A 115343-nucleotide genomic window follows, 5' to 3' on the forward strand; every position below is an offset into this window, starting at 1 on the left:
ATGCTGAAGTTGTCAAAGCCTACTTTTTTCGCATTATCGATACTGCGGTACACAGCTTCCTGGTCGTGGATTCGTCCCAGTCGCTTTAAGAGCGCGTCATCAAAGGACTGCACACCAAAGCTCAAACGATTGACACCCAGCTCACGCATGATCCGCAGCTTTTCCACATCTGTCGTTCCTGGATTCGCTTCCATCGAAAACTCGATATCATCCGCCCAGTACTTGCCCAATTGCTTTTGTACGATTTCCAAAAACGCGCGCATTTGGGCGTGATCGAGAAACGTAGGCGTCCCTCCACCAACAAAAATCGTTTTCACTTGCTCGATCGGCTGTTGGCTGAATGTGAGCTCCATTTCACTTTTCAACGCATCTAAATAATCCCAGATGAGCTGCGGATTGTTCGTCACAAATGAGTTGAAGTCACAGTAGTAGCATTTATTCGTACAAAAGGGAATGTGAATGTAAACCGATTGTGGCATCATGTCCCTTTCCCTCCCAAAAATTGATAAAATGAAAAGTCAAAAAGTCGGCTTTTCAGCACCGAGAAAATGGCGAGAACCTGATGAAGGAGGAGCGGAGTGTAGGGGACCTACATGAGCACCGGACTTCGAAGGTGAACGCCAATTTCGACGCCGAATCAACTTTCATTACTACTTCGTGATCAAAAGCCGATTTTTTGACAACCTCTTTAATGGAAAAGACCTGACACAAGGTCAGGCCTACTTCTTATCATCCATGCGCAATACAGCCATAAATGCTTCTTGTGGTACCTCTACGGAACCAACAGACTTCATGCGCTTCTTTCCTTCTTTTTGCTTTTCGAGCAGTTTGCGCTTACGTGAGATGTCCCCGCCGTAACATTTGGCAAGAACGTTTTTACGCAACGCACTGATCGTTTCACGAGCGACAACCTTGTGTCCGATGGTCGCTTGAATCGGCACCTCGAATTGCTGACGTGGAATCAGTTCCTTCAGTTTTTCGCAGATGACTTTTCCACGAGGATAAGCCGTGTCTTTGTGAACGATAAACGACAGAGCATCCACCACTTCGCCGTTGAGGAGAATATCCATTTTCACCAGCTTGGAAGCTTTGTACCCACCTAGCTCGTAGTCAAAGGATGCGTAGCCTTTTGTACCCGACTTCAGCATGTCAAAGAAATCGTAAACGATCTCCGACAAAGGCATGTCGTACTTCAGCTGCACACGGTTCTCACCCATATACTGCATGTCAAGAAACTCACCGCGTTTACCTTGGCACAACTGCATAACATCACCGACGTATTCTTTCGGTACCATAACAGTCGCCGTAACATAAGGCTCCTCGACCATTTCGATCTTTTGCGCTTCCGGCATTTTGGACGGGTTGTCGATTTCGAATACTTCGCCGTTCGTTTTGGTAATGCGGTAAATAACGCTCGGCGCGGTCGTAATCAGATTAATGTTGAATTCCCGTTCAATACGTTCTTGGATGATCTCCATGTGCAGAAGTCCCAAGAAACCGCAACGGAAACCAAAACCAAGTGCTTGGGAAGTCTCCGGTTCAAACTGCAAGGACGCATCGTTTAGCTGGAGCTTTTCCAATGCATCGCGCAGATCGTTGTACTCGTTCGTTTCGATTGGGTACAAACCACAGAAAACCATCGGGTTGATCTTGCGGTAACCAGGTAGCGGTTCAGGAGCAGGGCGATTCGCATCTGTAATGGTATCCCCCACACTGGTGTCTCCCACTGTTTTAATGGAAGCAGCTACGTAGCCTACATCTCCGACCGTCAATTCTTCTACTTGCGTTTGACGCGGTGTCGATGTACCAATTTCGGTTACCTCAAACGACTTGCCAGTCGCCATCATCTTGATCTTCATACCCTTTTTCAAGGTTCCGTTGATGACACGGATGGAGGCAATAACGCCACGATACGCATCAAAATAGGAGTCGAAAATCAAAGCTTGCAGTGGAGCATCCGGGTCTCCCTCTGGAGCAGGTACTTTTTGCACAACGGCTTCCAGTACTTCTTTAATCCCGATACCCGCTTTGGCAGAAGTCAGGACCGCATCGCTGGCATCCAGACCGATCACGTCCTCAACCTCTTGCTTCACGCGCTCAGGCTCTGCACTAGGCAGGTCGATCTTGTTAACAACTGGAATGATCTCCAGGTTGCTGTCCAACGCTAAATACACGTTAGCCAAAGTCTGGGCCTCGATCCCTTGTGCTGCATCCACGACGAGGATCGCCCCTTCACAGGCAGCCAAACTGCGGGATACTTCATACGTAAAGTCGACGTGTCCAGGGGTGTCAATCAGGTGGAGAATGTATTCCTCACCGTCATCTGCTTTATAGTTCAAACGCACGGCATTCAGCTTAATCGTAATCCCGCGCTCTTTTTCCAGCTCCATCGTGTCAAGAAACTGGGCTTCCATCTCACGTGCAGTCAAAGCACCGGTCAGCTCCAAAATGCGGTCTGCCAGCGTCGACTTTCCATGGTCAATGTGGGCGATGATGGAAAAATTTCGTATCCTTTTTTGTCTTTCACGACGATCCATGTGTTGTTCGTTCCCTCCCACGCGAATCCATTCAAACGTTCAGATTGCGCCTCGCAAAAAATACACTAACAGTAATTATAACAAACCGATGATATAAAGAGCAACCAAAGAGAATCAGGCATTTGCCTCCTTTTTCTCGTATCCAAACTTTTCCTGTGCTAAAGTGGTACATAGATGGAGGTGCCTAGCCATGAATCCACAGAAAGCAGATTGTTTAGGGTGCCGGTTGGCCCATGGAATTGAAGAAGCGCATATCGTCTTTGAAAACGAATGGGTGGCGTGCCTCTTGGATATCGATCCTTTTTCTGAAGGTCATGCGCTCGTCCTCCCGAAGCAGCATCTGGTAGATTGGATAGACTTGGATGAACAAACGATGCAAAAAGTGTGCGAGGTAGTCACATCCCTGTCCCATGCCCTTGCCAAGTTGTACAAGCCCGATGGCATTACCATTTGTCAAAACGGCGGTGCTTTCAACGATTTGACTCATTTCCATGTGCATGTCATCCCAAGATTCCATCATGACGGCTTCGGGTGGAGTGATCCGCTGTACGAGCATGGAGCTGCGAACCGCTTGGCCGCTACACGTAAAAAAGTGGCGGAAGCATTAAACGATTTCTTAGGCGATACCGCCGTGAACACAAAGAAAGAAACGGAGAATGATCAAAGTGAACAGCGTTGACCCTTGCTTGCATTCCTTAACGATATCGGATATTCCCGGACTCATTGCCTTATCTGATTCCGTAGGCTGGGATTACGACGAAGCGGAAATTCGCACAATTCTGTCTATCGGGAGAGTATTCGGTCACAAAGATGCGAGTGGTACCCTACTTTCAAGTACGGCTATTATCCCCTACGAAGACAAGCTTGCCAGCATTGGTATGGTGATTGTCCATCCCTCGTCACAAGGAAAAGGATTTGGCCGCGAGCTCATGAAGGCTTGCATGGCGTCTGTTTCTACGGATACAACGATCATGCTTATTGCGACTCCAGAAGGAGAGCCATTGTACAAAAACCTCGGGTTCGAGACAGTCGATCGTATTCGGAAGTTTATAGCTGAACGCTTTGTACCTAAAGCACCTCTGCCTAACGAAGCCAATGTCGAGTTTGAAATGGTGCCAATGGAGTTAGACGATTTCTCGAGCGTGGTTGAATTGGACAAAGCAGCGCTGGGTAGCAGACGCTCTCATTTTCTCGAGACACGCATGAGACAAGCTAGCACCTGTCTGGTAGCCAAAAATTGCTCAGGCAAGATCATCGGGTATGGCTTCGCTGTTCAAGGCCCGGTCAATCTTATCGCGGGGCCGATTGTCGCAGAAAATGCCGTCATGGCTGAACATATCCTGTACAACCTGACACAACATCATACCGGACGTGTGCGAATAGATGTACCGGATGAGCAAGCAGCGTTTCACACTTATTTGGAGCAAAGCGGCTTCACACAGGTTTCACATCCCCCAGTGATGGTTGCGAATGCTGATAGCCTGCCACGTCGTGATGGGACATACTGGGCGATAGGCGCTCAAATATACGGATAGACATGAAAAGCTAAAACGGACCTTTTTTTAGGCAAAGGTCCGTTTTGTCATTCTTACTATGTTTTTGATCGGTTGTTAACTTGCTCCAGCACTTTAGGTGGAAACAGTTTTTGCAGGCTGCTCTGGTAGTTACTGCCGTCCTCGGGCATTTGGAAGTCAGTTACCCGATAATCCTTCCCATTGTAGACGATTTGAAAGACCATCGGTGCACTGAGTGCGGAAGAATTGTTTCCCGTTATTTTTACCCACGCGTATACCGTTCGTTTCGCAGCATCTGGCGCTTCGACTCCGAGGAGCTCGACATTCATCTCGCGTTGTTTTCCCAGCCACCCCAGCTTACCACTTTCCGTCTCCAAATACTGCTGAATGATAGGGCCGACCAGTTGCCGGTTCGCAGGTGCTATCCCTTTTTTCACCTCGACAAAAACTTGTCCAAGATGTTTGCCTCCTGATCTTGCTTCCAGCTTCCATTTTCCCGGTTCAGGCAACACGATCCCTGATGGAAAATGGCCATCTGCATCGTATAACGGGTCCATAACCTCGTAGCTGCCCAATGACAGACGGGTCCCATCGGTGCTGTAAGCAGCGATCTCTACTTCTTGTGCGTAGTCCCCATTCAATAGCCATATCACACGCTGCGTCTGCCCTTCGTAGAAAGCGCCCTGATCTGTCATGATGCGGACAGGCTTTTCTCCCAAATAAGAAAAGGACTGATTGTCGTAAGTGGAAGACAAAGAAGGCGACACCTTCCACAAATCCGCTTCGACGATTTGGCCCCCTGGCAACAAGGAGGGTACTTGTGTCTCTTGTTGTGAAGGTCTTACCTCGTGCTGTGAAGAATGTCTCTCCTCCTGAATTAGGAGCCCGAACCACAATAGCAAGCCCATCGTCAGCACAACACCCGGCAAGGCTATTTTGCTCCAGCCAACCATCCATCCTGTCCCGGGCCTCACCCTCTGACGCACTCGCTCTTCCATCGATGCAGTGAATTGAACATCACGAAAAATGGTCTGATCTGCCCGTTCCTTTAAGTCCGTGAGCCATCGGTTTTCGTCCATTCCCAGTCCCTCCCCTCTCCCATACTCTGCCGCAGCTGCTGTCTGGCCCTATGCAACCGGGTTCTGACTGTTCCTTCCGTTACCCCTAGTACCTCTGCCACCTCTGTGATGGATAAATCCGCGTAGTAATGAAGGGCAATCACTTGGCGATAGAGCGGAGGAAGCTGCAGCACTTCTGCTACGAGCTGGTCCCTCTCGGCTTGATCGAGCACAAGACTTTCTGTAGAAAGCTCCCCATCCTGTCTAATCCACGAACGGGGAAGGATATGACGGAACGACCAAGAACGCAAATAACCTTTGCATTCATTTACCGCGATTCGATACAACCACGTGTGCACGCTGCTCTCCTGCCGAAAGCGGGGAAGATGCCGATACACCTTGACGAATACATCCTGCGTAATATCCTCTGCCAAGCTGCGATCTTTGACCAAAAAAGTGACGAGTCGAAGCACACGGGTCCCATATTCCCTCATGATTTGTTCAAATGCAGCATCTGTCGTTGGCTGCAATTTTTCCAAGGGCGCGACCTCCTTCACTCGCAATCATAATGGTTAGATGCAGCAGCAGACGTTTTGTTACAAAGTGGGGGAAGAAATTTTTTTCGCAAAAATCGTCCAGCGAGTAGCTCCACCAGGTATCCCGACAGGTTCAGCGAATGGATACCCACCATGCTGCCAACGATCCATATCATAGCCCTCGTCCGCTTGACTTCGTTCGAAGTCTTGCTTGTGGTATACATTCTCTTTGCTATAGGTGACGTGAAAGCCTGATCCTTCCAATAACAGCTCAAGCTCTGTAGGCAAAAGCAACGCCATCTCACGCTCTACGCGATACCTTGGCTGCTCGATCTGATCAAGAAAAGTCTCATAAGTGAGCGTGTAACGGAACTTTTGATCCAAGAGCGAGGTTTCCCCCTCCACCTTTTGATACACCATTCGGTCCGGGAAAACGAATTTGCGTTGCATCGTTGTCCATTGATTTTTTACTGGAGGCAAAAGCAAGTCAATTGCCAATGTTCCGCCCTCCATTATGTAATCGTGAATGACCGAGAGCAATTGACGTTGCTTGTCTCTACAGGTGGCCTGCTGAAAAATCCCTTCCGGAAGAAGCACATGCGTAAATTGCCGATCAAGCTCCATCTCCCACATATTTTGTTCGACCAGCTCCAGCAGTTCTTCTTTCCCTTTTAACATGCGCCGTTTCTTTTTGGTGGCCATCTCCAGCATATCCGGGCTCCAATCTATTCCGCAGACGGACAAGCCATTCCGTGCCAGCTCAATGGCAATTCTCCCTGTTCCAACACCCAGCTCCAGCACGGAGATGGGTGATTGCTCCGCTTCCTGCAACAACCAGTTTCGATAAAAAGCGATGCTGGCCTTCCCGGCAAACTGATCGTAATACGTAGCTTCTACGTTTGTGTACTTCGTTTCAGGAAGCGGCAAGTGCCGTCCTTCCTCGTTCATCCCACAATCGGTACACACAGAACCTGCCAAATGCGGAAAAGGCACCCCGGGCGGGACGCCATTTTTCGTATCACCGAGCCACTCGTCGTAACGGAATTTGCATATTCTGCAACTATAGACAGTCATAATGCTTTAGATACCTCCTGAAGATTGCTTGCTTCCCCCAGAACGCAAGAAAGGGAGCTTGATAGGACTCGGATACTGGCCAAAACGCTCGCCAAATGTATGATAAAAATGATTTGAAATCCAATCCATGTGCCGTCGGCTTAACAAAAAAGGACGCCGCCTAGGCATCCTTCCTATAAAAATCAAAGAATCTCAACTTGCCCCCTATCAGTTGACTCCACTGATTATCTTCTGGTTAGATGGCTTCACACGGATCGCTTCCGAGTAGAAATACACATGTTTTTTGCCTGTAATGGGATGCGTCGTCACTTCTGTCTCTACCCCGAAAACATCCCGAATAAGTTTGGGAGTCAAGACTTCTTCCGGAGTCCCTGATGTAACGATTTCTCCCTCGCAGATCACGTACAGACGATCACAGTACATCGCAGCGATATTGAGATCATGCAACGAGGACAAAACCGTAATTCCCAGCGTTTTGACCAGATCCATTACCTGCAACTGGTATCGAACATCCAAATGATTCGTCGGCTCATCAAGGACAAGGAACTGGGCTTGCTGTACCAAAGCTCTGGCAATCAGCACCCGCTGCTTCTCCCCGCCCGATAAACTGAAAAAGCTGCGATCAGCATATGTATGCATCCCTACCCGCTGTAGTGCCTCTTCGCAAATCTGAACGTCTTCTGCGTTATCGGACTGAAATAGCCGTTTGTGGGGGGCACGTCCCATATTCACGATTTCGGTTACCGAAAAATCGAATTCAACAGAGGACTCCTGCCGCACTGCGGCCATTCGCTGAGCATTTTGGCGTGAGGTTAGCTTGTATAAATCGTCGCCATCGAGCGAGATCCATCCAGAACGCGGCTTCAGTACGCGATAAATGCTCTTTAGCAATGTGGACTTCCCACTGCCATTCGGCCCAATCAGTCCCACAAACTCTCCGGAGCGCACCTCCAGATTTACGTTGCGCAGAATTCCCTTTTTCTCCAGTTCGACCGATATATTCTCAACCAGTAAATTCATCGTCCGCTACCTCCAAAGGAATAAGAACTCCGCAACATCAACCAGATAAAGAATGGACCTCCACACAGCGCTGTCAAAATACCAATCGGCAGTTCTTCCGGCGCAAATGCGAGCCTGGCGACTACATCAACCCAGATTAGAAATATCGCGCCAAACAAAGCACTGACAGGCAGGACACGCCTGTGATCTGATCCGACCATCACACGAACGATATGGGGCATCATTAATCCGACAAAACCAATTGATCCCGCAATGGACACGATCACCCCCGTGAGCAGTGCGGTGATCACCAGGAGAAGCTTGCGGAATTGTACCGTATTCACCCCCAATGTCCCCGCTGACTCCTCGCCCATCAGCATCGCATTGAGCGAGCGGTATTGGGCCATCAAGACGATGAGACAGATGATGACAATCAATGTAGGGATCGTCAGGTACTCCCATTTCCCGCCAGCCAGACTTCCACTTAACCAAAACAGGACCGTACCAATTCCATGCTCATCCGGCGCTGAAAAAACTAGGAGACTGGTAATCGCTGACAAGATCGCAGATATCGCGATTCCGGCCATGAGCAGGCGTACCGTCGAGTTTTGTCCTCCGATACGGGATAGCGTAAAAATGAGAATGATCGACACAAGAGAGCCTGTAAAAGCGCCTAAGGATAGTGCATACTGCCCGTACATGCTGAATGCTCCGAATATAATCACCGAGGTAGCTCCAACCGAAGCACCGGATGATACGCCTAACACGTAGGGGTCAGCCAAGGAGTTACGAACCAATGACTGGATCGCTACCCCCACGACAGACAGACCTGCACCGACGATCGCCCCTAAGAGCACACGCGGAAAGCGAATATCCCAAATAATCGTTTGCTCTCCTTTGGACCAATCCACCTCAATCCATTGGGTAAACATTGGAATTTTCGATAAGGCGATTTTCCATACTGTTGTCGGCTTAATCTCCACTGAGCCCAAGGTAACTGCGAACGTAATCGAGAGGAAAAGTCCGACCAGTAGAGTAATGATGATATAAGGTAACTTAATCTGTTGCAGTGCCATTCCCTCCCTTAAAAGGGGTGTACTCTATTTGAATTTATCCGGGTAGAGCCCTTCTGCCAAAATTTTTAGCGCAATCGGTGCTCGAACGCCTTCAGAAGCCGCAGACAATGGCAATACCATTAGTCGTTGATTTTTAATCGCCGGGATATCCGCCAGTTCTTTTTTGGTCAAAAGGAAATTGCGTTTTTGCTCAACGGTTCTATCACCGTAGTCTACGATGATAATCACGTCTGGATTGCGACTCACTACTTGTTCCCAGCTGACCTCTGCCCAGCCCTTTTGAATGTCATCAAAAATGTTTTTACCGCCAGCAGTCTTGATTAAGGACGTCATGTAGTTGTTGGCTGCTGTGAATGGCTTATCTTCCCCGTTGTCGTACACGAACACTTTAAGCGGCTCATCCACCTTGCCAATTTGGCTAATCGTTTGATCCATTTCGCTCTTCATTTTATTGATCAAATCATTGGCTTTGTCTTCCACACGGAAAATGCGACCAATATTTGTAATGTCCGCAAATACATCGTCAATTGTCGGGCCAGGCATACTAGAAGAGGCTTGCAAATACGATTTGATGCCAACCTTTTCCAAATCCTGCATCGATCCTACACCCTTTTCGCCGAATCCGCTTTTCCATCCAGCGTACACGAAGTCTGGGTTCGCTGCCAGCAGCACTTCTTTCGTAGGATACTTGTCAGACAGTACCGGAACCTTGTCGTAATCTGCTTTTAACTCTGGAAGGATTTCATCGTCGAGGTAAGCGGTTCCGACCATTTTATCAGCCAGTCCCAGTGCCAGCATGATTTCGGTGACGTGTTGGTTCAAAGTCACGGCACGCTCAGGTGCTGTTGGATAGGTCATTTCGATGCCATTATTGGTTAGTGTTACAGGCTTGCTCTCTGTTGCTGGTGCAGCTGCTTGGTTTGTTTTGGCTGGAGCCTGTGTTGTCGACGTGGAGCCGCATGCCGAAACCAAAAGCATAGCAGCTGTCATGATACCGAAAACTAGTCCTTTCCTTACTGTATGTGATTTGTTTGCCTGAAACATCTATAATCCCCTTTTCTGTATGGAAATGATGGGTTGAACCCAAATCCTCCACAAAAAAAGCACCCCCCATTTCAATCGGGAGGTGCATGACAAACGTAGATATAGCTATAAGCAGGCACAAAGGCACCTTTCATAGACTACTTCCACATCTGCCCCATCCTCGTGGGTCGATTGTATATGATCGCATGGCAGGTCTCCTGGCTTACGAATCAGCACGCCCAGCTACCTTCCCATTTTTTGTCTCGCAAAAAACAGTGGCTATTCGCTAGGCGCTCCTCGTTACAGTGGCGGGACCGCGCCGGTTTCTCACCGGACTTCCCTTTTAAGCTGACAGCATATGCCGTCCAGCACCATTCGATACGTATTCAATTTTTACGATTTTTTTCATTAGTTGATAGAAGTCAGTTTTTTTGGGAACTGCGTGAGTATTTCAACGCCCGTTTCCGTAACCAATACATCGTCTTCAATCCGCACGCCACCTACACCCGGCAGATAGATGCCTGGCTCGATCGTAAAGACCATCCCTGGACGAAGCACTTCTTGGTTCTGGCTGTGAACAGACGGATATTCATGTACATCCATCCCAAGTCCATGCCCAAGACGATGCATGAAGTATTCTCCGTAGCCTTTTGCGGTGATGACATCGCGAGCAGTTTTATCCAAATGCGCAAAGGTCACACCCGGACGAATCTCAGCAATTGCCGCTTCGTTGGCAGCCAATACCGTCTCATAAATTTCTTGTAGCTGGGCACTGATCTCGCCTACAGCAAAGGTGCGGGTAATATCGGATACATATCCATTCGCTGCTACCCCGATATCAAACAAAAGCAAGTCGCCTTCTTGTACCTGGCGCGTTCCTGGTTTCCCGTGTGGCAGTGCCGACTTCTCCCCTGCCAATACCATGGACGTAAACGATGGACCTTCCGCACCCAAGCGCTTCATCTGAAATTCCAGCTCAGCTACGATTTCTGTCTCGGTCATGCCTGTCTTGACTTTTTTCAGGGTCTCCCGCAAGGAATCCTCGACCAACTGAACAGCGTGCTTCAAGCGATCCACTTCATCCGCAGATTTGATCAATCGCATTTCACGCAGCGGCTCTTCCACGTCCACATAGCTCGACGCCAGAACAACTTGTCCAAGTGCTTCATAGCGCTCGACAGTCATATGACTTTTCTCAATGCCGAGCTTCGATAAGTTCGCTGGCAACACTTGCTTGAGAATTTCATACGGGTTTTGGATATCCGTATGTGTATGGATATCTTGAACGAATGAAGCCTCAGCCGCTGCCTCACGATCAAGAGCAGGTACAATTAAGGAAGGTTTGCCCTCAGCAGGAATAACGAGACCCATAAAACGTTCATGCGGGTCTGTAAAAAATCCGGTCAAATAGTAAACGTGCTTGGGAGAGGTAATCAACACCGCGTTCAGCTCTTGCTCTGTCAAAAACGTGTGGAGCTTTGAAATGCGCTCTTGAAACAACTTCTTCACCCTGCTTTCACCAATTATTCTATTGCGAGAATACCACTTCCCCATCAAAAAAAGAAGAGTTCAATTGAAAAATCTACTTCGTATCGGACAAGCTAAAGGTGGGGTGAAAAAGAAAATGGAACAAATACTCGTCCATCAGGATGGAAAGCAGTTTGCTTTTCACATATCGGGAAAAGGCACACCGTTATTGTGTATCCATGCACCATGTATCGGCTCTGTCAATTTTGTTTATCAGCAAACACTCACGGATAAGTATCAGCTTATTATCCCTGATTTGCCTGGACATGGCGACAGTTCCCCGATGGAGAAGCCATATACCATTGGAGAATTGACAGAACGGCTCCATAAGCTGATCCCGTCACTCGGCATTGAGCGTCCTTTTATTTTGGGGTACTCCCAAGGTGCTTCTATTGCTCTTGAATATTGTCTTCGATATCCTGATCATGCACAAGGCGGTATACTCGTGAGTGGTTTTTCCGAAGTGAATGACCTGTATTTACATGGACGATTTTGGATGGCACAGGCATTGTCGATGCTTCGCGGAGTCCCTCTTCTTGCCCGTTCGATTGCTTCCTCTCATGTCACTGACCCAGAAATGCGGGAAAAATGGACGGCGCACGCCTCCAAAACAGATCCGACCAGCCTGAAATACCTTTACGCTGCCGGTCATCGTTATCAATGTACGACGCGTCTGAGTAACATCCAGGTTCCAATTTTACTTGCCTATGGGAAACAAGATCAACGGATGCACCATTATGCGCAGATGCTTACTATGAAATTGCCAAAAGCAAAACTCGAGATGATCCCAAACGTGAAGCATCAAGTCATCTCAAAAGCTGCCCCCACTTTCAATCAGTTGTGCCGTACCTTCATGGAAGAAGGATAAATAAGAAAAGACAGAAGGACGGACACACCCATCCCCTTCTGTCTTTTTGCAATTTGATTAGCTCTTCATCCGCGGGTCGAGTGCATCGCGCAAGCCGTCCCCAATCAAGTTAAAGCCGAGAACTGTCAGCATGATAGAGAGCCCCGGAAAAATAACAGTCCATGGTGCTTTCTGAATGTACTGACGTGAATCAGCGAGCATTTTTCCCCATTCCGGTTCTGGCGCTTGTGCTCCCAGTCCGAGAAAGCCAAGTGCAGCTGCCTCGATAATCGCTGTAGCGATTCCCATCGTCCCGGTCACAATGATTGGTGCGAGGCTGTTCGGCAAAATATGCTGCATGATAATTCGGGAGTTTTTCATCCCGATTGCCCGTGCGGCCATGACGAACTCTTCTTCCTTCAAGCTCAAAACGCGCGCGCGTACCAAGCGACCAAATGTCGGAATGTTAATAATCGCAATCGCAATCAAGGCGTTTTGCAAGGAAGGCCCCAAGATGGCAACAACGGCAATCGCCAGAAGAATGCTTGGAAAGGCAAGCATAATATCAAAGAGACGCGAAATGATCGTATCGATCCATCTGCCATAATATCCTGCCAAAAGACCGAGCAAGGTCCCTGCGAGAACGGAGCCAATAACAGAGAACGTCCCTACCCACAAAGAGATTTGTGCCCCATAAATAACGCGACTAAACACATCGCGTCCATTGTAATCTGTTCCAAACCAATGCTCTTCAGAAGGTGGCTTGTTTTTCATCACGAGTTTGCCTTCGTCGTACGGATACGGAGCAATCCATGGAGCTAGTACCGCCACAACAATGAAAAACAAAATAATCCCGAAGCCCACCAGCGCCAGCTTGTTTTTTCGTAGCGTCCTCCATGCATCCTTCCAAGGAGAGACTACTTCTTCTTGCTTCACTTTTAAAGGTACTACCTGATCTTGTGGTTGTAATTGTGGTTGTGCCATGTCTCTTCGTCCCTCCTTAGCGATATTTGATACGCGGATCAATATAGGCGTACAGAAGGTCGACCAAGAGATTGATCAGGACGAAAATCGTCGCGATCACAAGGATACCGGATTGGATAACCGGATAGTCACGGTTTCCAATGGCGGTCACAATATAACGACCGACACCTGGCCATCCGAAGATCGTCTCTGTCAAAACTGCTCCACCCAGCAGCAACCCTGTTTGCAAACCAATTACCGTCAAGACAGGGATCATCGCATTTTTCAGCGCATGCTTGTACACGACCCAAAACTGTGTCAGCCCTTTTGCACGAGCGGTTCTAACATAGTCTGCACGCATGACTTCCAGCATACTCGAACGAGTGATGCGTGCTATGATCGCCATCGGGATCGTACCTAACGCGATGCCTGGCAGGATCAAATGCTTGATGACTTCCCATAGCTGATCCCAACGACCGGCGATCATCGTATCCAGTATATAAAAGTACGTAATGGCCTCTACGGGATTACGCGAATTGTCACGACCAACTGATGGCAGCCATTTCAGTTCTTGGGCAAACACCCATTGCTCCATCAAACCTAGCCAAAAAATCGGCATGGATACACCAACCAAAGCGATCAACATCGCACAGTAGTCAAACCAGGAGTTTTGCTTCCACGCAGAAAGAATCCCTGCATTTACACCGATAAACACTGCAATCAGCATGCTCACAATTGTAAGTTCAGTCGTCGCCGCCAAATAAGGCATGATTTCATCTGAAATCGGCGCATTCGTTTGCAATGATTCCCCAAGATTTCCGCTCAAAATATTTTTCATATAATCAAAATACTGTATGTACCACGGATTATTCAAACCCAATGCCTCTCGTATGTCTGCAATCGCTTGTGGTGTCGCCTTTTCTCCCAAAATCGTTAAAGCCGGATCACCAGGGATGGCACGAATAATGGAAAAAACGATGATTGACATGCCCACTAAGACAGGAATGAGCATTAAAATTCTTCGAATGCTGTAAGCTAGCAATGCCATCTCCTCGCCTTCCTGCATAAAATAATCGCTAAATAATGAAAGGAGGGTAAGAAGAGGTATGCACTCCTCTTACCCTTTACTTATGAATCAACTTACTTGAAATCTACCTTTTCCAAACTTTCAGACCCTTTTGGGTGCGGGTTGTAGTCTACGATATTCGCTTTTCCTGCCAATGCTGGTGTAGAGTGTGCCAGCGGAACCATTGGCACGTCTTTGAAGATGATCTCCTGTACTTGTTTGTACAGTTTATCGCGCTCTGCTTGGTCTGGAGTGGATTGTGCTTTCATCATCAATTGATGTGCTTCTTCGTTTGCCCAGCGTGTATAGTTGTTGCTGCCGATGCTGTTTTTGTCGAGCAAGACAGCCAAGAAGTTATCAGGGTCGCCATTGTCACCTGTCCAACCAAGCATGAACATTTCTTGCTCACCCAAGCGAGTCTTTTCCAAATACGTTGCCCATTCCATCGTCACGATCTCAGCATCTACCCCGATTTTCTTCAGGTCTTGCTGGATTGCCTCTGCAATCTTCACACCTTCAGGCATGTATGGACGCGGTACTGGCATTGCCCAGAACTTGATTTTGAAACCGTTTGGATGTCCTGCTTCTGCAAGCAATTGTTTTGCTTTATCGAGGTTGAACTCACGATCTTTAATATCGTTGTTATGTCCCCACATGGTCTTTGGCATTGGGTTGACTGCTGGTTCTCCAACGCCATCGAAGAAGGCCGTTACGATTTCAGGTTTGTTAATGGCATAAGCAATGGCTTCACGAACTTTTGGATTGTCGAGTGGCTTCTTCTCTACGTTAAAGCCAATGTAACCAATGTTATTGGTAGGACGGAGGAATAGTTGCAGGTCTTTGTTGTCTTTTACTGCTGGGATATCATCTGTGTTCAGACCATCCATCAAATCGATCTCACCTGATGCCAAAGCAGTCAGACGCGCCGTATTTTCTGGAATGACCTTGAATACCAATTTATCCAATTTCGGGAACCCTTTGTTCCAGTAATCAGGGTTTTTCTCGAGAGTGATGGTGTCGTTGCGCTTCCACTCAACGAATTTGAATGGTCCTGTACCAATTGGGTGCTCATTGAACTTTTTAACATCCTTTTTCAATGCTTCAGGCGAACCGATTGCAAAAGGAGACATCGCCAGGTTAGCAAGGAATGGAGCGAGTGGACGAGTCAGTGTGAATTTTACAGTCGTTGGATCGACTGCTTCCACGGATTTGATAACGTGGGTCGCGTCACCCTTGTAACCACCAAATTGGCTCACGTAGTACTCGAAGCCCTCTGGCGAATGCTGTGGATGGCTCTTGTCGCTCCAGCGCTCAAAGTTGTATTTGACCGCTTCAGCATTGAAATCAGTACCGTCGTGGAACTTAACACCAGATTTCAGTGTCAGCGTATAAACAAGACCATCAGGAGATACTTCCCACTTGTCAGCCAACGATGGAGCGAGCTCTGTTGAGCCATCCGCGAAGCCAATCAATGTATCCATAATGTTCTCTGTTACTTTGAATGTCTCACCATCTGTTTGCGTGATTGGGTCAAGCCCTTTTGTGTCTGCACCGCGACCGATGATTAATTGCTTCGGTCCAGTTTTTGCAGGCTCAGCTGCAGGTGCCGGAGTTTCTGTCTTTGGTTGTTCTGCCGGCGCTTGTGTTGTAGGAGTGCTAGAGCATCCAGCAATCAGCATGGCCAGCGCCACTAGGCTGGTCATGGTTGCGGAGAGAACTCTCTTTTTCATGAAAACATCCCCCTTTTTCCAAATAATGGTCGCATGTTCCTTTTTGGTAGATGGTCGATCAATACCTCCTGCTTTGCATCCCCCCTTTACAAGACTTCCTATTCGGCAGGCAGACTCCCTTTTGTCGATTAGGACTTGTATAAGTGACAAGCAACAAAGTGACCGTCGCCTGTGTCCGCAAATTCTGGTCGCACAGTACGACACTCCTCTGTCACATGGGGACACCTCGTATGGAATGTACAGCCACTTGGAGGTTTTGCAGGGCTCGGCACATCTCCCTGGAGAATAACTCTTTCTCGTACCGCATCAGGGTCTGGCGAAGGTACCGCCGACAGTAGTGCTTTTGTATACGGATGGAGCGGATTGGAATACAGTTGGCTACTCGTCGTCAGCTCGACAATTCTGCCAAGGTACATCACGCCTACCCGATCACTGATGTGACGCACTACACTTAAATCGTGGGCAATGAACAAGTATGTAAGGCCGAATTCGCGCTGCAAATCCTGCATAAGATTGAGCACCTGCGACTGAATGGACACGTCCAGTGCAGATACAGGCTCATCTGCAACGATCAATTTGGGCTTGAGCATCAGTGCTCTCGCAATGCCGATCCGCTGCCTTTGTCCTCCGCTGAATTGATGCGGATAGCGGCTCGCGTGATAGCTGCTCAGACCAACGATCTCCAGCATTTCCTGCACGCGCTTTTTTCGCTCTGCCGAAGAACCCAAACCATGTACAATCAAAGGCTCTTCCAAAATTTTCTCAATATTATGTCTAGGGTTGAGCGAAGCAAACGGGTCCTGAAAGACAATTTGCATGTCACGTCTCATCTTTCTCATTGCATCAGTAGAAAGCGACATGACATTTGTCCCGTCAAAGTTGATTTCACCGGAGGTCGGTTCAATCAGTCGCAGCAAGGAACGTCCCGTCGTAGACTTTCCACAGCCGCTCTCACCTACCAGCCCCAAAGTTTCTCCACTCTTAACGGTAAACGATACATCATCTACCGCCTTTACTACACCTACTTCCCCTCCAAGAACACCGCCTGTGATTGGGTAGTATTTTTTCAAGTTTTTTACGATCAGAAGATCTTCTGCCACCTGCATGCTCCTCTCGGGTTATTCGGTCAGCCAGCAGCGGGAAAGATGATTGTCCCCTACCATTTTTAATTCTGGCATCTCACTGCGGCATCGGTCTGATACTTTATCGCATCTGGGTGCAAAACGGCATCCGACAGTAAGCGAACCCGGGATCGGGACGTTGCCTGGAATCGAATAGAGACGCTCCTGTGATCCTTCCAGCTTCGGCAGCGAATTCAACAAGCCGATCGTATAAGGATGCTTCGGACTTTTTAAGATCGTACGGACATCGCCTTGTTCAATTACGTTGCCCGCGTACATCACCACGACGCGGTGACACATTTCCGCGACGACCCCAAGATCGTGGGTAATGAGGAGAATGGCTGTGTCTGCTTCCCGATTGAGTTGACGCATCAGGTCCAAAATCTGCGCTTGAATCGTCACGTCGAGCGCAGTAGTAGGCTCGTCTGCAATCAAAAGCGCTGGATTGCAAGCCATTGCCATCGCAATCATGACACGCTGCCGCATGCCCCCGGAAAGCTGGTGCGGATATTCATCGACGATCGCTTCCGCTCGAGGAATTCCGACTTTTTTCAACATCTCAATAGCACGTGCTCTTGCGTCCTTTTTGCTCGCCTTCGTATGTAATCGGACTGATTCTCCTATCTGGTCTCCAATCGTAAACACCGGATTTAAAGACGTCATCGGCTCCTGAAAGATCATCGCAATTTCATTCCCGCGGATGTCTCTCATACGCTTTTCGTCGACAGATACGAGGTCCTCCCCCTTGAATTTAATCGAGCCTCCCACGATTCTCCCTGGGGGATTGGGTACTAGCTTCATAACGGAAAGGGAGGTAACGCTCTTTCCGCAGCCGGATTCGCCTACGATACCGACTACTTCTCCTTTTTGTACCGTGATCGTCACGCCATCAACGGCAGGGATTTGGCCGCGGTCCGTGAAAAAGTGCGTTTGCAGGTTTTCGATTTGTAGGACAGGATGTGACACGTGGCTCACCTCTCTCACCGATATATACTTCCAAAATAGACCTGTCAGTAGACATTATGACATTTATTCAATTTTTTCGCAACACAATAAATTCGAACTATTATACCTTTACTGACTAAATAGAATATTCAACTCGTGTTTTAAAATTCATTTTATGATAGCCCTTTCATTGTTGATGTAGCCTCACTTGCACTGTCTACGCATATCGAATGAAGGATCTGTGGTCGCATGCAAAAGACCCGCCTGTACGGGTCTTTTGTCACTGGGGCTTTCTGCACCCCTTCTTTTTGCGCGTAAACCATTTTTCACGGTTCAAAAAAACTCCCTACCCAATCGACAAAACTCTGCGCCCCACTTTTAATGCTTCCCCCCAAAGTCAAACCGATCCGACTGACGTAGTTGACCATTTCCTTCGGGTTGGCAGTCTGAACCTGCTTGCCCATTACCGCGATCTCTACTTGCCCTTGGTCCACTTTTTTGATGGAAAAGGTTTGCGCCTGCCCCTCAGGCACTCCACTCACCTTGGATATTCCACGCTCAGCCGTTTGCAATCCCAAAACTACCCCGACCAGCAAGATGATTAACAGTCCAGTCAGCTTCATCGTCACGTTCATGCCCGTCACCTCTTTGCAGGCTCGTCAGAAACTGTTTTGCCTACTTTTTCAGCTTGCTGATAATAGGCTGCGAAAACATCAGCCAATGCTTCTGCTGTATTCATGCTTTCCTGCACGCTGTTTTCCGTACCACCTATTTCTATTAACAGACTTCCCGGGGAGAGGGACTGATTATACTCGCCATGATCCGTTTTTGCGCCTTTTTCCATCACGCCACGCGAAAGCTCTGGGTACATTTTTTCCATCAACTCATGAAGTTCCGTCGCAAATGCTTCATTTTTCTCGTAGCTTTTGTTTCTTTTTCCGATGACGAACAATACTCTTCCATACGTTTTTCCTTTGATCGTGACCGTCGTACGCTCTCGTGGCGCTGTGTCTCGATGCAGATCGAAAAAGTAGTACAGTTCCTTATTTTTCTCCGTTGCCGCTTTGACCACTTGCAAAGATTCCGCGTAGGAGAAGGAGTAATGCATTTTTTTGTTCAACAGCTGCTGATAGATGTCGTCGTTACTCACATCTGAACCAATTCCTCTGTCATTCAACGCTTCTGCTAAATGCTTGCTGATTAACGATATATTTCTCGTAGGATGATCAACGGAGGTTCCCACTGGCTTCGTCTCACTAAACCACGATTCCCGATTGTGCGAGTTGTAGACGTACACGATTTTTTTACCGTTCGTGATTGAATTAGGCACAGGAGTTGGCTTCGTTTCGCCTGACTTCGTGGTATCCTCCGGTTTTGGTTCTACGATTGGAACTACTTGCGATTGATCCGCTACCTGTCTCGGATGGGCGGGATACTCCACATAAAAATCTGCGAGAGAAGCTCCTTTTCCCTGCACGACGAACCTGGCATCCTCTGTCGTTACCATTCCCGGAAGCTCCCTGCCCAGCAAGCTGCGCAAGTCTCCCGGCTGTATATTGGTTGCCAAGCGAAAGAGAAAACCCGTTACGCTATTCGTGCGATCATCAGCCTGTGCTTGCACCGTTTCGGACAAAACCGGAATTTCCTGCCCCATCCACCCCAAAATTGCCAGACTGGAAATATGAGAAGCGGCCTGTTGTATAGCGGAGGAAGAAATTGCGATTCGGTTTCCGCCTAGCGAAAGTACCCCTGTCATGACAAACAGGAAGGCGGTTATAAAGGAAAGAACAACGAATTGGCGTTGAATGAGGGTCGCCATCTGTCTCACTCCTCTAGCTGTAGCATGGTTGCACGTTGGGAGAACTTCCCCTCGCGCTTGTCTATGCTTTAGCTTATGAGGCTCATAGAGACGATAGAACCCTTTTCTAGCTTTTCTCTCTCACTCTAGCTTTTCACGACTTAGTGGGTATACGAGCCGCTATTTTCTTCATTCACCGCACTGTGCAAGGCGCGATTCAGACCTGTTGCAATCACATTCGCCACACCTTCAATAAAATCGTCCACTTCTTTTGGAGTGACGACGAGATCCTGTCCCAGCGGTCGGAGAACTTCATGAATCAATTGCCGTTTCTCTTCTTCCGGCAGTGAACCTACCAATCCCATAAATGTCTTGCGGGATTCCAGGTCAGGCAAATCCTCTTCCGTATACGGTTCCTTACGCTCTGGCAACGTACTCAATGCCAGTTTGTTAAACGCCCGCTTTCTCTCCACCATCGATTGTCCAAAATGCCCCAGCAAGTACGTAATCGCATCGTTTACAATCGTGGAGGCAAAAACGACCGTAGGCACTCCTATCGCAATCACAGGCACACCAAGTGTCGCCTGATCAATCGCTTTGCGCTTGTTGCCAACCCCTGATCCGGGATGAATCCCTGTATCCGATATTTGAATCGTCGTGTTGACCCGGTGAAGAGCGCGGGACGCAAGAGCATCGATACAGATGACAAAATCGGGTTTGCTTTTTTCCACGACACCAAATATGATCTCACTCGTTTCTATGCCTGTAATCCCTAGAACACCCGGTGATAGCGCACTGACTTCCCGATACCCTTCTCCGACGGTTTCAGGCGCCAGTGTGTACAGATGACGTGTAATCAGCAAATTTTCCACAACCATCGGTCCCAGCGCATCCGGGGTGACATTCCAGTTGCCGAGACCAACGACCAGAGCCTTTTTGTCCTCGGTGATTCCCAGCTGCTTGAGAAACATCGCAAATTCGACGGAGAATCGCTTGGCCACCTGCTCCTCGATCGATGTATCATTATCCCGCAGCTTAGGTACTTCAATCGTCAGGTAATGCCCCGGGAGCTTGCCGATTTCCTTCCCAGCTTTCTCTGTTTCCACATGCAATCTCGTTACTTTCACATTGGGCTCGCTGTCGTCAGCTTGCAGCCAAATGCCCTCAATACTGCTCTGGTTTTGCTGCTGGGCAAGCTCGTGGGCCTCCAAGGCAAGATCCGTTCGAATGGAATAACCCGACAAATCAATGTTATGTGCCATGTTTATCAGCTCCTTTGATCCGAAGTGAAAAAAGTACTAACCATTTTGTTCCTGCTACTAGCTTGCTTGAATCCTTCATTTTTATTCCGAATCCTTTCTTGCAAATGGGTTCGCCCCATGCTAGAATTACTTTGTTGTATGACTGTATGTCTATGGTCGTATTAAGGAGGTGACACACATGCCAAACATTAAATCCGCGATTAAACGCACCAAAACAATCGAAAAGCGTCGCGCACACCGTGCTTCTCAAAAGTCTGATCTGCGCACTTCCATCAAGAGCTTTGAGAAAGCTGTCGCTGCTTCCGATGTAGCATTGGCGAAATCTACTCTTCTGGTGGCTGTGAAAAAGCTGGACAAGGCCGCTTCGAAAGGTCTCATTCATAAAAACGCAGCAAACCGTCAAAAGTCTCGTTTGATGAAAAAGCTTAACGTTCTGAGCGCTCCTGTAGCGTAAGAGACCAAGCGCAAAAAAACCCCGTGAACATCTTGTTCTAGGGGTTTTTTTACTGTGAAAAACGTCACGACCGTTTTGTTCGTTCGTCATGTGCACGTGCAATAAATAATTCGAGGGCGAGACGCTTGTCCACTTGCCCTGACTTCATTCGAAAATCTTCTTCCGCCAGAATGCCCAACAGCTTTTTCAACGACTCCTCGGAAAAATGACGCGCTTGCTCCATGGCTTTTTTCACCGCGTAAGGATGCATTTTAATCATGCCTGCCATCTGTTGCTGTGAATAACCACGCGGAGCCAATTGCTTGACATGCAACAGCATGCGGAACTGCCTCGCCAAGAGAGCCAGCAGCTTGATCGGCTCCTCTCCTGTTTTCATGCAGTCGTACATCATCCTGAGTGCCCTGTCCAATCTCCCCGAAGCGACCTGTTCAATCAGCGCGAACACATCCTGCTCCAGCGTACGTGCTCCTAGCTGCTCTATGACAACGTCCGTGATGCTTTCACCCACCCCGACAAACAGAGCCATCTTTTCGATTTCCTTGTCCAGAAGACGCAGCTCGGCTCCCACACGCTCCACCAGCTTCATGGCTTGCTGACGATCGATTTTCGCCTCGTATTTACCCGCTTGCCGCTCTACCCAGCCGTACAAATCTCCGTCTTTTAGCAACGGAAAAGGGATCACTTTCGCTTTTTGCTGCAGCGTTTTGACCAGCTTTTTTCGTTCATCGAGCTTGTCAGCTTCTGTATGTAGGATAAGTGTGGTGTAGGGAGGCGGATTTTGCAAATAATCGAGCAGGGCATCTGGGTCGCTTTCTACCTTAGTCGAAGGTTTACTTCCTGTTAAAAAGTAGGCTTGTCTGGCAATCACCAATCGATGCTCACCCATAAACGGCAAGGTTTCCGCATCCTGCAGGATTTCACTCAATCCTGTTTCGGTACAATCATACACACTCATATTCAAATCCATAAATTCTGGATCAATCATTTCTTTTCGAGACAACGCCAAAAAATCTTCGGCCAGAAAAGACTCCGGACCGTATAAGACGTAGATCGGCGAGAATTGTTTTTGCCTTATTTCGCGAATAGCCGATAGGAGTGGCATACGTCTTCTCCCCTTTCCTTCTTCTTACCTGCGTTATTATAGCACATGTTGATCAGAACAAAGCGAAAAAAAACCGCCACCAGTGAATCGGTAGCGGTTTTTTCATCCGTTGGCACCTCTATGTAAACGTTTAGGGAAAAGCCCCGGGATTCCTCCTCCCCAAACGGTAAGCAGGGGGTGCTTGATAATGTACTATACGCAAAATCCCCGCAAGCGGTGCCGGTCCATACGTGGAAAAAAGTTAGTCATTATCATCTTTATCTTTTTTCTTCTCTTTATTTTTTCCCTTGTCTTTCTCCTCTTGCTTGTCCCCGCCGTCGTCCTTATCGTCATTAGCAGGTTCTTTGTCTTCTCTGTCCGGATTCTCTTCCAGTCCGATCGGCCATACCGGTGGCTTATCATCGGTAATTACTGGCGTTGGAGGTGCAGGTTTCTTTTGTGGTGGTGGCGTCGGATTCGTTTTCTTCGGAGGCGGTGTTTTCTTTTGAACGTTCTTTGCTGGTGGCTTTTTACTCTTGGTATGAGTAGTTGTTCCAGCAGACTTTTTTGTCTTGTCCTCTTCCTCTTTTGAATTCGATGGGATTGGATTATTGCTTGGAGGAGTAGGATCTTCTGGCCCAAGAGTTTTGGGTTGTTCCACGACCGCTGGTGTCATGTCCGTTCCGTTCTGGAACGAATCGACTTCTTGCTTCTTACCATCACCGCTAGAAAACAGCATGCCAACCAATAAGCTGGCAGCGACGGCCGTACTACCAAGACTCGCCATCCACACTTTCATCCGCTTCCACTTTTTTGATTCCGGCAGCGAAGACGTCTCGCGCTTAACTTCCAGAGTGGGCAGGATTTCCTCGTTCACCGTAGATTTCACCGCAGCAGGCTTTGCAGCGGCTGATTCCAGCTTGGGCAGGATCGAATCTACGATGCTGAACGGAGGTACGACAGGGGGCAGATGTTCTAACTGTTGTGACACATCTTTCAAACGGTTGTACATAAGCTGCAGATCAGCATCTTTCTGAATCAAACGATGGAGCAATTGCTGCTCTGACTCCAAGAGATCTCCATCCAGATCCCGCTGCATGAGTTCAAAAATCTCTTCGTTGGTCATCAACCGATCCCCCCTTTCTGGTAGTCGTACAACAGCTCCTGTAACTGTTGCCTAGCCCGAAATAAATACGACTTTACCGTGTTAAGCGGCAAATCTAGTGCCTCCGCTATTTCTTGATAGGACAAATCCTCTAGATAGCGGAGTACTACAACCATCCGGTATTGCTTTGGCAATCTTCCGATGGCTTCCTGGATGTCATTCGACAGCCCGGTGAGAAGGATTTCTTCTTCTACGTTGTTACGATCAGGAATGATCAACTCGTGCTCGTCAATTGAGACCGTTTCCTTCTTCGCGCGAAATTTATCCATACAGACGTTGCTGACAATGCGTTGTACCCAGGTAGAGAACTTTGCTTTTTCCTGATAGGTGTCCAACTTTCGATAAATTCGAATGAGGACTTCCTGGGAGGCATCAAGCGCGTCTTGTTCGTTCCCTAGAATATAATAAGCGCTTCGGTAAACGGAGGTCTCAATAGATCGAAGCAGTTCGACTAGCGCGTCATGATCCCCGGATTGCGCCATCCTGATCAACTCTGCTTCATGCATATTCACTTCTCCCCCCTACAGACGGTTCGCTCATTGAAAAAGTTGCAAACAGATTATGTATCCAATATTTGGGCCTGCCAATATAATCCCGCAGGTGTAATCACCAGCGTAATCGCTCCATGAGCATCAGTCCTGTACACGGCGGAACCCGATTTTTTTAAGCGATGCAGTACTTCGGACGATGGATGCCCGTACCGATTTTTCACCCCGGCAGAGATGACAGCAACTTTTGGTGCTGTGACTGCAAGGAGCTCTTCGGTACTCGAGGTATTGCTGCCATGATGGGCTACTTTCAAAACATCCACAGAAGTCAAACCGTTTTGAACAAGCTGACTTTCCCCATCCTTTTCAATGTCACCCGTAAACAATACAGTCTTGTTGAAAGCAGTAAGCTGAAGTACTACGGATGCATCATTTCCTGAGAAGGTCGATTCACCCGATCCACCCGGGTGCAGCCACTTCCACTCGATTCCCGGCCCATCTGACCATGATTGCCCCGGGATCCCGGTTAAAATCGGAACTCCTTCTTGTTGGAAAAGCTGGACAATCTCGCTCTCCAATTTGGAAGGTGCTGTTCCATTCACCAATACCTCGCCAAAAGAAAAATGAGGAACAAGCGCTTTTAAACCCCCGATGTGATCCAAATCGCCATGCGTCATGACGACACGGTCGATTTTCTCGATTCCTCTGGCCATCAGAAACGGCAGAACGACATCTTTCCCCACCTCAAAAGGGTCACGTTTTTCCATCCATGGTTCAGCAGCTGGGAACCGCATTGTCCCACCCGCATCCATTAAGTATACCTTCTGATCACCAATTTCGACAACGATGGAATCCCCTTGTCCGACATCAAGGAAGGTAATTCGCACTTCTTCGACTCCAGAAAACGGCTGTCTGGCCGCGACAATGAACAAGAGAAATATAACGAAAGAAAGCATTATATCACGCTTTCGATGATAGCCCAACTTCCATGAAATGGGCAGGACACCTAAAAAGCAGGTATACAAAACAAGCCACCACCAAGAAGGATGCGGCCAATAGGTGAAGGGAAGCCTCATTTTTTCAATAGCAAACAGCGGGAGATGAATCCATTTCAGCATAGCTGTCGATACCCAAACAGGGATCACGGCCAAAAACGGATGGACAAAGTCGAGAACTACTGCGATATACCCGAACGGTAGCGCCATAGCCGAGAGAATCGGTGTCACTACCAAATTGACCAGCCAAGACACAGGTGAAAACAAATGAAAATGGTAGATGAGAAACGGAAAAGAAACGAGCTGAGCTGACAAAGTAACCGCCACAAGTGTACGAATCCAGACGGGTACCCGAACAAACACATGCAAGCTGTATGGCACAAAAATAATCAGACCAAGTGTGACCGCAAAGGAAAGCTGAAAACCGACATGCCACAGCTGATACGGATTTGCCACCAGCATCAGAATGAGTGCGCCTGCCCAGACGTCCTTGCCGTCCAACCTCTTTCCAAATACCTGACAGAGAAGCCCCACACTCCCCATCAATCCAGATCGGATTGCGGACGCGCTGGCTCCCACCAAAAGCACATACCCGAACAAGAACAAAATCGTTACGACAAATGCCAGTCTGCGTCTGATTCCAATCCGTTCTAAACACCACATAAACATGGAGCTGACCAATGTCACATGCAAACCGGAAATCGCGAGGATATGACTTAAGCCCAAATTCGAATACATCGCCGCAAGCTCAGGGTTCACCTCTTGTCCAAGGCCAAGCAGCAACGACTTCATGTAACCCGCTGTCTCTGGATCTGTAAATAATGTTTCAATTCGCTTGGCACCCGAGTCCTGCCATTCTTGAAAGCTCGCCGTCACCGAAAAAACAGGTGTCATATCAACCGCTTGATAGCTTGTTTCCCCTGTGACATGGACACCTTGCCAATACAAATAACTGGCGTAGTCGAAGGCATGAGGATTGCGCACAGTAACTGGCAAGGATAGTCGGATCGGAGCCACAATAACACTGCCACGCCTCCACTGCTCTATTTGTGATGCTTCCTGGAAAGAAGCAAGTTTAACACGAAGCGCGATTTTTTCGAGAGACTGATGCTCTTTCTGATCACGCTGATTTTCACCCCATGATGTGATCGTGACAAAAAATCGTGCTACATCGCCGTCCCGTCTAACGGGTGAATCAATGACACCTTCTATCCAGACCCTCTGCTCCCTTTCTGCCAATGGTTTCACTTCAGAGCTGTGGAGATTCTCGTACCCATAAAAAAAGAGACCTGCTAGAATAGAAATCAGTGAGTAGCATGCAACGTATTTGCGGTATGGTAACGGGATACATGCAACGAGTGCCCATGATACGCCTGCAGCCAAAAGCAGCCAAGCAGGATGCAAATAGGCGGACAGAATGAGGCCGATCATCATCGCTAGGCTTGCTATCCATACTGACACTGCAATCCCCCCGTCCTGTTCTTTCATGAACCGTTTTGTCGAACGATTCACAGACTCCTAAGGGAGTATATCTAACTGAATGGGGACAAAAATAGAAAAGAAGAAAGGCTAATTCCCTTGTAGAATCAGCGTTTTGCAGGTCAATCACTGGCACTCATAAGAGATTGCGCTGATGGTCGATACATGATAGAGTTAGCAGGAGCAATCCAGTGAGAGGAAGAGTCATTTCTTATGTGCGGAATCGTATCACTCTATAACAAGCGGCAAAAGCCTGTTCAACAAGAAGCGATTAGTGCAATGACGGGTGTCATCCTGCACCGTGGTCCAGATGACGATGGTTTTCACCTTGAAGACAACATCGCCCTGGGCTTTCGTCGTTTAAGCATCATTGACGTGGAAGGCGGACATCAACCGCTGTTTAACGAAACACGTGACATCTGGATTATTGGTAACGGTGAAATCTACAATTACAAAGAGTTACAGCAATGGTTAAAGGACATCGGTCACGTTTTCCATACCGATTCTGATATTGAAACCATCCTCCACCTTTATGAAGAGGTAGGAACAGATGCACCCAAGCATTTGCGCGGGATGTTTGGCTTTACGATCTACGACTCCCGTAAAAAACGCATGTTTGGGGCACGCGACCATTTTGGAATCAAGCCTCTCTACTATGTCGAGACGAATGATTCGATCGGGGTTGCCAGCGAGATTAAAAGCTTGCTGGAGCTGCCAGGATTCAAGCGTGAAGTGAATCCAACCGCTTTTTATCACTATTTGACATTCCAATATGTACCGGATCCTGAAACGATGTTTGCTGGCATTTACCGTATACCGCCTGCACACTCGTTCGTGATTGAAAACGACCAGATCAAGCTGGAAAGGTACTGGGATGTAGAATTTAAGCCCGATGAAAGCAAGCCGTTCTCTTATTTTGTTGAGGGTACGCGCAGTGTCATGCTTGAATCTGTCGACAAACACCGGATTAGTGAAGTCTCTCGTGGAGCCTTCTTGTCTAGTGGCGTTGACTCTAGCAGTATCGTTGGGATGCTGCGTACATTCGAGCCAGTCAAATCTTTTTCTGTCGGTTCGGATATTCCGGGTTACAGCGAACTCGATTATGCGAAGCGAACTGCCGGGTATTTGGGATCGGAGCATTTCGAGCGCGTGATAAACGCCAAGCAGTACATGGATGAATTGCCGCGGCTCATCTGGCATCAGGACGAACCGGTAGCGGACCCTTCTGCCATCCTGCTCTATTTCGTAGCACAGATGGCGAGTGAACACGTAACCGTCGTATTGTCCGGTGAAGGTGCAGATGAATTTTTTGGCGGATACAATATTTACAGAGAGCCTCATTCTCTCAAAATGTTTTCCGGAATGCCTGGCTGGATGCGCCAATCCATCGGATACATGGCAGAACGCCTCCCCGATCAGGTAAAAGGGAAAAACTTCCTCATCCGCGGATCGAAAACGGTTGAGCAACGCTTCTTCGGAAACGCACTGATTTTCAGCGAAGAGATGAAAAAGCGTGTCGTGATGGAAGATATTACCCGTTCGGAAGCGTATGTATCTCCTTTCACCATTACAGAAGAGATTTACAAACGCGCTTCCGAATATGACGATGTGACCAAGATGCAATACTTGGACATTCACACTTGGCTCAGAGGCAACATTTTGATGAAGGCCGACAAGATGACGATGGCCAATTCTTTGGAGCTGCGTGTGCCTTTCATTGATCTGAAGGTATTTGAATTCGCCGCTACCATTCCAACGAAGTACAAAATTGCCAACGGCACCACCAAGCACGTGCTCCGTGAAGCGATGAAAGACTTCTTGCCACCTGAGATCCAAATGAGAAAGAAGCTCGGCTTCCCTGTTCCGACTCGTCATTGGCTCAAAAACGAATTTTACAAATGGGCAAAAGAGATCATTTTCGAATCCAAGGTGGATAATTTGATCAATAAGGCCTATGTTCTGTACATGCTCGATGAACACCGCGAAGGCAATGCGGATTACAGTCGCAAAATCTGGACGATCCTGGTCTTCATGCTGTGGCATCAAATCTTCATTGAGCAAAAGCACAATTTTGAGCCTTATGTCAGCCCGAATGTAGACCTTCGCCGCAAAAAAAATACGCTGCAGCATATCGGCTAACAGCGAAAACACCATAAATAGATTTGCAGACCCTCTCTTACTTTTCGTAGCATCGTTGATAGAGAACAAGTTCTCTCTATGAACGTATCGCTATGTGAAGGACGGGAGGGTTTTTGTTATGGTGCTGGAATGGTGGGAGCGTTATCGTCGTTTCATCTTGCTGACTGCGGCTGTGCTGTTTGTCGGTTGTAGCTATTGGCTCTATCAACGCGACCAATCGCATAAGACTGACGAACTACCGTTGCGTTCTCCTGCTTATGCAGCATCGAATCTGCAAACAAAAGAACGGACAGATGATTCAGCAGCTGCTCAACCTGCCAAGCCTCTAAAAGCGACACTGGAAAAAGATAAGGATAAGGAACCACCCCCCTCTCCTCTCTATGTCGATGTGAAAGGGCAAGTGAAAAATCCTGGATTATACCAATTCGAACCAGGTACGCGTGTCGCAAATGCCATCGAAAAAGCAGGTGGAGCACTGCCTGATGCCGACCTCGTCCAAATCAATTTGGCAGAGCCGCTCACAGATGGAGCTGCTCTTGTCATCCCGGCTAAAGGGGCAGCCGCGCCAGTCTCCACATCCATTGGCCTTGTACAGTCTTCCGCCCGCATGTCCACCACTGGTGCCTCCACAACCATTAATATCAACACGGCAACAGTCGAAGAGCTCATGAGCCTTCCCGGGATTGGAGAAGCTCGTGCCAAGGCAATCGTGGATTACCGGTCAAAACAAGGGCCATTTCGTTCAGCGGATGACCTGAAACAGATTGAGGGAATTGGCGAGAAGATGTTTGCACGGATAAAGGATCGGCTGGCGGTACAATGAGTACTCAGTATCCGGTCATGATCATAGGCACTCCTACATAGAATGGGAAAAGAATATCGGAGGGAGGTATGCCCATGAATAGAATTGGGTTCATTGGTACGGGCAGCATGGGCAGTATCTTGATTGAATCTTTACTGTCAGCCAAGGCGCTGACTCCTGGTCATGTCTTTATCAGCAACAGAACCCCTGCGAAGGCGCAGCAACTGGCAGAAAAACATCCCGGGCTCATTGTCGCGCACAGCAATGCCCAATTGGTCAAAGAAGCCACAACGATCGTGCTGTGCGTTAAGCCACTGGAATATAGCGTGATGCTGGAACAAATTGCTCCTGCCTTAACGCCAGATCACCTATTGATTACGATCACCAGTCCGATTAAGCTTGCGGATCTGGAGTCTCAAGTTCCATGTGCAGTTGCCAGAGTCGTTCCTTCTATAACAAATGCAGTAAAGAGTGGTGTCAGTTTATGTGAGTTTGGATCACGTATCCAAGAGGAACAACGTCAATTTATACGGAGTCTGTTTGCCCACATTAGCTCCCCTATTGAGATTTCGGAGCCTTTTTTACGAATTACTTCTGACATTGTCAGTTGCGGGCCAGCGTTTCTCAGCTATATTTTGCAGCAAATGATTCAAGAAGCCGTTGAAGAAACTGGCATTTCCGCAGAAGCTGCTACTTACATGACCACGCAAATGCTAATTGGAATGGCAGATCTTTTACGCGAAGAAGCATTCACCCTCCCTACTCTGCAAAAGAGGGTCTGCGTGCCCGGAGGAATTACTGGGGAAGGACTGATTCCTTTGCAAGACGGAATTCCCGGTCTTTTCGCCCAAGTATTTCGCCGCACACAAGCGAAGTTTGCCGAGGATCAAGAACTGGTTGCACGAAATTTGAGCAATCAACCGCATTAGCGCAAAACGAAGAAACGATATTTACGAAAAAAGGAGTGGATACCTGTCAGTCACAGGCTCCGCTCCTCTTCTCATTTTTTGCCGTCCTTTTCTTAACGAACGACGATATTCACCAGTTTGCCTGGAACAGCGATGACTTTGACGATCGTTTTTCCTTCGATCAGTTCTTGGATCATCTCGTTGTTTTTCGCCATCTCTTCCATCTGTTCTTTCGTCGAATCAGAAGCGATGAGCAGCTTCTCTTTGTTTTTGCCGTTAATTTGCAGGACGATTTCTACCTCGTCTTCAACCAGCTTCGCTTCGTCATACGTAGGCCATGCTTCGTATGCCAGACTCTCGCTGTGGCCCAGTTTTTCCCACAGCTCTTCACCCAAGTGCGGAGCGATTGGAGACAGCATTTTCACAAAGTCTTCCATGAATTTCTTCGGCAGAACTTCTGCTTTGTACGCTTCGTTTACGAATACCATCAACTGAGAGATACCTGTATTGAAACGCAGGCCCTCGTAGTCTTCCGTTACTTTTTTCACAGTTTGGTGGTACACACGCTCCATGCCAGCCACATTGGAGGTTTCTACGATTTTTTCGTTCAGCTCACCGTTGTCGCCCACAAACAGACGATATACGCGATCCAGGAAGCGGCGTGCGCCATCCAATCCTTTTGTCGACCAAGCGATCGAAGCATCCAGTGGTCCCATGAACATTTCGTACATGCGCAGTGTGTCAGCACCATGGCTGTTGATAATATCGTCTGGGTTTACGACGTTGCCTTTGGACTTACTCATTTTCTCGTTGTTTTCACCCAAGATCATTCCTTGGTTAAACAGCTTTTGGAATGGTTCCTTGGTTGGTACGACACCGATATCGTACAGGAACTTGTGCCAGAAACGAGAGTAGAGCAAGTGCAGCACCGCGTGTTCCGCACCGCCAATGTAAATATCGATTGGCAGCCATTCTTTCAGTTTTTCTGGATCAGCCAATGCCTTGTCATTGTGCGGATCGATGAAGCGCAGGAAGTACCAGCAGCTACCCGCCCATTGCGGCATCGTGTTTGTCTCACGACGCGCTTTCATGCCTGTTTCCGGATCGACAGTGTTTACCCACTCCGCGATGTTTGCCAATGGCGATTCACCTGTACCGGATGGTTTGATTTCTTTTGTTTTTGGCAACACGATTGGCAGTTCGGATTCCGGAACGACTTTCATCGTGCCATCTTCCAGATGGAGAATCGGAATTGGCTCACCCCAGTAGCGTTGACGGCTGAACAGCCAGTCGCGCAGACGGTACGTTACCTTGCGATTTCCTTTGCCTTCCGCTTCCAGCCACTCGATCATTTTGCTGATCGCCTGTTCTTTGTTCAAACCATCGAGCATGCCGGAGTTGATGTGCTCTCCGTCGCCTGCATACGCTTCCTTGGAGATATCTCCGCCAGCGATTACTTGCTTGATTGGCAGATCGAATGTTTTCGCGAACTCATAGTCGCGTTCATCGTGCGCTGGAACCGCCATGATAGAGCCTGTTCCGTAGCTGATCAGCACGTAATCTGCAATCCAGATTGGCAGACGCTCGCCGTTTACCGGGTTGATCGCATATGCTCCGGTAAATACTCCTGTCTTTTCTTTCGCCAGATCGGTACGCTCCAGATCGCTCTTGCGCTTCGCTTGATCCAGGTACGCTTCCACTGCTTCTTTTTGAGCTGGTACGGTAATTTGCTCAACCAGCTTGTGCTCAGGAGCCAGTACCGCATAAGTTGCTCCGTAGAGAGTGTCTGGACGAGTCGTAAAGACAGTAAAGGTTTCGTCATGACCTTCGATACCAAAAGTTACTTCTGCCCCTTCAGAACGACCGATCCAGTTGCGTTGCATTTCCTTGATGCTCTCTGGCCAATCCAGTTCATCCAGGTCAGCGAGCAGTCTTTCCGCATACGCAGTAATTTTCAAGACCCATTGCTTCATTGGACGGCGTTCTACTGGGTGTCCGCCACGCTCACTTTTCCCGTCAATGACTTCTTCGTTCGCCAAAACTGTTCCCAGAGCAGGGCACCAGTTTACAGCTACCTCGTCAATATAAGCCAAGCCGTGCTCATACAGCTTCGTAAAAATCCATTGCGTCCACTTGTAGTAATTCGGATCGGTCGTGTTGATTTCGCGATCCCAGTCGTAGGAAAATCCGAGCGACTTAATTTGGCGACGGAAGGTGTTGATATTGTGCTCGGTGAATTCTGCCGGATCGTTTCCTGTATCGAGCGCGTATTGCTCCGCTGGCAAACCAAACGCATCCCAGCCCATTGGATGGAGAACGTTATATCCTTGCATCCGCTTCATGCGGGACAAAATATCAGTAGCCGTATAGCCTTCCGGATGTCCTACGTGCAGGCCAGCTCCAGATGGATACGGGAACATATCGAGTGCGTAAAACTTTTTCTTGCCCTCATCCTCGGAGGTTTTGAAGGTCTTGTTCTGCTCCCAATATTGCTGCCACTTCTTTTCGACATTTTGATGACTGAATACCATGGTAAAGCACTCCCATCTTAAAATAGGTGAAAATACGAAAACCTCTATCGAGGATTGCTCAAGGATGAGCGATCGCGTATTAGCGGAATGTTTTCCGTATAAAAAAACCTCACATCCCAGATCGCTCTTGCGAAAGGGACGAGAGGTTGTTAACATTCCCGCGGTACCACCCAGATTGGCAAATGACAAGCATTCACCCACTTGTTTCATCCGTATCGGGGATAAACCGCTCACCCTTACGCAGTCATTGCTTGAATGACCTTGGGGGCAAGTGCTGGGAGGTGAGTTCAGATAGATCCGGGTTGACTTGCACCATCCGCCAACTCTCTGTGAATGCTCGAATCCTATTCCTACTTTTCCTCTTAAACGCGTCGAAATCTGTAGTTATAACGCCATTATAGTCAATCCGAACCAATCATGTCAAACTTTTCGGCTTGCGGGCTGAAAAAAATAGGCGCTCACTCGCTTCTTGTGGCGGCATATCCGAGTAATCAGCGGTGATGACAATGTCTGTGAAGCCGGCATCTGTCAGCCAGCGCATCAGTTGGACAGGCTGGTAAGCCCGTTGCCAATGTTCCTCTTCCATCCGCTCGTACAGTCCGTTTGGCTGACGAATGAAAAACGTTAACTGATGCTCTACCTCCAATCGCAGCGGGTCGCAAAAACATTGCCAAATGTACGAAACTTCATCTTCTACATGTGTGAACGTCTCGTCTCCGAAAATGTGCAGCATCTTGTACGGACTGTGCACATCAAACAGAAAGCTCCCACCGGGGGCGAGATGAGCGAAAACGCGCTTGAACGTTTCCTGCACATCCGCTTCCTCTGTAAGATAGCTCAATGAATCACACAAGGAGATGACCGCATCCGCTTCTGGCAAGGACAGCTCCCGCATATCCTGCTCCACCCAAGCTACATCCACTTGCTCCTGCCTCATTTTGTCATAGGCGATCGCAAGCATTTCTGTTGAGAGATCCACTCCCGTAACACGGTATCCCCGCTTGGCGAGTGGGATCGCAATCGTACCAGTCCCACAGCCAAGATCAATGACCCGCACAGGCTTCTCTCCCTTTGTCCAATGACGCTCGACCCAATCGAGCCACTGATCATAAGGAGTATCCGCCATCAGCCTGTCATATACTGCGGCCATATGTGCGTATGCCATCTGACCTTACCCTTGCGCGCTGAAGGAAACTTCCTCTGCGTCCTTCCACAGGCGCTCCAGGTTGTAAAACTCGCGATCTTCGCGATGGAAAACGTGAATGACGATATCGCCCAGATCAACCAGTACCCAGCGACCTTCATCCGCTCCCTCAATACCGCGGACGTCAAAGCCGTTTTTGTGGGCTTGATCACGGATTTCGCGAACAATTGCCTGTACTTGACGCTCGTTGTTTCCGTGGCAAATCATGAAATAGTCTGCGATGACGGACAGCTTTTTAATATCGAGCACCTTCAAGTTCTCTGCTTTCTTGTCCTCTGCCGCCTTCACAACCAACTGGGCCAAATCTTCTACTGTTTTAACCATTAAAACCCTCCTTCTCTCCCTTTGCGGGAAACCAAATCGTTATATGCCGTCAATGTCAACGGGAAAACCGTCTTTTGCTTCTCTATCAAAAATTGAATCGTGCCTCCCAAGGCGAGTGCCAGGGCAGCATCCAAATCATGCATGGCTTTGGCGCGAATAAAATCGACACCAGGGTAAACGCGGTTTGGTTCTATATAGTCTGCCACACAGACGACTTTTTCTAACAGGGACATGCCAGCCCGACCCGTTGTATGGTAGCGAACGGCTTGTAAAATATCTGCATCCGTTACACCAAGATCAGTCTGGATCACAATCGCTGCTGCAAAGGCGTGCCACAGCTCTTTTTCCCCTTCCAAAAGCTCTGTAGGCATATCGTGGCGAACGAGAATCTCGAACATTTTTTCCACAGGCCAGCACTTACAGTAATCGTGCAACAGTCCAGCAAGCTCGGCTTTGTCAGGATCAGCCCCGAATCTCTCTGCCAGCTCGCGAGCCGACGCAGCCACCCCTAGCGTGTGATTGTATCGTTTTTCATGCATTTGTTGCCGTATGCGAACGAGAAGCTCTTCCCGATTATCCAAAAGTCTCATAGATTCGGTTCTCCTTTATATAGCGCTCCACGGCATCAGGTACAAGATAACGTATGCTTTTTCTGGCAGCTGCCTTCTCGCGAATCATTGTGGAGGAAATGTCCCAAACAGGCATCTCCACAAATGTGACGTCCTCACTCGATTTTAGGTCCAGTTCGGTTCCTGGCCTCGCTAGACCTATAAATCGTACCATATGAATCAGCTCTTTGTACTGGTACCATTTGGGCAAGATTTTCACCATATCTCCTCCCATGATAAAGGAAAACCGGCAATCCGGAAACTGCCTGATGAGCTGAATCATCGTGTCATAGGTGTACGATGGACCTTCTCTTGCGAACTCCACATCTGTTACACGAAACACCTCGTGATCAGACACGGCGAGCTGAACCATTTGCAAGCGGTGATGCGCCAGCGTCAGACTCTCTCTCTTTTTGTGCGGTGGAACGTGTGTAGGCATAAACCAGACTTCATCCAGGCCCGCTTGCTCTCTGGCTTGTTCGGCCGCCAGCAAGTGCCCGCAATGAATCGGGTCAAACGTTCCTCCCATGATCCCTACTTGCTTGATTGGCTCTCTCATCGCATGCAGGTCACTTATGGCAGCTTGATCGTCTTGTTCTCCCGGGACTCTTTGTACAAGACAACCGTATGGCCAATCAACTGCACAAGTTCTGCTCCAGCACCTGCTGCCAGATCTTCTGCCACTTGATGTTTATCGTCATTATTGTTTTGCAAAATCGCTACCTTGATCAATTCACGTACTTCCAACGCTTCTTTGATCTGCGTGATCATATTTTCGTTTACGCCGCCTTTTCCTACTTGGAAAATCGGGGTGAGATGATGTGCTTCTGCGCGCAAAAAGCGCTTTTGCTTGCCGGTCAACATCGGCAATGCCTCCTTTTACATCCTGCAAAATCAGGTTGTTTTCTTTAATTGTTGCAAGACGACCTCACGCATAACCCCAGTTGGTGCTCGTTCGCCCGTCCACAGCTCGAAAGCCAGTGCACCTTGATTCACGAACATGCCGATTCCGGAATGAACAGTGGCTCCGATAGCACGCGCTTCTTTAAGCAGACGCGTTTCGAGCGGGTTATAAATCAGATCGCTAACGGTTAAACCAGAATGAAGCCATTCTGCTGGCACAGGTGTCTCCTGTACGTTTGGCAGCATTCCGATCGATGTCGTATTGATCAACAGCGAAGAGTCCGCGATAGCTGCTTCCCCTTCACCCTGTTCTACGATTTTCGTAGGGACAATCGTCCCGACATGCTCAGCCAATACTGCGGCTCTTTCCCGGGAGCGATTGATGATGCGAATTTCCTTGACTCCATGTTCAGCCAAAGTAAACGCCACTGCACGCGCAGCGCCTCCAGCCCCTACCATGGTTACCACTTGCTTTTCAAGAACGATTCCCGTCTCTTCCACAAGCGAACGAACATAGCCCATACCATCTGTGTTGTAGCCAATCAAGCGCCCATCACGAGAAACGACAGTATTGACGGCACCGATTCGTTTGGCAAGCGGATCGATTTCATCCAGCATCGGCATGATAGCGACCTTGTGGGGGATCGTGACGTTAATCCCTTTCAAGCCTAACGCGCGAATACCCGCGACTGCATCTTCCAGATTTTCCGGTTCCACATCGAACGCAGCGTAGGCAAATCCCAACCCGGTCTCTGAAAAAGCTGTATTGTGCATCATCGGTGATTGCGAGTGGGAAACTGGATGCCCAAACAGGCCAACCAGTTGTGTTTTGCTTGTAATCATGGAGCTTTTCCTCCCCGGACGTCTCTCTATAGCATATGGCAAGGGGCAAGGCTAACTCGACTTTTCTTGTTTAAGCTAGATCAGCCCTTTGCGCATCCCAACACTTACGCCTTTAGGTGCATGCACGACAACACTTGCTTCGTGTTTTCCTTGGATGCTGACCCAGCCCAAACCGGAAATTACGATGTCAGTCGTCATGGTGGACTTGTTGATTTTAAAGGTGTGCTTCACAAATGGTGGAAGTGCTTTCGCAGCTTCCTCCCCTGTTGGCGGCACCAGCAAGGTTCCATGATGCTTTTGCATCACTTCGTCTGCTTTCTCCAGCTTCGTCCGGTGGATGTACAGGTCGTTGTCGACATAGACGATGAACGGCTGTCTCTCTCCGCGTACGAAGTCGATACGGGCTAAACCACCCAAAAAGAGTGATTGTCCATCATCGAGCTGATACACCTTGGAGTTGATCCGGCTGGTCGGGGTAATCTTTCTCAGATCAGTCGGGGATACCATATGTCCAATCTGGTCGCGATTAATGATTCCCGGCGTATCAAAAATGGAGCGGCCATCCTCGAGTGGAATCTCGATTTTGTCCAGCGTTGTACCTGGGAATGGCGAAGTGGTAATCTCCAGCTCAGCCGCACCGTAGTCATGCAAGATGCGGTTGATCATGGTCGATTTTCCTACGTTGGTCACACCCACAATGTAAACATCTCGTCCTTTGCGCAGCTCTCCAATGCGATTCAACAGTTCATCGATATGAAGCCCTTTTTGGGCGCTGATAAGTACGACATCCTCTGGGCGCAGTCCGCGTTCTTTTGCTTCGTGCTGCATCCAGTTGCGTACGCGGTTCAGGTTGATGTTTCTCGGCAGTAGATCGACCTTGTTACCCACGAGCAAAATCGGATTTTTCCCGACAAAACGTGGCAAACCCTTGAGCCAGGAGCCTTGGAAGTCAAAAATATCGACTACCATTACGACAAGAGAGTCTGTAGAACCGATGCCATCCAAAATCTTGAGGAAGTCATCATCGCCCATTCCTACGGGAGCTACTTCATTATAATGCTTGATGCGATAACACCGCTGGCAAATGACTACCTTTCTGCCAAGTGCGGACTCAGGTGCATAGCCAGGCTTTTTTGCATCCGCTGTCTGAATGGCAATCCCACATCCAGCACAAGAGCCATGCGATTGTTCCGTCATGCTTTTCTCCTCCACGAAACCATTCCTTTCCTCTCCATCCAAATAAGGGCCACACGCTCCATCTGACGATTAAAGCGCGTCCAAAAACCATCCGTCTGGGCCACAGGAACGACCAGGATCGTATGAAATCCTAATCGATTTCCCCCCAGCACATCGGTAAACAATTGATCGCCAATGACAACAGTCTCAGCGATGGTTACATTCATCTGCCGCACTGCCTGCAAGAAGGCACGGTTTGTCGGCTTTTTGGCCGCATAAATAAACCCGAGATTTAATGGGGCACAGAAGCGGTCTACACGCTCCTTGTTGTTGTTGGAGACAACAGTGACCTGTATGCCTGCCTCATGCAAGCGAGCAAGCCAGTTGATGACCTCCTGGGTTGCATGTGGCCTGTCCCATTCCACCAAGGTATTATCCAAGTCTGTAATCACCGCACGGATGTTATTTCGTTTCAATTGATCTATGTCAATGTGATGGATTGATTCGACGAACTGACTAGGCATCAGCTTCTCTAAAAACACGGGGCACCTCCAAATGATGTGAAGCAATCAACCGCGATTTCGGCACCTACTATACCATAATCGACCACTTGGTTGCAAAACAAAAAGCATGATCACCACTTGCATTGCTCTGTCATTCTGTGTAGAATAACGTTACCAAGAAAACTGTTTTTGTTTTTATAGTTTTCTGTTATGTTGTTTTGGCTGGGGGTTGATTGCAATTAAAAACCGGATCATGAAAGGTTTTATTGAAGAGATTCGCGATAAAGGCATGAAATTTTCCATGGATGATTTGGCGAAGCGGCTCGGGATCAGCAAACGCACGTTATACGAGCACTTCTCATCTAAGGTAGAAATTCTGGAAACAATCATTCAGCAGTCCTTTGAAGAGGGCGATGAAAAAACACAGCAAATTCTCGCAGACGACAGTCTCTCTCTTATCGATAAAATCAAAGGCGTCATGATGGTTTTACCGACACACTATGAATTTTATGATCTGCGCATCCTCGAACAGATGAAGCGGTATTATCCTGAGCAATATGCCCAAGTAGAGGCTTCTCTATCCGAGGATTGGCAGACGCTTCGCGTCCTTCTTGAGCAAGCGATTCGAGAAGGGCTCATCGTCAATATGGACGTCACGCTCATGCTAAAGGTTATTGTCGATGCGCTGAATTCTACACTCGACCAACGTTTTTACATGAAAAACCAGATTACAGTCTCAGAGGCACTTTCCGCTATTGTAGATGTCCTCTTGTTTGGATTGGTACCAGCGGATAAAAGGTAACAAATGACTCGTGGTCATCCCACTAACTTTGGAAGACCACGAAATCGTTTTTTGTAAAAAAACCAATAAAACAAAAATAGTTTTTATAGTTAAGAGGTGTTCCATTATGTCTATTTTTACGCAAATGACCAAACAACAACGAATCGGACTTTTGTTTGTCATCCTGATCCTTTTTATCGACATGCTGCTGTACAGCTTGTTGATTCCAATTGTACCTTATTTTACGGAAATGCTTCAGCCCTCCTCTACCATGATGGGCGTGCTGTTTAGCAGCTATGCCGTCGCGATGCTCATTGCCACCCCTATTTTCGGGCCGATATCCGATCGGGTTGGCAGACGGACCATGCTTTTGATCGGCTTACTCGGTCTCGCCGCTTCCACGTTGTTGTTTGCATTCTCTGAGACAATGGCCTTGTTGATTACCGCTCGTTTTGTTCAAGGTATAGCTGCTGCGGCTACATGGCCAACTGCCCTTGCCCTCTTGGCGGATTTGTTCCCATCCAAAATGCGCGGAGCTGTAATGGGAATTGCATTGACCGCGATTTCGACCGGTACATTGCTCGGAGCACCGATTGGCGGATGGTTGTTTGAAATCAGTGACCATCGCATGCCTTTCCTGGCAGCAGCAGCCTTTACCGTCATCAACATTGTGCTGGTCTACTTGTTCTTGAAGGAAGACGAGACGAGAACTGAAAGTGAAAAGCTTCATGTCGGTGGATTCATCCGCAATCCGCAAGTCATCTTTATCGCTGGAATCGTATTGCTGGCTGAGATTTCCCTTTGTTTGCTGGAACCGACGTTGCCCGTATTTTTTACAGAGAAACTCAACATGACACCGACAACGATTGGTCTCTTGTTCGGGGTCATGACACTCGCCTACGGACTGATCGCCCCAGTTGCCGGCTCCCTTTCCAGCCGCATGAATCCGTTTCAACTCATGTTTGGCGGAATCATCACGCTGGCTGTGTTTCTGCCATTTTTGGCGTTGGCTGACTCTCTCTGGCAGGCAATGCTCGCAATGGCCTTGGTCGGGGCTAGTATTGGCTTTACCTTATCGCCAACCTTGGCTACGTTGGGGGCCATTATTGACCAAGGAGGAAGCGGCGCATACGGCACGGCATACTCTCTCTTTAATATGTTTCACGGAATCGGAATGGTTGCAGGCCCACTGGCAGGGGGAATTTTGACGGATTTACTGCCTGTATCCTCTGCCCTCCTGATCGTGGCAGCGTCCATCCTTGGTTTCGGCATTTTACTTTTTGTCCAATTAAAAGCAAGCAAATCCGCACGTCTTTGCACCAAGGAAAGCGAGATGAAATTTTGAGTTTGTCTATTCGTGCTATTACGAAAGAAAATTGGCGCCAAATTGCCTGCTTGACTGTAACGGAAGGTCAACACTCCTTCATCGAGAGCAACGCTTTTTCCATCGCCCAATCCGGTTTTGAACCAGAATGGATATCATGCGGTCTGTATGACAAGGACATCGCTGTTGGTTATGCCATGCACGGAATCGAAGTAGAGAATGGCCGAATTTGGCTGGATCGCTTTATGATTGATGGTAGCCATCAGGGTAAGGGCTACGCCAAAAAGTTTCTGCACATGCTCGTTGATGAAATGTGCAGACGCTACAGCTGTACGCGCATTTACTTGAGTATTCATCCTGAAAACGAGTTCGCTCGCAAGCTGTATGAGTCGTTTGGCTTTACCTCAAATGGCGAAATGGATGGTCCGGAGGAAGTGATGGTCCTCGACCTGACAAATGAATAGAAAAGGCACCGCTTCTGTCGATAATGACGAAGGCGGTGCCTCTTTTTGCAGCTATGGTTGACTTTTACGTGCTTCCATCAGTCGCTTGACCTTCTCTGTCGGAGTCCAGCATTGGAATCGGTAGTCTGGACGTGTCTCATAGGTCAGACGAGAACATCGATAGCTGGCTCCTCCCGTACCTTTCTCCACGCGAAAATGAATACAGGTCGCACAGCAATGAAAGGCATTCTCTGTCTCCACCGTTCTCCCTCCCCTACTTCCCCAGCTTCCACGAAAACATCGAGAGCTGTTCGTACCTCTCCCCTTGCTGCTCGGCAAAATTCGAAAAGCCTACGCCCACCAATCGAACGCCTGCCGTATAGTCAAAGGCGTCGAGCAAATCGTCCAACAGCTCCTGCCAGTTGGCCCCAGCCACTGCCTTGTGTTGCTTGGTCCGCTGGGTAAAGTCCGCGTACTTGATTTTGAGTGTTATCGTCTGGGGCTCGACCCCTTCCTCGCGGATGTCCTCTTCGACCTCACGCAAAAGGGAGGTGGCAATCGGAGCAATCGCATCCCTGTCAAACAAATCAAAGGGCAGTGTTGTTTCGCGGCTCAATGATTTCGGCGCGCGGTCCATTTCAATTTCGCGATTGTCTTCTCCTCTCGCCCGGTAATAGAGGGAACGACCGAACTTCCCAAATAATACAGTGGCCTCATCGAGTGAAAGCCGCCAAAAATCCTCTACCGTCTCAATCCCCTTTTTCGCAAGCAGCTCCTGCGACTTTTTGCCGACTCCATGCAAGGTGCCAATTGGCAACGACCGCAGCACATCCAAAGCCTGCTCAGGTCGGATGATGACAAAGGCATCCGGCTTTTTCAAGTCACTGGCAATCTTAGCCAACGACATATTGTAGGAAAGTCCGATGCTGCAAGTAAGTCCGGTCTCCCGTTTGATTCGCCTCTTGATATCGTGGGCGATGGGGACCGCATTCTCGTAATGGGACACGTCTAAATAAGCCTCGTCTAGCCCTACTGTTTGATAACGCTCTGTATAAGAAGTAAATATCTGTCTGACTTCAGCAGATTTTTCGATATAACGGCTATAGCGGACAGGCAAATAAAAGCCTTGCGGACATTTTTTCCTCGCCATGGCTACAGGCATTGCGGAGCGAACACCGTATTTTCGCGCCTCGTAGCTGCAGGTCGATACGACACCGCGATTGCCAGTTCCCCCGACAATAACCGGCTTCCCCCGCAATTCAGGGCGATCTAACTGCTCTACACTCGCGAAAAATGCGTCAATATCCAAGTGAAGAATTTTTTTCATAGGGATACCCACCAAACATACATTCTCATTTCTATTATCCCTGTTTTGTTCCATTGACGCAAGCGAGAACGTTCTAGGCTTGGCTTTCAATCACCTGTAGCAGCTCCGATACTGGAGGATTTCCTTTTTTGGCATATACGATTGTTCCGTTTTTTCCGATGATGTACACGATGCGTTGCTGGAAAAACAACCCGAGAACTTTTCCGACATCGTACGCTTTTCGAATGGATTCACCTTCATCCATGATCAATGGAAATTCATAGCGAAACCTTTCTGCAAACGAGCGTTTCTTGTCCATACCCCCTGGATTGACGCCAAAAACGACTGTATTTGCTTGCTCGATTTTCGTGTAGTGATCCTGCACCGCACACAGCTGTTTCGTACAAATCGGGGTATCATCTCCCGGATAGAAAATGAGGACGATCGTTTCCTTGCCGATGTGCGCTGCAAGATCAATGGTTCCTTTTGTGCTCGCCGCCGTAAAGACGGGAGCCAAGTCTCCGACCTTTAACATTTCTCTCACCTCTATGCTTAGTATACAGGGGATACCGGAATATCAAAATTCATTCTCCCATGATACGCTGGCACCGAAAAACCTCACGCATACATTACGCTACGTGAGGCTTTTGTGGATATATGTCATGAAGTTATCGTCTTTCTTTGTAAAACCCGATTGTATATGCGAGCCCTTCCTCTAAACTAACAGAGGGCTGCCATGCCAGCACTTCTTTTGCTTTTTCACATTGCAAGCAACTGAACAGAAGATCTCCCTTTTTCATAGGCTGATGAACGGGGAGCAATGGAGAAGAAAGAGCATGGGCAACCATCTTGTACAGCTCGCTGATGCTTGTTTTTATGTTCGTGCCGATGTTAACTGTTGTGTTATCTGCTCCCTGAAGAGCGAGATAATTGGCGTGCGCCACATCCTTCACGAACACAAAATCTCGCGTTTGGACACCCCGACCATAAATAACCGGGGATACCCCTGCTAAAAGTTTGGTGATAAAGATTGGTATGACTGCACCTTCCCCACCGCTATTCTGTCTAGGACCATAAACATTGGCATATCGAAGGATGGTGTAAGGCAAACCGTACATATCCTGATACAAACGGACATACTGCTCACCATTGTACTTGGAAAGGCCATAGAAAGACGATGGCCGAATCGGATGAGCTTCCGTAATAGCCATATCGGGGGTTTCTCCATAAACAGCGCAGGAAGAAGCGAAAATGATCTTCTGCACGCCATAATCACGACAACAGGTCAATACGTTTATCGTTCCCAGCAAATTTTGCACGGCATCATCATACGGATTGACCACGGATTTTTGGACATCTACCTGAGCTGCTTGATGAATGACCTTCTCCGGCTGCTCCATCGCGAAAATTTCCTTCAGCTCCTGCGAAACGATGTCTGCGTTGTAATACTGTATCACTTTCGGCAGATGGTCGAGGCGTCCAGTACTGAAATTGTCGACTACGATTGTCTCTATCCCCATACTCACCAAAAAGTCCACGATATGGGAGCCAATGAAACCGGCCCCCCCCGTGACCATCACCTTCATATTTTCCGCCTGCTTTTTATCGCTCTGTACTGTCCTCTTAGTTTGGATACGGTACTGTACCAGCTGAATCTCGCCTTTACTCGCTGTCTCCCACCATAAGCAAGCCTTCTGGCTAAGCTAGGCGATGATTTCACTCTTGCAATCGCATGCGCAAATGCTCGCGGGCTGAGATAATTCCGTACGAGCAGCCCACTGCTTCCGTTGTTCACGACTTCGGAAATTCCACCTCTTTTCGAGGCAACTACTGGGATACCGGAAGCCATTGCTTCAGAATTGACTGTCGCAAACCCTTCCCGATACTGTGTCGGACAGACGAAGACATCCCCTAAATGATACATCTTGTGGATCTGGGAGGGCGGCAAATAGCCTGTAAATCGAATCGGAACGTTGAGTCTTTGCGACAGCTGACGTACCTTACGCATATAGGCCGTTTGCTTTCTGACTCCCGGCCACGACGCACCGACAGCGACGATTCCCATGCTCGGGTATCGCTTTTTCAGAATCGCGACGGCACGTACAAGTGTGTGAAGCCCTTTCATCGGTACGATCCTGCCTACGAACAGGACATTGTATCGGTGACCGACACCCCATCGTTTCCGCAACGCCTGCTTGTAGGCGAGGGTCCTGGGGCGGAACTTGCTCGTATCCACTCCGAGTATCGCCGTTTTGAACTTATAGGCATGCCGAGGATACCTCTTGCGCATCGTCTGAGAAACAAACGAGACGACGGAGGTAACTCCTTTTACCTGCGAGAGAATGGCATTTGCTCTCGAATGGGAAAGCTGGGACATAAAGGTCAACGAGTGAAGAGACAGAACAATCGGCGTTCGGGGAAAAGCCGCTCGAACAATGGGGACGAACGTCGGTCTGTTCTCGATCTGGATGATGTCAAATGATTGTCCCCTTACTCGTCTCAAGGCAGCACGAATATAGGATAAACGGTTTCTTTGTGGAATTCGGACGATCTTCAGCCTCCCAAAATGCGATGTCCCGGGCAATCTGGGATGAGCGCGACTGATAATTGTGACAGAATCCTGATTTGCCATGCGCCGAAAAATATTGTAAATACACGTTTCGACAGAGCCTCCCGTTATCGGGGGAATCGGTAGCTGCTCCGGAGCAATGACCAGAATGCGCAAGTTGCCATCCTCCTCTTCTCCAAATCGTATTCTTCAACAGACTATGGAGATGAAGTGGCAAGGAACATGGTTGAAACGCCCTTTTTCACTAGATTATGAAGCCCTCCTGCATGAGAAAAACCGCTCTGGGCAATCCCAGAACGGTTTCTCTCATTTCTATTCTAGTTAGTCGCTTGCAGTTTCAACTGCTTTACCCGGGCAACAAATGCCTCGGCAATCTTCAACATGTCGTCGTCGTGTGCCCACATTCGTTCTGGATGCCACTGTACGCCTACATGTAGCCCGTCGAGGCTTTCCATCGCCTCAATCACACCGTCAGCCGCGCATCCTGTGACTTTGAAGCCCGGTGCTATGTCTTTGACTGCTTGGTGGTGAGAGGTGTTCACGAGCACCTCTGTCTTTCCGAGGGCATCCGCTATAAAACCAGGCTGTAGCGTAATCTTGTGCGCCCCGTATTGCCGTGATCCCTTCTGTGCATGCTGTAATGCTCCTGGTACTTGGCTTGGAATATCTTGAATGAGGGTGCCGCCACACGCCACATTCAAAATTTGCATCCCTCGGCAAATACCCAGGATTGGCTTTTTCAGCTCCAGCGCAAGCTTGATAATCTCAAGCTCTGTGATGTCTCTTTCGTAATTGATATCACCCAGCCCTTGCAGCGGGTCTTCGCCGTACAAATGCGGCGCAGGATCCTCACCACCAGACAAAATCAAGCCGTCCAGGGATTCGATCATCTCCCGAAACGGAGCATCCTGAATCGTCAGCAGTGGCAAGATCAGTGGGGTACCGCCACTGCGCGCAATTCCGTTCACATAGCCTGAACCTACATAGAAAAACTGGTCGAGATCGTTCTTCGGAAAATACATTTTCGTACATGCCACACCAATGATCGGACGCACGCCAGTCACTCCCTTATAGACTCGTGATTACTTTTGATTGGAAGCGTACTTGAAGTCGATGAACCCGAGTGCATCTACCACCACATCTTTTACGCTATCCTGCTTCACCCACGCATAGGTGAAATAGTAGATTGGCAACGCAGGCATTTCATCCATGACGATTTGTTCAGCTTTCTTGAGGATTTCCTTACGCTTCGCTACATCCCCTTCTTTGGCAGACTGCGCGAGCAAATCGAGGAACTCCTTGTTTTCCCATTTGGATGTATTCAGTCCACCCTTGAAGACCTCCAGGAAGTTGATCGGATCGTTGAAATCGCCAATCCAGCTACCACGGCCGATGGTGAAGTTTCCTTGCTTCATGTCTTCTCGGTGAACCTTGTTCTCTTTGTTAACCAGTTTGACCTCGATGCCAAATGCTTTGCGCCATTGATCCTGAATGACTGTCGCAATACGCGAATTGACCTCTGACGTATTGTATGCAATCGTGATCGGTGGCAACTCTTTGATCCCCGCTTCTTTCATACCTTCTGCCAAGAGCTTTTTCGCGGTCTCTACATCGCCGTCTTTGATGTAGCCCTCTGGCGTAAGTGCCATGGTTGGCGGGAGAATACCCGTCGCTGGCGTGCTCTTGTATGGTACGACATTATCGGAGATTTCCTGACGACCCACAGCCGTAGCAAATGCCTGACGAATCTTTTTGTTGTCAAACGGCTTTTGCTTCGTATTGAAAATGTACCAGTACGTACCCGCTGTCGCTTGAGCTTGCATTTTTCCGGATTCTTTCAGAGCATCCAGCGCATCCAGTGGCAAATCGCCCAGTGGTGAGCCTGCCCAATCCAGATCACCTTTTTCAAACATCGACAGCTCCGTATTGGCATCCTCAATCATGTTCAAGGTCAGCTTGGACAATTTGACAGCGTCCTTATCCCAGTAAGAATCGCTCTTCTCAAATTCGATCTTTGATTTGTGCTCCCAAATTTTCAAGCTGAATGGACCGTTTGTAATGTACGTCTCTGGCTTAGCAGCCCACTCTTTGTTGCCCTCAACCGCTTTTTTGTTGACTGGGAAATAGGTGACAGACGCAACCAGTTCCGGGAAAAACGGCGCCGGGTTTTCCAGTGTAACAACTAGTGTCTTGTCGTCTGTTGCCTTCACACCGACATCTTCGGCTTTGGCCTTGTTGGCATTAAAGGCTTGCCCATTTTTCAAATAGTACATCTGGTACGCGTATCCGGAAGCGGTTTTCGGGTCGAGAACTCGTTTCCATGCGTATTCGAAGTCATGAGCGGTAACCGGATCTCCATTGGTCCATTTGGACTCCCGCAGATGGAAGGTGTACGTGAGACCATCAGCGGAAACCTCGTACTTCTCTGCGACCGCCTCTTTCAGCTCGCCTTTTTCATTCAAGCGCAGGAGGCCATCAAATGCTGCACGGGCAACAGACATCGAAGGGATATCTTCTGCCAGTCCAGGGTCGATCGTGCTTGGCTCACCAGAATTCAGGTTGACCTGCATCGTTTGGGGGGCGCTACTCTGCTCCTGCTTCGCACCTGTCGTCTCCCCCGTGGTGCTCGCTTGCGGTGTTCCACAGCCAGCGAATGCTAAACTGGTTAACAGAACAGCACAAAATGATAGTTTCTTCCACTTATGCAACAGCAAAACCCCCATCTTAGGAATAATTCTTCTTGATTGTTAGGAGCATGACTAAATAATATTATCTTGAGAAAATTTTGTCTACATCGAAACAAAAGGAGATGGGTCTACATGTTATCCAGTCTTTTTGCCCAAATATCCAGTCTGATCAAGGATGCAGGAGGAGAATGGGGAATCTTTTTCGAAGATTTGCAAACCGGTGAAACATTATCCATCAACGAAGATCAGCGCTTTTATGCAGCCAGTGTGATCAAAGTCCCGATCATGACAGCCGTTTTTGCAGAGGCGTACGCAGGCAAATTTGCCTTGGAGGACAAGATCAAGCTGCGTGCAGAGGATCTCGTTGGCGGTGCAGGTGTTCTTCAGCAAATGACTCCCGGCACTGAATTTACGATTCGCGACCTGGTTACCCTGATGATCATCCAAAGCGACAATACGGCGACGAACATGATGATTGATCTCGTCGGAACAGAGAGCATTCGCAACGCGATGCAAAAAACCGAAATGACAAACAGTCACTTCTACAACAAGCTCATGGTCGTCCCAGCTGAATTGGAAGGATACAATGAGGTTACGGCAAAAGACATGGGAAGCCACCTCCGATACTTGGGAACAGGAAAAGTGATCTCCTACGACAGCTGTTTGAAAATGGTCGCCATCTTGAAGACTCAGCAGCACCGCGATCGCATTCCCTTCCTTTTGCCTGACCCAGACGGCGATGTGATCGGGATGATTCCGAAATGGGAATTCGCCAACAAGACTGGCTCTGTGACCAAAATCACGCATGATGTCGGCATCCTCTACATCGGTTCTCATGCTGTTACCTTGTCCCTATTAAACAAGGGACTCGAGCAAAAGGATGCTGCCAACGTCATGGCGCAAATCGGCACTCTCGTTTATCGCGTATATAGTCAGAAAGCGTAATCCATGTGGCCTGCCATCTCCATTGGCGGGCTTTTTTCTTTGAAACGTTGCATGAGAAAAAACAAGCAGGTATTCCTTTCTCCAAGGAACACCCGCTCGTGATCGACCTATTCTTTTTCCAAAATCAGCTTGGCAACGTTCATCGCGCTAGAGAAAGACAGCTCAGACAGCTGGCCTTGTCCTTCACACCAGTCACCCGCAAAGAACAGGTTGCGGTAATCCGGCATGAAAATCGGCATTGGCTTCTGATTCATGGTCCATTTGATCTCCTGTACGACTGCACGAGCAGAAACGCGCGGCACAACCAGTTGCTCACGCCAGCCTGGGAAATGCTTGTCATACAGGTTTTCAATCTCTTGCTTGCGGATTTCGGCCGCTTCCTTGTTTCCTACTTCATCCTGACGCATGTAAGCAGTCGCCTGCAGCAACTGCCCGCCTTCAGGTACACAAGTGCGGTCATAATACGAAATATCGGTAATGAAAATATTGTTTGCTTTTTCGTAGATGTAGGAGAACGGTACGTCAATTCGCTCTTTCAAGCCAATGTCATACACCATAACAACCGTTGGCTCGTATTCAGCATGCTGTGCAATCGCATGCTCCAGGCGCGTCTCCGCAAAGACCTTCGCCATCTCCTTCGGCGGAATACAGCAAATAAATTCATCCGCCGTAAATTCGCCCTCCGGTGTCACCACTCCAACCACACGATCGTTCTCTACTTGGAACTTTTCTACTTTGGTTTTGATCAGAATCGTACCCTGATTTGCTTCAATCACACGTACGAATTCATTGATCAATGCTTGCCAGCCGCCACCGATATACGCTACCGGTTTATTTGTTGTAAACAAACGGCTGTAGTACTCAAAGAATACGTCAGAAGGAATCTTTTCAGGCTCACGTGTGAAGAAATTGGAAGAAGCAAGCGTCAACATCATTTCTCGCACTTCTTCGTTGACTTGCTTTTTCTCCATCCACTTTTGAATCGACATATGTGGATGGCCTTTTTCCATTTTTAGCATCGTTTTCAAAATCTCAAACGTGAACAATACTTTGTCCATGCCTTTTAAAAGCTTCGTTTGGAAAAGTCCTTGTACATTCGCCGGAACTGCAGTCAGATCGCTACCAATATCGTACTTGGCTTTCGTCGGATTGAAATCCTGCCAATCGATGTTCAGACCCAATTCTTTTTCAAACGTTCTCAAAACGGAGCTGTCGCGAGCATAAATGGCGTGGGCACCGAAGTTGAAGTTAAATCCTTTGATCTTCAGTGTAACAGCACGTCCACCCAATTGACCGCGTTCCAAAACTGCAACTTTTTTGCCTTTCGACGACAGGTAGGCGGCACTGGAAAGACCAGCAAGTCCTGCACCTACAATAACAACGTCATAGTGATTGGTTGTCATACACAATCTCCCCTACGCACTAGCGATGTTGAATACATAAGCTAAACCCTATCCTAGTCTAAGGGATGGATAAGGTGGAAGTCAACCATTATTGAACTGTGTCTATTTTTATACTGGCTTATACCAATATTTACCTAATCAACCAGCTTGTTTACCACTCTTCTTGAAGCAGTATGCCCCGCTATTCGCTGTATATCCAGCCAACGAAAACACGATAGAAAAGCCCTCTTTAGCAGTAATCTGCTTGATAGAGAGCTCTTACGCAACTGGAAGCAGAGACTAATCGTTTCGGCGAGTCATTTGCTGCCAAACGGTACCGCTAGCCGCCTCACCGCTTTCAATGCGCTGCACGGCCATTTGGACTTGCAAGCTGACCTCGAACTCTGGATCGTTCTGTGCGGCACGCAAAGCGTCCAAGGCAGTTTCATCCCCCACCTCAAACAGGTAGCGAGCAGCGCGCCAGCGTACCAGCTTGTTTTTATCCTTCAACGCTTCACACATCGGCAGAATTGCGCGCGTGTCACCTAAGTCAGACAAGGTATCGCCTGCTGTGCGTCGGACAGAGACGGAATCATCCCGGAGCGCTTCAAACAGCAGCGGGAAGACATTATCCCCACCGATCATGCCCAGATACACAACCGCAAGCCTGCGGATCGACGGCTTGCCATCACGGAGCGCTTTTTCCAAAACAGGCAAATCCTCTTCGGTAGGCTCCATTCGATCCAGCGCTTCATATCTTTTTTGCCAATCCGGATCATCGAGCATCTCCAGCGTAACGACTTTCTTTTCACGCACGACTGGCTCTGGAGTTTCCCCGGGACCAAGCGCCATGGCCTGTTGCACGATTTCTTCCACACGGCTATCCGGATAGGAGGCATCGACTTCCAATGCGACCTCCTCGCCAATCTCGCGCAAATCGCCATAGCGCACGCCATGCTCGACCCATTTCCGCTCCATGATGAGGTTGGGCGAAGCAGAGCCTGCACGCACGGCTGCCTGGCCAAAACGCTCTGGCAGCGCTGCACGAATCTGTTCCGTTCCCATGGTCACCTTGACCTGCATGGGTACACCGCGGAACATTTGAATGTACACTTGCGCCTCTCCAAATGCCCCTGCTTCCTCCGCAGACATGTCAGAAACAGCCGCTCCCCCACCTGCTTGCAAAACCTCGCGCGCGACAGTCAAAATACGCTGCCAATCTGCATTGGACTTTCGCTCCAGCGCGAGAAAATCCGCCGTATGAAAAATGGAGGTAACCCCATCGATCTCCAAGAGCTTGTTCATAAGTTCTGGTGCTTTACTCGCATCTTTCTTTGTATAGACATGTTGGACCCCATCCGGCAAACGCTCGTCTACATTCAGCTTCATGACGTTTGGACTCGGCGTCGGTTCGATGGACAACAGTTTCATAGTGAGTCACTCCTTATTATGCATGTTCAAAAAGTCGTCTTTTCAGTACCGAGAAAGTGGCGAGAAGCCGAAGAAGGAGGAACGTACTTGCTTCTCTTCTATCGTAGCATGTAACCTAATCCATTTTCCAACCCGAGAGATAGTGAAAAGCAGTTTGCCCGCTACAACACCAGCTTGTAGTAATCATTGGCCGACTTTACAAAAAAGCCGCATGATTCATACAGCCCCAAAGCACTGCTGTTTTCACAGGCTACCTCCAGTGATACGTCCTGGTATCCTTCTTTCCCCAGCATCTCGATCGTTTGTGCCAAAGCCTGGCGTCCATACCCTTTCCCTTGGTAGTCTGGGTGGACACAAAATCCATAAATAAACGCCTTGCCTTCATTTTTGTTCACGCTTATTTTACCAACGGCCTTATCATCGACAATCATCAAATGCGTGGTGGACTTGGGATCACCCGCCATGTTTTCGGCCATTTCCCTTGCCCGTTCTTCCTCCATTTGAAAACCATGGACGTTCAGCCAAATCAATGTTTCATAGTCGCTGGCGGCCTCCGGTCGAAGCAGCACGTTTCCAGAAACCGTTGCCCTTTGCTTCTCTCCTAAATCCATCCAATATTCCGAGAATTGATAATGGCCACCGATTCGCTCCATATATGACTTGCCACTTTGCGAATCTCGCTGAACGATAAACAACTGCGCCGGAATGCCTCTTCGTCTGCATGCGTCTGCGGCTTGTGCTTGCAACGCTGTGAATATGCCTTTTCTTCTGTAGGCTGGATGGACCATGCCGCTCACTTCTGCCTCACCGCCATGAAACACGTAGAGTCCTAGAAAGCCAACCAGCTTTCCATCGGCATAACAGACAAAGTCTTCTTCATGCTCTCCCGAACGCTTTTCCAGCATACCCGGGTTTACTTTGAGATCAATCCCATCCTGTTCATTGCAAATCGCAACCAATTCTGTAATCTGTGCCAGTTCCTCTGAGGTGAGTGTTTTTCTTGCCGTGATCGTATACGTCAAAGCGTAAGCACCCTTTCTATGATTAGAAGTATCGTCGCTGCAATTCATCGACGATCTCTTCCAAATTATTGGCGACCTGCGGAATGGAATAGCCTACGTAAAGAGGAGAGGTAACAAACCTCGGAACCACTTTGGCGATCAGCTTTTCTCTCCAATGGTAAAAGAAAAAATTGTAGCTTTGGTTGCGCGGATTGACATGAGTCAGTATCCAATGTGCTAAAATTTGTAAGTAGTCTGCCATTTTCGGCAATTGATCAAAGTCCGATAGAATGACATTGTATTCAAAAAAACCTGCACGCGGATGCGTAGACAGATTGCATTCAATCCCCGTCTCTTGATCGATGGTCATGCCAGTAAAATCACTGTCTTTTACCTGATCCAGATAGTTGTAGTCATGTAATCCGACGATCTGCATGTGTGGATGACGGATGCTGCCCCCGGAATACGGGCCGTGGTTTTTGAAGAACAGAACGGAACGATAAGACTTGCTTTGCTCCATTTCAAGCCACTTCTCCACCCCGAATGCCAGCAATGCTCGTACATGTTCTTTGGAATAGACAGACCAATCCCCTTGGCATTCATCCGACTCAATCAAAACAGTTTGATGCGTATCCTCCAGAACAGGGAATTTGTTCATGAGCCAAATCATGGAGCCCCGCTGCTCCAAAAAGTCTGTGAGACTGTTTCGATCACAAAAAGGACAGGCCGTTTCTGTGTTGTTTACACTCACTGGCTTTTTTCTGCCTATTTGCATGTTAAAGTGCAAGTGTGTCTGCTTCATTCCCGTGTCCCTCCAGTTTGTGCTTACTTCCACTTTACACGCATTTCCTGGGAAAATCATGACGTTTTTTGCCCAGACGACACTTTTGAAACCTCAATTGGACTACCTATTTTTCAATGCCTGTGGCGTTTGTTTCTTTTTTTATCTCAAATGTTTTGCATACAATGGGAAGCAGTGAAATCTGGAAAGGTGTTGGAATTGGATGGAGCGATCATTTTATTATCCTGTTAGCTGGAGCGAGGCCCAACATTACAAAACGTTGCTTGATCAAGAAGGAGTCCCTTATGAAATTCAATCCCCGCTCGATTTGCCTGTCTTGGAAGAAGGTAAGCTGGCCATCGTCTTTCCTTCCGTTCCTTTACGGATGTACGTCTGGGTGAGAACCTTGTTCTATCGTGACGGCCTGCGCTATCCGGATACGTTTTCGTTAGATTTCAAACTACATTAATCAGGATGGGAAAGGTACCGGTTTCGTTGGTTTTCATAAGATAGTAACAGCGGCATATCGTATCGTTTGTCGGGGAGGTGAAGAAGCTGCCGTCCTACAACATCCGCATCTCGATTGCGAAGCTACGTCTCGATCTGTTCGATGGAAACCGACGCATCCGCTCGTATCCTGTTGCTTTGGGCAAAATCGCCACATCGACGCCACGAGGGGATTTTACCATCATCAACAAAGTCCCCTATCCGAATTCCTATCCGGGAGGACCTTTGAGTGTATTCGGCACCTTCTGGATGGGACTAAGCAAGCCACACTACGGCATTCACGGCACGAACGATCCTTCCTCCATCGGTAAGTACGTATCTCGTGGCTGTATTCGTATGTACAATAAGGACGTGAATGCTCTCGCAAAAATCGTGCCCATTGGTACGCCCGTTCGAATCAGACAGCAATAAGAAAGACCCGCCTCTCTTAACCAAGGCGGGTCTTCTTTACATAAGATGAGTCTTTTTCGTTCTTTCTGCTTCCGTTTCATCCGATTCCAAGTATACAAGAAATCTTCTCGCTTGCTTGTACATGATCGATAACGTCATTTCCCTGATCTTGTTCATGATCACTTCTTTATCCTCCGGATGCACTTCGGAAGAGAGCTGTTGTTCTTGCAGCTCTAGGTAAGACATCACCCATTCCGGGTCTAACTTATAGGCAGGCAACGACAGCGACTCCTCTACTCTAGTAATCTACTCTAGTCTACAGGTGGAAGCGTCGCTTTCCCAACCCTCAATTACTGGCTACGCCACTAATTATTTCCCTTGCTCCAATTCCTCTACCAGTGCAGATAATTCCGCCCAACGCTCAATGGTTGCTTCCAACTCTGCCGCTACTTGCTGTTCTTCTGCATAGAGCTTTTCAATTTTGCCGTAATCGCTGCCAGACGCTGCAATCTCTTGCTTTAGCTTGACACTGCGCTCTTCCAAAGCCGCGATTTTGCCTTCAATCGCATCCCATTCCTTCTGATCCTTGTAGGACAGCTTGCGGGTTCGGTTGTTGCCGCGATTAGCCCCGCTGTTGCTTGGCGCCTTTTCTGCCTGTTGCTCCGCTTCTTGCACCTGTGATGCTTTTTCCTGGCGTCTTTCTTCCAAGTACTCGGAGTAGTTGCCGTAGTAATGACGAATGTCTCCTTGCCCTTCAAAAGCAAATAAATGGTCAACGGTACGATCGAGGAAATAGCGGTCATGCGACACCGTGATAACTGCCCCTGGGAACTGCTCGAGATAGTCCTCCAAAATACTGAGCGTTTGAATATCCAAATCATTCGTAGGCTCATCTAAAAACAGCACATTCGGCTCTCCCATCAGCGTACGGAGCAGATAGAGACGTCTGCGCTCTCCCCCAGACAGGCGGGAAATCGGTGTCCATTGCATATGCGGCGAAAACAGGAACCTCTCCAGCATTTGCGAAGCCGTGATCGACTCCCCGTTGCTCGTCTGAATGACCTCTGCAGCTTCCTTTACATATTCGATGACGCGCAGCTTTTCGTCCATCTCAACATTATCCTGCGTGTAGTAGGCGATTTTTACGGTCGTTCCGATTTCCAATGAACCGCTATCCGGTTGAATTCTTCCTGCAAGCATGTTCAAGAGCGTCGTTTTTCCGCTTCCGTTTGGCCCGATAATTCCCACACGATCACCCGGCAGGACAATATAGCTAAAATCGTTGATCAGTTTTCGCTCACCGTATGCTTTATTGATGTTTGTAAGCTCGATCACCTTTTTACCGAGACGGCTGGCCCCGAGTGCCATTTCCATCTTGGCAGCAGGTCCATCTACGACTTTATCTCGTAACTCCTCAGCCCGTTGCACACGCGCCTTTTGTTTGGTCGTCCGCGCTTTTGCTCCACGACGAAGCCATGCCAGCTCGCGTCGAAGCAGATTATGCCGCTTGCTCTCTACGGCTGCTTCATTTTCTTCACGCTCCGCCTTTTTCTCCAGGAACATCGCGTAGTTGCCTTCATAGCTGTACAGCTTGCCGCGATCCAGCTCAAACGTGCGGTTCGTCACACGATCCAGGAAATAACGATCATGGGTGACGAGCAGCAAAGCGCCCTTGTAGCGGGACAAATACTCTTCCAGCCACTCGACTGTCTCATTGTCAATATGGTTCGTAGGCTCATCCAAAATGAGCAGGTCTGCTGGTTGAATCAGGGCACGTGCCATTGCTACCCGCTTTTTTTGTCCACCAGAGAGCTCTCCTACCTTTTGCGAGAAATTGTGCAGGCCAAGCTTGGTCAGGATCATTTTGGCTTGCGTATTGCTCTCCCACGCATCAGCCGCATCCATCCTGTTTTGAACAGCAAACAATCGCGCCTGCTTTTTCTCGTCGTCAGGCGATTCCTGAACAGCCTCTAGCGCTGTTTCATAATCACGCAAAAGCTGAATGAGCGGAGAATCGCCGTAAAATACTTGTTCCAGTATGGAGGAGTTTTCGTCAAAATCGGGATTTTGCGGCAAATACTCCACATGGAAACGATTCGCGTGAACAATTTTCCCGCTATCCGCTGTATCCAGGCCCGCCACAATTTTCAAGAGCGAGGATTTTCCCGTACCATTAACACCGATCAGACCAATGCGCTCTTGCTCGGCAATATGAAAGGAAATGTTATCAAACAATACTTTTTCTCCATAGCCTTTGGAGAGGTTTTCTACTGATAATATTTGCATGAACGTCACCTGTTCTTTTCTATTTGCTTATCGAGATGCCATGTGAATCCTACACTCGATGGTATCATGTTTTTCGCGCAAGCTCTAGGGTGATTCAAATGGATGGAGCAAACATTGGAACACTATCTCATTAATGGTAAAATATAGAATAGTAAGTAATAATGACACATGTACGAAAATAAAATAGAAAGCGTCACCGGCAATAAGGCATGTCAACGAGCCCAATCAGAATAAGCGTACTCTTTTCATCGAGCACGCTTGCTTTTAATCTCCTAACGATTGTCCTACTCTTTTCAGCACTTCGCCGATCCGTTCATTTTGGATGACCTCATCTGCCCATGCATCCAATGGGGTTGGTTCCTGATTGACAATGACCAGTCTGGCCCCTCTTTCTTTTGCATGCTGCGGAAACCAATTGGCTGGACTCACGGTAAGCGAAGAACCTAATACGATGAACAAATCGGCTTGTTCGGTCCACGAGATGGCCTGATCGACTTGCGATTGCGGCAAAGATTCCCCAAATAGGACAACACCCGGACGCAAAAATCCTCCGCATGCGCAGATCGTCCCTTGTTCCTCCAGATAACGCGTGTTGGCATACTCCGTCCCGCAGGCGAGACAGCGGATTTTCGCAAGGGAGCCATGGAGTTCGGCTACAGCCAAGCTTCCCGCTTCTTGATGAAAGCCATCTACATTTTGTGTAATGATCCCATGAACGAATCCACGCCGTTCCCATTCTGCTAAGCATTCGTGTCCGGCGTGTGGCTTGCAGGTTATCAATCCTTGAATGCGCATCTGATAAAATTCCACAAACGCTTCCCGATTCTCCATCATCGCGCGTGTACTCGCGAGTTGCATCGGATCTTTGCCGCGCCATAGCCCAGACTGTGAACGAAAATCAGGCAAGCCACTCTCTGTCGACATGCCTGCTCCAGTAAATACAACGGTAAAGGAAGATGTCCGCAACCAGTGTGCCAGATGTTCCATCATGGTCTCCCCTTTTTTTGAAAATGTTCTTCTCCTGATTGTAATAGAAGAATGCCGGATTTGGGAGACCTGCCCACCAGGACACCATCTGTCTTTCCATTTAATAGGATGGGTAATCGGGCTGTGGTGGATATCCGGTATGGTAGGGGTGCCTGCTATATTGCGGAAATCCGGTCGGCTGTTGATAGACTGGCTGCTGTCCATATCCACCCTGCTGCACATAGTTGGCATCGTAATAACCGTAACCGTCTGGCATCTGGCTCGAGTAACCATAGTACGGGTACTGACTTGAGGCAGGTCTATCTGGCAACTGCCCCTGCTGCTGACATCCTACTGGCGGGCCAATCACGACGGTTTGGGTAATAGGCGCAAATGTTTCTTTTACCTTCGCTTCGTCTAAACAATACGTATGTGCCCACACACTCGCTGGAGTTAAGCGCAAAATATCTGAGCCAAAGATCACCTCAGGAATAGGCGCATCAAAAATAGCCAGTAGATGCGTATCGTCTGTCAAAGCCATTTCATAGTGCCACCAGCCCTGTGGGATATTGGCAACTTGTCTCGGTTTTATATTGTAGTTGAGCAATTGATTGGTAAAAGGATTGATTAAGGATACAATGGCCTCACCAGCGATGCAGTACACCAGCTCCGCTGCATTTTGATGAATGTGTGGCTCGACAACATTTCCGGTTGTCAAGAAAATATCCAACAACGAATTGTTGCCTAATGTATTTAATTGGGCGATCCCCAGGGAATCGATGAAATTCCGATCGTCCTTTTTGAAAAACAGATTATTTCTCATGTCGTACGTGAATTGAGTATTTGGCGATGTATAGTCGCGATAGGAAGTAGCCATCTGTCGTTTGATCCTCCCACCGTATGGGTATTTGACTCATTTGTATCTCTATTCCCGTTCACAAAATATGTGCACCCATCTATTCAAACGAGAAAGAGACACACTCTTTCACCCTCCACTTTGCACAAACATATCCTACTAAAAGGCATAACGGGTAATCGAGGAGGGTGATCTTGTTTGGCTACTTATTTGGTCTCGGACATACATGGTCAGAATCAGGCTTTTCAAAAGGCGCTGCGGGACGTTTCCTTCTCCCCCCAAGCTGGTGATCGTCTGTTCGTATTGGGGGATATGATCGATCGAGGACCTGAATCAAAGGAAGTACTGCTCGATTTACTCGCTCTTCGACAAGCGTATCCGAGCCAAATCTATCTCATAAAAGGCAACCACGAGCAAATGCTTGCAGATTGGCTATCCGGCAACGGCAATCCGGAGTTATACCTGCGCTACAATGGCGGTGATGCCACCATTCGTTCTTTTTTAGGAAACCACCCGCTTCGGCGAGCTTTTCTTAATCGGATGCCTTCTTTGCAGGAACAAGAAGAAGCGCGGCAATTCATCCTTTCTCGCTATCCAACCATTTTGCCAGCCTTGTCGTCTCTTCCTTTGTATATTGAGCTACCAGCCGATCCGCGTACAGGAGCTCCAGCCGCACTTTTGGTCCACGCAGGCATTCGCCCCGGTATCCCCTTGCAGGAACAAAATCCGCAAGATTTACTATGGATTCGCGAGCCTTTTTACCTTTATTATGATGGAGAACTCCCTGTCATCTTTGGCCATACCCCTGTTCCAGGATTACCTCAATACTCAGGCAGCGGTCCTTGGCAAAGAGACAATATGGTTGGCATTGATGGTGGCGCAGGATATTGGCGAGGCGTCCTGCTCGTCGAGTGGCCTTCTCTTCCATCCATATTCGTACCGATTCGGGATAGGCAATCCTCTCCACAAGTACGGGTCTACTGATCATGCTTAAGGAAAACTGGGAGCTTTCGCACTGGTGCTCCTACCTGCTGCAAGCGCATCGGGTAGTGCATCCAGTATGATGCAGGAGACAAGCCCATTCGTTCAACAAATTATTACTTTTTATAATCTACTTTCGATTTGTAATATGTTAAGATATGGACGAGGTGTTTATATGAAACGTCAGCAAATCGTGGAACAAGCCATGTTTGCCGCATGGGGAGTCTCCCTCATCGCAACAGGAGGCAGTTTGTTTTTTTCAGAAGTGTTAAAGTACATACCGTGTGACCTGTGCTGGTATCAGCGAATCTTGATGTACCCGCTCGTCATCCTACTCGGAGTTGCCTCCGCGAAGAAAGATGACAAGATCGCGTCGTACGCCTTGATTCTCTCCATCATCGGAGGACTCACATCGCTGTATCATTACTCGATTCAAAAAATACCTGCCCTGCAAGATCTGGGCAGCGCTTGCGGCATTGTGCCATGCAGCACGGACTATATTAACTGGCTAGGTTTTATCACGATTCCGTTCCTTGCTCTCATTGCCTTCACCTTGATCAGCATCCTGCTTGTCATCGTTATGAAAAATGCAAAGGAGAAATGATTCATGAAGAAAGTCATCTTTCTATCCATCCTTGTGGCTGCGATCCTGATCGGTGCGATCGTGTACGCTGACATTTCGAACCGTCAGCTTGCGGAAGGAAACCCTTATGGGAAAGCCAATTTGCACCCAGCTACTCTCGAACAATTGAGTGACCCCCTGTACGATAATCTCATTATGCCTGATGAACTCAAAGGTAAGCTCGATAATCAGGAGGATGCGTTTGTTTACTTTTACAGCCCGGTTTGTGAGCACTGCAAAGCAACTACCCCCGTCCTTGTACCGATCGTGAAAAGCTTGGACATCGATATGAAAAAGCTTAATTTGCTGGAATTTAACGCCAGCTATGGTGAATACAACATCGAATTTACCCCTACCCTCGTTCATTACAAGGGCGGCAAGGAAGTAGCTCGACTCGTCGGCGGACGCGAAGCAAGCGAATGGAAAGCTTGGTTGGAAGAACAGAAAAAATCATAACGTGCGGTAGCCTCCCTCGATTCTTTGCGGGAGGCTCTTTTCATATTGGACATACGTGACAAATATGTGAAGAATTCCGTTCCCTTGGAAGAAATAGCCCGAACGAGTCATTAGGCTTTTCCAGTTAATTGCCTATAATGAGTACTGGGGATAATCCTTGAAAACGGAGGTAATCGCATGACCCTCACTTATTTCACTGAAACCTTTGGCTTTCGGGCGACATGGAATCCAGAGCTGATTCTTTTGACCTTCTTGATCGGTCTGGCTTATTTCTCACTGACCGGACCATTACGCCAAACTTTTCAAGATTCCACACCTGTTACACGCAAGCAAAAGACTTTTTTCACACTCGGCTTAATTGGTTTTTACTTTAGTATGGGAAGTCCCTTGAACGTAGCTGGGCATTTTTTGTTTAGCGCCCACATGCTGCAGCAATCGTTGCTCTATCTCGTAATGCCCTTGCTGCTTTTGGCAGGGACTCCGTCATGGTTGATCCGCTCCCTGTTCTATCGCCGGGGGCTCAAGCTTTTCATGCGCATAGCGAGTCATCCGATACCTGCTATTCTCATGTTTAATGCCCTGTTCTCGTTTTACCATATGCCTGTTATTTTAGACTTGGCAATGAACAACCTGGCCCTACATAATTTGATTCATTTACTGCTGCTGGTGACTGCGCTTTTGATGTGGATGCCTGTTGTCGCACCCATACCGGAAATTCACCGTCTGTCGGAACTGCAAAAGCTCGCCTACATCTTTGCTAACGGCGTTTTGATTACGCCTGCATGCGCACTGATTATTTTTTCAGCAACACCGTTGTATACGACATATGTAGACGGTCCTTCCATGCTCTGCGCTCCATTCTTTTCCACGCCGATCGACAAATCAATGTTTGCCGTTCCCCTTCTCCCTCTGGAGGATCAACGGCTGGGCGGAATTGTGATGAAGCTCATGCAGGAGCTGACGTACGGAGTCGTTCTGGCTTACATCTTCTCTACCTGGTATCGAAAAGAAAAGAATCAGGAAGAGGACGGACTCATGACGCCATAGCCAAAAAGTATAGAAAGGAGGCGCCACACACACGTGAATATCGCCCCTGCTACTGCAATCCGAATCAGACGGTTGCTCTTGTTGTTACCCGTCCTTGTTCTTGTTGCTCTTGTCGCTTCTTGGGTTTGGTTCGGGCCCAAAAACGCCCAGGCGAAATTACCTGATGTGACTCTGCAAACCATCGATGGACAATCCTATTCGCTAGCACCGCAAAAGAAAACGTTTCGCTTGGTAGAGCTGATTTATACCCGTTGCCCGGATATTTGTCCCACGACAACGGTAAAAATGGTTCAGCTGCAAAAGCGCTTGCTCGAAGCAAACCTGATGGGGCAAGAAGTTGAGTTTTTGACCATCACGATTGATCCGCAAAACGACACCCCTGATGTCATGCGCTACTATGCCAAGCAGTTGGGGATTCAAGAACAAGGCTGGACCCTGCTTCGGGGTGATGAGGAAACGATCAAAACAGTTACAAATTCGCTTGGCTTTTTTGCCAATAAGATGGATGATGGATTTATCTCTCATACATCGAGTACGTATCTCGTGGATGATAACAATGCTGTCATTCAAAAATTCGGCATGGGGGACGATTTCGATCCCGAACAAATTTATCAGGAACTGTTGAAATTGAAGAAGGAAGGGTAATCCAACATGAAACGTACGATGATTCTGCTCTTATCCATGCTTATGCTCCTTTTAGCCGCTTGTGGAAAAGAGAACCAGCAACAAGCTTTTCAACCCGGAGCTCCCGTTCAGGCTGCCTTTACATTGGAGCCAAAGGAGCTTGTAGCGGGCGACACCGTTACCTTCTCCGTGAAAGTCACACAAGATGGCCAACCCGTGGATGATGCCAAGGAAGTGAAGTTCGAATGGTGGAGGGATGGGCAAGAAAAGCATGAAACAATCCCGGCTTCGCTGCAAGGAGACGGTGTCTATACGGCCCAACAAACCATTAGCGAGCCAGGTTCTTATTTTGTCTACTACCATGTGACAGCACGTGATTTCCACAATATGCAAAAGACACCGTTCACCGTAAACAGCAAGGCTGGTGAGACGCCTGGGGCTACGCCCTCCGCTCCTCCAGCTGACGCAGGTCAGTCGCACGATCATGGGGCGGCAGGTCACGTGAATGCTGATACAGTTGATTATCATTTCTCTCCAGCCGACAATATTCAAGTGGCAACCCCAGCTGCTCTCACTGTTCACCTCATGAAAAACAACAAAGCGTTGGACAAAGCGACAGTCAAATTCGAGTTCTGGCGGGGAAATGACGAGAAGCACAGCTTCGTCGATGCAACGGAAACTGCGGCTGGCCAGTATGAAGGCAACGTACAGTTCCCCACTGCCGGGGATTATACAGTGAAGGTCCATGTAGAAAAAGGAGACATTCATGATCACAAAGATTTTCCACTCTCCATAAAATAAGTCCTTCCAAATAAAAAGGCCTTCCTCCCAAGGAATGGCCTTTTTGCTCGCAAATGGCGTTAGCAGGTAAAATAGGAGATTCGATCCAAATCCGTCCCGTAATACTCCCACCGATATCTTCTCCAGCGATATCCGGCTACAGAGTTACGGCTGACGTAGACGGGGTAAAACCAGAAAGAGCGACCATTTCGCAGCCAAACGTACGTGTAACGATATAAACAGGGATAGAATCCGCCAGCATCGATCCGGCGGGTTCCCCCATAGCCTCTTGCTCCCGGTGCACTTGGCGTCCTGCTCGGTGGAGGACCTGGTGGCGGAGGGGGAAAACCTCCCGGGGAACCGGGGGAACCTTGATAACCTGGGGAACCTTCTGGACCGCCAGGGGGAAATTGGTATGACATGACGTGTCACCTCCTACTAGTCTCCCTATAGGAAATGCAGCAAACGCACAGATGGTATGTGCGTTTGCCCGCCGTCATTCACCTATTTTTTCCGCAAGAGCCTGTATATAAATCCCTTGTCCGCCACCCCGCAGGCGTCCCCACTCTTTCATCCATTCCCAGCGCTTCGATTGGCAGTTACCCTGCACAAAAATTGTACAGTCTCTCCCATTTTCAACTGATTCGATCCTTTTACGAGAACGGCTGTATTTGGCTTCAGCTGTTTTGCTAGACGCCGATGCAAGCCTGCTTTACTCAAGCAATGCCTGACCCGATTTGCCGGAAAACCGGAGAGAATCGCTGCTCTGGCAATATTCCTAGCACTTCTTCCCAGTGTATATAAGTAGTCTACATTTTTTTGACTCAAATATTTCCCGACATCCTCATGACCTTTCACGTCGTATTTACCCATTTCCAGCATACTGGCGAGCACCGCGATTTTTGTCGTATGCCCTACCTGGCTTAACACATCAATCGCTGCCTTGGCCGCATCCGGATTCGAGCTGTAGGTATCATCCAGCACCTGAATGTTATTCGCGAGTCGATAGCTAGCTAGTCGTCTGCGCTGTCCGCGAAACTGACTTAACCCGCGACGAATAACATCGACGGGAATCCCCATCGTATGCGCGACTGCAATAGCAGCCAACGCGTTGTACAAATTATGCTCGCCGGGAATGGGGACAAAAAATGATTCCTTTTCTCCACGCAAAGAACATTCGAATCGAAACCCGTTGCCCTCCATTTTCGTTCTCCCCGCCTTATAGTCCGCCTCCTGCTCCTTGCCAAATGTTACGATTTTCCCCGTGAACGAACCCAGATAAGGCTGTTGAATAAACTGGCGAGAATAAGGACAGTCCCAATTCAGAAAAATGGTTCCCGTGGGTTTCATATGACGAATTAACTCCGTTTTTGCTAACGCCAGCTTCCTGGCATCACCGCCAAAATTTCCGATATGAGCCGTGCCAATATTCGTAATGACTCCCATCGACGGCTGTATGATTTTGCAATGCTGTCGCAAATGACCGCTTCGATAAATACCATACTCAAGCACTGCGGACTTGTGCTCGTCCCGAATTCTTTTGGCATGCGCTCTTGTATTTCCCAGGAAGTTCTTGTTGTACATCGATTTATATGTGGGCATGCGTAGATTCAGGATGGTATAGATCATTTCCTTTGTTGTGGTTTTCCCTGCACTTCCCGTCACAGCGATAACCGGCTTGTCGAGAATCAGTGTGTTTGCCGGGACAGCAGCTCTTCTCTTCTTTTTCACGGGCATCACCCCTTTGCCTCGTTCTTCTCTCGATCAGCTTTCCTATTGTATGAACGGCATAGACAGCCTGTATAGACCATTATCTATGAAAACGTTCCGCTACTATCCAAATCAGACGGACGACTTCTGGAATAGAGTAGGAGGGGAGGTGAAGCGCATGACAAAGAAGGCCACCATCGCCGCTGTAGGCGACATTCTGATGTGGAAAGAGCAGGTGGCAACTGCCAGGTTGCCTGGTACAGATCAATTCTCTTTTACGGATATGTTTCATCCCGTGGCACCGATTCTCTCAGCGGCAGATCTCACGATTGGCAATTTAGAAACCACCTTTTCCGGGAAAACACAGCCCTATCAAATCGGTTCGGCACGAACCGGTTACCCTCGCTTCAACTGTCCAGATGAATTGGCTCGGGACTTGAAAACATCTGGATTTGACGTATTGACTACAGTGAATAACCACTGTCTGGATGGCGGAGTAACCGGACTATGCCGAACCCTTGATGTTTTGGATCGATACAAGCTCGCTCATACCGGAACCTATCGAAGCCCCGAAGAGGCAAGCACCTACCTGATCAAGGAGGTAAACGGAATTCGCATCGCCCTGCTTGCTTACACCTACGGGACAAACAAGCAGGTGATCCCCGCTCATACGCCATGGATCGTCCGACTTCTTCATCTTGACACGATATTATCCGACCTGAGAAAAGTCCGTCCTCTCGTCGATGTGGTGATCATCTCCCTTCACTTTGGGATTGAATTCCGCTATACTCCGACAACACGCCAGCGACATCTCGTACAAAGCCTGCTCGACAACGGTGCTGATGTTATCCTCGGGGCTCACCCACATGTTCTGCAGCCTGTTGTCACCCCGAGTATCACGACTGCTCACGGAACAAAGAGACAAACGCTAGTCGCATATTCTTTGGGCAATTTCACATCTGAGAAAATGCTCTCGTTTGATCAATCCCAGTGCGGGGCAATCCTGCGATTTACTGTCGAAAAGAATGAGAGGAATCAGATTTCACTCGAGCAAATTTCGGTCATCCCGACGTTTTCGCAACGGTATGTAAGTCAAGGGCGTATATGCTTTCGTGTCATCCCCATGCGTTCGTATCTGAAAAGCCCTGATCTGTATGTGCGACCTCTGCAGAGAAAAAAGCTCCAGTTGCTGTGGAATCGCGCCATCCGCATCATAGGTAGAGCGCGGGGCGTATTGATTGAATAACACAGGAACAAACGAGGGAGCGAGCAGTTTGCTCCCTGCCCTTCCTCTTTTCCTACATAGACGGCGATTGACGATTCACAGAACATTTTGGTAAAATCAACTTGTAACTAACAAAATTATTTTAGATGGTTACAAAGGAGAGATTACTTGCATGATCACCGTTCGCCGTATCCACTCGGAGGATTTACCTGTATTTCTTGCATTTCCGGACCACCCTGCGTCCGTTCGGGATGATATAGCTGCTTACCTCAACAAAATGTTCACACAAGGAGCTATGCGCCAGGACTGGTGCTTCGTTCTGGAGGTACATGGCAAGATAGCTGGTCGTCTCGCCTTCTGGACATTGCCTGGCAGTAAACAAGCAACTGATTTGGTATTGTGGGAGCTTCCATGGAAAGAAACAGAATGCCCTTCGCTCGGCGCTCATTTCTTACGTGAAGTCTTCACACTCATGGCGGGGAATCTTTCGGAGAAAATCGGCTATGTTCTGGATTCACCTTCCTGCTCTCCTCAATGGCAAACGGATCACCAAGAGCGAAGAAATGTTCTGGAAGCACTCGGCTTTCGGATTAGCCGGGAAACTAACCGATTTGAATGGCATGCTCCGATGGAGGCAGCTGCTCTACTGTCAAACGAAACGCATGATCAGATCGTGTACCGCAGTCTTCCTGAGGTTGGCGAGGCTGCATTTGTGGATGCCATCCTGCGTGTCTCGCAATTCACCCATGATCAACAAATTACAGAGGAGCGCTTGGAAAAAGGCCCTCTAACCCAAGCACAGGAGATGTTCCAAGATTTGCAACAAATGAAGTACGAACCGGAATGGTGGCAGCTTGCCTATACAGAAAAAAATGAACTCATTGGATTTTTGATGCCTACGGTCAGCCCTACCTTCGCTACAATTGGATACATCGGGGTTCTCCCCGAGCAAAGAGGACACGGCTATATTGATCGATTGCTGAAGCAGGCCACAGACGTTCTTGTACAAGCAGGCGAAACATACATCCGCGCGGATACCGATGTAAAAAACACGCCAATGGCCAAAGCCTTTTTACGTGCTGGATACCAACAGTTTGCCAATCGCCAAGAATTTTCCTTGGATCATGGCTTGTTGCTCTAAAAGACATACAAAAAAGGGGGCGATTGCAGTAACAATCACTCCCCTTGATTACCTTGTATGGACAATATTTATGGCACAATCTCAGACATTTCTTCTGGGCATACAGCATGCTTCAGCATCACTGTTGCCTGTTCCGTATCTACGTCTTTTACAAGTTCAATCTCACTAATGAGGAGCTGCTGCGCAGTATCCAACATCATTTTGTCGCTCGATCCCAATACTTTAACTTTACTCATACCAACCAAATCACGAATGACCTCAGATTGCTCGTAAATATCGCCACTCTTCATTTTTTCTGTATGAAGCTTGTAGCGCTGCGCTGCATTCAAGGCGGTGTCGCGTTGCCCCTCTCGCATGGCGGCCAAAACATTCTCCAGAATGTCGGCTTCGACCACCTTTCGAATACCAAGAGCGGACATCTTTTCAACCGGGACCATGATGTTTAATTCTTTCAGCATCATGTTGAGCACATAATAGAGGTGTTTTTCACCCAGAAATTCTTTCTCCTCCATCGCCTCGATTACGCCTGCTCCGTGCATCGGATAAAAAACCTTGTCTCCAACTTGAAACATACGTCCACCTCCTTCAAAGCAATCTATATCCATTATAGCACAAAAATCGGATTTAAAATTTTTTATTTTATCATGACGTTTAAAATTAAGTCAACAAAAAATTTACATCTTACTCATTGAGCGTTTCTGTTGCCATTCGCCGCCTAATTTAAATACGATCACACCCCCGATAATGACCAGAACCCCAAACAATTGCGTAAATGTCATCGGCACTTGAACCAGCCCTAACCAGCCGATTGAATCAGACCATAAAGCAAATCCGAGCTGGGCAGTGAGAACGATGGAGATGGCATACGTTGGGCCAAGCAGTCTCATTCCTTGTACCAGACAAAAGACCACCCCAACGCCGATCATACCGCTGAACCAGTACCACGGCTGCATAGCTGGAAGTGAAAACAACTGATCGCCTTCGAAAATAAGACCCATCGTCAAAGAAGACAGAAATCCCATCCCAAGCACAAGAGTCGTCGTAGACCATGTTCCTGTCTGTTCACTTACTTTCTTGTTGAAAATATTTTGGAGGCTGACCAACAAGCCAGCCAGTAACGCGAAGAATAGCCCGACTACCATGATTTTGACTCTCCTGTCCCCTTATTCGTTCAGTGTCTCGCTCGCCATCTGAGCTAAGCCTTCTCTATCCTTGATCAGTAGGAATCCATTGGCACGCTCAATCAGTCCCTCCTTGCAGAACTGTTGAATGACCCGATTCAAATGTCTGTAGCTCGTTCCAATCATATTCGCTGCATCCAAGAGATTGCTCGTACTGATCTGTTCTTTGTTGGCAAGGTCCCACTCTTCTATCGAAACGGACAACAAATAACGAGCGAAACGTACTTCTACTGGATACAGAAGGTTGGTGCTTAATGAGTTGGACTTCACACAAAATTTATTCGTAATGATTTGCAGTAAAAAATGCAGGAGTGGAGCATAGTCTGTTCCGTATTTTTTCAACCAGCGATAATGAATCCCGATCATCTGAACAGACGAGGCAGCTTCCACCGAATTCAGATAAGGAATTCCTCTTACATACTCAATATCTCCGATCACTTCAAGCGGCTTTTTAAAGGAAAGGATCAGTATTTTTCCTTCGGGGGAAGTCGTAAAAATCTTTACTTTGCCCTTCACCAAAACATACAGATGACAGGCCAATTCACCCTGGGCACAAATGAGCTCCCCTTGATCAAATTGGTACAAGGACAAATGCGGCAGAAAAGGCTCATGAAAGACAGACGCTAACTGATGGTCATGGAGATATTGTTGCAAAAGCTCACGATTTTCAATTTCCTTCATCCCTCTGTTTTCACCCTCTCGCTATCAGGCTCTCAGTATCAGCACACCCAGAATCATCATCCCGATCCCAATAAAATGCGGCAGCCTCATCTTTTGTTTATCGACACTGAACCACCCATTGCTGTCAATGAGAAAAGTCAGGCTTAGCTGCGCAATCAAGAGGGCTGAAATCGTCATGGTTACCCCGATATGCTGGATGGCCGTAACATTGCTAAAAATGATAAACGCAGCGAATGCTCCACCTGTCAAATATAACGGTTTCACTTGCCTGTATGCCTGCCATTTTCCATCCCGAAAAAACAACAGGAGGAAAAAAGCCGTGAGGAAGCCCGTTAACTGCGTAAGTGTCGCGGTTTGCCACGCCCCAATATCTTGACTGATTCTTGAATTCGCTACACCTTGCAAGGTAATGAAAACACCGCCGAAAATCGCAAAAACAATCCCTTTCATCCTCTCACCTCACACTGATCTGTTCCTAATTAAAAGGGATGGCAAGGTGGATAGGGAAGGACATATGTCCTTATGATTTTCGTTGCAAAAAAACAAAGGAGAGGCCCTTCCTGTTAAAGGTACCTCTCGCTCATTCTTCTCATTGAATCTTTTTTTGTTTCACGATCCCTATTACAAGCAGAACGATCATCCCAACGATGGTGATCGGCAGAAACCACTTCCCAAAGCCGCCTCCCCATCCTAGCGCAATGGAGACCGACTCCAACAAGATTACGGAAAAAATAATTAAGCAGCTATTTTTTATTTGATTCACGATTTTTCGACTGTGCAAATAAAACTGTTTGGCATTCGATTCAGAGAAGCGTGCCGGATAGTTATGCAACTCCGGATGTTTCTCGAGTACCTGCATGAGGAAAATGATAAAGACGCCAATCCCAGGTAACAGAAGCAGTTCCCATTTTGAGCTCCAGCGATCTACTTCCCCCAAAGCATTGTAATGGGCAGGCACCTCGTCAGGAAGCTTATTCCATGCAAAGACTAAAAAGAGTAGCGATCCCACGAAAAATAAAAAACCAACTACATCCCATAACCATTCGCTGCCTGTCTTTGGAATATTTATGATTGGTCTCTTCATATTCTCCCCCTTACTGCTGATCCTCCTACAAGCATTTTACCATTTATGTCCATTTGGGAGTCAAGGTCAATCCGTTACACACTTCTGGGCGTTTTTACATATCTTGAGTGGAGTAAGGAGGGAACAACAGTGAACGACCCATTGCGAGAGAGTATGTTGTTTGAGCATCGTTTCTGGCTACAAATTCTGGGCGATCATGCCCGCTTTATTTTTCAATCGCTTGCTCCGAATGAAGAGCAGGAAATTGAAAGAGCCGTTTACTTTATCGATTCATTTGACCACTTGCTGGGAAACGCCAGGCAAAACCTGTCTTCCGATGAACTGCACACACTTAACCAGCAAGCAAGCACACTCACCCAACAACTTCGTGATTTTAAACTCCACATTCTAGAAAGGCATCTCATCAGTAAAATATCGATCAGCCTCCCTCCAACGTTTATGAACCACATGGTCAATGAGCTAGAAGAGTACGAACGAATTTTGCATGCTTTTCTCTCTGGAAGCTTGCCGCCTGCCAATCACCCGGTAGAGCTCCACCTTCTGTGGCTATCCGATGCGGTAGGGCATGCAGCCACCATCACTTCCCTTTTGGACATGGTGGAAAAAGACTATCAGCTCAAAAGCGAACGATTTACCAAAAAGTTCGAGCACTTTTACTTAAAAGCGGTGGAATTAGCCGGGTACCTCCGAACGAACCTGCATAACTTCCCGGCACTACGCCGTTTTAACCATCAAGCAGAAATAGAAATGAAGCTTTTTCAAGTATTCTTGCATGAATTGGAAGAGATGCGGATGCGTGATGAATTGCTAGGCGTTTTCTCCCCGCTCATGGCCGACCATATGTCTCGGGAAGAATGCTACTATTTGATGAAGCTATCTGAGGTTTCCGACGTGCAATCACCAGACTGTTTCCCGACCAGACCGCGCATTGAGTAAGAGATTACTTATTGAGAAGGGGGCGAAAGCTAAAGGCTTTACGCCTCTTTTCCATTCCTTCATGGTGGTATCCACACATGCATAAGCAAGCAAGGAGCTGTCCTCATAGCATATAAGTACCAACGCTAAGGGGGCAGTGTCATGGATCCGATTGAGCATCATAGACGGAGAATGCGTCATCACTTGCGGCAAGCAGATCGCTATCGCTCGTTGGCTTTTGAACATCGCCATGATCGCATGCGTCATCATACCTTTCGAGAAAGAGAACACTTCCATCGCATGCGGGCCCATCACCACAGAACGCAAATACATTCGATGCGTCGTTTTTAAATGGAAAACTCCCGTTATCGGGAGTTTTTTGTGGGACAAGTCAAATGAATGCCCGAGGCAATCGTATGAAGAAATGGCTTTGTTCTTATGGTGATTCCGTGCTCATGCCCATTCACGAAAACTGGGGAATGCTGATTGGACTTCCATCTGCGTTTTGACTGATCCAATAGGGAGCCTCTTGATCAGCATGCAAATAGAAAAGCCACCCGGCGCCCGAGTGGCTTCATCCTATTTACTAAAAAAACTGCCCCCGCTGCGAAAAACTACCGATTCTGCGGTTGCTTCGTCCGATAAAACTCATTAAACAACTTCATTAACGCTCGCTTTTCGATACGGGATACATACGAACGAGAAATGCCCAGCTCACGCGCAATTTCGCGCTGTGTCTTTTCTTTGTCCTGATCCAGCCCAAATCTGCCGATGATGACCTCTTTTTCACGCTCATCGAGGGTTGCACAGCGTCGACCACTTCGTCGGTTTCTGTGCCGAGGACGTCGATCAAGGTGATTTCATTCACCCTATGTGTTTATCTGTTTTTTGAATAAGCTTTGGACTTAATGAAAGGTACACACGAGAATCAAAGTTTATTCTCATCAGGGTATAACTCGCTTTACTGTTACAGTTCCAATGATTAAGAGATAACTATAATGTCGTATATGAAAAAGAAACTATTTCTCCATTTTTAAAAAATCCTATAATTAGGCATATTTTAAAAAAACAGATAAATAGCTGTTTTAGATTTTGATCAGTCACAGGATACAGTCACATACAATCCGACGGATTGGCAGTTTGTTAGGGAAGAATTGACCAGCGAAGAGGCGAAAAAGGAGGCTCAAGCCTTCGATAATCTACTCACTCAAAGAGCTACGGAGATCGTTGCCGACACTGGCGTAGATTTGTCTAAATACGCGCAATTGAAAAAGCCGACGTTTGGAAAATGGACAAAGACCTATTCAAAGAGGTTAAAGAGCTGACTAGCAATCTTTCAGTGGGCGATAAAATGCCTCAAATCCATTTACACGAATCCGGCGAAAGTCTGTACGTACTGCGGCAATATGCGGATGGAACGAACACAGCTGTAGAGTTCGTACTGGAAAACGGCAAGTGGGAAAAGCAGTAGTATAGGTATTAGTAAAGAAACCCGTCCCCTCAAAACAGGGACGGGTTTGCTATTTCTTGAACACCTTATGAACATTCCCCTGAGCATTCCTTTGATTTGAATTTATTCCTTTTACTGTTTTGCTCAAATCATCGAAATGTAATATATTTCTGAAGTAATTTGTTTTATTATCCATTTTTAACATTTCAAGGGGGATTATAATGATTTTAACAAAGAGGTTCAGCAAGCAATTCTTTAGCTTTGCTCTTATGTTTTCCATTTTATTTTCTGGCCAGAACATTGGTCATGCGGAGGATCAATATACTAAGGATTTGATTCCTACAATGACAAGCCACTCATCACCAGAGGGAATCGCAAGTGCAAGTAGTGAAAACCAAGAACAACAAAAGTATTTTGCTTATTTGGCTTTTGATGATACTACAATTCCTGATGGCTTTGATGTTTGGGCTTCACTAACTACATCAAATGAGTGGTTACAATTTGAATTTACCTCAAAGAAACAAATACAAAAATATACTTTGGAACCCAAAAATTATGCTCATTCAGGTAGTCCGACTGATGGTATGTCACAGGCACCAAAAGATTGGCAATTTCAAGCATGGAATGGAGCCGATTGGATCGTTTTAGATTCACAATCGGGTATCACGGACTGGGTTCCAGGCACCAAGAAAGAATTTATGTTCAACAACTCAAATAGCTATAACAAGTACAGAATTTTTATTACTGCGAACAATGGTGGATGGGCGATTTCATTAGGCCAAATGGAAATGATGGAGAAAATTAATTCAACCCCAGACCCTGATCCAGAACCAATTCCAACTGGTGATAACGCACTTCTTGTAATTAAAATGATCAGTGGACTTGAAAAAGAATTTGAGCTGACTGCATCCGAAGTACAGGACTTCATTGACTGGTACAATGACCGCGCTGACGGTAGAGGAAAAGAAACATACATGTTCGATAAGGACTTTAACAAAGGGCCGTTTACCGCTCGAAAAGATTATGTAGCTTTCAGTAAGATTCAATCCTTTGAAGTAATGGAATATACCAAATAACATGCCGAGGCACCTCCTATAACAGGAAGGTGCCTCGTACATTCTTAACGCTCGTCTATGCTGAAAGAATATAGTCTACGAATACTGGCGATGAATGGATTATCAGCTTGCTCGAGCAGCGTCAGGTATATAAATTCCATATATCATCACCACTACAATTGTATCAATACCAAAAGACACATGCGCTGGTAATTACTCGTAAGTACCTTCATAATGACCAGGAAAGGGATTTTCCTTGTTGTTTATTCAAAGTTCGTTTACCTTGGTGTTTTTCGGTGCCCAGTTAGAAAAGGTATCCTCAATTATCTACAACTGCTTCTCAATTTGAATAATCTACCTTTGTATCAATTTCTTTTCTCAGCTTTGGTCTGATGAAGACTCCCCCGAACAAATGGACGAATTTAAACCGACTGCCCAAATAGGTAAGGACACAGGAACATACAATCGTAAGTATAAATAACATTACTAATCCTGAATCTCCTACTCTCAATCCTTTGAAGTGAAACAGTTCACTAATGATCAAAGGATGGATCAGGTAAATGAAAAAGGAATGGGTAGAGAACCAACAGACCGAGTGTAATACCTTCCTTGGCCAACCAGTCATGCTTGTAGACAGCCTGTACATGAACAAGGCGCTTACAACCGTGTATAACAAAGTGCTCGGCTTAGTTGAGGAGGCAAAAGTGTCCGTCCATTTACTATCGACCACCAATACGATCAGAGAGGCTAACCATGGTACAAACGTTTGCCAGAGCGTCAGCTTTCCGACAAATGCTGAGAATTTATTAAATCTCATTGCCACGAACATTCCCAAAACGAAGTAAAACACCCATACAGGAAAAAGAATAACATAAGGTACCTTGATGCTAGGTAGTACGATGAGTTGGTTGGCATGTAAATAAATTGCCATGTGCATTACTAAGGTCGATATAAACGAAACTGTTAGCGTCCAATTCGTCTTCGTCCGTAGAAGACTCTTCAAGAATGGATATATTAGATAGAGTTGGCAAATGATCACCAAGAAATATAGGTGAACGTAAGCCGTACCTTTCACCATATGCTTCCCTAGCGTTGTTAAAAGAACCCAGGGTTCGACTGACCCAAGATTGTATTGCTGGGCATAGGTAAAGTAAAGTATGCTCCAGATCAAATACGGTAGTAAGATCTTATTATACCGCCTTTTAAAAAACTCTCGTTTCCCTATCCTCCCCCGGTCACTTAAGGCAAGACTTAACCCTGAAAGTAGAATAAACATTGGTACAGCGAAACGCGCTACCTGATTCCAAGCAAACGCCATAACACTAGTTTCTACATAACTCGCTGTTACATGGATTAAGATTACTGCAATAGCACTGATAGCCCTTAGATAATCAATCTCTTTAATTCTCGTATGAATGCACCTTCTCTTCTCTCTATGTTGTGGACCTCTGCAACAGTTTTCCATTCATGATAATAGCATTCTTTTGTAAATATCGGAAAGTGTGGCTATTTTGCCCTACCAAAAATAAACAAAAGACCAGTCTCTGCTTTTTTACAGATACGGGTCGTAGTTTTTTCGAAGACATTCAATTTGTACTTTCTCTTTTTATATGTAGCTATCTTTCATAAAATCTAAGAAAGGAGTTTTCCTCGTTGTTTCGTCTATTTCAACGTGAACGAGTCTCGTACGCGAGTCAAGAACCGTGATTCGCCCCCGCACTTTCTCCGACATCCCCCATACAGTTAATGACCTCTCATCGCCATCACTTTTGCTTCTACGAGCTGATTCCCCAATTCCTCTAATTCAAACTCGTCTCGATTAGGTCTTTTTGGTGTAGATGCTTGTGCCATCTATTGAACCCCCTAGCTTCTAACATCACTAATGGTATCCATCGGAATCCATTGGACATCTTCATCTGTAAGCAACTTTACCTTTCTGCTATTCGTATCTACCCACTCAACTTTTCTCCACATCCTGCACGTAGTTCCAATGCTATTCTCCTTATGTTTCCACCAAGTATTCGCGACAGCATAGTTTTCTCGTCCTGCGTTTCTAAATTGGTAATGAAACGATTCAAGCTCATCCTGCCCAAGTATAGGCATGGGTACGAGTTTGTCGTCTTCTTTCATTTGCAGGTATAGTTCACGTTGCTCCGGTAATACAAACCGTGATGGTCCGAATAAGTTTTCGATTTTCTTTGCCATTATAACCGTCCCTTTCGTTCCCACGTTTCAAATACTTCCATCTTGTAAGGTTCCGACCTTTGCCACTCGATGTATTCTTCGCCAGATACTTTTATTACCGCCATTACTTCTTCGTGGCTTCGTCCGGTCTTTACGCATATCTCATCGACACTCGGAGGTCTCGGTTTCATTGCTGAATAATTTCCAATAATCCGAAGCACCTTACGCTCAACATCAGATAAGGCCATAATAACCACTCCCACGAAAACAGGAACGTTTGTTTGTGTTTTATACGAACAGATTGCGAACATGCAAATAAAAAAACCTCCATGTGGGAGGCCTTCTATCAATTCGGTTTTGTATTTAAACCCTTGCTACGATTGGGTTGATGTAGGAACCAGCCTTAGCTAATCACCAGGGCGAGTTAATTTGCAAGATTAAAACACTTGCCCTCGCGTGTTTGCGGGGGCAAGTCTAGTGTCATTAATTTTAGTCAAGTTCTAATTGACTTTCACTTTTTACTTGCAATCCTTTAGCCACTCCGTTAGGAAACTGCAACTTACCTTCTTCTTCGAGGAATTTCCCTTGATAACCCCCTTTAATTACGTACGCGTCTTCGGCAACGGGACCTTCATATTTTTCTAAGTATACATACGCTTTTTCACCTGATTCGAATACTTCATTGCCTTCAAAAGTATACTCTGTTCCATCTTTATATCCGCCGGTCTCTAGTATTTTGATCACACTTTCCGGATCTACATCACCCTTATACACTTGCTTGACTTTTGCATCACTAAGGGTAAAAACGACGTTTTTATACTGGAAGCTCTCCGATTCATTGATTTCAACCTCGGCAATCACTTCAGCGCTTTCATTAAGCTTTTGGATACTGTCGAAACCCTCTACTACATCTCCCGATACATCTACTTTTTTTATTATCTGCTTATCGCTTTTTGCTGGATTATGAGATGTTTGGTCGTAAGCATGACTCGTTTCGATTTTATTAGAATCTAAAAATAGATAGCCCCCACAGACAAGAACACCTAATGCAAGTGTTGATAATATGATTTGTCTTTTGTTCTTCATTATATTTTTCATTCTTCCTATATGAGATTAATTCACTTTACATTATTATAACCAGCAATTTAATCGTCTCCAGGCTCTTTTACTTTCCGCCCATCTTTAGTAGTAGACATGACTTGTTGAGGGTCTTTAGCATGGTCTAAGCCAAGAACATGACCGAGTTCGTGAGCAAAAACACCTTTTTTTTACTTGCACTCATATCGTCTATGTAATAAGAGTTGGGACTCATCGAGGCATTTCTAATAATATCTGATCCATCGTACGGAGTAACTGATGTTTCGGCAGTCCAGCCTGTTTTTCCATAGTCCTCCTCTTTAAAGATGAACACTCTGCTCTTTTTTGTATCTCACCCAAAGCCTATATGTTTTTCTACAGCATTATTCCATGAGGCTAAAGCGTCCTTGAACTCGTCTTCGTAATCACTACTCATATCATCAGCGTAGTTAAACCTAACTACACTCTTATCCCAATAGTACCCTGTAGTGGAATAAGCAGAAGCGTTGTTTGGTACGGACAGTAAAGTGACAATTGATAAAAATCCTAGCAATAATGAGGTGCCTTTTTTCATTTCACTTCCTCTGTTTCTATTTTGTTACAAAAGATAGAATACTATAACGCTCTCGAGCTGTAAATATGTGGAATTTTACCTCTTACTTACTTTGACGAATAATTCTCGCTCTTGTTTCACAACTAGTTCACCAATTTCTTCAGGGGAGTTGCTTTACTTGATGTCAACAAAAATGCCCTAAAACGCCTTTCGAACTTTTTCGTAATACTGGATTGGATGTGGATATGATCGGTCGAAAAAACCAAAGCATTGCCTTAGACGTTAGCGTAATATAAATGAAGCTCATGGCGAGGCAGGACTACTTGAAGAGCCAAGAGGGAAAGGAAGTACAGGTCGAAGACCTTCTGGAGAATTGTCCGTTGAAGAAAAGCTAATACGTGCTGAAGCACGTATATACTATTGAAGGCTGAGAACGACCTACTAAAAAAGCTCGAGGCGCTCGAGAATCAGAAGATACAGAGGAGAAGCTAACGCCCTCCGAGCGCAATCAGATCATTAACCATGTCATTCGTCATTACAGCTTGCGACGTATCACACGTTATTTGTGCAAGGTAGCTCGCGTCAGTTCAAGTGGCTATTATCGCTGGATAAGTAACGAAGAAACAAAACAGTTACGTGAGAAATCGGACGAGCCTGATCTTTTGCTGATCAAAGAGCAATTTGATACTTTGAAAGGAAAAGCAGGAGCTTAAGTAATTAAAATGAGGCTTGAGTGCAGACATGGCATTATTATGAATCATAAGAAAATCCGTAGATTAATGTGTAAATATAAGCTTGTTGCAACCATTCGTCAAGCAAACCCCTATCGTAAAATGGCGAAAGCAACGATAGAACACCAAACCTACCCAAATCTTTTCAACCGCTAATTTGATCAGGGAGAACCAGAAAAGGTTTTGCTCACCGATATTACCTATTTGCACTATGGGAATGGACAATGTGCCTACCTGTCGGTAGTTCAAAGATGGGTCAACATAAGAGATCCTGGCTCACCATCTTTCTTCTTCCTGAAGCTATTTTACACTCTGATCAAGGCATGCATTATCCTCACCCTGGATTTCGTCTTCTCGTCGCCAAAGCAGGATTTCAGCAATCAATGTCCCGAAAGAAAAACTGTTGGGATAATGCTTCAATGGAGACCTTTTTGGGCCATATGAGAATGAGCTGGAGTATAATACGTGTACTTCTATTCAGGAATTACGAGCACAAGTTGAGGAGTACATTTCGTATTACAACCCAAGTAGAAAATGACCCCTGATGAATTCAGGAGTCATTTGTTGGTTGCCTAACGCAGCGGCGCTTTTTTTAACTTGAATTGGTGTGATTTTGCCACTTTTGGTTCCATCTCCAATTTGTCCGAAAGTATTGCCTCCCCAGCCAAAAGCAACTCCTTCCGCACTTACACCCAAAGAATGAACATTTCCAGACGATAAAGTTTTTTAACCCGCTAAATTGGTAATTTCAACTGGTAAGGAGTAATTGGGTGTCTCTCCATTACCAAATCCTCCACTTCCATTGCCGCCCGGCGTCCGAGTGGCTTCATCCTATTTACTCAAAAAACTGCCCCCGCTGCGAAAAACTACCGATTCTGCGGTTGCTTCGTCCGATAAAACTCATTAAACAACTTCATTAACGCTCGCTTTTCGATACGGGATACATACGAACGAGAAATGCCCAGCTCACGCGCAATTTCGCGCTGTGTCTTTTCTTTGTCCTGATCCAGCCCAAATCTGCCGATGATGACCTCTTTTTCACGCTCATCGAGGATGTGTATGTGCTGGTAAATTTTATTGGACTCCAGCTTGAGCTGCACAGCGTCGACCACTTCGTCTGTTTCTGTGCCAAGGACGTCGATCAAGGTGATTTCATTGCCTTCTTTATCCGTCCCAATTGGGTCGTGCAAGGAAACATCTTTTTTGGTTTTTTTCAGACTTCTCAGATGCATGAGGATTTCAATCTAAATGTCAAAAGGGGAGCATAGACAGACTTAGATGTTCATTGAAAATAAAGCAATAGACTGAAATCCTTGATATGCCGGGAGTTGTTTCAGGAAAAATCTTCAGTCGTACAAAATAAGATTCAGACTCATGTTCAAATTTAAAAAGCCGCTGACTATGACTTAAAAAATAAAAGTCTTAGACTGCGGCTGCTTATTTTGCGCTAACTCTCAACTTGGGGAATGTCTGAAAGAAGCTGCCATTATTTCGGCTTCTTAAGACATATGCTGAGGATCAATCACTTATTAATCAAGCATGAGATACCAATAAATGGCTATCTCATCACTATCTTTATCTAGACCTCTGTAAACGTAGGAATCGAAACCTCCGATCACAAAACCACAGCTTTCGTAGAATTTACATGCGCGGACATTAGTACTTTGTGTCTCCAGCATGATTCCCGTCATACCGCCATCCTTCGTCCAGCGTTTAGCCTGTTCGATTAGTTTTTTACCGATGCCGTATCCTCTGTATTGCTTATCCACTTTGATATCTTCCACATAGGCAAATTTGTTCCAATTTCTTTTCAAAACAATTTGACCTACAACTTGATTATTTACGAGCGCTACATAAATGATTTGATGGGGATTGCCGATATAGTTCGAATAATCCACAAGCGTATCTTCTTCAAGCTGTTCATCATCGTAGCTTTTATTCCGAAGAGGGCTCTCCTTCACCGTATATCCGATTCGCTGTCCCATTAGTTGCAAGACAAGGGTAGAGTCTACGATAAAGCTCCCATCAATGTTTGAACCACACTCATCATCCCCAGCCCTCAGTTCTCTAATGACAATATCCATATTCGTCCTCCTATATTTTTATAAGGTGGGAATAGAGATATTAAGGGGGACCACGGACTTAACGGAATACATATTGCTCCGTCATTTTTATAACCTCCCAGTATGATTTAGCATGTAAGATTCTCTAGATAATTGCACAATCACTGCTGAGCAGATGCGACAGCTTCTAAACGTTAAGCCCGTTAGCTCAACTCACAATATCTAGTTAGACGGATTTTAGAAGTGTGTTTTGTCCTGCTGCTAGCCTCCAAACTTTCGTTTCCTTGACCATTACGTAGATAGCAATGCTTTCTTGCCCTCCGTCAATTCGTTTACCATCGGAAGTTGTTGAATATTGACGGACATGAACTACAGCTACATTGGAATTAATGAACGAGATGCTGTCAACAGTATATTTGCTATAAGAATGACGTAAAGGACCTGTCAAGACGATTTTGTGCACTTTATTTATTTCATCCCACCCCGACAACTTTTCACCCATTACATTCACCCAAGTGGCGTTTTGTGTGAAATGGCTGTCTAACGCATCTGCATCGTGCCGATTAAACGCTGCCTCCATTTCATTAACTACATGTTTGATAAGCTCGCGATCATGCTCCAATGGTTCCTCTTCTTTGTATACCATAGAAATGCCTCCCTTTATTGCTTACTTCATTGTTAAATCTGATACTATAACATATTATCAATAATATCTAATACATGATTTTCATGAGTATCATGCTAAATCGTATATAAATGGAGGTCATCATGGATACTTCACATTTACATTACTTTCGTACTATCGCTAGAATTCAACATATGACCAAAGCAGCCGAAGAACTGCAAATTGCTCAACCCGCATTAAGCAAAATAATCGTTCGACTTGAGGAAGATCTTGGTATCCCCCTCTTTGACCGACAGGGGAGAAATATTAGATTAAACACGTTTGGTAAAACGTTCCTTCGAAAGGTAGAAATTGCTTTAAACGCATTGGAAGATGGAAGGAAAGAAATTGAAGAACTTTCTGGGTTGTATTCGGGCAGTGTTCACTTAGCGGTTACGAGCGTCGAGCTCCTGTCTAGGCCACTTGCTGACTTTCTATCCCAATACCCGAAAACCGATTTCCGAATAACCCAAGTTTCTATGATGGAACTGGAGTCTCTTCTTCTGAATGGAGAAGTGGACATTTGTCTCACAGCGTTACCTACGCAAAATGCTGGAGTCTGCTCCTCCCATGTCTTGGAGGAAGAAGTATACCTTGCTGTTTCTCCTAACCATCGATTCTCAGACCGACAGAGCATTTCTTTGGCAGAAGCTGTTACTGAAGCTTTCATTGGTTACAATGAGGGGCAATTTTATCAACCACTGAACGATATCTTTTTTGGAGAGGCTGGAATTCATCCTAAATATATATGCAGGGTTAATGAGCCTTCTGCTATTGCGAGTCTTGTCCGGGCCGGCGTTGGTGTCGCTCTTGTAGGTGAGTGCGGACGAAGCGCTGACTCTCCACTCACTTTATTAAAGATTCATGACCACAGTATGAAACGTCATTATAAGTTCATTTGGCTTGAATCACGATATTTATCTGTAGCAGCAAGAAAATTCTTGGAGTTCGTAACGGAATTTTTCTGTAGGACAAATTAGTCATCCTCTTCGATTCGGTTATTATTGAACTAATCTGTAACTGAGCGTAGATCTGTCCAGTTTTGCTTCTCTTAGCTTAGCCGTAGGATTTTTTACAATATGTCCTTCTTCAAATGCAAACCGAGACAGGGACCGTATAAACCGTATACGATGTCCCAAACTGCTTGGCTTTAACCGTCCGGACTGCTTTGCTAAATATTCTTTCAGTAAGACCAATGTCACTTCTCCGATGTTTAGGTTGCCAATCTCGCGAGTCAGCACCTTAAGCTGAAGGGAATACGCTTTTGAAGTGTGTGGACTAAAACCCAGAATGCGTTTATCGGCCTCAACGACCAGAGATCAGTCATTTTCATAAAAATAAACCCCTCCCAAGGCTAATTACTATTAGCTTCACTATGTTTGGGAGGGATTAATCCATATTTCGAACCAATTTGTTGAACTAGTGAACCCGTTAGTTGAACGGTTTGGTTGAACTTAGTAGTTGATTTTGTTGGTCTAATCGCTTTAATGCGTCATTGACTACTTCTATTGAAAAGTTTTTTACAATTACCTGATTCTCTATTAAGAAAACATTATCGTCCATGTTCCGCTCAATGTAATCCAACAATCCAGCCTTAGTGCAAAGGGAACACCATCTCTTGTCACCTTCACTAAAGGTGACTGTCACCTCAATATGTTCTAAAGATTCTTCACTTGAATCTTGAATCGGATCGTCAAATGTCCAGTTAACCAATACTGGTACACTACTCCCGTCAGGTACGAAATAATACTTTCTAAACCATCTTGCTCGGTTATTGTCACCAACAACCCTTATCTGTTCTTTTGCTTCGTCCTCAGCTAAAACTTCGTAATGCTTACCACGTGTCAGAGCTGCAAAATAAAGCCCCACATCATTGCAAATTACTATCGTTCTTTTGTTGTCTGCCACCTTCGTTCACACCACCTGTTTCCCAATGACAATACATCAATATATAAAAATCATTATACATTAATGTTGTGCTAAACTGCCCGTTAGCTTAACACCGTCGCCAGTCTAACACTTTAATTTCCGGTCAAACACTTAATTTTTCAGTCCACAAATTTATTTACTCAGGACATTAGAACGTGTATATCTCCATACTCTCTTCGAAAACTCTTACTTCCCTTACCACATGTCGGATCAGCTCTTTTTTATCCTCAAAGGTTAGCTGATCCTGAGCTTTTGATAAATAATATTCAGCAGCTTCTTGAATCAAGTTGCGGCTGTACTCATAATCGACCTGCTGTTTTGTTTGATCCAGCAACTCGTTTAGACGCTGATTCAGTTTATCTTCCTTCTCTTTCAGTTCTTTCAGCTCTTGACGAACATCTTCTTCACCAATATCTTCTTCTCCAGAAGCAAACAATTTAAGCAATCTCTTGCGTCCTGTTTTGGTTTTTTCGAGCTCCTTTTGCAGTCGCTCCAACTCCACTTGCTCAAATGGAGTTCCCTCTTTTTCTTCCACTGCCACCGCAATCTCGTCAGGATTATTCAACCAGGATGCAACCGTTTCCCAAACCTGATTGTCCAATTGCTCACATCTTACACGACGACCGCATCCCTTATTTTTTGCACCTGCTGTATTCTTAACATCGGTATACTCAAATACATGCTGGCTCCAGTTTTTCGCTTTTCTGCCTGCCATCGTATTTCCACAGGACCCGCAACGAACTAGTCCGCTTAAGAGGTACTCGTTGAAACTCCGGCCCGCCCATCTTCTTCTGGATTCCTTTAGAAGTCGCTGGGCATGTTCAAATTTCACTTCGTCAATGATAGATGGGCAGGGCAAGGATATCCACTCTTCTTTTGGGCGAATTTTCATGCGGACTTTCTCATCTGGCTGGCGAAACTGGTTACCCAGCATCCCTTCCGTATTCCATTTATTTTGATAAAATTTCCCAACATATGCCTCATTCATCAGCATCTGTCGTACCACCTGACGATGCCATACACTAGCACCACGCTTTGTAGGGACCCCTTTATTGGTTAAATAAACAGCTATCCCATTGATCCCTTGAACGAGCTCGTTGGGCTGAGTAAACAGATCAAATACAAGTCGCACTACTGCTGCCTCAGCTTCATTTATTACGATCTGCTCCTTCTCAGAATCATAACCGTACCCATATATTTGAAAGTCACGGAGAACGCGGCCTTGTCTTGCCTTTTCTCTTCTTCCACGACTCATTCGTTCATTAATTTTAGCTTTTTCGAATTCTGCAATTGCTCCACGCATGCTGTAAAAGAGCTGTCCTTCTGGAGTCTTGGCATATTCGCCGTTTACGAACACAAGCTCTATCCCGCGTTTATCAAATTCATCTGTTATAAGCAACTGGTTCATTAGCTTTCGTGATAAACGGTCAGGGTCCAGACAAACAATTTTTGTAATGACTCCATCCTTCACATCTTGTCTTAGTCTTGAGAGAGCCGGCCGATCTAAGAACTCGCCGGATACATCATCTATGTACTCGGCGGCTTCACTCGTCGCTGCTTTCTTCCTGCATTCCCTTAACTGATCGTCGAGGCTGAATCCGCTCTTGGCTTGTTCCTCTGTACTCACCCTGGCATATATTCCGATCATACGGCTTCTCCCTCCTGTATTTTCCTAATAAATACTGATAACAGGCGGAACGAATACTGTCAGTAGAACTGCCCGGTATAATCTTTACATGCACCGTTCATCCCCTCCTGTCGAGAAGATATGCGCGAACGGCTTGTCAAAAGTAGTGAGGAAACATGAAAAACCCGTCTCCTTAAAATTGAGACGGGTTCTTAATTGTGGTTACTTCTGGGGATTTCGTTCCCTATTTCTCCCCCTCAAACCAGCAAGACCAACTAATCCAAGCAAACCTATCCATTCCCAGTCTGAATCAGTATCTGCTGCTGTGGTTCTGTACGCATTGTTATTGATACCTGTGTTAGCTGGCGCCCCATTTCCTGTTACGCCTACACCCGTATTGCCCGTCATATTATTTGGGGTGTTTATTCCTCCTGTGTTCCCCGCACCTATGGTACCACCAGCCTCAGCGGATGCAGTTACGCTCATTGTTACAGTTAGCATGAAAGCCAACATAATTGCGTTCAACTTTTTCAACTTGAAGACCCCCTACCTGTATTCTTTTCCTCCATGTAATATTATCAATCTGAGAAAAATTATTCAGACCACCGCACTTATTAATCAGAAAAGGTTTGCACCCTTATTTGTTATACAAATAATAACCCCCCTCTGTAAAAGAGGGGGGCGTGAAGTGGGACCATTGGTATAACGTTACTTTGCTCTCATAACGATAATTCTATCCAAAGAAACACTTTGCAGACAAAATGAAATCTACAAATACTGGTAAGCGGCCTCATACTAAAAAATCCCCGACGAATATGTCGAGGAGAAAATGTAAGGTTATTGGTCGTTGTATATATTGTAGTATATACGAACCGATATACTCAACAATCAGATACTTCCAATTACTTTGTACCGCTTACGAGGTCCTCTACTTTGATCCAATCTACTGCCCAGTCGCTCACCAGCTTTCCTTGCCGATTCGATTTCACGTACATCTCCCCGAAATCATCTTCATCCACATCCTGGCGTTTAATGAGGTTTGCCATCTCTATTTTCGTGGAAGCCCAAGCCATCGCTTTCTCTCATGCTCCCATCCAGTTTGTACAAGAAAAGATATTTACATTTTTTAGAAATAAACGTAAATTATACATGTGTTATCTACCAAATTTTAGGAGGCTGCGTTTATGAAATTAAAGAAATTGATTTCAACCATTGGACTTACGACCTGCCTACTTTCCATGTCATCTTCAGCATTCGCTATGGGCGATGCCAGAGAGCCTGATAGTCGGGACTCACCGAATTATTTTCAAGGGATCATCGATAGTTTTGAGGGGACCATTGCAAAACAAGAATATGGAATGGATCAAGACTTCTTCAGATGGACGAACAACACTGGTCAAGGAAAAACATTTTACATTAATTTCGACACCTATCAAAATCGTAGCCTAGACTATCAGATTTTTGAAATAGACCATAACGGTCAAGCCTATCAAGTATTTAAAGATACGGGACGCGAAACCTGGTTTGTATATTTGCCTGCTAACGGTGATATACGAATAAAAGTGGGGGCTCAAGATGCAATAAGAGTTGACCCCAATGTGAAATATATCATTTCCTTGAGTGAGCGTCCTTGGTGGAACTAAATTTGGTATAAGATTTAGAGAGCTGCTTAAAAACGTGGTACAAGCAGCTCTGTACATTTTTTGCTTTGATGCTGTCGTGGTGGTTGATTCCGCAAATCCGCATCTTCTTCAGGTCCTTATCCTAAATCATGAAGCTTTATTACTCCGTTTCGTTTTCCGACCTCCCCCGTTAAAGAACACTGGCATACCACTCTGATAAACTTGTCCAACACCCCAACACTTGGTGAGATTTTTTTGCTTGGGTAATTGAACAGATCATTACTTATTTTAGCTAGTTTTTTACGTCCATTTTTGTCACTAGAGAACACTCGTCCAGTCAAAAGGCAAATTTTGTTAATACCATATTTTAGATCCATCATAAAGGAGGAAATATCCCTTGAAAAAGAAGAAATCTAATTCTAAGAAATTCAAGAAAGTAAAAGGGCAATTGGTTCAACATTCCTCTCACTATCCATCTCAATTTGGAGGAGGTTGTAGGTATATTTGCACGCGCTATGGTTGTGGTTGGTGGTGTCCAGATCCCCCCGTAATGTAACTTCTTCCCTTGCCGAAGCGGCAGAGGCCTTTATTTATCAAAATGAGGTTCCAATGACCCTCCGTTCAGCCGATTGTTCACTAGCACGTAGAACATTTTGCTGTATCTTCTAAATCACCCTTTTGACTTTAACATCTCATTCTCAATACAACGTGCAGCATACGTAGCCAGCTTGGTGCCCTTATCCACCTGATAACTCTCGATTGCTTTGATCAAGCCGATGGTACCGATGGAAATCAGATCTTCACTGTCCTCACCCGTGTTCTCGAATTTCTTCACAATATGTGCCACCAAACGCAAATTGTGCTCAATCAGCTTGTTGCGGGCGTAAGGGTCGCCTTTGGCCATGAGTCGGAGGTACTTTTCTTCTTCGGTGTCCTGAAGCGGTTGCGGGAAGGCATTGTTCTTGACATAAGCCACAAAAACAAGAAGTTCTTTAAAAACAAGGGAAAGCGCCGCGATAATGCTGGACATGGCTGCCACCTCCACGTCTGGAATAGCTTACTTCTATCCTTATGTAGGCGGTCGCCTATGCGTGCCTGTACGCAGGGAGTTGTTGTCGATTAATTCAAGGTTGCTTGTATGGTAAAGGATTCACATTTGTACATATGGATGGAAATTTAGAAAAAATGGGATATTTTGGTAAAATGGACAAAACGAATGATTGGAGCGATCACCCATGGTAGAATTTGGCGCTGTGTCGATCGAATGGGGTACTGTACTCATTCCGTTCTTTATCTTCTTCATGCCTTTAGCACTTGTCATTGCTTGCTGCTTGTTCATCCTAAAACGCACGGCAACCAAGCAAAAAGCCATCGACGAGCTGGAAAAACGCGTCGCAGCACTCGAACAACAAATAAAGCGTCCGAAATCGTAACGGACGCTTGCTTACCTTTTCCCCTATTCAAATAAAGCCATCATCTCTTCGTCTTCTCTCTCGCGTGCTATATCGTATGGTGTTTGCCCCTCCATGTCCTTTTTGTTAGGATTCGCACCTTTCTCCAGCAGCAGCTCTACCACATCCAAACGCTCCTCGCCATCCGACACTTGTGTGTGCAACGGGGTACTTCCATCATGAGCGCTGGCATGTATGTCTGCACCGTGCGCGATGAGCGCCTCTGCAACCTCTGGATAGAGCGCGATATGCAACGGGGTAATCCCCTCATCGTTTTTCGCATGGACATCTGCTCCCTGTGCGACCAAATACGTAATGAGGTCAACATCGTCCGTCATTACCGCTCCATGCAGGACAGAAAACTCATACTCATCCTTTTCATGCAGCAATTCCGGCTGTTTCGTGACGATCTTTTTTACGAGCTCAATGTCTCCTATTTCAGCTGCATCATATAAATCTGCGAAATGGTAAGCCATATAGGTCTCTCCTATCTTATGTATTCCTCCCTGCTCCTTACCGCTCCTCTGTCTCAAATACAAGCTTGGCAAGCAGGACCAGCGGTGAATCTTTTACTTGCCAGCCCTCAGTGAGATCGAACAATTTTTCGTTAATCGGACCGTAGCGTGATTCATTGCCGTACAGCAAAATCACATGTGGGTACTTGCCAATCTCCTCGGTTAGCTGTTTGGGCCATTCTTTTCTATCGAGTGTTGCATTCATCGCATATTCATTTTCCAAATACGTCAAAAAGTCCGCTCTGGCCTCTGCATCCTGTACCTCATGCACTTCAAAAAAGTCCTCGTCCACCCATTCAAGGCCCGACGCTGTTAAAAAGCCAGATGGTATCACATCCCCGTCCTCATCGTAAACCGGAGTCAGAAAATCCGCTAGATCATCAGAAGACTGCAAGGTTGTTCCCCATACCGTTACCACATTTCTCATTGTCTTTCCCCCTCGCTCCCAAACTTTTATGAGGTCTGGATGACTCCGCGAACATTCGTCTAATGCTTTACTGTTTCCAAGGAAGAGCGAATGCGATCTACACGCTCCTTTTCCTTTCGCAGAATGGCTTTCTCGTACGCTACGTCCAACAACCGATTGATTTCTTGCCAATTCGCTTCACCAGAAGGCGACTCACCACTTGTCAGCATTTTCCCCCAAGCACTTAACGCAATCTGCCGCTGTGCTTCATTTCCGTCCAGCCAGCGAATCAGATCATCCCATTGTGGACGCGATACCGCGAATAGCTCATCCCAGCCTTCAATCGGGTACGCCACATGCGGTTCCATCCACAAAATGACTTCTCGGGAGCGAAAGTGATGCAAATGACTGTTGGCAGCATACCCTACTAGACATTCTTTTCTGGCAACGACTTCGTCCATTTCAGCCAAAATTCGCTGCAAGCCCTCTTCTTCCGGCAAACAAGCAGCCGTTACATAGGCACGTAGGCTTGAGCCTATCCGTTCATAATGTCGCCCGGACTCCCATAGCGAGCGTACCCAGCTCTCTGCCTTCTTGCCTACTGTCTCGACAATGAGCTGGCACCAGAGTAGCAGATTGCTTGATGAAGTTTCCTCTTCAATTTGCGTTATCCATTTATGCAAAACCGGCTCCCAATCGTACTGAGCAAATGCCTCTTGGATACGTGAATCTCCTGCACCATGCATTTTTGCAAACAAGACCAGCTTCTCGAAATCTTGCGCCGCCTCTTCAAAGGTTAGTGTCCGATAGGTTTGCAGCCATTCCTTCCACTCTTGTGCGACTTGCCCTTCGAGATCGAGCCCATCTACACCGGCAAGCGCTTCATAATTCCAGCACTCTGCCCCAATACAGCCCAGCTCCGTGACTCGCTCTACGAACTCTGTGAAGCTTTTGCCGAGTAATAGGAACTCGTCTGTCTCATGCCCCCAAGAATAGACGGGCGGGTCATCCGCGCCTGTCGACAAATCGATTAGCAGCATGTCGCCATTCCCGCCGACGTGAAAACAGAGGTACCTTTTCTCGTTCTCACTCTCTTCGTCCCCGCCAAAGCACGGCCATTCAAACGCATCCAATGACCATCCCAAATCCCCACTGAGCGAAAAAGGGTCTAACGCTCGAGATGGCAACGACCAATTTATTTGAACCTGACTGCTTCCCGCAAGCAAAATAGTGCGGATTGTCCCGGGAAAGCTGATCCCGAGACTTTCCTCTCTTCTTTCGATTTCTTCCAGCCCTGCTGGTGGTTCTATCGTGAGCGGCCAAACCTGGGCACCTTGTCGCTCCATATCATGCATAAGTAACTTCCACGCTTCAAACCACTTTTCCATTCGCTGCTGCATTGGCATAACGACCTCTCTCGTCTGTCGTTTTCTATCTTACGAATTCTATTTCTATTTTCTTTATCTAAAATTCGATTTCATATCCTACTAAAGCACCAATTATATCCATTTTTTTCATGGTAAAATTATCTACAAAGTCTCTACTTTTACCGATATTAGTAGAAAAAACACGAAATGAGGACCTAGCTGATGACCACCATTGGAATTGATTTGGGCACGACGAACAGTCTGGTGGCCTACTGGACTGAGAATGGACCCGTGCTCATTCCAAACGCGCTCGGAGAAACACTGACTCCTTCTGTGGTCAGCGTCGATGAGAACGGCGAGATCTTGATTGGAAAAATCGCCAGAGAGCGCCTCTTAACTCACCCTGATCGGACTGCCTCTACCTTCAAACGATTTATGGGGACAGAAAAAAGATACCAACTGGGAAGATATTCTCTTTCTGCGGAAGACCTTTCCTCCTTTGTGATTAAATCTTTGAAGGCGGATGCAGAGGCTCATTTAGGGCACCCCGTTCACGAAGCGGTTATCAGTGTGCCTGCCTATTTCAACGACACACAACGCAAAGCGACCAAACGAGCAGCAGAGCTTGCTGGCCTCAAAGTAGAGCGTTTGATCAGCGAACCGACTGCCGCCGCGATCTCATATGGACTCCATCAGGAGGAATCCGAGACACAATTCCTCGTATTCGACTTAGGTGGCGGTACGTTTGACGTTTCTATTTTAGAAATGTTCGAAGGTGTGATGGAAGTAAAATCAATCGCTGGTGACAACTTTTTGGGCGGCGAAGACTTTACCGATCTGATTGCCTCTTATTTTATAGAAGCTCATCGACTCGATATCAGCACGCTAGACAGCAAGACGCGTTCGTCCATCCACAAACAAGCTGAGTTGTGCAAGCGCGCCTTGTTTTCCGACCAAGAAGGGAAAATGAGCGTCAATATCCAGGGAGAGCTGGTTGAAACAACTCTCAGCCGGAATCAGCTGGAAGATCTCGCATTTCCTCTGCTTCAACGACTGCGTCAGCCGATCGAGCGTGCTTTGCGAGACGCATCCATCTCACCTCGGGAACTGGACGCGATCGTGCTGATTGGCGGAGCAACGCGGATGCCGCTTATCAAATCCATCGTAAGCAAAATCTTTGGGCGACTACCCTATTCCCATATTAATCCTGATGAGGCTGTCGCATTGGGAACAGCGATTCAAGCAGCACTCAAGGAACGCAACGAGGCGTTAAACGAGCTTGTTTTGACAGATGTTTGCCCATACACGCTCGGTACGGGTATTGTACAAACCATGGCAAACGGCAAACACGAGGATGGCTACTTCTTTCCGATCATCGAGCGCAATACGCCAATCCCGGTCAGCAGGGTAGAACGGCTATACACCGTTCTCGATTATCAAAGCGCTATTCTCGTTGACGTGTATCAAGGCGAAAGCCGCCGTGTCGAACATAACCTCAAGCTCGGCGAATTGAATGTAAAAGTTCCCCCTGCCAAAAAGGGCGAGGAGTCTATCGATGTTCGTTATACATATGACATCAACGGGATTCTCGAAGTCGAAGTGACTGTCGTCTCTACAGGAGTCAAAACCAAGGCCGTCATCGAAAAAAATCCGGGTAGTCTATCAAAAAAAGAAATTGAGGAGCGTTTTCAAGCTCTTCAAAACATTAAGATCCACCCCAGAGAACGAACCGAAAATCGATTGCTTCTGGCAAAAGGTGAGCGTATGTATGAGGAAGCGTTGGGCGAAGACCGTATGATCATTGCAAATTACTTACGCCGCTTCGAAAGTGTCCTCTCCACCCAAAATGAAAGAGACATCGCCAAAGCAGCAGAAGAATTGAAGCAGCAGCTGGACATGTTTGAAGGGTGGAATGAGTATTAATGGGGATTTGGGAGATTCTCGGGATTGAACCGACAGACAATCCTGCCCAGATAAAAAAGGCCTATGCCAAAAAGTTGAAGGTGCACAATCCGGAAGTTGATCCTGAAGGCTTTCAGCGATTGCGAGAGGCGTATGACCTCGCCCTGAAGTACACACGCAATACCAAGCGGAATCGTATGATCGAAGAAACGTCGGATCATGAATCGGAAGAAGAATCGGTTCCCCTTCAGCCTCCCAGCCAACGCTATGAGCTGGCGAATACCGATTCCATAGAAGAGCAGCCTAACTACGATCCACCGCAGCGACTCACATTGTTTGACAGGTTTTTAGAGGAAACAACGCAAGAAGTAGCCTCTCAAGAAGAGATCCCCATTCCCCATCGGTACGATTTCACGGAGAGCTACGATCATTCCGAACGCTCCATGAACCCCGATGATATGGTGGAGCGTTTTTTCCGCCGTACGCAAGAGCTGTACGATCACTATCACGAACGTATCCAGCTTGAAAACTGGCGTGAGCTGCTGAATGACGAGGCCATGTGGAATGTCGGCTGCCATCAACTCATCGATACGCGATTTCTCCACTTTTTAGAAGAACACTATCACTTGCCCCATGAGGTGTGGAAACTGCTCGATTCCCATTTTCAATGGCGGGAGAAATCAGAAAAGCTCGTAAGCCAGCTTTCAGGACGTTTTGTCGCTTACCTGAACGGCCAGCTCAATCAGACCTTCACGCTGCGTTACCACTCTTTTGAGAATCGCGATGACTTGGATATTGAAGCATTCCTAGAATGGCGCAGCGATGCGTTATTTGCCCTCATGGAAAATGATTGGGAAACAGCTCAGAGCTATTTGGCAAAAGCCCATGCCCTGTACGCTCTTGACCCCGATTTGATCCGTTTACAGGGCGAATATTTTTTGAGAACCGGAAATAAGAATCGTGCCTTTCATACCTTTGATCAATTGATACGTCTTGATCCAGATAACATCGATGCGTATTTGTATCGTGCCCGGCTTTTCCTTGAAAGAGGGGATGCCGTGGATGCGATCAAAGATTGCGAGGAAATCCTCACTCGCATGCCAGAACTGTGGGACGCTCGCAGCTTGCTGGGGAAAGGCTATCTTCAGCTAGGCGAATGGGAGAAGGCTCAAGAGGTTTTTCAGGAGATGCTTTCACATAATCCCTCCGATATCGACGCGAAGATATGCCTGACGCAAATACAATCACCGTTTGACAGGATGACCGAGCCAGCTGCGAACAAGCAAGCCAAAGCTACTAGGAGAAAAAACTTGCAAGCACTCGGGCTTCCTGGCAAGCTAGCAAGGTTCAAGCAATTTTTTGCCATCTACACGAGACGTAACATTTGGACGATTATTTTTCTCCTCCTGCTCCATTACGCTATGTTTGCTGTTGTATCCATGAAGCTGGGGATGACTTCGGAGCAGATGTTTGACTCCTTGGTCAATAAGTTCAAGCCTGTCCATATTAAGACGATGGACGAGTTAAAACAAACTCCGCTTGGCTACCAGGTGGAATTTACATTGACCAAAGCGTCTTATATCCATATGCTCCGCGTCTATGACAAAGAAAAGCATCCCGAGCCAACAGCCGAGTTCATGCCTGCTGCCAAAGCCGAAGAACGGGATCTGTTAAACTCTGACACCGGCTATGTAAGTGTGGGTTACCTGGATCAACAAGCGATTATTGTCATTACGGACTACGACCATGCCAAAGAAATACATGACAAAAAATCCATTACCATGCAAGGAACACTCAAGGCCATACCGGATGGCGAGATGTTGCCTGTCATTGTGAATGCTTTGGACAAACGCAAGCACCCTCACAATGCGGTTCTCGTGACCGATACGTATATCAATGCCAAGCCTGACTTAGAAGAAAAAGGATGGCCGGGATCATGGCTTCTGGGCATTCTCGCGATGATTTCCATGTTGTATTACATCCGCATCATTCGTGAGATTCCCAAAACTCGCAAAGCATTGACATTTCACTAGAGGAGGCAGAGAGAAGTTCCATGACAAAAGAAGCAGAAAACGAAAAAGAGATCGACCCAAAGTTAAGCCGCTACTTGCATGCTCTCTCCTCTGTTTGTTTAAATCAGAAGCAGCTCGCGTATTATTTGGCAATCCACGAGTACAACCGCCTGCGCGATACGTTTTTGCGGCTTCGAATTGATAACAGATGGGACACAGGGGATGCTGCCAAAACGAAAGAGCGCTTGACCTGGTTGCTGGAGCATGGGCGAAGAGCTGAATTTGATCAGCATCGTCACATATTATCTGCACTCAGCGCTGCCAATCGTTCCAGCTACATCCCGACCTTAAAAAAAGGCGACATGGAGTCAGCCCGGCAGTTGATCGTGTACTCGTACATGAACAGACTCCCACATGCCGGTATTGCCGCCTTCGATTACGCTTGGTATCTCATTATTTGCAAAGCAGGCGCCCAGCAGTCCTATCTTCCCAAGGCAGATGCCGTAGAAAGCATGCTGGATGTAGCCAAGCGAATCCAACTCGCTTATTCGAGTTGGGAAGAGTATTTATTTGCCTATGCATGTGGCAATCTTTATGACGAAGCAGGCGCGTCCAAAAATACGAGTAAAGCAACCGAAGCTCATATTTTGAAGCTCCTGACGGGTAAGTACAGTCCGATCCGTGAATTTGACTGGAAGTTTGATCTAACACCTTACCTGTCCTCACCTCAAGTAGCAATCGTGCCTTCTTTTAGCAGCTAAGCTTACGAAAAAACGTCTCCCTCGGACTTTTAGAGCCATGTCCAAAGGGAAACGTTTTTTGTTTTTGTATCAAGCCTCGATGAGGTCTTTTTACGCCTTAACAGATATGTCCTTCACCATATGGCTCAATTTATGCCCGCTTACGAGCACTGTCCCGTCCTCACGATAGCCAAGCGATTCATACAGCTTGCGCGCACGTGGTTTTTCCTCGTCAACGAGCAAAGCGATTCGGTCATGCCCGCGCTGAATCGCTTCTTTTTCAAAAGCATCCAGCAGAAGTGATCCGATCCCCTTCCCTCTGCATGAGGAATCAACCGCGACAGAATCCAAATAAAATTCGTCATCTTTTGCTTCTTTTACAAGCGTAATCGTCTCACCAGTCAAACGCTGGACATGCTCAACGAAGGGGCGATCGAGCACCTCTGTTTGGCTCCCATGATAAAAGAGCGCCAGTCCTACCGGTACATCTCCATCCATGGCAATCACCGCGTTTTCGTAGCTGAGCCGGTTATTTTCCTTCGCAAAAAACTCCTCCATCATGCGAATCGCATCCGCTGCCTCCGTTGCACCTGTCAACGTATGCGCAATATCTCCAATGGCATCATAAATTAATGGAGCAGCAAAAGCTGCATCTGTGGGTTCCGCTTTGCGTATCATGTGTTTCCTCCTTGCGTTTCGAGCATTCGCACGACACGACTCGTTAGATTCTTTGTCTATCTTGCACATTTTCATTGTGTCACAATCTGCCAAGCTGATCGAGCTTTCCCGAAGATCGTTCACAGATCAGCAACAATGAAACCGTTCTCATTTCCCAAAAGCCGTTTCCACTTTTTTCGCATCGACTTATCCAATCATTTTTTCAATCGTCAGCTTGCGATCATGCCGCAAATCGAGGAATTCGCCCATTCGTCTTACCAACGGACGCATCGGTTCATCCTGATGAATAAGAATCACTTCGACTTCTTCCCCGCTACTCAACCTCGCCTTCGCGCCTACATACAGCAAGGCAATGTAGCGGACAAACTGCGCAACGATCTCCACGTTCAGCACCCCGTTACAGGCTTCCTTCCACAGGAGCTGTGCCGCCTCAAATGGGGACGTCCTCCCTTTGTACACCCGATCAGAGCAGATTGCATCAAACATGTCGGCAACAGCGAGCACCTGACATTCGATCGGAATGTTATCGCCTTTTCTTTGCTCCGGATAGCCAGACCCGTCGAGTCGCTCGTGATGCAGCAAGGCACACAATGCCAACAGCTCAGACCCACCCTTCATCTCACGGATCATTTCATAGCCGTAGACGGTATGCTTCTTCATGATCGCAAATTCTTCTTCACTTAGCTTGCCTGGCTTAAGCAATATTTCCTTGGGTACCCTCATTTTTCCAATGTCATGCAAAAATCCAGCTGTCCCCATGAATGCTACTCGCTCTTCATCCCATTTCATCAAGCGAGCAATGAGCGAACAGAGAATGCCTACATTTATTGAATGCCGGTATGTATAGCTGTCTGTGCCCTCCAGTACGTACAAGTTCCGGAACAACCCCAAATGCTTCGTCGATTTTTCTGCTACATCAAAAAAGATGTTGGAAAAATGATCAAGACTCGGTGCCCCGCCAACTGTCAGTTCATCAAAGAGTAGTCTCGTTTTGTCGAGAGCTTGTACATAAGCAGCAACGATCTCAGAATCTGCCTCTAGTTGGAAAAGTTGAGAAGTAACATCCTCACCGGTTCCCTCCGTAAGACTCTGTATGATGTCAACCTCACGGACTCGTTGCTTTTGCAATAGGATCACATGGGCAGGCGTGATCGTCGTATTTTGTCCCAGCAGCAGAATTCCTTGTTCCGTGTATAAATCAGCCGCTAATACTTGCCCAATCAGTGAGAGATCAACAGGTGCCAAAGGCATACAATCAACCTTTCCAGTCTCCGTCTTTTTACTCAAATTATAGAAAGGAAGAGGGTGAGTTACAATCTTTTTTTCGACAATTCATAACTTTGCTGGACACCGGGACATTTCACTTTTCGCATACATATGATATCAAGCAAATGTCAGTGGCTTTATCAAGGAGGGACGAATGTCTCATGACGACGCTGTACATCACACCAAAAGCGTGGAAACAGATTGAGCAGGCCGTACGAAAAAAACCCTCGCTGGAAACAGGAGGGGTCATGATGGGATACCCACTTGGTGAGGATAGATGGGTCGTTACGTATGCAAGTGAACCAGGCCCAAATGCGATTCACCAGCCACATTCTATATTTTTCGATGATAGGCATCTCAATAAGCTCGTCCGCAAATTAAGCAGACATCGACAATGGAAATACATTGGTGATTGGCATAGCCATACGGTAAAGCGCCTATCTCCCAGCAAAGGTGATAAGAGAACCATTTGGGCAAAAGCGTCCCAATCCATGTACATGTCCTCCTCTCCCCTCATGCTGATCGTCGGACTAGGGAAAAACGATCAAATTAACGCAAGAGGATTCATCCTCGGAAATACTCTTCGCGAGGTTGGGAAGATTGAGCTGTATGATCGGCAAGCTCAGCGACAGCTCGGTGAAAAAGCTCCATAGCCTGGTTTTTTCCCCAGCTCGGCTGATTTTCTGCCACGACACAAATGGCGTACCGCGGCTCTTCTAACGGAGCGTATCCGAGGAACCACAGATGGTTGTTTCCATTCGCATCCCCGATTTGCGCAGTCCCACTTTTGCCTGCCACCTGCCAAGCGGAATTCATGAGCATCTGTCCTGTTCCCTCTGTGACGACTTTGCGCATCATTTTTCGCAATTTATTGGCTGTGACGTAGTCAATGCCGTCCAAAGAGAGCTCCTGCTCAGGGAATGTATGGAATGACTGACCATTTCGGTATGCGATCTCTTTTACCAGCCGTACCTGAGAGCTTTGACCGCCACGCAAAATCGTTACCATCATGTTGGCTGCTTGCAAGGGGGTAATCCGTACATCCCGCTGACCGATGGCGCTTTGAATCAGGACGCCTTCATCGTCGCGGGATACACCCTCTGCAAAGACTCTACCCGGCTCTTCGCCATCCAGCTGCTTGAAGTTTTTGAGTTTATACAGATGAGGGGTAACATGCCCCACTTGAGTGGTCAAGCCCAGCTTTTTTGCATATTCCTCCAACTTTTCTCCGCCCACCATCTTGGCGATATGTGCGATCGCAATGTTGCAGGATTGGGCATACGCTTCTTCCAGTGTCACACTGCCGTGACCTTCTTTTTTCCAGCAGGAGAATTGGTACTTCCCGTACTCTCCTGTACATGTGAAACGGTCAATAGGTGAAACGATTCCTTCTGCCAAGGCTGCTGCTGTTACCACTGTTTTATAGACAGAACCAGGCGGGAGTTGTTTGAACGCGCGATTCTTCCAGTCGCTTGTGTTTCCCGTAACATTCGTTTGATCATAAGTAGGGCGGCTAACAGCTGCAAGAACATCGGCTGTTTGTACGTCCAAAACGACGATACTGCCCTCTTTGAGACCTACTTGATCGGCTGCTGCCTCCATGCTTCGTTGGATCGCTGCATCCAAGGTAGTCGTTAATGACAACGGATAGTATTGATTCGACTGCTTCGTGTAGCGAATATCCAGCCCTCGGAGCGGTTGTCCGTGACCATCTACATAATAGGACAAGATAGACGGCTCTACTCCCTGTAAAAAACGGTCAAAGCTTCGCTCCAGACCCGATGCCCCCAGCGTGCTCTCGGCATTCATTTTGCCGCTGGTCCATTCATCTGGATACAGCTTCTGCACCATGCCGGGATTTTTATGGATAAAACCAATCAGATGCTTGGCTACTTCATCAGCGCGGTATCGCTCTGTCACCGCCAAGGCCACAACTCCTGGGATGGCAAGTGCATTGATTTCCTCGGCCTGCCGCTCGGTGAGCATCACCAGCTTGCCTGACTCCTCTCGCATGAGCAGTGGTACTTTTGCCTTTTCCATGGTTTCCGACAGCCGTTCCTTGGATTCTCCGGTTATTTGGGCCAATCGCTGCAAGCCATCTGTTCCTTGCAGGCTCCCTCTCGCCAACGGGAACAAAATCAAGGCGAGATGCTCTTCTCCGGTAAAAGCGTACCCATTTCGATCCACGATGTCGCCACGCCCGCTATGCAGCACGATGCTTTGCTGTCTTTGCTTTACTGCTGCCTTTACCAAATCAACGCCATGCCGAGAAAACCGATGGGGCGATCCGAGTTGAATCCACCACAAGCGCACGACCAAACCGAGCCATAACAACGACATGGACAGCAATACAAGAAAGTGGCGTCTTTTGATTCGTCGATCCAGCTGCATCGAATTCCCTCCCTGGCTTTTTTCACCAGTATTGCCGGAATGTACACGACAGAAACAACGAACAAAGAAAAAAGCACACCGTACGTCACGGTGCACTTTGCGGTGTTTATGATTGATTGGCGAATTGTTGCTTCTCCAATAAAATATTGCTGATCTTGGTGGATAACAGATCCAATGCTACTCGGTTGTAGCCGCCCTCTGGGATGATGACGTCTGCATATCGCTTGGTTGGCTCAATAAACTGCAAATGCATCGGTCGAACGACGTTTAAGTACTGTGTCACGACAGAATCGAGGGAACGACCGCGCTCTTCGATGTCACGTACGATTCGGCGTACAATTCGCACGTCCGCATCTGTATCGACGAATACTTTGATATCCATCAAATCACGAATCCGCTCATCCTCCAGAATCAGCATTCCTTCCAGAATGATGACATCCTTCGGGTCGACCTGGATTTGCTCCGGCTTGCGGTTATGCAACTTGAAGTCGTAGATCGGTTTTTGAATCGCTTTTCCTTGCAGCAGCTCCTGCAAATGCCCAAGCAACAAATCGTTGTCAAAAGCGAAGGGATGGTCGTAGTTCGTCAACGCCCGCTCTTCTGGGCTCAAATGGCTTTGATCCTTGTAGTAGGAATCCTGCTCAATCATCGTTACACTATCATTTTGGAACTGGCGGTACAGCTCCTTTGCTACAGTCGTTTTTCCAGAACCACTGCCTCCCGCTACCCCAATCAATACGGGGTTACCCATGCTTCATGTCCCCTTCCTCATGATGCTTTACACGTTTACGACCCTATGTTTTTACTTCTTTTTCATACTGATGGCCAGCCCGTCTCCAACTGGAATAAATGTCGTTTCCAGATCAGGTCGCTCCATCAGGTGTGAATTATAAGAAAGCAGCTTGTCCACCATTGGACGCTGGCGCTTGCCCGCTTCTTCAGGGGTCGCCACCAGTCCTCGGAACAGGACATTGTCGCTGATTACCAAACCGCCTTCACGAAGAAGCGGTAGATACAAATCGAGGAATACTCGATACTGACCTTTGGCCGCATCGATAAACAAGCAGTCAAATTGATACGACTCCGGCAGCCCTAAAGTGGCATCACGTGAAAGAATTTCTACACGGTCTGCACATCCTGCTTCTTTTATATTTGCCCGTGCTCTCACCAATCGATCTTCATCTATGTCCATCGTGACAATTCGCGCTTCCGGTGCAGCTTCTGCAAGCCAAATGGTGGAATAGCCAATTGCCGTACCCACTTCAAGAATCGCTTTGGGACGATGCAGCAATAACAACATCCGCATGACTTGAGCGGACGGGAGCTGCACAATCGGAATGTTTTCCTCTGCCGCCTCCTGCTCCAGTCGCTTGAGCAGCAAAGAACGCTCGGGAACCAGGCTTGACACGTAGTCGTCAATTGCCGGATTGGTAATCATGATTTCACTCCTCTTTCGTTACAACCGAATTATTATAGCACACCTTAGGAAAACTTGGCTACGTCAAGCACTGTTGATCGCATGCAAAAAAAAAAGAGGAAACTTGGTTAGTTTCCCCTGCTTTTCTTATCATTTGCTTCATGCTCTTGCAGTGTTTTGGAAAAGTAATGCTCGGACGTTCCGTCTTTTTTCGTCACGTAGAAAAAGTAATCGTGTTTAGCCGGATTGACGACGGCTTCAAGTGAAGCTCTGCCTGGGCTAGCAATCGGCCCCGGCGGCAATCCAGGATTCGTGTACGTGTTGTACGGGCTTTTTACTTTTAGGTCCTCGAAGGTCAGACGGTCTCGTTGTTTGCCGAGAACAAATTGGACGGTAGCATCAGCCTGCAACGGCCACTTGTCGCGAATCCGATTGTAGTATACGCCTGCTACAAGTGGACGCTCCTTGTCTACTGTTACTTCACGCTCAACGATCGATGCGAGATTAACGGCTTCATCCAGTGTTAAATCATGCTGCTTCAGCTGCTCTGTCCACTCTTGCTTCCATTCCTTTTGGAATTGAGCCAGCATACGCGAGACGACATCATGTGCTGTAGCGTCTTTGTCCACTTCATACGTTTCCGGGAAGAGATACCCTTCCAAACGGTGTTTTCGGTCTGCATGCTTTGGTATGGCTGCGACAAAAGGATATTCGGGAAATGCACCTTCATTTACTTCTTTTAAGAATGCCGCCTTCTCTACAATGCCTTCTTTGTCGAGATGATCGGCGATCTGTTCGACATTCCAGCCTTCTGGGATCGTAAATCGGTTCGCATTGATCACCGTATTTCCTTCTACCATGGCAGTTAGTATCTCGTCGATAGCTTGGCCAGTCGTAAATTGGTATTCTCCCGCCTTAAGTTTAGGGGCCACGCCTTTATACTTCACGTAGTAATTAAATACATCGGCATTTCGGATCAGACCTTGTTCTTCCAGTAGTAGACCGATTTTTTGTACGGAGGAACCGGACGGAATCGCCACGTTCTTCACCGTCTGTTCACCTGCAACCGGCTGTAATTGCTGGTACACGTACCACGATGCTCCCCCCGCTGCCAAAATGATCAACAACAATAAGGCAACCAGCCACATCACAATTCGTCCGCCGCGTCTGCGTCGATGTGTCACTGGGCGGCCGGGGTTAAAATCAGGCTTCGCTGACATTGGTTTCAAGCTAGAAATCCTCCCTTTAGGGTCTCTTTATCTCCATCCCATCCATTATACAAGAGGCTTATCCAGCTGTCACTTCATGGGTGATTTTGGCGAAAAAAGACATAAAAAAAGAGCCCACCAGTGGCGGACCCTTTTCTTACGAATCTATTAAATTCCGTCTTTCTCCAAATCAGCAATCAAAGTTTCGAAGGTAGCTTCTACTTGCTCCCACTCTTCATCATCCTCGATTGGCTGGAGCATGTCTGTACCGTCATAACGCAGGAAGTGAACCTCGTACTCTTCTTCCTCTTCCTGATCTACTGGTACAAGCACCAAATAGCTGCGGTCTTCAATGTCAAAAATGTACATGATACGAAAATCTCGCGGTTCCTCGGTACCTTCTTCCGTCAGCGCGATCACATCGCCCACTTCGAACTCTTCCATCATCTCTTCACTCATTGTGGTCACCTCGATTTCGCGTCCAAATATCCTTGGAGGATTAAAGTGGCCGCCATTTTATCTATCACTGTCTTTCGCTTTTGACGGCTGACATCAGCGGAGATCAGCATACGCTCTGCCGCCATCGTCGTCAAGCGTTCGTCCCACATGTGGACAGGAAGAGACGTGCGTTCCTCCAAAAGCTTGCCAAATGCTTGACACATTTCAGCACGCGGGCCTATGGTTCCGTTCATGTTTTTGGGCAAACCAACGACGAAAGCCCCAATTTGATACTGCGAAACTAATTCGCTCAGGCGCGCAAGATCCTTTTCCTTGGATTGTCGCTTGATGGTCTCTACTCCTTGCGCAGTCCATCCCAGCTCATCGCTGACAGCCACTCCAATCGTCTTGTCGCCTACATCCAACCCCATCAATCGTGTCATCGTTTTAGGTCTACTTGCGCTCTGACAAGTAAACGGTCACCAACTCTTCTATGATTTTGTCCCGTTCCAATTTGCCGATCAGGCTCCGCGCGTTGTTGTGGCGTGGGATAAACGCCGGGTCGCCAGAAAGCAAGTAACCGACGATCTGGGTGATCGGGTTGTATCCTTTTTCCTGCAGGGCTTTGTACACCTCTGTCAATGTTTCTTGCACATCCGCAGCATTCGCTTCCTTGGGCACCGTGAATTTCATGGTATTATCCAACGAACTCACAATCAACACCTCGATTTCCTTTGAGACTCTTTTGGTTACATCCTCTTTTTTGTATTCGACTCGGATTTCGTATACTCCTGTCGATTATACAAATTTCTCGTGCAATCGCACTATTTCGCTACTGCTTGACTCTTTACGAAGTCAACCACTGCATCCAGTGCTTCTTGCAGCTTGGATGGGTCCTTACCGCCGGCTTGTGCCATATCAGGACGTCCACCACCGCCGCCACCGCAACGAGTTGCAACTTCCTTGATGATCTTGCCAGCGTGAATGCCTTGATCCATGAGATCTTTGGTTACACCTGCAACGAGGTTCACCTTGTCGCCATCGACCGCACCCAACACAATAACAGCAGAACCGAGTTTGTTTTTCAGCTCATCCACCATGCCGCGCAGATTGTCCATATCGACAGCGGAAACACGTGCAGCGAGTACATTCATACCGTCTACTTGTTGTAGTTTATCCGTCAAAGACGCTGCCTCGATGTTCCCCAGCTTTGCACGCAGGGACTCGTTTTCGCGCTGTACGTCTTTCAATTGTTGTTGCAGACCTTCTACACGTGCAGGTGCTTCTGCCAGTACTGGTGCTTTGAGTGCTTGCGCCACTTCTTTGAGCGTAGTGAACTGCTGGTTCAAGAACTGGTAAGCTCCGCGTCCTGTTACTGCTTCGATTCGGCGTGTACCTGCACCGATACCACTCTCGCTAACCAGCTTGAACAAGCCGATTTCCGCGGTATTTTTCACATGGCATCCGCCGCACAGCTCCAGGCTGTATTCGCCCACTTTTACAACGCGTACAACGTCGCCGTATTTTTCACCGAACAACGCCATTGCGCCCATCGCTTTTGCCTCAGCCAATGGTTTGTTGGAGATCTCGACACTCAGGTTTGCCCATACTTTTTCATTCACGATCGCTTCGATACGCTCCAGCTCTTCTGGAGTAATGGAGCTAATGTGAGTGAAGTCAAAACGGAGACGCTCTGGCGCTACCAAGGAACCTGCCTGATTGACATGCGTTCCCAGAACATCCTTGAGTGCTTGATGCAGCAAGTGAGTCGCTGTATGGTTTTGCGTGATAGCCAGACGTGCATCACGGTTCACTTCCGCGCGAACCTCATCGCCTTTGCGCAGGGTACCTGCTTCGACGATGACGGAATGTACATTTTGACCCATTGGTCCTTTTTGTACATCTGTCACACGTGCTTTCACGACATCAGAAATCAGGAAACCTTCGTCATTGATCTGACCGCCGCTTTCTGCATAGAAAGGAGTTTGGCTCAGAACGAGTTGTACGGTTTGACCTTCTTCTGCTTCTTCTACCAGCTGGTTGTCCAAAATAATCGCTTCAACTTTACCTGTTGCTACCAATTCAGTATAACCAACAAATTGGCTCGTAACCGTCAAATCAGACAATGGACCACCTTGGATTTGCATGCTGTCTACATCTTGACGTGCTGCACGTGCACGCTCACGCTGTTCTTCCATCGCTTGATCAAAGCCATCGCGATCGACAGTCAGCCCTTGCTCATCTGCGAAGTCTTCTGTCAAGTCAACAGGGAATCCATACGTATCGTACATTTTGAACACATCTTGACCAGACAGTTGTGTTTTTCCGCTTTCTTTTGCGGCCTTCACCATGTCAGACAGGATTGCCAGACCGTCGTTCAGTGTCTCGTGGAAACGCTCTTCCTCGGCACGAATGACTTTTTCGATAAACGCACGCTTTTGGACAACCTCTGGATAGAATTCGCCCATCATCGTGCCTACTGTCTCAGTCAAGCTGTACAGGAATGGCTTCTCTACGCCCAGCTTTTTCCCCATACGTACGGCACGGCGAAGCAGACGGCGAATGACATAGCCACGTCCTTCATTGGATGGAAGCGCACCGTCACCGATCGCAAACACAACCGTACGTGCATGGTCAGCGATAACCTTCAGGGCTACATCCATCTCAGGGCTTGTTTTATAGTTCACACCGGAGATTTCCGTGGTCTTTTCGATCAGCGGGAACAGCAAGTCTGTCTCAAAGTTGTTGTCTACGCCCTGGATGACAGACGCCATGCGCTCAAGACCCATCCCCGTATCGATGTTCTTCTTAGGCAGCGGCGTATAGGTACCGTCTGGATTGTGGTTGAACTGGGAGAATACCAAGTTCCAGACTTCCAGATAACGCTCGTTCTCCCCACCTGGGTACAGCTCAGGGTCGTTCGGGTCGTTGCCGAATGCTTCTCCACGGTCATAGAAAATTTCCGTGTTCGGTCCGCTCGGGCCTTCTCCGATATCCCAGAAGTTGCCCTCCAGTCGGATGATTCGCTCTTCTGGAACACCGATTTTCTTGCTCCACAGCTCAAATGCTTCTTCGTCCTCTGGGTGAATGGTAACGGAAAGCAACTCAGGATCAAAACCGATCCATTTTGGGCTCGTCAAAAACTCCCATGCCCATTCAATCGCTTCTTCCTTGAAGTACTCACCAATGGAGAAGTTACCCAGCATTTCAAAAAAGGTATGGTGGCGAGCAGTACGTCCCACATTTTCAATATCGTTGGTACGAATAGACTTTTGCGAGTTCGTGATGCGCGGGTTGTCCGGGATGATGCGGCCGTCAAAATATTTCTTGAGGGTCGCCACACCACTGTTGATCCACAGAAGGGAAGGATCGTCGATTGGAACCAATGGAGCGCTAGGCTCAATGCGATGTCCTTTTTCTACAAAAAAGTCGAGGAACATCTGGCGGATTTGATTGCCTGTCAGTTTCTTCATCTACATTCTCCTCATCTAAAAATAAAAAAAGCCCCCATCCCCTCAGGGACGAGAACTGATTTTCTCGCGGTACCACCCTGCTTACAGGCTAGCTACACGTATCTGAGCCAAGGCCTGTCGCTTAAGTGGCGTCTAACGGTGCCAAGCCGCCGGGTTTTGCCCGGTCTTAGGAGTAGCCTTCTGCTGCTCTTCTTTTGGTCGCTCTCTCAACCATGGAGCGCCCTCTCTGTAAAAGGTCTGCAACATACTCGTTCCCTCATTGATTTCACATAAATCACTTTGTCCATATTATAAATATTTTACCTGATCACTGTCAACTTTCATGCATCATGACAGCGATTCGGCTGACGATCACTTTGCAAACGACAAGAATCGGGACAGCAACGATAAGCCCGATGATCCCCCCTACAGTCTCCCCTACCAGCAGAGCCATGATAATGAGAAGCGGGTGCAAATGCAAAGAACGACCAACGATGTTTGGGGACAAAATGTTCCCTTCCACGATTTGAATGATGAGATTGACCACGATAACGAGTAATAGTGTCTTGGTGGAAATCGTAATCGCGATCACAACTGCCGGTGCCGCCCCAATCAAGGGTCCGATGTACGGAATGATGTTGGTGAGACAAACGAATGCAGCCAGCACAAAAGGATACGGCATACCGATCCACCAGTAGCCCAAGTATGCGAAAACACCTACGATCAGGGCCACAATCATTTGTCCATGTATGTATTTACCCAAGGATTCATTAATATCCCGCAGGACAATCAGAACTTGCTTCCGATAAGCCTTTGGAACAATCGACATCCCCGTCTCATGCAGTTGCTTCATATCCTTCAAAAAGTAAAAAGCAATAAACGGCACGATAGCAAAAGCAAACAGCTTTCCCATTGAATGACGAGCGTTTTCTACGAGTTTCGCTACTGAATGAGACATCCCCTCATTCGACTGGATGATCACCCGGTCTACACCCCTCGAGATGCTATCCGGCAAGAAATATTTTCGTGCCTCCCACTCACTCATCCATGTATAGTACCAATCCATCAGGCGGGGAATATCGTCTGACAGCTCCACCAATTGTTTTGTAAAAATAGGGATGGCGTTAATGATCGCAATGGTAATTACCAATACAAAAGATCCATAAATGAGCAGGACTGCCATTAAGCGCGGAACCCTTCTTTTTTCCAGCAATTGCACGATCGGATGGAGCAAGTAGGCGATGACGAGTCCCAATATGACGGGAACAAGCACTTCCTTTATGAGCGAAAACAACTGTGACAGGACTGGTCGGAGCAGCCAAAGCAGATTGCCGATGACCAAAAGTGCGATGAGCCAAACAGCAGCAGCAAATAGACGACTTCGCCGAAGTTCATCCACGTTCCCCAACTCCTCCCTATTTGCATACATCTTTTTTAGCTTGTCTCATTCACATAAATTTCATGTAACCTATTGACACACAATTTCGTGTTCAGTAGTATGTAATTACAAGAGGATATCTCCAAAGGGGAGTAGCTTTTTCGCAACATAGTCGTCATTACGGGATTTTTCCCCGGCTATGTTGGCAACATTTTCGTAAATGTTGTAAGCAAGACCTTTGCCGACCAGGTAAAAGGTCTATTTTTGTTTTTCAAACGACCTTTTCCTGTTCCGGGAAAGGTCGTTTTCTTTTTCGCCCCTTTACACACACTATAGGAGGTATCAAGAAAACGGCCAGCGGATTATTCGCTTCCAAAAATGGATTAGGAGGAGGAAGAGAAATGGATTTATTGTTAACACCTGAGTTCTGGACTGCATTACTCTCTATCGTTATCATCGACCTGGTGCTGGCCGGGGACAATGCCCTCGTCATCGGGATGGCTGCTCGTAACCTGCCTGCTCATCAACAAAAGCAAGCCATCATCTGGGGAACGGTTGGTGCAATTGTCATTCGTGCATTGGCAACACTCGCTGTCGTTTGGTTGCTGAAGATTCCTGGTCTGCTGCTTGTAGGTGGTTTGATTCTCATTTGGATCGCCCTCAAGTTGCTGATTCAAGATAATGGTCATGAGAATATGAAGGCAAGCGGAACACTTGGAGCAGCGATTTGGACGATTATTGTAGCCGACACAGTAATGGGCTTGGATAACGTTATCGCGGTTGCTGGTGCAGCACATGGTGATTTCCTTCTGGTAGTTATCGGTTTGATCATCAGTGTTCCGATCATGGTATGGGGTAGCACATTGATCTTGAAGCTGATCGAGAAATATCCGATCGTTATTTATATCGGTTCTGCAGTATTGGCGTATACCGCAGCTAGCATGGTAACGAGCGAGAAGTTCCTCACACCGTTCTTTGCCGCTTACCCTTGGGTGAAATGGGTATTCATCGTAGCTGTTGTGGTTGGTGTCCTGTTGATCGGACGCATGAAAAGCCAACAGCAAAAACGCTTGGCAGAACAACCTTAATGCAAAGCAAGGCTCCGTCGTTTCCGCGACGGAGCTTTTTCATGTATGTCGAAAAAAAAGCACCCGAACACAGTGTATGTTCGGGTGTTTATTTACGTTCCAATTCACATTTTGTGTTAACGAGTAACGGCACGCATCAGCTTGCGACCTGATTTCCACATACGCGTCACATCACGCATGGAGAAGGGCAACTGATTCCAATTCAATGAAAACCGACTGCGACGTCGCGGAGCCATCCAATAGCCAATGATTGCCACAATTCCGCTTGTGGCCAGAACCCGCAACAGGCCTCGAGTGAACAAGCGTGCCACCTCCATTGGTTTTACCGCTCAAATCCACTACATATTCAAGTGAGCGGTTACTGTCTGATCCTCAATAAACAGATCGTTGAGCGAATGCAAGGATCCGTCTTCCTCAACTTGGTAGACAGAAGCGATCTGCTCATTGGAAACGCTCATTTCTATAAAGCAGTTCCAGCAATAGTATTGATTGGTTCCAATCTTTCCTACGTCTTTGGAACTGCAATTCGGGCATATGACACGCACACGCTTTCCTCCCTTTCACGCCTGGCCACGAACTAGTCCGGCACGATCAGGTTTTCTTCCCCGACGATAACGGATGCTGGTGCAGGGAGGCGCTTTCGTCCTTCCGTAATATCTGCAAGCCAGCCATTCGATAGTTCGTACCCTACAAGTTTCTCCCAGTTGGCTGAAAAGTAAACATCTTCCAGCCTCCCCAAACACTCTCCGGATGCGGTAATCACCGCTTTTCCTTTTAGCTTCGTCTTTCCCGTCACAATGCCGACAGGCTCTAGTCCGGCGAGATGAGGTAAGGGCGTGATCGCGTCTTTTCCCGATACGGTAAGGCAGGACTCCCCGACCGCATGAATATGTTCGGTAGGAATATAGGTACCTGATTGGAACCAGCCCTGTTCGCTCAGCAAGACTCCTCGTACATGCCAAGTGGAGTCGCAAAGAATGTCACGCACGGTTCCAATCGTCTCCCCTGTTTGAAGGCAAACAACTGGCAATCCGACTGCATCCATTGCCTTGCGCATGTGGGACATCCCCCTTCCGCCTTGTTAGTATCAGGCGAAATGGACACGTCCATTCGGCGCAAATGGTTCCAACTTCACTCTTGCTTTAGCCGTTCTTCCAGGTAACTGTACCGTACCCCCTCCTCATCAGACTCTACAGCTGCACGGAACGCATCCGGCTCTCCACACATGATGAGGAATGATTTGCTCCGGGTAATCCCGGTATAGACCAGCTTACGTCTGAGCATACGGTAGTAGCTTTTGACAAACGGCATGATCACAATCGGAAATTCGCTGCCTTGAGACTTATGAACCGAGCAGCAGTAGGCAAGCGTCAGCTGATGATAATCCGAACGCTTGTACACCACTTCCCTGTTATCAAAGGCAGCGACCAGCATCTCCTGGTTCTCCGCATTTTCATTCGGGAAAAAGATGGCGACGATCTCACCCATGTCACCGTTAAACACCTGTTCTTCAGCATTGTTCACCAATTGCAGGACCTTGTCTCCTGTACGGAAAGTCGTCTCTCCGAAAGTAACTTCACGCTTTTGCGGCGTTTTCGGATTAAACAGCTCCTGCAATTCTTCATTCAACCGGTTCACACCGGCATTACCTTTATAGATAGGGGCTAATACCTGAACATCTTTTGCCGTATATCCTTTTTTTACGGCTCCGAAGCAAATTTGTTTCACTGCTTCCGGAACTTCTTGTGGCAAACTTGTGAAGAATCGCCGATCCGGGGTGGTGTGAAGCAAATCTGCCGGTACATTCCCCTTGCGTACATCATGGGCCAACCGAATAATAGTGGACTCTTCTGCTTGCCGATAAATTTCTGTCAGCTGTACCAACGGTAACAATCCAGATCGAATCATATCCAGCAGGACGTTGCCTGGTCCTACGGACGGCAACTGGTCAGGGTCTCCTACCATGATGATCTGCATGTCATCCGGGACCGCACGAAACAATTGATTTGCTAACCAGATATCGACCATGGACATTTCATCCACAATTAATAGCCGGCCACGGATTGGATGCTCCGCGTCATGCTCGAAGCTCTCCCCTTTGTAACCGAGCAAGCGATGGATGGTCATTGCTGGTAAACCCGTAGTCTCTGTCATCCGTTTTGCTGCACGTCCAGTAGGAGCCACAAGAACGATCGGGAACGGATTTTCTTCGTTGTATTTTTTCAAGTCCAGAGACAATCCATGAAGCTGAGAAAAAACACGACAAATCCCACGAATGACTGTCGTTTTCCCCGTACCAGGTCCCCCTGTCAAAAGCATCAGACCTGCTTTGATCGCCTGTTCAATGGCATCACGCTGCGTCTGGGCATACGTAATCCCCAGCTCATCCTCGACCGCCCCTAACGCACGGTAAAACTCCGAAGTCGGGAACGTACCGAATTCATCCCGCGCAGCGAAGTGACGCAGTCTTTTGGCAAGACCGAGCTCGGCAAAAAACAGTGAGGGCAAATACACCCGCTCATCTTCCCAGGCAATTTTGCTCGACACAAACAGGGCTTCCACTGCCAGTTGAATATCGTCTCCAGAAAAGTCGTGCCCCCCGCACTCTTCGAGAAGGCGCAGCGTTTTTTCACAGAGCTCCTCCACAGGCAAATAAACATGTCCTTCTGAATACGAAGCCTCCTGCAAGACAAAGAGAGCCGCCGCCTTCACACGTTCTTCTGAGGAAGCAGCGATTCCAGTAGCTCGTGCAATGTCATCTGCCCGCTTAAAGCCGATTCCCACGACATCCTCAATCAACCGGTAAGGCTCTTCCTTCAACACAGTCATCGTTTCCAGCTTGTAGGTCTGATAAATACGCAGCGCCATGTTCACACCAATGCCGAAGTCGTACAAGAAAACCATGGCACTTTCCAAGGAACGATGCTCGACTACAGAATCATAGATCGTTTTGGCACGTTGTTCAGAAATGCCTGGTACCTCAGCCAATCGCTCCGGGAAGTCCGCGATAATCGATAGCGCATCTACACCGAGCTGCTCGACAATCCGTTTGGCCATCTTCTTTCCGATCCCTTGAAACAAGCCACTGGCTAAGTATCGCTCAACCCCGGCCAATGTTTTCGGCGTTTCACGTTCATAGCGCTTTGCTACGTACTGCTGGCCAAAACGAGGGTGTGTCTTCCATTCACCGTAAAAGGTGTACAGCTCATCTGGATGCGGGCGAGGAAAATTACCGACAATAATGACCTCCGATTCTTTAATCGATTCGGTAGTCTCTTCTATCTTAAGACGGATAACTCCGTACCAGGTTTCTTCCTTGTAAAAAATTTCTTGAGAAACAAATCCTCGAATGTAGGTTTCCGCAAACAGCGAGATTGACTGCTGCTCGTCCATCTAAACGCCTCCTTACATAAAAAACCGTTCCAGAAAGGAAAAATCCACTTTTCTTGAAAGTGGATTTCTCATATGCTCGTCTTAAATTGTAAATCGTTTTACTTGTTCTGACAACTGCTCGGCCATTTTCGCAAGCGTTTCGGATGCCGCTGTCATTTCCTCGGACGTTGCTGACTGTTCTTCGGACGCTGCTGCTACTTCCTGTGTATCTCTTGCCGCTGTTTCCGCAAGTCCAGCTATTTTTTCGGAGTGACTCACCAATTGGACTGTATCGCGATGAATCGCTTGAGCAGCATCGTTCATGCGATGTACTTGCTGGCTGACGTCTTGAACGGCTACCAAGATTTGTTGGAAGCTGTCTCCTGCCTGGGCCACTCCTTCGCGTCCATCCTGTATAGCGACTGCAGTCGTTCCCATTTCCGATACTGCCGCGAGAATATCTGTATGGATCGTATGAATCAAGCCTGCGATCTCTTCTGCAGCCTCACCCGATTGCTCAGCCAGCTTACGCACCTCTTGGGCCACAACCGCAAAGCCTCGTCCCTGTTCCCCCGCCCGTGCAGCCTCGATAGCAGCGTTCAAAGCCAATAGATTCGTCTGGTTGGATATTTGACGAATGGTCGTGATGATTCCGATGATTTGCTCGGATTGAGAGCCAAGCTCGCGGATCACCTGCTCTGTACGACGGGCATGATCTGTGATTTGATCCATTTCTAGTACGAGTTCTTGCAGCTTGCCTTCCCCAACCTGTGCCAATCGATTTGCGTCTGTCGCATCAGCATTTACTTGATTGGTCGAGGCCGCGATGAGTTGGATATCTCCACCGATGCGAGACAAAAAGCGTACTGTATCCGTTACCGTTTGTTTTTGTTGTTCGGAACCTGTAGCGATTTCCGAAGAAGCCATGGATATTTGTTCGGAAGCACGTGCACTTTCTGTCGCACTCGCTGTTAATTCTTCCGAAGCTGCCGCGACCTGTTGGGCTACTCGCTGCACCTCGTTGACCATGCGGCGAAATACCCCCATCATCTCGTTGTACATCGACGATAATTCCCCAAGCTCGTCCCGGGAACGTACAGTCACTTGCGTGGTCAAATCTCCTGTCTCTGCACGCTTCATTGCCAATACCAAATCTTTTAGCGGTCGAACCAGCTTGTTGACAATAAAAATTCCTGTGACCAGCGCTAAGGTGGCACTCACCAGGTTGAGGAGAAACATCATCGGACGGCTGCTCTCAATTGTCGTTAGCAAATCATTTTCGTAGCTGCCAATAGCTAGAATCCATCCGTTTGGCAGCTGCTTATACGCCGCCACTTTGGTAGAGCCTCCGAATTCATATTCGATCCAGCCGTTTTTTTGAGCGAGCATGACTTGCGTGAATTCTTCATTCGCCAAAGAGGTATTCTCGACTTTCGGGTCTGGATGAAAGATGGCGATTCCACTCGCATCCAAGATATAGGCGTAGCCAACCATGCCATTTGGCTTGTAATATTTTTCGGCCACCTCGCGTGTTATTTCGTTAATTTTCTGTCTGTTCCCCTCATTCATCGTTGCATCTTGAGCGTAAACAGCCAGCTCTCGTGCCTTCATTTCCGTTATGTATTGCAAATCAGATACAGCCAGCTTGTATAGCGCGCTGCGTGCATTTTCAAATTGGATATAGCCGACGACCATTAATGGAAGCATGGTTAGGATGAGTATCGTAAACACCAGTTTGTAGCGAATAGAGTAGCGTCTGGCCAACATGAAAGTCCTCTCCTTATCGGGTGATCCGGATTATATAGTTCTTCAGGATTAGTACTACAGCATCATTTTACCATCCTCTTCCACAATTCACCACAAACTCCAATAAGAAACCCGCTTTTGCTCAAACGAAAAAACCGCTTGGCTTCCTCCAAACGGCTTTCATCCTTCGTTATTCGCGTACCAAGCGCTTTACAATCGCAGCAACCGCTGTAGCAGCCTGCTTCGCCTCTTCCACTGTATTCGTAATCCCAAAGCTGAAACGAATGGCTGAATGCGCAATCTTCTCGTCCAAGTGCATTGCTTTTAGAACGTGTGACAGCTCTAATGATCCGGATGTACACGCTGAGCCACTGGCTGCTGCAATCTTGGCGATATCCAGATTCATCAGCATGGTTTCTGTATGGGCACCAGGGAAGGACACATTTAAAATATGGGGCAATGCCTGCTCGCTATGTCCATTCAGGCAGAACGTAATTCCTGCTTCCTGCCAGACTGCAATCATCGCTGCTTTCATCTGCTCATATTTTTCAACCCGCTCGGCCATTTCCTCGCCAGCGACCTTTGCCGCTTCGGCAAAGCCAACAATCCCGGCCAGGTTTTCCGTTCCCGCTCTGCGTTTGCGCTCTTGTGAACCGCCGTGCAATATCGGGGAAAACGGAACCTTACGCGCTAAATACAAAGCGCCGACTCCTTTTGGACCATTAATTTTATGGGCGGATACCGAGAGCATATCAACAGGCAGCTTCCGTGCATGGACAGGAAGTACACCAAAAGCCTGTACGGCATCCGTATGAAAAACAATCCCTTTTTCACGCAGGAAGGTTCCCATTTCCTCGATTGGCTGGATCGTTCCTACTTCGTTGTTTCCGTACATAATGGACACCAGAACCGTATCCGGGCGAACCGCTTGTTTCAGGTCTTCCAAGCGGACCATGCCTGTCTGATCAACAGGCAAGTACGTCACTTCAAATCCAGCCTGCTCCAAAAATTCACAAGCATGCAAGACTGCATGGTGCTCGATTTGCGAAGTAATGACGTGACGACCACGTTCGCGCTGTGCCATTGCAGCACCGATGATCGCCATATTGTCGGCTTCTGTCCCGCCACTTGTAAAGATGAGCGATTGCGGATCAGCATCCATAAAGTCGGCAATCGTATCTCTCGCCTGCTCCAACGCTTTTCGCGCTTCGCGACCTGCACCATGGACACTGGATGGATTCCCGAATACTTGAGTCAAATAGGGAGTCATAGCAGCAACTACACGTGGATGTACCGGCGTAGTAGCTGCATGGTCAAAATACAATAGATCTGACAATGCTGTCACCTTCTACAACTTATAGTGCGTGTTCAAAAAGTCGGCTTTTTAGCACCGAGAAGATGGCGAGAACCGAACGAAGGAGGAGCGGAGTGTAGGTAATCTACATGAGCACCGGACTTCGGAGGTGAACGCCATATTCGATGTCGAATGAGCGTTCTGAGCTACTTCGTGATCAAAAGACGACTTTTTGAACAACCTCTTAGATTCTAGATGTAAAACATATAATTATCGGCAGGACCATCGTCTTCAAAGCTGATCAAGTCTTGAAGGGAAGTCGAATCCAGAACAGCAGAAATACTATCCCGAATACGCAGCCACAAATAACGCTTAGCCGGATCTTCTTCCTCTGCAAATTCCACAGGACTGATCGGTCCTTCCAGCACGCGAATCACATCACCAGCAGAAATCTCATCCGGCTGCTTCGCCAGAACGTAACCGCCATATGCGCCACGAATGCTTTTTACCAAACCCGCGTTACGCAGAGGCGCAATCAATTGCTCCAAATAATGCTCGGACAAATCGTGTTTTTGGGCGATGCTCCGTAGTGAAGTCGGCCCTTCTCCGCAACGGTTGGCCAATTCCATCATGATCGTCAGCCCGTAACGTCCTTTCGTCGAAATCTTCACGTTAACAACTCTCCTCTTTGTATCGGTAATACGCGCCCGCCCTCTACATGTCTTCTGTATCGTGGGACACACTAACATCTTAGGGGGTGATATGCAGATGACAACAAACAAACGCTCGGAACGAGGTCCCAACCACCCGTCCGACACCTTGTACGACCAACCCGCAGGCACGATTGCTCACAAAGCCCGTTACGGTGCGAGTGAGCAGAGCAAACAACCGAATGAAAACGGTGATTTGCCCAATAAACCAGGCGGTAATGTCCGCACTTAAAAATGTTAGCTCCCCCATTATTCGGGGGAGTTTTTCCTTGGCAACCCACGTCCATCCATCTTCTGTCTTTCTTCCTGGAAGCGGCGAATGTGACGCTCATAGCCGTGATCCTTTGGCTGGTAGAACGAGTAGTTTACACCGTCAGGCAGATACTGTTGAGGTACATACCCATATGGATAGTTATGCGGATACAGATATCCCTGACCGTGTCCCAGCTTCGCAGCTCCCTTGTAAGCAGAATCTCGCAGATGAATCGGTACTTGCTTGTGACCATCCGTTCGGATGCGATCCAACGCAGAATTAATTCCGTTGTAAGCGGCATTGCTTTTGGGAGCGGTTGCCAGGTACGTCGTCGCTTGTGCTAAAGGGATACGCCCTTCAGGCATCCCCACCAATTCTACCGCCTGAAAGCAGGAAATCGCAACTGTGATCGCTTGCGGGTCAGCATTTCCGATATCCTCTGAAGCCGAGATGACCAAACGGCGAGAAATGAACCGTGGATCTTCTCCGGCATCGATCATTCTCGCCAACCAGTAAAGAGCTG

General features: G+C 47.3%; 120 protein-coding genes, 5 pseudogenes, 1 riboswitch and 1 other annotated feature (2 of these 127 cut by a window edge). Of the genes and pseudogenes, 35 read left to right on the forward strand and 90 right to left on the reverse strand.

The annotated features are described in order from the left end of the window. Both hemW and lepA read right to left on the reverse strand, forming a co-directional pair. On the reverse strand, positions 1-482 hold the 5' end (the start) of the coding sequence (gene hemW / locus FB479_RS05045) for a radical SAM family heme chaperone HemW (RefSeq protein WP_142063032.1). Its footprint begins 661 nt before the window's first position; the window shows 482 of its 1143 coding nt (coding positions 1-482); the start codon lies at positions 480-482; the stop codon falls past the left edge of the window. Positions 483-719: 237 nt separating this feature from the next. After that, entirely contained in the window at positions 720-2537 is a 1818-nt protein-coding gene (gene lepA / locus FB479_RS05050; protein WP_047072572.1) for a translation elongation factor 4, read from the reverse strand. A 190-nt stretch (positions 2538-2727) separates the two neighbouring features. Between lepA and FB479_RS05055 the strand changes: the two genes are divergently transcribed. Together FB479_RS05055 and FB479_RS05060 are read left to right on the forward strand one after the other, a co-directional pair. Then, the gene (locus FB479_RS05055) at positions 2728-3216 is read left to right on the forward strand and encodes an HIT family protein (protein ID WP_142063034.1); all 489 of its coding nucleotides are present in this window, start codon (positions 2728-2730) and stop codon (positions 3214-3216) included. Continuing rightward, entirely contained in the window at positions 3194-4072 is an 879-nt protein-coding gene (locus FB479_RS05060) for a GNAT family N-acetyltransferase (protein ID WP_142063036.1), read from the forward strand. The genes FB479_RS05055 and FB479_RS05060 overlap by 23 nt, the downstream gene beginning before the upstream one ends. A gap of 56 nt (positions 4073-4128) precedes the next feature. On the opposite strand, the gene FB479_RS05065 is transcribed toward FB479_RS05060, so the two are convergent. The 7 genes from FB479_RS05065 to FB479_RS05095 form a co-directional block, all read right to left on the reverse strand. After that, on the reverse strand, positions 4129-5130 hold the full coding sequence (locus FB479_RS05065) for a hypothetical protein (RefSeq protein WP_142063038.1): 1002 nt from the start codon (positions 5128-5130) through the stop codon (positions 4129-4131). After that, positions 5100-5648, reverse strand: a complete 549-nt coding sequence (locus tag FB479_RS05070; protein ID WP_106656646.1) for a sigma-70 family RNA polymerase sigma factor — start codon at positions 5646-5648, stop codon at positions 5100-5102. Before FB479_RS05070 ends, FB479_RS05065 begins: the two co-directional genes overlap by 31 nt. 57 nt (positions 5649-5705) lie before the next feature. Further along, positions 5706-6719 (reverse strand): methyltransferase domain-containing protein, encoded by a 1014-nt coding sequence (locus tag FB479_RS05075; protein ID WP_142063041.1) that lies wholly within the window; start codon positions 6717-6719, stop codon positions 5706-5708. A 207-nt stretch (positions 6720-6926) separates the two neighbouring features. Then, positions 6927-7739, reverse strand: coding sequence for a heme ABC transporter ATP-binding protein (locus FB479_RS05080; protein WP_142063044.1), 813 nt, complete (start codon positions 7737-7739; stop codon positions 6927-6929). Further along, the gene (locus FB479_RS05085; protein WP_164724497.1) at positions 7736-8794 is read right to left on the reverse strand and encodes a FecCD family ABC transporter permease; all 1059 of its coding nucleotides are present in this window, start codon (positions 8792-8794) and stop codon (positions 7736-7738) included. Before FB479_RS05085 ends, FB479_RS05080 begins: the two co-directional genes overlap by 4 nt. 24 nt (positions 8795-8818) lie before the next feature. Then, entirely contained in the window at positions 8819-9838 is a 1020-nt protein-coding gene (locus FB479_RS05090; RefSeq protein WP_142063045.1) for an ABC transporter substrate-binding protein, read from the reverse strand. A gap of 170 nt (positions 9839-10008) precedes the next feature. Then, positions 10009-10208: riboswitch (cobalamin riboswitch) on the reverse strand. Between the two features lie 17 nt (positions 10209-10225). Next, the gene (locus FB479_RS05095) at positions 10226-11317 is read right to left on the reverse strand and encodes a M24 family metallopeptidase (protein ID WP_255438327.1); all 1092 of its coding nucleotides are present in this window, start codon (positions 11315-11317) and stop codon (positions 10226-10228) included. A gap of 124 nt (positions 11318-11441) precedes the next feature. On the opposite strand from FB479_RS05095, the gene FB479_RS05100 reads away from it, so the two are divergent. Continuing rightward, positions 11442-12212, forward strand: coding sequence for an alpha/beta fold hydrolase (locus FB479_RS05100; protein ID WP_106656775.1), 771 nt, complete (start codon positions 11442-11444; stop codon positions 12210-12212). A 57-nt stretch (positions 12213-12269) separates the two neighbouring features. On the opposite strand, the gene FB479_RS05105 is transcribed toward FB479_RS05100, so the two are convergent. The 8 genes from FB479_RS05105 to gpr form a co-directional block, all read right to left on the reverse strand. Then, positions 12270-13175 (reverse strand): ABC transporter permease, encoded by a 906-nt coding sequence (locus tag FB479_RS05105; protein WP_106656650.1) that lies wholly within the window; start codon positions 13173-13175, stop codon positions 12270-12272. Positions 13176-13191: 16 nt separating this feature from the next. Further along, the gene (locus tag FB479_RS05110; protein WP_106656651.1) at positions 13192-14202 is read right to left on the reverse strand and encodes an ABC transporter permease; all 1011 of its coding nucleotides are present in this window, start codon (positions 14200-14202) and stop codon (positions 13192-13194) included. A gap of 92 nt (positions 14203-14294) precedes the next feature. Next, on the reverse strand, positions 14295-15950 hold the full coding sequence (locus tag FB479_RS05115) for an ABC transporter substrate-binding protein (protein WP_106656652.1): 1656 nt from the start codon (positions 15948-15950) through the stop codon (positions 14295-14297). A 128-nt stretch (positions 15951-16078) separates the two neighbouring features. After that, entirely contained in the window at positions 16079-17050 is a 972-nt protein-coding gene (locus FB479_RS05120; RefSeq protein WP_142063047.1) for an ABC transporter ATP-binding protein, read from the reverse strand. Positions 17051-17068: 18 nt separating this feature from the next. Beyond that, the gene (locus FB479_RS05125; protein ID WP_142063049.1) at positions 17069-18037 is read right to left on the reverse strand and encodes an ABC transporter ATP-binding protein; all 969 of its coding nucleotides are present in this window, start codon (positions 18035-18037) and stop codon (positions 17069-17071) included. Positions 18038-18342: 305 nt separating this feature from the next. Then, on the reverse strand, positions 18343-18651 hold the full coding sequence (locus FB479_RS05130; RefSeq protein ID WP_007727739.1) for a YqxA family protein: 309 nt from the start codon (positions 18649-18651) through the stop codon (positions 18343-18345). A 5-nt stretch (positions 18652-18656) separates the two neighbouring features. Beyond that, on the reverse strand, positions 18657-19835 hold the full coding sequence (gene spoIIP / locus FB479_RS05135; RefSeq protein WP_142063051.1) for a stage II sporulation protein P: 1179 nt from the start codon (positions 19833-19835) through the stop codon (positions 18657-18659). A 140-nt stretch (positions 19836-19975) separates the two neighbouring features. Then, entirely contained in the window at positions 19976-21076 is a 1101-nt protein-coding gene (gpr, locus tag FB479_RS05140) for a GPR endopeptidase (RefSeq protein WP_142063054.1), read from the reverse strand. Positions 21077-21254: 178 nt separating this feature from the next. Here gpr and rpsT point away from each other — a divergent pair, with 178 nt between their 5' ends. Continuing rightward, positions 21255-21530 carry a 30S ribosomal protein S20 gene (gene rpsT / locus FB479_RS05145; protein ID WP_005833151.1) on the forward strand — a complete coding sequence of 92 codons (276 nt, stop codon included), beginning with the start codon at positions 21255-21257 and terminating at the stop codon, positions 21528-21530. Between the two features lie 64 nt (positions 21531-21594). Here rpsT and holA read toward each other — a convergent pair whose 3' ends face one another. The 4 genes from holA to FB479_RS05165 all read right to left on the reverse strand — a co-directional run bounded on the left by holA (position 21595) and on the right by FB479_RS05165 (position 26747). After that, entirely contained in the window at positions 21595-22632 is a 1038-nt protein-coding gene (gene holA, locus FB479_RS05150) for a DNA polymerase III subunit delta (RefSeq protein ID WP_142063057.1), read from the reverse strand. A 241-nt stretch (positions 22633-22873) separates the two neighbouring features. Continuing rightward, positions 22874-23737 (reverse strand): anti-sigma factor family protein, encoded by an 864-nt coding sequence (locus FB479_RS05155; RefSeq protein ID WP_142063060.1) that lies wholly within the window; start codon positions 23735-23737, stop codon positions 22874-22876. After that, positions 23737-24282 carry an RNA polymerase sigma factor gene (locus FB479_RS05160; protein ID WP_012685711.1) on the reverse strand — a complete coding sequence of 182 codons (546 nt, stop codon included), beginning with the start codon at positions 24280-24282 and terminating at the stop codon, positions 23737-23739. The genes FB479_RS05155 and FB479_RS05160 overlap by 1 nt, the downstream gene beginning before the upstream one ends. Before the next feature lie 53 nt (positions 24283-24335). After that, positions 24336-26747 (reverse strand): DNA internalization-related competence protein ComEC/Rec2, encoded by a 2412-nt coding sequence (locus FB479_RS05165; protein ID WP_142064589.1) that lies wholly within the window; start codon positions 26745-26747, stop codon positions 24336-24338. 204 nt (positions 26748-26951) lie between these two features. On the opposite strand from FB479_RS05165, the gene asnB reads away from it, so the two are divergent. From asnB to comER, 3 genes are all read left to right on the forward strand, one after another. After that, entirely contained in the window at positions 26952-28877 is a 1926-nt protein-coding gene (asnB, locus tag FB479_RS05170; RefSeq protein ID WP_106656658.1) for an asparagine synthase (glutamine-hydrolyzing), read from the forward strand. Positions 28878-28995: 118 nt separating this feature from the next. Further along, positions 28996-29700 carry a helix-hairpin-helix domain-containing protein gene (locus tag FB479_RS05175; RefSeq protein WP_142063063.1) on the forward strand — a complete coding sequence of 235 codons (705 nt, stop codon included), beginning with the start codon at positions 28996-28998 and terminating at the stop codon, positions 29698-29700. Positions 29701-29774: 74 nt separating this feature from the next. Then, on the forward strand, positions 29775-30608 hold the full coding sequence (gene comER / locus FB479_RS05180) for a late competence protein ComER (protein ID WP_106656660.1): 834 nt from the start codon (positions 29775-29777) through the stop codon (positions 30606-30608). A gap of 92 nt (positions 30609-30700) precedes the next feature. On the opposite strand, the gene leuS is transcribed toward comER, so the two are convergent. The 9 genes from leuS to FB479_RS05225 form a co-directional block, all read right to left on the reverse strand. Then, positions 30701-33118, reverse strand: a complete 2418-nt coding sequence (gene leuS, locus FB479_RS05185) for a leucine--tRNA ligase (protein ID WP_106656661.1) — start codon at positions 33116-33118, stop codon at positions 30701-30703. Between the two features lie 131 nt (positions 33119-33249). Continuing rightward, positions 33250-33494, reverse strand: a binding site (T-box leader). Positions 33495-33533: 39 nt separating this feature from the next. Beyond that, entirely contained in the window at positions 33534-34283 is a 750-nt protein-coding gene (locus FB479_RS05190; RefSeq protein WP_106656662.1) for a class I SAM-dependent DNA methyltransferase, read from the reverse strand. 6 nt (positions 34284-34289) lie between these two features. Further along, entirely contained in the window at positions 34290-34646 is a 357-nt protein-coding gene (gene rsfS / locus FB479_RS05195) for a ribosome silencing factor (RefSeq protein ID WP_047072622.1), read from the reverse strand. Next, complete coding sequence (gene yqeK, locus FB479_RS05200; protein ID WP_106656663.1) at positions 34646-35236, reverse strand: bis(5'-nucleosyl)-tetraphosphatase (symmetrical) YqeK; 591 nt, start codon at positions 35234-35236, stop codon at positions 34646-34648. The genes rsfS and yqeK overlap by 1 nt, the downstream gene beginning before the upstream one ends. Continuing rightward, complete coding sequence (locus FB479_RS05205; protein WP_106656664.1) at positions 35220-35813, reverse strand: nicotinate-nucleotide adenylyltransferase; 594 nt, start codon at positions 35811-35813, stop codon at positions 35220-35222. The genes yqeK and FB479_RS05205 overlap by 17 nt, the downstream gene beginning before the upstream one ends. A gap of 14 nt (positions 35814-35827) precedes the next feature. Then, positions 35828-36118, reverse strand: coding sequence for a ribosome assembly RNA-binding protein YhbY (yhbY, locus tag FB479_RS05210; RefSeq protein WP_007727776.1), 291 nt, complete (start codon positions 36116-36118; stop codon positions 35828-35830). A 30-nt stretch (positions 36119-36148) separates the two neighbouring features. Continuing rightward, positions 36149-37000, reverse strand: a complete 852-nt coding sequence (locus FB479_RS05215) for a shikimate dehydrogenase (RefSeq protein ID WP_106656665.1) — start codon at positions 36998-37000, stop codon at positions 36149-36151. Between the two features lie 75 nt (positions 37001-37075). After that, positions 37076-38197, reverse strand: a complete 1122-nt coding sequence (gene yqeH, locus FB479_RS05220; protein ID WP_142063066.1) for a ribosome biogenesis GTPase YqeH — start codon at positions 38195-38197, stop codon at positions 37076-37078. Next, positions 38194-38718 (reverse strand): YqeG family HAD IIIA-type phosphatase, encoded by a 525-nt coding sequence (locus FB479_RS05225; RefSeq protein WP_106656667.1) that lies wholly within the window; start codon positions 38716-38718, stop codon positions 38194-38196. Before FB479_RS05225 ends, yqeH begins: the two co-directional genes overlap by 4 nt. A 199-nt stretch (positions 38719-38917) precedes the next feature. Between FB479_RS05225 and FB479_RS05230 the strand changes: the two genes are divergently transcribed. The 3 genes from FB479_RS05230 to FB479_RS05240 all read left to right on the forward strand — a co-directional run bounded on the left by FB479_RS05230 (position 38918) and on the right by FB479_RS05240 (position 41248). Next, complete coding sequence (locus FB479_RS05230; RefSeq protein ID WP_142064592.1) at positions 38918-39481, forward strand: TetR/AcrR family transcriptional regulator; 564 nt, start codon at positions 38918-38920, stop codon at positions 39479-39481. 106 nt (positions 39482-39587) lie between these two features. Next, positions 39588-40805: an MFS transporter gene (locus FB479_RS05235; protein ID WP_142063069.1), complete on the forward strand. Its 1218-nt coding sequence runs from the start codon at positions 39588-39590 to the stop codon at positions 40803-40805. Then, positions 40802-41248, forward strand: coding sequence for a GNAT family N-acetyltransferase (locus FB479_RS05240; RefSeq protein WP_106656669.1), 447 nt, complete (start codon positions 40802-40804; stop codon positions 41246-41248). Before FB479_RS05235 ends, FB479_RS05240 begins: the two co-directional genes overlap by 4 nt. 51 nt (positions 41249-41299) lie before the next feature. Here the strand turns inward: FB479_RS05240 and FB479_RS05245 are convergent, their stop codons facing one another. The 7 genes from FB479_RS05245 to FB479_RS05275 all read right to left on the reverse strand — a co-directional run bounded on the left by FB479_RS05245 (position 41300) and on the right by FB479_RS05275 (position 47810). Then, on the reverse strand, positions 41300-41488 hold the full coding sequence (locus FB479_RS05245) for a hypothetical protein (RefSeq protein WP_106656670.1): 189 nt from the start codon (positions 41486-41488) through the stop codon (positions 41300-41302). Between the two features lie 13 nt (positions 41489-41501). Continuing rightward, positions 41502-42554: a DNA polymerase IV gene (locus FB479_RS05250; RefSeq protein ID WP_142063072.1), complete on the reverse strand. Its 1053-nt coding sequence runs from the start codon at positions 42552-42554 to the stop codon at positions 41502-41504. Positions 42555-42627: 73 nt separating this feature from the next. Next, positions 42628-43068, reverse strand: coding sequence for a peroxiredoxin (locus FB479_RS05255; RefSeq protein ID WP_142063075.1), 441 nt, complete (start codon positions 43066-43068; stop codon positions 42628-42630). 133 nt (positions 43069-43201) lie between these two features. After that, positions 43202-44119, reverse strand: coding sequence for an NAD-dependent epimerase/dehydratase family protein (locus FB479_RS05260; RefSeq protein WP_142063078.1), 918 nt, complete (start codon positions 44117-44119; stop codon positions 43202-43204). After that, positions 44116-45258 carry a glycosyltransferase family 4 protein gene (locus FB479_RS05265; protein ID WP_106656673.1) on the reverse strand — a complete coding sequence of 381 codons (1143 nt, stop codon included), beginning with the start codon at positions 45256-45258 and terminating at the stop codon, positions 44116-44118. Before FB479_RS05265 ends, FB479_RS05260 begins: the two co-directional genes overlap by 4 nt. Before the next feature lie 161 nt (positions 45259-45419). Beyond that, positions 45420-46157: a gamma-glutamyl-gamma-aminobutyrate hydrolase family protein gene (locus tag FB479_RS05270; RefSeq protein ID WP_106656674.1), complete on the reverse strand. Its 738-nt coding sequence runs from the start codon at positions 46155-46157 to the stop codon at positions 45420-45422. A 27-nt stretch (positions 46158-46184) separates the two neighbouring features. Next, positions 46185-47810 (reverse strand): peptide ABC transporter substrate-binding protein, encoded by a 1626-nt coding sequence (locus FB479_RS05275; protein WP_142063081.1) that lies wholly within the window; start codon positions 47808-47810, stop codon positions 46185-46187. 111 nt (positions 47811-47921) lie between these two features. Between FB479_RS05275 and FB479_RS05280 the strand changes: the two genes are divergently transcribed. Beyond that, entirely contained in the window at positions 47922-48734 is an 813-nt protein-coding gene (locus tag FB479_RS05280) for a serine hydrolase (RefSeq protein ID WP_142063084.1), read from the forward strand. Positions 48735-48841: 107 nt separating this feature from the next. Here the strand turns inward: FB479_RS05280 and FB479_RS05285 are convergent, their stop codons facing one another. The 4 genes from FB479_RS05285 to FB479_RS05300 all read right to left on the reverse strand — a co-directional run bounded on the left by FB479_RS05285 (position 48842) and on the right by FB479_RS05300 (position 53350). After that, positions 48842-50137 carry a phytoene desaturase family protein gene (locus FB479_RS05285; RefSeq protein ID WP_106656676.1) on the reverse strand — a complete coding sequence of 432 codons (1296 nt, stop codon included), beginning with the start codon at positions 50135-50137 and terminating at the stop codon, positions 48842-48844. Positions 50138-50416: 279 nt separating this feature from the next. Then, complete coding sequence (locus tag FB479_RS05290) at positions 50417-51547, reverse strand: virulence factor (protein ID WP_142063087.1); 1131 nt, start codon at positions 51545-51547, stop codon at positions 50417-50419. Positions 51548-51708: 161 nt separating this feature from the next. After that, positions 51709-52569 (reverse strand): GNAT family N-acetyltransferase, encoded by an 861-nt coding sequence (locus FB479_RS05295; protein ID WP_142063091.1) that lies wholly within the window; start codon positions 52567-52569, stop codon positions 51709-51711. Positions 52570-52591: 22 nt separating this feature from the next. Further along, positions 52592-53350, reverse strand: coding sequence for a DUF4931 domain-containing protein (locus FB479_RS05300; RefSeq protein ID WP_142063094.1), 759 nt, complete (start codon positions 53348-53350; stop codon positions 52592-52594). Between the two features lie 202 nt (positions 53351-53552). Here FB479_RS05300 and FB479_RS05305 point away from each other — a divergent pair, with 202 nt between their 5' ends. Together FB479_RS05305 and FB479_RS05310 are read left to right on the forward strand one after the other, a co-directional pair. Beyond that, positions 53553-53798 carry a hypothetical protein gene (locus FB479_RS05305; RefSeq protein WP_106656679.1) on the forward strand — a complete coding sequence of 82 codons (246 nt, stop codon included), beginning with the start codon at positions 53553-53555 and terminating at the stop codon, positions 53796-53798. Between the two features lie 77 nt (positions 53799-53875). Continuing rightward, positions 53876-54247, forward strand: coding sequence for a L,D-transpeptidase (locus FB479_RS05310; protein ID WP_106656680.1), 372 nt, complete (start codon positions 53876-53878; stop codon positions 54245-54247). Between the two features lie 36 nt (positions 54248-54283). Here the strand turns inward: FB479_RS05310 and FB479_RS05315 are convergent, their stop codons facing one another. The 4 genes from FB479_RS05315 to FB479_RS05330 all read right to left on the reverse strand — a co-directional run bounded on the left by FB479_RS05315 (position 54284) and on the right by FB479_RS05330 (position 58355). Beyond that, on the reverse strand, positions 54284-54505 hold the full coding sequence (locus FB479_RS05315; protein ID WP_088906829.1) for a hypothetical protein: 222 nt from the start codon (positions 54503-54505) through the stop codon (positions 54284-54286). A gap of 90 nt (positions 54506-54595) precedes the next feature. Further along, a complete protein-coding gene (locus FB479_RS05320; RefSeq protein ID WP_142063097.1) occupies positions 54596-56512 on the reverse strand; it encodes an ABC transporter ATP-binding protein in 1917 nt (638 codons plus the stop codon). A gap of 264 nt (positions 56513-56776) precedes the next feature. Next, entirely contained in the window at positions 56777-57499 is a 723-nt protein-coding gene (locus tag FB479_RS05325; RefSeq protein ID WP_106656682.1) for an NAD-dependent deacylase, read from the reverse strand. Positions 57500-57599: 100 nt separating this feature from the next. Further along, positions 57600-58355 (reverse strand): cupin domain-containing protein, encoded by a 756-nt coding sequence (locus FB479_RS05330; protein WP_142063100.1) that lies wholly within the window; start codon positions 58353-58355, stop codon positions 57600-57602. A 177-nt stretch (positions 58356-58532) separates the two neighbouring features. On the opposite strand from FB479_RS05330, the gene FB479_RS05335 reads away from it, so the two are divergent. The 6 genes from FB479_RS05335 (at position 58533) to FB479_RS05360 (ending at position 62865) form a co-directional block, all read left to right on the forward strand. Continuing rightward, a complete protein-coding gene (locus tag FB479_RS05335) occupies positions 58533-59318 on the forward strand; it encodes a metallophosphoesterase family protein (protein ID WP_106656684.1) in 786 nt (261 codons plus the stop codon). A gap of 172 nt (positions 59319-59490) precedes the next feature. Further along, on the forward strand, positions 59491-59919 hold the full coding sequence (locus tag FB479_RS05340) for a disulfide oxidoreductase (RefSeq protein ID WP_106656685.1): 429 nt from the start codon (positions 59491-59493) through the stop codon (positions 59917-59919). A 3-nt stretch (positions 59920-59922) separates the two neighbouring features. Beyond that, a complete protein-coding gene (locus FB479_RS05345; RefSeq protein ID WP_142063103.1) occupies positions 59923-60393 on the forward strand; it encodes a thioredoxin family protein in 471 nt (156 codons plus the stop codon). Between the two features lie 177 nt (positions 60394-60570). Then, positions 60571-61440: a cytochrome c oxidase assembly factor CtaG gene (gene ctaG, locus FB479_RS05350; RefSeq protein WP_142063105.1), complete on the forward strand. Its 870-nt coding sequence runs from the start codon at positions 60571-60573 to the stop codon at positions 61438-61440. Between the two features lie 33 nt (positions 61441-61473). Next, positions 61474-62085 carry an SCO family protein gene (locus FB479_RS05355; protein WP_106656688.1) on the forward strand — a complete coding sequence of 204 codons (612 nt, stop codon included), beginning with the start codon at positions 61474-61476 and terminating at the stop codon, positions 62083-62085. 6 nt (positions 62086-62091) lie between these two features. Next, on the forward strand, positions 62092-62865 hold the full coding sequence (locus FB479_RS05360; RefSeq protein WP_142063108.1) for a FixH family protein: 774 nt from the start codon (positions 62092-62094) through the stop codon (positions 62863-62865). A gap of 136 nt (positions 62866-63001) precedes the next feature. On the opposite strand, the gene FB479_RS30845 is transcribed toward FB479_RS05360, so the two are convergent. Both FB479_RS30845 and FB479_RS05370 read right to left on the reverse strand, forming a co-directional pair. Then, positions 63002-63127, reverse strand: coding sequence for a hypothetical protein (locus tag FB479_RS30845; RefSeq protein ID WP_255438287.1), 126 nt, complete (start codon positions 63125-63127; stop codon positions 63002-63004). Positions 63128-63414: 287 nt separating this feature from the next. Beyond that, on the reverse strand, positions 63415-64581 hold the full coding sequence (locus FB479_RS05370; RefSeq protein ID WP_142063111.1) for a UDP-N-acetylmuramoyl-tripeptide--D-alanyl-D-alanine ligase: 1167 nt from the start codon (positions 64579-64581) through the stop codon (positions 63415-63417). A gap of 151 nt (positions 64582-64732) precedes the next feature. Between FB479_RS05370 and FB479_RS05375 the strand changes: the two genes are divergently transcribed. Beyond that, a complete protein-coding gene (locus tag FB479_RS05375; protein ID WP_255438288.1) occupies positions 64733-65800 on the forward strand; it encodes a CapA family protein in 1068 nt (355 codons plus the stop codon). A gap of 151 nt (positions 65801-65951) precedes the next feature. Then, positions 65952-66920 carry a GNAT family N-acetyltransferase gene (locus tag FB479_RS05380; protein ID WP_142063117.1) on the forward strand — a complete coding sequence of 323 codons (969 nt, stop codon included), beginning with the start codon at positions 65952-65954 and terminating at the stop codon, positions 66918-66920. A 68-nt stretch (positions 66921-66988) separates the two neighbouring features. Here FB479_RS05380 and FB479_RS05385 read toward each other — a convergent pair whose 3' ends face one another. The 5 genes from FB479_RS05385 to FB479_RS05405 form a co-directional block, all read right to left on the reverse strand. Continuing rightward, a complete protein-coding gene (locus FB479_RS05385) occupies positions 66989-67492 on the reverse strand; it encodes a CarD family transcriptional regulator (RefSeq protein ID WP_106656693.1) in 504 nt (167 codons plus the stop codon). Between the two features lie 102 nt (positions 67493-67594). After that, entirely contained in the window at positions 67595-68062 is a 468-nt protein-coding gene (locus tag FB479_RS05390) for a DMT family transporter (RefSeq protein ID WP_142063122.1), read from the reverse strand. A 21-nt stretch (positions 68063-68083) separates the two neighbouring features. Further along, a complete protein-coding gene (locus FB479_RS05395) occupies positions 68084-68782 on the reverse strand; it encodes a Crp/Fnr family transcriptional regulator (RefSeq protein WP_142063125.1) in 699 nt (232 codons plus the stop codon). 24 nt (positions 68783-68806) lie between these two features. Beyond that, positions 68807-69232: a DMT family transporter gene (locus tag FB479_RS05400; protein ID WP_142063128.1), complete on the reverse strand. Its 426-nt coding sequence runs from the start codon at positions 69230-69232 to the stop codon at positions 68807-68809. 139 nt (positions 69233-69371) lie between these two features. Continuing rightward, on the reverse strand, positions 69372-69866 hold the full coding sequence (locus FB479_RS05405) for a DUF1648 domain-containing protein (protein ID WP_142063131.1): 495 nt from the start codon (positions 69864-69866) through the stop codon (positions 69372-69374). Between the two features lie 129 nt (positions 69867-69995). On the opposite strand from FB479_RS05405, the gene FB479_RS05410 reads away from it, so the two are divergent. After that, positions 69996-70802 carry a DUF2935 domain-containing protein gene (locus FB479_RS05410; RefSeq protein ID WP_142063134.1) on the forward strand — a complete coding sequence of 269 codons (807 nt, stop codon included), beginning with the start codon at positions 69996-69998 and terminating at the stop codon, positions 70800-70802. 141 nt (positions 70803-70943) lie between these two features. Then, positions 70944-71132 carry a hypothetical protein gene (locus tag FB479_RS05415; protein WP_106656698.1) on the forward strand — a complete coding sequence of 63 codons (189 nt, stop codon included), beginning with the start codon at positions 70944-70946 and terminating at the stop codon, positions 71130-71132. A gap of 263 nt (positions 71133-71395) precedes the next feature. Here the strand turns inward: FB479_RS05415 and FB479_RS05420 are convergent. Beyond that, a pseudogene (locus FB479_RS05420) lies at positions 71396-71646 on the reverse strand (sigma-70 family RNA polymerase sigma factor); the annotation flags it as partial. A 423-nt stretch (positions 71647-72069) separates the two neighbouring features. Between FB479_RS05420 and FB479_RS05425 the strand changes: the two are divergent. After that, a complete protein-coding gene (locus FB479_RS05425) occupies positions 72070-72252 on the forward strand; it encodes a hypothetical protein (RefSeq protein ID WP_126435454.1) in 183 nt (60 codons plus the stop codon). A gap of 200 nt (positions 72253-72452) precedes the next feature. Continuing rightward, a complete protein-coding gene (locus FB479_RS30850) occupies positions 72453-73307 on the forward strand; it encodes a discoidin domain-containing protein (protein ID WP_255438289.1) in 855 nt (284 codons plus the stop codon). A gap of 319 nt (positions 73308-73626) precedes the next feature. On the opposite strand, the gene FB479_RS31220 is transcribed toward FB479_RS30850, so the two are convergent. The 6 genes and pseudogenes from FB479_RS31220 to FB479_RS05465 form a co-directional block, all read right to left on the reverse strand. Continuing rightward, positions 73627-74751 carry an acyltransferase gene (locus FB479_RS31220; protein ID WP_142063137.1) on the reverse strand — a complete coding sequence of 375 codons (1125 nt, stop codon included), beginning with the start codon at positions 74749-74751 and terminating at the stop codon, positions 73627-73629. A gap of 141 nt (positions 74752-74892) precedes the next feature. Beyond that, positions 74893-75137 (reverse strand): annotated as a pseudogene (locus FB479_RS05440) (YolD-like family protein). Positions 75138-75149: 12 nt separating this feature from the next. After that, positions 75150-75491 (reverse strand): YolD-like family protein, encoded by a 342-nt coding sequence (locus FB479_RS05445; protein WP_142063140.1) that lies wholly within the window; start codon positions 75489-75491, stop codon positions 75150-75152. 468 nt (positions 75492-75959) lie between these two features. Beyond that, on the reverse strand, positions 75960-76556 hold the full coding sequence (locus tag FB479_RS05455; RefSeq protein ID WP_142063146.1) for a hypothetical protein: 597 nt from the start codon (positions 76554-76556) through the stop codon (positions 75960-75962). 59 nt (positions 76557-76615) lie between these two features. Further along, positions 76616-76717 (reverse strand): annotated as a pseudogene (locus FB479_RS31225) (hypothetical protein); the annotation flags it as partial. A 182-nt stretch (positions 76718-76899) separates the two neighbouring features. After that, positions 76900-77121: a hypothetical protein gene (locus tag FB479_RS05465; RefSeq protein WP_142063149.1), complete on the reverse strand. Its 222-nt coding sequence runs from the start codon at positions 77119-77121 to the stop codon at positions 76900-76902. 1185 nt (positions 77122-78306) lie between these two features. On the opposite strand from FB479_RS05465, the gene FB479_RS30745 reads away from it, so the two are divergent. Further along, positions 78307-78369: a hypothetical protein gene (locus tag FB479_RS30745; RefSeq protein ID WP_255438328.1), complete on the forward strand. Its 63-nt coding sequence runs from the start codon at positions 78307-78309 to the stop codon at positions 78367-78369. Here FB479_RS30745 and FB479_RS31230 read toward each other — a convergent pair. The 4 genes and pseudogenes from FB479_RS31230 to FB479_RS05485 form a co-directional block, all read right to left on the reverse strand. Beyond that, a pseudogene (locus tag FB479_RS31230) lies at positions 78348-78539 on the reverse strand (hypothetical protein); the annotation flags it as partial. The gene FB479_RS30745 and the pseudogene FB479_RS31230 sit on opposite strands and share 22 nt — an antisense overlap. 158 nt (positions 78540-78697) lie before the next feature. Continuing rightward, positions 78698-79072: pseudogene (locus FB479_RS05475) on the reverse strand (sigma-70 family RNA polymerase sigma factor); the annotation flags it as partial. A gap of 288 nt (positions 79073-79360) precedes the next feature. Beyond that, positions 79361-79915, reverse strand: a complete 555-nt coding sequence (locus tag FB479_RS05480; protein WP_142063154.1) for a GNAT family N-acetyltransferase — start codon at positions 79913-79915, stop codon at positions 79361-79363. A 205-nt stretch (positions 79916-80120) separates the two neighbouring features. Beyond that, entirely contained in the window at positions 80121-80540 is a 420-nt protein-coding gene (locus FB479_RS05485) for an SgcJ/EcaC family oxidoreductase (protein WP_106656702.1), read from the reverse strand. Positions 80541-80662: 122 nt separating this feature from the next. On the opposite strand from FB479_RS05485, the gene FB479_RS05490 reads away from it, so the two are divergent. After that, positions 80663-81538, forward strand: a complete 876-nt coding sequence (locus tag FB479_RS05490; protein WP_142063157.1) for a LysR family transcriptional regulator — start codon at positions 80663-80665, stop codon at positions 81536-81538. A 451-nt stretch (positions 81539-81989) separates the two neighbouring features. Here the strand turns inward: FB479_RS05490 and FB479_RS05500 are convergent, their stop codons facing one another. The 4 genes from FB479_RS05500 to FB479_RS30395 all read right to left on the reverse strand — a co-directional run bounded on the left by FB479_RS05500 (position 81990) and on the right by FB479_RS30395 (position 85187). Then, positions 81990-82466, reverse strand: coding sequence for a hypothetical protein (locus tag FB479_RS05500; RefSeq protein ID WP_142063160.1), 477 nt, complete (start codon positions 82464-82466; stop codon positions 81990-81992). A gap of 169 nt (positions 82467-82635) precedes the next feature. Further along, the gene (locus FB479_RS05505) at positions 82636-84135 is read right to left on the reverse strand and encodes a recombinase family protein (protein ID WP_142063163.1); all 1500 of its coding nucleotides are present in this window, start codon (positions 84133-84135) and stop codon (positions 82636-82638) included. A 201-nt stretch (positions 84136-84336) separates the two neighbouring features. After that, positions 84337-84648, reverse strand: coding sequence for a WGxxGxxG family protein (locus FB479_RS05510; protein WP_106656706.1), 312 nt, complete (start codon positions 84646-84648; stop codon positions 84337-84339). A gap of 368 nt (positions 84649-85016) precedes the next feature. Next, the gene (locus tag FB479_RS30395) at positions 85017-85187 is read right to left on the reverse strand and encodes a hypothetical protein (protein ID WP_185746336.1); all 171 of its coding nucleotides are present in this window, start codon (positions 85185-85187) and stop codon (positions 85017-85019) included. Between the two features lie 111 nt (positions 85188-85298). Here FB479_RS30395 and FB479_RS05515 point away from each other — a divergent pair, with 111 nt between their 5' ends. After that, positions 85299-85757 (forward strand): hypothetical protein, encoded by a 459-nt coding sequence (locus tag FB479_RS05515; protein WP_142063166.1) that lies wholly within the window; start codon positions 85299-85301, stop codon positions 85755-85757. Between the two features lie 649 nt (positions 85758-86406). Here the strand turns inward: FB479_RS05515 and FB479_RS05520 are convergent. Next, entirely contained in the window at positions 86407-86766 is a 360-nt protein-coding gene (locus FB479_RS05520; protein ID WP_106656708.1) for a sigma-70 family RNA polymerase sigma factor, read from the reverse strand. A 205-nt stretch (positions 86767-86971) separates the two neighbouring features. Between FB479_RS05520 and FB479_RS05525 the strand changes: the two genes are divergently transcribed. Beyond that, a complete protein-coding gene (locus FB479_RS05525) occupies positions 86972-87169 on the forward strand; it encodes a hypothetical protein (protein ID WP_142063169.1) in 198 nt (65 codons plus the stop codon). A 23-nt stretch (positions 87170-87192) separates the two neighbouring features. Here the strand turns inward: FB479_RS05525 and FB479_RS05530 are convergent, their stop codons facing one another. The 3 genes from FB479_RS05530 to FB479_RS05540 are packed head-to-tail and all read right to left on the reverse strand — an operon-like array spanning position 87193 to position 89514. Further along, the gene (locus FB479_RS05530; RefSeq protein ID WP_142063172.1) at positions 87193-87663 is read right to left on the reverse strand and encodes an ankyrin repeat domain-containing protein; all 471 of its coding nucleotides are present in this window, start codon (positions 87661-87663) and stop codon (positions 87193-87195) included. 37 nt (positions 87664-87700) lie between these two features. After that, on the reverse strand, positions 87701-88129 hold the full coding sequence (locus FB479_RS05535; RefSeq protein ID WP_142063175.1) for an immunity 22 family protein: 429 nt from the start codon (positions 88127-88129) through the stop codon (positions 87701-87703). A 59-nt stretch (positions 88130-88188) separates the two neighbouring features. Further along, positions 88189-89514: an SMI1/KNR4 family protein gene (locus tag FB479_RS05540; protein WP_142063178.1), complete on the reverse strand. Its 1326-nt coding sequence runs from the start codon at positions 89512-89514 to the stop codon at positions 88189-88191. A gap of 183 nt (positions 89515-89697) precedes the next feature. Here FB479_RS05540 and FB479_RS05545 point away from each other — a divergent pair, with 183 nt between their 5' ends. Genes FB479_RS05545 through FB479_RS05555 form a run of 3 tightly spaced genes read left to right on the forward strand, consistent with a single transcriptional unit; the run spans position 89698 to position 94150 of the window. Beyond that, the gene (locus FB479_RS05545; protein WP_142063181.1) at positions 89698-91398 is read left to right on the forward strand and encodes a molecular chaperone HscC; all 1701 of its coding nucleotides are present in this window, start codon (positions 89698-89700) and stop codon (positions 91396-91398) included. Next, on the forward strand, positions 91398-93410 hold the full coding sequence (locus FB479_RS05550) for a J domain-containing protein (RefSeq protein ID WP_142063183.1): 2013 nt from the start codon (positions 91398-91400) through the stop codon (positions 93408-93410). The genes FB479_RS05545 and FB479_RS05550 overlap by 1 nt, the downstream gene beginning before the upstream one ends. Before the next feature lie 20 nt (positions 93411-93430). Next, complete coding sequence (locus tag FB479_RS05555) at positions 93431-94150, forward strand: DUF1266 domain-containing protein (RefSeq protein ID WP_106656715.1); 720 nt, start codon at positions 93431-93433, stop codon at positions 94148-94150. A 90-nt stretch (positions 94151-94240) separates the two neighbouring features. On the opposite strand, the gene FB479_RS05560 is transcribed toward FB479_RS05555, so the two are convergent. Both FB479_RS05560 and FB479_RS05565 read right to left on the reverse strand, forming a co-directional pair. After that, positions 94241-94807 (reverse strand): GNAT family N-acetyltransferase, encoded by a 567-nt coding sequence (locus FB479_RS05560; RefSeq protein WP_106656716.1) that lies wholly within the window; start codon positions 94805-94807, stop codon positions 94241-94243. Positions 94808-94993: 186 nt separating this feature from the next. After that, entirely contained in the window at positions 94994-96058 is a 1065-nt protein-coding gene (locus FB479_RS05565) for an HD-GYP domain-containing protein (RefSeq protein ID WP_142063186.1), read from the reverse strand. Between the two features lie 176 nt (positions 96059-96234). Here FB479_RS05565 and FB479_RS05570 point away from each other — a divergent pair, with 176 nt between their 5' ends. After that, complete coding sequence (locus FB479_RS05570; RefSeq protein WP_106656718.1) at positions 96235-96726, forward strand: Mov34/MPN/PAD-1 family protein; 492 nt, start codon at positions 96235-96237, stop codon at positions 96724-96726. Here the strand turns inward: FB479_RS05570 and FB479_RS05575 are convergent. The 9 genes from FB479_RS05575 to FB479_RS05615 all read right to left on the reverse strand — a co-directional run bounded on the left by FB479_RS05575 (position 96638) and on the right by FB479_RS05615 (position 106378). Beyond that, positions 96638-98464 carry a peptidoglycan D,D-transpeptidase FtsI family protein gene (locus FB479_RS05575; RefSeq protein ID WP_142063189.1) on the reverse strand — a complete coding sequence of 609 codons (1827 nt, stop codon included), beginning with the start codon at positions 98462-98464 and terminating at the stop codon, positions 96638-96640. The two genes, FB479_RS05570 and FB479_RS05575, sit on opposite strands and share 89 nt — an antisense overlap. 106 nt (positions 98465-98570) lie before the next feature. Further along, positions 98571-99215, reverse strand: coding sequence for a uridine kinase (udk, locus tag FB479_RS05580; RefSeq protein WP_142063192.1), 645 nt, complete (start codon positions 99213-99215; stop codon positions 98571-98573). Between the two features lie 51 nt (positions 99216-99266). After that, complete coding sequence (locus tag FB479_RS05585) at positions 99267-99902, reverse strand: O-methyltransferase (RefSeq protein ID WP_106656721.1); 636 nt, start codon at positions 99900-99902, stop codon at positions 99267-99269. A 107-nt stretch (positions 99903-100009) separates the two neighbouring features. After that, positions 100010-101110: an endolytic transglycosylase MltG gene (gene mltG, locus FB479_RS05590; RefSeq protein WP_142063195.1), complete on the reverse strand. Its 1101-nt coding sequence runs from the start codon at positions 101108-101110 to the stop codon at positions 100010-100012. Between the two features lie 147 nt (positions 101111-101257). After that, entirely contained in the window at positions 101258-101548 is a 291-nt protein-coding gene (locus FB479_RS05595) for a DUF1292 domain-containing protein (protein WP_005832492.1), read from the reverse strand. A gap of 5 nt (positions 101549-101553) precedes the next feature. Continuing rightward, positions 101554-101970, reverse strand: a complete 417-nt coding sequence (gene ruvX, locus FB479_RS05600) for a Holliday junction resolvase RuvX (RefSeq protein WP_142063197.1) — start codon at positions 101968-101970, stop codon at positions 101554-101556. Between the two features lie 10 nt (positions 101971-101980). Continuing rightward, on the reverse strand, positions 101981-102241 hold the full coding sequence (locus FB479_RS05605) for an IreB family regulatory phosphoprotein (protein WP_007727936.1): 261 nt from the start codon (positions 102239-102241) through the stop codon (positions 101981-101983). A gap of 110 nt (positions 102242-102351) precedes the next feature. Then, on the reverse strand, positions 102352-105000 hold the full coding sequence (alaS, locus tag FB479_RS05610; RefSeq protein WP_106656724.1) for an alanine--tRNA ligase: 2649 nt from the start codon (positions 104998-105000) through the stop codon (positions 102352-102354). Between the two features lie 313 nt (positions 105001-105313). After that, positions 105314-106378, reverse strand: a complete 1065-nt coding sequence (locus FB479_RS05615) for an AI-2E family transporter (RefSeq protein WP_106656725.1) — start codon at positions 106376-106378, stop codon at positions 105314-105316. 380 nt (positions 106379-106758) lie between these two features. On the opposite strand from FB479_RS05615, the gene FB479_RS05620 reads away from it, so the two are divergent. After that, positions 106759-107445 carry a TerC family protein gene (locus FB479_RS05620; protein ID WP_106656726.1) on the forward strand — a complete coding sequence of 229 codons (687 nt, stop codon included), beginning with the start codon at positions 106759-106761 and terminating at the stop codon, positions 107443-107445. Between the two features lie 116 nt (positions 107446-107561). On the opposite strand, the gene FB479_RS05625 is transcribed toward FB479_RS05620, so the two are convergent. The 7 genes from FB479_RS05625 to cymR form a co-directional block, all read right to left on the reverse strand. Next, entirely contained in the window at positions 107562-107756 is a 195-nt protein-coding gene (locus FB479_RS05625; RefSeq protein ID WP_232030579.1) for a hypothetical protein, read from the reverse strand. Between the two features lie 27 nt (positions 107757-107783). Further along, positions 107784-107990, reverse strand: coding sequence for a hypothetical protein (locus FB479_RS05630; protein WP_007717618.1), 207 nt, complete (start codon positions 107988-107990; stop codon positions 107784-107786). Between the two features lie 32 nt (positions 107991-108022). Further along, positions 108023-108502, reverse strand: coding sequence for a PRC-barrel domain-containing protein (locus tag FB479_RS05635; RefSeq protein ID WP_017247593.1), 480 nt, complete (start codon positions 108500-108502; stop codon positions 108023-108025). A 74-nt stretch (positions 108503-108576) separates the two neighbouring features. Next, a complete protein-coding gene (recD2, locus tag FB479_RS05640) occupies positions 108577-110838 on the reverse strand; it encodes an SF1B family DNA helicase RecD2 (RefSeq protein WP_106656728.1) in 2262 nt (753 codons plus the stop codon). A gap of 81 nt (positions 110839-110919) precedes the next feature. Next, a complete protein-coding gene (locus tag FB479_RS05645) occupies positions 110920-112584 on the reverse strand; it encodes a methyl-accepting chemotaxis protein (protein WP_142063200.1) in 1665 nt (554 codons plus the stop codon). A gap of 169 nt (positions 112585-112753) precedes the next feature. Continuing rightward, entirely contained in the window at positions 112754-113899 is a 1146-nt protein-coding gene (locus FB479_RS05650; RefSeq protein WP_142063203.1) for a cysteine desulfurase family protein, read from the reverse strand. 209 nt (positions 113900-114108) lie between these two features. Next, positions 114109-114528 carry a cysteine metabolism transcriptional regulator CymR gene (cymR, locus tag FB479_RS05655; RefSeq protein WP_106656730.1) on the reverse strand — a complete coding sequence of 140 codons (420 nt, stop codon included), beginning with the start codon at positions 114526-114528 and terminating at the stop codon, positions 114109-114111. Between the two features lie 97 nt (positions 114529-114625). Between cymR and FB479_RS30400 the strand changes: the two genes are divergently transcribed. Continuing rightward, positions 114626-114799: a hypothetical protein gene (locus FB479_RS30400; RefSeq protein WP_164724499.1), complete on the forward strand. Its 174-nt coding sequence runs from the start codon at positions 114626-114628 to the stop codon at positions 114797-114799. A 17-nt stretch (positions 114800-114816) separates the two neighbouring features. Here FB479_RS30400 and FB479_RS05660 read toward each other — a convergent pair whose 3' ends face one another. Further along, positions 114817-115343 carry the final stretch of a replication-associated recombination protein A gene (locus tag FB479_RS05660; protein WP_142063206.1) on the reverse strand. 832 nt of this gene lie beyond the right edge of the window, so only the last 527 of its 1359 coding nucleotides appear in the window; its start codon lies off the right edge, out of view; its stop codon occupies positions 114817-114819.

This window comes from Brevibacillus sp. AG162, from assembly GCF_006715575.1.
Lineage (GTDB): Bacteria > Bacillota > Bacilli > Brevibacillales > Brevibacillaceae > Brevibacillus > Brevibacillus brevis.

Bases quoted from the DNA above. Each gene is read 5' to 3' on its own strand.
- lepA (WP_047072572.1), bottom strand. From the start codon at position 2,537: ATGGATCGTCGTGAAAGACAAAAAAGGATACGAAATTTTTCCATCATC.
- FB479_RS05055 (WP_142063034.1), top strand. From the start codon at position 2,728: ATGAATCCACAGAAAGCAGATTGTTTAGGGTGCCGGTTGGCCCATGGA.
- FB479_RS05060 (WP_142063036.1), top strand. From the start codon at position 3,194: ATGATCAAAGTGAACAGCGTTGACCCTTGCTTGCATTCCTTAACGATA.
- FB479_RS05065 (WP_142063038.1), bottom strand. From the start codon at position 5,130: ATGGACGAAAACCGATGGCTCACGGACTTAAAGGAACGGGCAGATCAG.
- FB479_RS05075 (WP_142063041.1), bottom strand. From the start codon at position 6,719: ATGACTGTCTATAGTTGCAGAATATGCAAATTCCGTTACGACGAGTGG.
- FB479_RS05080 (WP_142063044.1), bottom strand. From the start codon at position 7,739: ATGAATTTACTGGTTGAGAATATATCGGTCGAACTGGAGAAAAAGGGA.
- FB479_RS05085 (WP_164724497.1), bottom strand. From the start codon at position 8,794: ATGGCACTGCAACAGATTAAGTTACCTTATATCATCATTACTCTACTG.
- FB479_RS05090 (WP_142063045.1), bottom strand. From the start codon at position 9,838: ATGTTTCAGGCAAACAAATCACATACAGTAAGGAAAGGACTAGTTTTC.
- FB479_RS05100 (WP_106656775.1), top strand. From the start codon at position 11,442: ATGGAACAAATACTCGTCCATCAGGATGGAAAGCAGTTTGCTTTTCAC.
- FB479_RS05105 (WP_106656650.1), bottom strand. From the start codon at position 13,175: ATGGCACAACCACAATTACAACCACAAGATCAGGTAGTACCTTTAAAA.
- FB479_RS05110 (WP_106656651.1), bottom strand. From the start codon at position 14,202: ATGGCATTGCTAGCTTACAGCATTCGAAGAATTTTAATGCTCATTCCT.
- FB479_RS05115 (WP_106656652.1), bottom strand. From the start codon at position 15,950: ATGAAAAAGAGAGTTCTCTCCGCAACCATGACCAGCCTAGTGGCGCTG.
- FB479_RS05130 (WP_007727739.1), bottom strand. From the start codon at position 18,651: ATGAACGTGACGATGAAGCTGACTGGACTGTTAATCATCTTGCTGGTC.
- spoIIP (WP_142063051.1), bottom strand. From the start codon at position 19,835: ATGGCGACCCTCATTCAACGCCAATTCGTTGTTCTTTCCTTTATAACC.
- gpr (WP_142063054.1), bottom strand. From the start codon at position 21,076: ATGGCACATAACATTGATTTGTCGGGTTATTCCATTCGAACGGATCTT.
- rpsT (WP_005833151.1), top strand. From the start codon at position 21,255: ATGCCAAACATTAAATCCGCGATTAAACGCACCAAAACAATCGAAAAG.
- holA (WP_142063057.1), bottom strand. From the start codon at position 22,632: ATGCCACTCCTATCGGCTATTCGCGAAATAAGGCAAAAACAATTCTCG.
- FB479_RS05155 (WP_142063060.1), bottom strand. From the start codon at position 23,737: ATGACCAACGAAGAGATTTTTGAACTCATGCAGCGGGATCTGGATGGA.
- FB479_RS05160 (WP_012685711.1), bottom strand. From the start codon at position 24,282: ATGCATGAAGCAGAGTTGATCAGGATGGCGCAATCCGGGGATCATGAC.
- FB479_RS05165 (WP_142064589.1), bottom strand. From the start codon at position 26,747: ATGAAAGAACAGGACGGGGGGATTGCAGTGTCAGTATGGATAGCAAGC.
- asnB (WP_106656658.1), top strand. From the start codon at position 26,952: ATGTGCGGAATCGTATCACTCTATAACAAGCGGCAAAAGCCTGTTCAA.
- FB479_RS05175 (WP_142063063.1), top strand. From the start codon at position 28,996: ATGGTGCTGGAATGGTGGGAGCGTTATCGTCGTTTCATCTTGCTGACT.
- comER (WP_106656660.1), top strand. From the start codon at position 29,775: ATGAATAGAATTGGGTTCATTGGTACGGGCAGCATGGGCAGTATCTTG.
- leuS (WP_106656661.1), bottom strand. From the start codon at position 33,118: ATGGTATTCAGTCATCAAAATGTCGAAAAGAAGTGGCAGCAATATTGG.
- FB479_RS05190 (WP_106656662.1), bottom strand. From the start codon at position 34,283: ATGGCATACGCACATATGGCCGCAGTATATGACAGGCTGATGGCGGAT.
- rsfS (WP_047072622.1), bottom strand. From the start codon at position 34,646: ATGGTTAAAACAGTAGAAGATTTGGCCCAGTTGGTTGTGAAGGCGGCA.
- yqeK (WP_106656663.1), bottom strand. From the start codon at position 35,236: ATGAGACTTTTGGATAATCGGGAAGAGCTTCTCGTTCGCATACGGCAA.
- FB479_RS05205 (WP_106656664.1), bottom strand. From the start codon at position 35,813: ATGAGAGAGCCAATCAAGCAAGTAGGGATCATGGGAGGAACGTTTGAC.
- yhbY (WP_007727776.1), bottom strand. From the start codon at position 36,118: ATGTTGACCGGCAAGCAAAAGCGCTTTTTGCGCGCAGAAGCACATCAT.
- FB479_RS05215 (WP_106656665.1), bottom strand. From the start codon at position 37,000: ATGATTACAAGCAAAACACAACTGGTTGGCCTGTTTGGGCATCCAGTT.
- yqeH (WP_142063066.1), bottom strand. From the start codon at position 38,197: ATGACGGAACAATCGCATGGCTCTTGTGCTGGATGTGGGATTGCCATT.
- FB479_RS05235 (WP_142063069.1), top strand. From the start codon at position 39,588: ATGTCTATTTTTACGCAAATGACCAAACAACAACGAATCGGACTTTTG.
- FB479_RS05250 (WP_142063072.1), bottom strand. From the start codon at position 42,554: ATGAAAAAAATTCTTCACTTGGATATTGACGCATTTTTCGCGAGTGTA.
- FB479_RS05255 (WP_142063075.1), bottom strand. From the start codon at position 43,068: ATGTTAAAGGTCGGAGACTTGGCTCCCGTCTTTACGGCGGCGAGCACA.
- FB479_RS05260 (WP_142063078.1), bottom strand. From the start codon at position 44,119: ATGAAGGTGATGGTCACGGGGGGGGCCGGTTTCATTGGCTCCCATATC.
- FB479_RS05280 (WP_142063084.1), top strand. From the start codon at position 47,922: ATGTTATCCAGTCTTTTTGCCCAAATATCCAGTCTGATCAAGGATGCA.
- FB479_RS05285 (WP_106656676.1), bottom strand. From the start codon at position 50,137: ATGACAACCAATCACTATGACGTTGTTATTGTAGGTGCAGGACTTGCT.
- FB479_RS05290 (WP_142063087.1), bottom strand. From the start codon at position 51,547: ATGAAACTGTTGTCCATCGAACCGACGCCGAGTCCAAACGTCATGAAG.
- FB479_RS05300 (WP_142063094.1), bottom strand. From the start codon at position 53,350: ATGAAGCAGACACACTTGCACTTTAACATGCAAATAGGCAGAAAAAAG.
- FB479_RS05305 (WP_106656679.1), top strand. From the start codon at position 53,553: ATGGAGCGATCATTTTATTATCCTGTTAGCTGGAGCGAGGCCCAACAT.
- FB479_RS05320 (WP_142063097.1), bottom strand. From the start codon at position 56,512: ATGCAAATATTATCAGTAGAAAACCTCTCCAAAGGCTATGGAGAAAAA.
- FB479_RS05325 (WP_106656682.1), bottom strand. From the start codon at position 57,499: ATGGAACATCTGGCACACTGGTTGCGGACATCTTCCTTTACCGTTGTA.
- FB479_RS05330 (WP_142063100.1), bottom strand. From the start codon at position 58,355: ATGGCTACTTCCTATCGCGACTATACATCGCCAAATACTCAATTCACG.
- FB479_RS05340 (WP_106656685.1), top strand. From the start codon at position 59,491: ATGAAACGTCAGCAAATCGTGGAACAAGCCATGTTTGCCGCATGGGGA.
- FB479_RS05345 (WP_142063103.1), top strand. From the start codon at position 59,923: ATGAAGAAAGTCATCTTTCTATCCATCCTTGTGGCTGCGATCCTGATC.
- ctaG (WP_142063105.1), top strand. From the start codon at position 60,571: ATGACCCTCACTTATTTCACTGAAACCTTTGGCTTTCGGGCGACATGG.
- FB479_RS05360 (WP_142063108.1), top strand. From the start codon at position 62,092: ATGAAACGTACGATGATTCTGCTCTTATCCATGCTTATGCTCCTTTTA.
- FB479_RS30845 (WP_255438287.1), bottom strand. From the start codon at position 63,127: ATGGGGGAACCCGCCGGATCGATGCTGGCGGATTCTATCCCTGTTTAT.
- FB479_RS05370 (WP_142063111.1), bottom strand. From the start codon at position 64,581: ATGCCCGTGAAAAAGAAGAGAAGAGCTGCTGTCCCGGCAAACACACTG.
- FB479_RS05375 (WP_255438288.1), top strand. From the start codon at position 64,733: ATGACAAAGAAGGCCACCATCGCCGCTGTAGGCGACATTCTGATGTGG.
- FB479_RS05380 (WP_142063117.1), top strand. From the start codon at position 65,952: ATGATCACCGTTCGCCGTATCCACTCGGAGGATTTACCTGTATTTCTT.
- FB479_RS05385 (WP_106656693.1), bottom strand. From the start codon at position 67,492: ATGTTTCAAGTTGGAGACAAGGTTTTTTATCCGATGCACGGAGCAGGC.
- FB479_RS05390 (WP_142063122.1), bottom strand. From the start codon at position 68,062: ATGGTAGTCGGGCTATTCTTCGCGTTACTGGCTGGCTTGTTGGTCAGC.
- FB479_RS05395 (WP_142063125.1), bottom strand. From the start codon at position 68,782: ATGAAGGAAATTGAAAATCGTGAGCTTTTGCAACAATATCTCCATGAC.
- FB479_RS05400 (WP_142063128.1), bottom strand. From the start codon at position 69,232: ATGAAAGGGATTGTTTTTGCGATTTTCGGCGGTGTTTTCATTACCTTG.
- FB479_RS05405 (WP_142063131.1), bottom strand. From the start codon at position 69,866: ATGAAGAGACCAATCATAAATATTCCAAAGACAGGCAGCGAATGGTTA.
- FB479_RS05415 (WP_106656698.1), top strand. From the start codon at position 70,944: ATGGATCCGATTGAGCATCATAGACGGAGAATGCGTCATCACTTGCGG.
- FB479_RS05425 (WP_126435454.1), top strand. From the start codon at position 72,070: ATGGACAAAGACCTATTCAAAGAGGTTAAAGAGCTGACTAGCAATCTT.
- FB479_RS30850 (WP_255438289.1), top strand. From the start codon at position 72,453: ATGATTTTAACAAAGAGGTTCAGCAAGCAATTCTTTAGCTTTGCTCTT.
- FB479_RS31220 (WP_142063137.1), bottom strand. From the start codon at position 74,751: ATGGAAAACTGTTGCAGAGGTCCACAACATAGAGAGAAGAGAAGGTGC.
- FB479_RS05445 (WP_142063140.1), bottom strand. From the start codon at position 75,491: ATGGCAAAGAAAATCGAAAACTTATTCGGACCATCACGGTTTGTATTA.
- FB479_RS05455 (WP_142063146.1), bottom strand. From the start codon at position 76,556: ATGAAGAACAAAAGACAAATCATATTATCAACACTTGCATTAGGTGTT.
- FB479_RS05465 (WP_142063149.1), bottom strand. From the start codon at position 77,121: ATGAAAAAAGGCACCTCATTATTGCTAGGATTTTTATCAATTGTCACT.
- FB479_RS05480 (WP_142063154.1), bottom strand. From the start codon at position 79,915: ATGGATATTGTCATTAGAGAACTGAGGGCTGGGGATGATGAGTGTGGT.
- FB479_RS05485 (WP_106656702.1), bottom strand. From the start codon at position 80,540: ATGGTATACAAAGAAGAGGAACCATTGGAGCATGATCGCGAGCTTATC.
- FB479_RS05490 (WP_142063157.1), top strand. From the start codon at position 80,663: ATGGATACTTCACATTTACATTACTTTCGTACTATCGCTAGAATTCAA.
- FB479_RS05505 (WP_142063163.1), bottom strand. From the start codon at position 84,135: ATGATCGGAATATATGCCAGGGTGAGTACAGAGGAACAAGCCAAGAGC.
- FB479_RS30395 (WP_185746336.1), bottom strand. From the start codon at position 85,187: ATGGCTTGGGCTTCCACGAAAATAGAGATGGCAAACCTCATTAAACGC.
- FB479_RS05515 (WP_142063166.1), top strand. From the start codon at position 85,299: ATGAAATTAAAGAAATTGATTTCAACCATTGGACTTACGACCTGCCTA.
- FB479_RS05520 (WP_106656708.1), bottom strand. From the start codon at position 86,766: ATGTCCAGCATTATCGCGGCGCTTTCCCTTGTTTTTAAAGAACTTCTT.
- FB479_RS05525 (WP_142063169.1), top strand. From the start codon at position 86,972: ATGGTAGAATTTGGCGCTGTGTCGATCGAATGGGGTACTGTACTCATT.
- FB479_RS05530 (WP_142063172.1), bottom strand. From the start codon at position 87,663: ATGGCTTACCATTTCGCAGATTTATATGATGCAGCTGAAATAGGAGAC.
- FB479_RS05535 (WP_142063175.1), bottom strand. From the start codon at position 88,129: ATGAGAAATGTGGTAACGGTATGGGGAACAACCTTGCAGTCTTCTGAT.
- FB479_RS05540 (WP_142063178.1), bottom strand. From the start codon at position 89,514: ATGCCAATGCAGCAGCGAATGGAAAAGTGGTTTGAAGCGTGGAAGTTA.
- FB479_RS05545 (WP_142063181.1), top strand. From the start codon at position 89,698: ATGACCACCATTGGAATTGATTTGGGCACGACGAACAGTCTGGTGGCC.
- FB479_RS05550 (WP_142063183.1), top strand. From the start codon at position 91,398: ATGGGGATTTGGGAGATTCTCGGGATTGAACCGACAGACAATCCTGCC.
- FB479_RS05555 (WP_106656715.1), top strand. From the start codon at position 93,431: ATGACAAAAGAAGCAGAAAACGAAAAAGAGATCGACCCAAAGTTAAGC.
- FB479_RS05560 (WP_106656716.1), bottom strand. From the start codon at position 94,807: ATGATACGCAAAGCGGAACCCACAGATGCAGCTTTTGCTGCTCCATTA.
- FB479_RS05565 (WP_142063186.1), bottom strand. From the start codon at position 96,058: ATGCCTTTGGCACCTGTTGATCTCTCACTGATTGGGCAAGTATTAGCG.
- FB479_RS05570 (WP_106656718.1), top strand. From the start codon at position 96,235: ATGACGACGCTGTACATCACACCAAAAGCGTGGAAACAGATTGAGCAG.
- FB479_RS05575 (WP_142063189.1), bottom strand. From the start codon at position 98,464: ATGCAGCTGGATCGACGAATCAAAAGACGCCACTTTCTTGTATTGCTG.
- udk (WP_142063192.1), bottom strand. From the start codon at position 99,215: ATGGGTAACCCCGTATTGATTGGGGTAGCGGGAGGCAGTGGTTCTGGA.
- FB479_RS05585 (WP_106656721.1), bottom strand. From the start codon at position 99,902: ATGATTACCAATCCGGCAATTGACGACTACGTGTCAAGCCTGGTTCCC.
- FB479_RS05595 (WP_005832492.1), bottom strand. From the start codon at position 101,548: ATGAGTGAAGAGATGATGGAAGAGTTCGAAGTGGGCGATGTGATCGCG.
- ruvX (WP_142063197.1), bottom strand. From the start codon at position 101,970: ATGACACGATTGATGGGGTTGGATGTAGGCGACAAGACGATTGGAGTG.
- alaS (WP_106656724.1), bottom strand. From the start codon at position 105,000: ATGAAGAAACTGACAGGCAATCAAATCCGCCAGATGTTCCTCGACTTT.
- FB479_RS05620 (WP_106656726.1), top strand. From the start codon at position 106,759: ATGGATTTATTGTTAACACCTGAGTTCTGGACTGCATTACTCTCTATC.
- FB479_RS05635 (WP_017247593.1), bottom strand. From the start codon at position 108,502: ATGCGCAAGGCAATGGATGCAGTCGGATTGCCAGTTGTTTGCCTTCAA.
- recD2 (WP_106656728.1), bottom strand. From the start codon at position 110,838: ATGGACGAGCAGCAGTCAATCTCGCTGTTTGCGGAAACCTACATTCGA.
- FB479_RS05645 (WP_142063200.1), bottom strand. From the start codon at position 112,584: ATGTTGGCCAGACGCTACTCTATTCGCTACAAACTGGTGTTTACGATA.
- FB479_RS30400 (WP_164724499.1), top strand. From the start codon at position 114,626: ATGACAACAAACAAACGCTCGGAACGAGGTCCCAACCACCCGTCCGAC.